This is a genomic window from Naasia lichenicola, from assembly GCF_004801885.1.
Lineage (GTDB): Bacteria > Actinomycetota > Actinomycetes > Actinomycetales > Microbacteriaceae > Naasia > Naasia lichenicola.
This window is the reverse complement of the sequence record NZ_SSSM01000001.1, coordinates 397,463-512,805: the sequence shown is the minus strand read 5'-3', so window position 1 is coordinate 512,805 and position 115,343 is coordinate 397,463. Positions and strand designations below refer to the sequence as shown.

At 69.4% G+C, this 115,343-nt stretch carries 104 protein-coding genes (1 of these 104 cut by a window edge); 45 read left to right on the top strand and 59 right to left on the bottom strand.

Features of this window, described 5'->3' with window-relative positions; genetic code table 11:
- The first annotated feature begins 46 nt into the window (after positions 1-46).
- Positions 47-1,519 carry a CYTH and CHAD domain-containing protein gene (locus E6C64_RS02390; RefSeq protein WP_136426004.1) on the top strand — a complete coding sequence of 491 codons (1,473 nt, stop codon included), beginning with the start codon at positions 47-49 and terminating at the stop codon, positions 1,517-1,519.
- Between the two features lie 163 nt (positions 1,520-1,682).
- On the opposite strand, the gene E6C64_RS02385 is transcribed toward E6C64_RS02390, so the two are convergent.
- The 14 genes from E6C64_RS02385 to E6C64_RS02320 all read right to left on the bottom strand — a co-directional run bounded on the left by E6C64_RS02385 (position 1,683) and on the right by E6C64_RS02320 (position 16,453).
- Entirely contained in the window at positions 1,683-2,201 is a 519-nt protein-coding gene (locus E6C64_RS02385) for a hypothetical protein (RefSeq protein WP_136426003.1), read from the bottom strand.
- Positions 2,202-2,344: 143 nt separating this feature from the next.
- Positions 2,345-3,535, bottom strand: coding sequence for an acyl-CoA dehydrogenase family protein (locus E6C64_RS02380; protein WP_136426002.1), 1,191 nt, complete (start codon positions 3,533-3,535; stop codon positions 2,345-2,347).
- Positions 3,532-4,662: a CaiB/BaiF CoA transferase family protein gene (locus tag E6C64_RS02375; RefSeq protein ID WP_136426001.1), complete on the bottom strand. Its 1,131-nt coding sequence runs from the start codon at positions 4,660-4,662 to the stop codon at positions 3,532-3,534. Before E6C64_RS02375 ends, E6C64_RS02380 begins: the two co-directional genes overlap by 4 nt.
- Entirely contained in the window at positions 4,659-6,173 is a 1,515-nt protein-coding gene (locus tag E6C64_RS02370; protein ID WP_136426000.1) for an aldehyde dehydrogenase family protein, read from the bottom strand. Before E6C64_RS02370 ends, E6C64_RS02375 begins: the two co-directional genes overlap by 4 nt.
- Complete coding sequence (locus tag E6C64_RS02365; RefSeq protein ID WP_199240935.1) at positions 6,173-7,624, bottom strand: aldehyde dehydrogenase family protein; 1,452 nt, start codon at positions 7,622-7,624, stop codon at positions 6,173-6,175. The genes E6C64_RS02370 and E6C64_RS02365 overlap by 1 nt, the downstream gene beginning before the upstream one ends.
- Positions 7,621-8,409 carry a sugar isomerase domain-containing protein gene (locus tag E6C64_RS02360; RefSeq protein WP_136425998.1) on the bottom strand — a complete coding sequence of 263 codons (789 nt, stop codon included), beginning with the start codon at positions 8,407-8,409 and terminating at the stop codon, positions 7,621-7,623. The genes E6C64_RS02365 and E6C64_RS02360 overlap by 4 nt, the downstream gene beginning before the upstream one ends.
- Before the next feature lie 120 nt (positions 8,410-8,529).
- On the bottom strand, positions 8,530-9,285 hold the full coding sequence (locus tag E6C64_RS02355; protein ID WP_136425997.1) for a nucleoside phosphorylase: 756 nt from the start codon (positions 9,283-9,285) through the stop codon (positions 8,530-8,532).
- Positions 9,286-10,224 (bottom strand): carbohydrate kinase family protein, encoded by a 939-nt coding sequence (locus tag E6C64_RS02350; RefSeq protein ID WP_158437705.1) that lies wholly within the window; start codon positions 10,222-10,224, stop codon positions 9,286-9,288.
- Positions 10,221-10,898, bottom strand: coding sequence for a cysteine hydrolase family protein (locus E6C64_RS02345; RefSeq protein WP_136425995.1), 678 nt, complete (start codon positions 10,896-10,898; stop codon positions 10,221-10,223). Before E6C64_RS02345 ends, E6C64_RS02350 begins: the two co-directional genes overlap by 4 nt.
- Before the next feature lie 3 nt (positions 10,899-10,901).
- Entirely contained in the window at positions 10,902-11,804 is a 903-nt protein-coding gene (locus tag E6C64_RS02340) for an ABC transporter permease (protein WP_136425994.1), read from the bottom strand.
- On the bottom strand, positions 11,801-12,928 hold the full coding sequence (locus E6C64_RS02335) for an ABC transporter permease (RefSeq protein WP_136425993.1): 1,128 nt from the start codon (positions 12,926-12,928) through the stop codon (positions 11,801-11,803). The genes E6C64_RS02340 and E6C64_RS02335 overlap by 4 nt, the downstream gene beginning before the upstream one ends.
- Complete coding sequence (locus E6C64_RS02330; protein ID WP_136425992.1) at positions 12,925-14,514, bottom strand: ABC transporter ATP-binding protein; 1,590 nt, start codon at positions 14,512-14,514, stop codon at positions 12,925-12,927. The genes E6C64_RS02335 and E6C64_RS02330 overlap by 4 nt, the downstream gene beginning before the upstream one ends.
- Before the next feature lie 81 nt (positions 14,515-14,595).
- Positions 14,596-15,675: a BMP family lipoprotein gene (locus E6C64_RS02325; RefSeq protein WP_136425991.1), complete on the bottom strand. Its 1,080-nt coding sequence runs from the start codon at positions 15,673-15,675 to the stop codon at positions 14,596-14,598.
- On the bottom strand, positions 15,593-16,453 hold the full coding sequence (locus tag E6C64_RS02320) for a GntR family transcriptional regulator (protein WP_233255414.1): 861 nt from the start codon (positions 16,451-16,453) through the stop codon (positions 15,593-15,595). The genes E6C64_RS02325 and E6C64_RS02320 overlap by 83 nt, the downstream gene beginning before the upstream one ends.
- 252 nt (positions 16,454-16,705) lie before the next feature.
- Between E6C64_RS02320 and E6C64_RS02315 the strand changes: the two genes are divergently transcribed.
- Both E6C64_RS02315 and E6C64_RS02310 read left to right on the top strand, forming a co-directional pair.
- Positions 16,706-17,365: an SIMPL domain-containing protein gene (locus tag E6C64_RS02315; protein ID WP_136425990.1), complete on the top strand. Its 660-nt coding sequence runs from the start codon at positions 16,706-16,708 to the stop codon at positions 17,363-17,365.
- Between the two features lie 25 nt (positions 17,366-17,390).
- Positions 17,391-17,999 carry a thermonuclease family protein gene (locus tag E6C64_RS02310; RefSeq protein WP_136425989.1) on the top strand — a complete coding sequence of 203 codons (609 nt, stop codon included), beginning with the start codon at positions 17,391-17,393 and terminating at the stop codon, positions 17,997-17,999.
- Positions 18,000-18,099: 100 nt separating this feature from the next.
- On the opposite strand, the gene E6C64_RS02305 is transcribed toward E6C64_RS02310, so the two are convergent.
- Entirely contained in the window at positions 18,100-18,453 is a 354-nt protein-coding gene (locus tag E6C64_RS02305) for a SpoIIAA family protein (RefSeq protein WP_158437704.1), read from the bottom strand.
- 94 nt (positions 18,454-18,547) lie between these two features.
- On the opposite strand from E6C64_RS02305, the gene E6C64_RS02300 reads away from it, so the two are divergent.
- Entirely contained in the window at positions 18,548-19,048 is a 501-nt protein-coding gene (locus tag E6C64_RS02300) for a hypothetical protein (protein WP_158437703.1), read from the top strand.
- 25 nt (positions 19,049-19,073) lie between these two features.
- Here E6C64_RS02300 and E6C64_RS02295 read toward each other — a convergent pair whose 3' ends face one another.
- From E6C64_RS02295 to E6C64_RS02280, 4 genes are all read right to left on the bottom strand, one after another.
- A complete protein-coding gene (locus E6C64_RS02295; RefSeq protein ID WP_158437702.1) occupies positions 19,074-20,339 on the bottom strand; it encodes a deoxyguanosinetriphosphate triphosphohydrolase family protein in 1,266 nt (421 codons plus the stop codon).
- Positions 20,336-20,644, bottom strand: a complete 309-nt coding sequence (locus E6C64_RS02290) for a hypothetical protein (protein WP_136425985.1) — start codon at positions 20,642-20,644, stop codon at positions 20,336-20,338. The genes E6C64_RS02295 and E6C64_RS02290 overlap by 4 nt, the downstream gene beginning before the upstream one ends.
- Positions 20,645-20,748: 104 nt before the next feature.
- Positions 20,749-21,210 carry a YdeI/OmpD-associated family protein gene (locus E6C64_RS02285; RefSeq protein WP_199240934.1) on the bottom strand — a complete coding sequence of 154 codons (462 nt, stop codon included), beginning with the start codon at positions 21,208-21,210 and terminating at the stop codon, positions 20,749-20,751.
- Positions 21,211-21,308: 98 nt separating this feature from the next.
- Positions 21,309-21,932 carry a vWA domain-containing protein gene (locus E6C64_RS02280; protein WP_136425984.1) on the bottom strand — a complete coding sequence of 208 codons (624 nt, stop codon included), beginning with the start codon at positions 21,930-21,932 and terminating at the stop codon, positions 21,309-21,311.
- A gap of 215 nt (positions 21,933-22,147) precedes the next feature.
- Here E6C64_RS02280 and E6C64_RS02275 point away from each other — a divergent pair, with 215 nt between their 5' ends.
- Entirely contained in the window at positions 22,148-22,507 is a 360-nt protein-coding gene (locus E6C64_RS02275) for a hypothetical protein (RefSeq protein WP_136425983.1), read from the top strand.
- A gap of 19 nt (positions 22,508-22,526) precedes the next feature.
- Here E6C64_RS02275 and E6C64_RS02270 read toward each other — a convergent pair whose 3' ends face one another.
- Complete coding sequence (locus tag E6C64_RS02270; protein ID WP_136425982.1) at positions 22,527-23,198, bottom strand: endonuclease/exonuclease/phosphatase family protein; 672 nt, start codon at positions 23,196-23,198, stop codon at positions 22,527-22,529.
- Between the two features lie 79 nt (positions 23,199-23,277).
- On the bottom strand, positions 23,278-24,030 hold the full coding sequence (locus E6C64_RS02265; RefSeq protein WP_136425981.1) for an SDR family NAD(P)-dependent oxidoreductase: 753 nt from the start codon (positions 24,028-24,030) through the stop codon (positions 23,278-23,280).
- 213 nt (positions 24,031-24,243) lie between these two features.
- On the opposite strand from E6C64_RS02265, the gene E6C64_RS02260 reads away from it, so the two are divergent.
- Positions 24,244-24,858 (top strand): uracil-DNA glycosylase family protein, encoded by a 615-nt coding sequence (locus tag E6C64_RS02260; RefSeq protein ID WP_136425980.1) that lies wholly within the window; start codon positions 24,244-24,246, stop codon positions 24,856-24,858.
- Positions 24,859-24,862: 4 nt separating this feature from the next.
- Here E6C64_RS02260 and E6C64_RS02255 read toward each other — a convergent pair whose 3' ends face one another.
- Positions 24,863-25,249: a DUF1304 domain-containing protein gene (locus E6C64_RS02255; RefSeq protein ID WP_136425979.1), complete on the bottom strand. Its 387-nt coding sequence runs from the start codon at positions 25,247-25,249 to the stop codon at positions 24,863-24,865.
- Positions 25,250-25,843: 594 nt separating this feature from the next.
- On the opposite strand from E6C64_RS02255, the gene E6C64_RS02250 reads away from it, so the two are divergent.
- Positions 25,844-26,494, top strand: a complete 651-nt coding sequence (locus E6C64_RS02250) for a hypothetical protein (RefSeq protein WP_136425978.1) — start codon at positions 25,844-25,846, stop codon at positions 26,492-26,494.
- 59 nt (positions 26,495-26,553) lie between these two features.
- Entirely contained in the window at positions 26,554-27,567 is a 1,014-nt protein-coding gene (locus tag E6C64_RS02245) for an alpha/beta fold hydrolase (RefSeq protein ID WP_136425977.1), read from the top strand.
- 218 nt (positions 27,568-27,785) lie between these two features.
- On the opposite strand, the gene E6C64_RS02240 is transcribed toward E6C64_RS02245, so the two are convergent.
- Positions 27,786-28,661, bottom strand: a complete 876-nt coding sequence (locus E6C64_RS02240; protein ID WP_136425976.1) for a DMT family transporter — start codon at positions 28,659-28,661, stop codon at positions 27,786-27,788.
- Between the two features lie 276 nt (positions 28,662-28,937).
- Between E6C64_RS02240 and E6C64_RS02235 the strand changes: the two genes are divergently transcribed.
- The gene (locus tag E6C64_RS02235) at positions 28,938-29,585 is read left to right on the top strand and encodes a hypothetical protein (protein WP_136425975.1); all 648 of its coding nucleotides are present in this window, start codon (positions 28,938-28,940) and stop codon (positions 29,583-29,585) included.
- 28 nt (positions 29,586-29,613) lie between these two features.
- Here the strand turns inward: E6C64_RS02235 and cydC are convergent, their stop codons facing one another.
- The 3 genes from cydC to E6C64_RS02220 all read right to left on the bottom strand — a co-directional run bounded on the left by cydC (position 29,614) and on the right by E6C64_RS02220 (position 35,783).
- Positions 29,614-33,036 carry a thiol reductant ABC exporter subunit CydC gene (gene cydC / locus E6C64_RS02230; protein ID WP_158437701.1) on the bottom strand — a complete coding sequence of 1,141 codons (3,423 nt, stop codon included), beginning with the start codon at positions 33,034-33,036 and terminating at the stop codon, positions 29,614-29,616.
- A 74-nt stretch (positions 33,037-33,110) separates the two neighbouring features.
- On the bottom strand, positions 33,111-34,139 hold the full coding sequence (gene cydB / locus E6C64_RS02225) for a cytochrome d ubiquinol oxidase subunit II (protein ID WP_136425973.1): 1,029 nt from the start codon (positions 34,137-34,139) through the stop codon (positions 33,111-33,113).
- A gap of 18 nt (positions 34,140-34,157) precedes the next feature.
- Positions 34,158-35,783, bottom strand: coding sequence for a cytochrome ubiquinol oxidase subunit I (locus E6C64_RS02220; RefSeq protein ID WP_136425972.1), 1,626 nt, complete (start codon positions 35,781-35,783; stop codon positions 34,158-34,160).
- Positions 35,784-35,924: 141 nt separating this feature from the next.
- Here E6C64_RS02220 and E6C64_RS02215 point away from each other — a divergent pair, with 141 nt between their 5' ends.
- From E6C64_RS02215 to E6C64_RS02205, 3 genes are all read left to right on the top strand, one after another.
- Entirely contained in the window at positions 35,925-36,332 is a 408-nt protein-coding gene (locus E6C64_RS02215) for a BlaI/MecI/CopY family transcriptional regulator (RefSeq protein ID WP_136425971.1), read from the top strand.
- 157 nt (positions 36,333-36,489) lie between these two features.
- Entirely contained in the window at positions 36,490-37,470 is a 981-nt protein-coding gene (locus E6C64_RS02210; protein ID WP_136425970.1) for a M56 family metallopeptidase, read from the top strand.
- 56 nt (positions 37,471-37,526) lie between these two features.
- Complete coding sequence (locus tag E6C64_RS02205; RefSeq protein ID WP_136425969.1) at positions 37,527-38,597, top strand: hypothetical protein; 1,071 nt, start codon at positions 37,527-37,529, stop codon at positions 38,595-38,597.
- 144 nt (positions 38,598-38,741) lie between these two features.
- Here the strand turns inward: E6C64_RS02205 and E6C64_RS02200 are convergent, their stop codons facing one another.
- The 3 genes from E6C64_RS02200 to E6C64_RS02190 all read right to left on the bottom strand — a co-directional run bounded on the left by E6C64_RS02200 (position 38,742) and on the right by E6C64_RS02190 (position 42,543).
- Positions 38,742-39,308 (bottom strand): YdeI/OmpD-associated family protein, encoded by a 567-nt coding sequence (locus E6C64_RS02200; protein ID WP_136425968.1) that lies wholly within the window; start codon positions 39,306-39,308, stop codon positions 38,742-38,744.
- Between the two features lie 49 nt (positions 39,309-39,357).
- Positions 39,358-39,927, bottom strand: a complete 570-nt coding sequence (locus E6C64_RS02195; protein ID WP_233255413.1) for an acyl-CoA thioesterase — start codon at positions 39,925-39,927, stop codon at positions 39,358-39,360.
- Positions 39,928-40,038: 111 nt separating this feature from the next.
- The gene (locus E6C64_RS02190; protein ID WP_136425967.1) at positions 40,039-42,543 is read right to left on the bottom strand and encodes a DEAD/DEAH box helicase; all 2,505 of its coding nucleotides are present in this window, start codon (positions 42,541-42,543) and stop codon (positions 40,039-40,041) included.
- Between the two features lie 243 nt (positions 42,544-42,786).
- Here E6C64_RS02190 and E6C64_RS02185 point away from each other — a divergent pair, with 243 nt between their 5' ends.
- Positions 42,787-43,800 (top strand): ice-binding family protein, encoded by a 1,014-nt coding sequence (locus E6C64_RS02185; RefSeq protein ID WP_158437700.1) that lies wholly within the window; start codon positions 42,787-42,789, stop codon positions 43,798-43,800.
- Positions 43,801-43,845: 45 nt separating this feature from the next.
- Here the strand turns inward: E6C64_RS02185 and E6C64_RS02180 are convergent, their stop codons facing one another.
- Complete coding sequence (locus E6C64_RS02180) at positions 43,846-44,865, bottom strand: hypothetical protein (RefSeq protein WP_136425965.1); 1,020 nt, start codon at positions 44,863-44,865, stop codon at positions 43,846-43,848.
- A 165-nt stretch (positions 44,866-45,030) separates the two neighbouring features.
- Positions 45,031-45,621: a hypothetical protein gene (locus tag E6C64_RS02175; protein WP_136425964.1), complete on the bottom strand. Its 591-nt coding sequence runs from the start codon at positions 45,619-45,621 to the stop codon at positions 45,031-45,033.
- A 220-nt stretch (positions 45,622-45,841) separates the two neighbouring features.
- Between E6C64_RS02175 and proA the strand changes: the two genes are divergently transcribed.
- Positions 45,842-51,793: an anti-phage protein ProA gene (gene proA / locus E6C64_RS02170; RefSeq protein ID WP_136425963.1), complete on the top strand. Its 5,952-nt coding sequence runs from the start codon at positions 45,842-45,844 to the stop codon at positions 51,791-51,793.
- A gap of 83 nt (positions 51,794-51,876) precedes the next feature.
- Here the strand turns inward: proA and E6C64_RS02165 are convergent, their stop codons facing one another.
- The 3 genes from E6C64_RS02165 to E6C64_RS02155 all read right to left on the bottom strand — a co-directional run bounded on the left by E6C64_RS02165 (position 51,877) and on the right by E6C64_RS02155 (position 54,213).
- Positions 51,877-52,734, bottom strand: a complete 858-nt coding sequence (locus E6C64_RS02165; RefSeq protein WP_136425962.1) for an aldo/keto reductase — start codon at positions 52,732-52,734, stop codon at positions 51,877-51,879.
- 103 nt (positions 52,735-52,837) lie between these two features.
- A complete protein-coding gene (locus E6C64_RS02160) occupies positions 52,838-53,101 on the bottom strand; it encodes a hypothetical protein (RefSeq protein WP_136425961.1) in 264 nt (87 codons plus the stop codon).
- A 68-nt stretch (positions 53,102-53,169) separates the two neighbouring features.
- On the bottom strand, positions 53,170-54,213 hold the full coding sequence (locus E6C64_RS02155; RefSeq protein WP_136425960.1) for an LLM class flavin-dependent oxidoreductase: 1,044 nt from the start codon (positions 54,211-54,213) through the stop codon (positions 53,170-53,172).
- Positions 54,214-54,476: 263 nt separating this feature from the next.
- Between E6C64_RS02155 and E6C64_RS19185 the strand changes: the two genes are divergently transcribed.
- Positions 54,477-54,659, top strand: coding sequence for a VOC family protein (locus E6C64_RS19185; RefSeq protein WP_199240933.1), 183 nt, complete (start codon positions 54,477-54,479; stop codon positions 54,657-54,659).
- A gap of 79 nt (positions 54,660-54,738) precedes the next feature.
- Here E6C64_RS19185 and E6C64_RS02145 read toward each other — a convergent pair whose 3' ends face one another.
- On the bottom strand, positions 54,739-55,218 hold the full coding sequence (locus tag E6C64_RS02145) for a VOC family protein (protein ID WP_136425959.1): 480 nt from the start codon (positions 55,216-55,218) through the stop codon (positions 54,739-54,741).
- 155 nt (positions 55,219-55,373) lie between these two features.
- Positions 55,374-56,321 (bottom strand): aldo/keto reductase, encoded by a 948-nt coding sequence (locus tag E6C64_RS02140; protein WP_136425958.1) that lies wholly within the window; start codon positions 56,319-56,321, stop codon positions 55,374-55,376.
- Positions 56,322-56,500: 179 nt separating this feature from the next.
- Here E6C64_RS02140 and E6C64_RS02135 point away from each other — a divergent pair, with 179 nt between their 5' ends.
- Entirely contained in the window at positions 56,501-60,292 is a 3,792-nt protein-coding gene (locus tag E6C64_RS02135; RefSeq protein WP_332908211.1) for a TM0106 family RecB-like putative nuclease, read from the top strand.
- A gap of 8 nt (positions 60,293-60,300) precedes the next feature.
- Here the strand turns inward: E6C64_RS02135 and E6C64_RS02130 are convergent, their stop codons facing one another.
- A complete protein-coding gene (locus E6C64_RS02130) occupies positions 60,301-61,125 on the bottom strand; it encodes a CPBP family intramembrane glutamic endopeptidase (protein WP_136425957.1) in 825 nt (274 codons plus the stop codon).
- 222 nt (positions 61,126-61,347) lie between these two features.
- On the opposite strand from E6C64_RS02130, the gene E6C64_RS02125 reads away from it, so the two are divergent.
- The 5 genes from E6C64_RS02125 to E6C64_RS02105 all read left to right on the top strand — a co-directional run bounded on the left by E6C64_RS02125 (position 61,348) and on the right by E6C64_RS02105 (position 64,898).
- Positions 61,348-61,566, top strand: a complete 219-nt coding sequence (locus tag E6C64_RS02125) for a hypothetical protein (protein WP_136425956.1) — start codon at positions 61,348-61,350, stop codon at positions 61,564-61,566.
- A 61-nt stretch (positions 61,567-61,627) separates the two neighbouring features.
- A complete protein-coding gene (locus E6C64_RS02120; protein WP_136425955.1) occupies positions 61,628-63,073 on the top strand; it encodes an MFS transporter in 1,446 nt (481 codons plus the stop codon).
- Positions 63,074-63,102: 29 nt separating this feature from the next.
- On the top strand, positions 63,103-63,855 hold the full coding sequence (locus tag E6C64_RS02115) for a dienelactone hydrolase family protein (protein WP_136425954.1): 753 nt from the start codon (positions 63,103-63,105) through the stop codon (positions 63,853-63,855).
- Positions 63,856-63,904: 49 nt separating this feature from the next.
- Positions 63,905-64,342: an HhH-GDP family DNA glycosylase gene (locus E6C64_RS02110; protein ID WP_136425953.1), complete on the top strand. Its 438-nt coding sequence runs from the start codon at positions 63,905-63,907 to the stop codon at positions 64,340-64,342.
- A 61-nt stretch (positions 64,343-64,403) separates the two neighbouring features.
- Positions 64,404-64,898, top strand: coding sequence for a DUF427 domain-containing protein (locus E6C64_RS02105; protein ID WP_136425952.1), 495 nt, complete (start codon positions 64,404-64,406; stop codon positions 64,896-64,898).
- 51 nt (positions 64,899-64,949) lie between these two features.
- On the opposite strand, the gene E6C64_RS02100 is transcribed toward E6C64_RS02105, so the two are convergent.
- The 6 genes from E6C64_RS02100 to E6C64_RS02075 all read right to left on the bottom strand — a co-directional run bounded on the left by E6C64_RS02100 (position 64,950) and on the right by E6C64_RS02075 (position 70,532).
- Entirely contained in the window at positions 64,950-65,990 is a 1,041-nt protein-coding gene (locus E6C64_RS02100) for a DUF418 domain-containing protein (RefSeq protein ID WP_136425951.1), read from the bottom strand.
- A gap of 132 nt (positions 65,991-66,122) precedes the next feature.
- Positions 66,123-66,539: a hypothetical protein gene (locus tag E6C64_RS02095; RefSeq protein WP_136425950.1), complete on the bottom strand. Its 417-nt coding sequence runs from the start codon at positions 66,537-66,539 to the stop codon at positions 66,123-66,125.
- Positions 66,540-66,672: 133 nt separating this feature from the next.
- On the bottom strand, positions 66,673-67,497 hold the full coding sequence (locus tag E6C64_RS02090) for an HNH endonuclease family protein (protein WP_233255412.1): 825 nt from the start codon (positions 67,495-67,497) through the stop codon (positions 66,673-66,675).
- 106 nt (positions 67,498-67,603) lie between these two features.
- The gene (locus tag E6C64_RS02085; protein WP_233255411.1) at positions 67,604-69,121 is read right to left on the bottom strand and encodes a CoA transferase; all 1,518 of its coding nucleotides are present in this window, start codon (positions 69,119-69,121) and stop codon (positions 67,604-67,606) included.
- A 47-nt stretch (positions 69,122-69,168) separates the two neighbouring features.
- The gene (locus E6C64_RS02080; RefSeq protein ID WP_136425949.1) at positions 69,169-69,996 is read right to left on the bottom strand and encodes an SDR family oxidoreductase; all 828 of its coding nucleotides are present in this window, start codon (positions 69,994-69,996) and stop codon (positions 69,169-69,171) included.
- Between the two features lie 68 nt (positions 69,997-70,064).
- A complete protein-coding gene (locus tag E6C64_RS02075) occupies positions 70,065-70,532 on the bottom strand; it encodes an 8-oxo-dGTP diphosphatase (protein WP_136425948.1) in 468 nt (155 codons plus the stop codon).
- Between the two features lie 146 nt (positions 70,533-70,678).
- Here E6C64_RS02075 and E6C64_RS02070 point away from each other — a divergent pair, with 146 nt between their 5' ends.
- The 8 genes from E6C64_RS02070 to E6C64_RS02040 all read left to right on the top strand — a co-directional run bounded on the left by E6C64_RS02070 (position 70,679) and on the right by E6C64_RS02040 (position 78,183).
- A complete protein-coding gene (locus E6C64_RS02070; RefSeq protein ID WP_158437699.1) occupies positions 70,679-71,224 on the top strand; it encodes a VOC family protein in 546 nt (181 codons plus the stop codon).
- A gap of 160 nt (positions 71,225-71,384) precedes the next feature.
- Entirely contained in the window at positions 71,385-71,702 is a 318-nt protein-coding gene (locus tag E6C64_RS02065) for a hypothetical protein (RefSeq protein WP_233255410.1), read from the top strand.
- Between the two features lie 92 nt (positions 71,703-71,794).
- A complete protein-coding gene (locus E6C64_RS02060; RefSeq protein ID WP_233255409.1) occupies positions 71,795-73,426 on the top strand; it encodes a RecQ family ATP-dependent DNA helicase in 1,632 nt (543 codons plus the stop codon).
- Between the two features lie 280 nt (positions 73,427-73,706).
- Positions 73,707-74,699 carry a DUF222 domain-containing protein gene (locus tag E6C64_RS02055; RefSeq protein WP_136425944.1) on the top strand — a complete coding sequence of 331 codons (993 nt, stop codon included), beginning with the start codon at positions 73,707-73,709 and terminating at the stop codon, positions 74,697-74,699.
- Positions 74,700-75,248: 549 nt separating this feature from the next.
- Positions 75,249-75,530 (top strand): hypothetical protein, encoded by a 282-nt coding sequence (locus E6C64_RS02050; protein ID WP_136425943.1) that lies wholly within the window; start codon positions 75,249-75,251, stop codon positions 75,528-75,530.
- On the top strand, positions 75,527-75,691 hold the full coding sequence (locus tag E6C64_RS18850; protein ID WP_158437698.1) for a hypothetical protein: 165 nt from the start codon (positions 75,527-75,529) through the stop codon (positions 75,689-75,691). The genes E6C64_RS02050 and E6C64_RS18850 overlap by 4 nt, the downstream gene beginning before the upstream one ends.
- A gap of 101 nt (positions 75,692-75,792) precedes the next feature.
- Entirely contained in the window at positions 75,793-76,545 is a 753-nt protein-coding gene (gene imuA' / locus E6C64_RS02045; RefSeq protein WP_136425942.1) for a DnaE2-dependent mutagenesis accessory factor ImuA', read from the top strand.
- A complete protein-coding gene (locus E6C64_RS02040) occupies positions 76,546-78,183 on the top strand; it encodes a DNA polymerase Y family protein (protein WP_332908210.1) in 1,638 nt (545 codons plus the stop codon).
- Positions 78,184-78,389: 206 nt separating this feature from the next.
- Here E6C64_RS02040 and E6C64_RS02035 read toward each other — a convergent pair whose 3' ends face one another.
- The 10 genes from E6C64_RS02035 to E6C64_RS01990 form a co-directional block, all read right to left on the bottom strand.
- Positions 78,390-79,895: an aldehyde dehydrogenase (NADP(+)) gene (locus E6C64_RS02035; RefSeq protein ID WP_136425941.1), complete on the bottom strand. Its 1,506-nt coding sequence runs from the start codon at positions 79,893-79,895 to the stop codon at positions 78,390-78,392.
- 13 nt (positions 79,896-79,908) lie between these two features.
- Positions 79,909-80,979: a LacI family DNA-binding transcriptional regulator gene (locus E6C64_RS02030; RefSeq protein WP_136426375.1), complete on the bottom strand. Its 1,071-nt coding sequence runs from the start codon at positions 80,977-80,979 to the stop codon at positions 79,909-79,911.
- A 17-nt stretch (positions 80,980-80,996) separates the two neighbouring features.
- Positions 80,997-82,178, bottom strand: coding sequence for a fumarylacetoacetate hydrolase family protein (locus E6C64_RS02025; protein ID WP_199240931.1), 1,182 nt, complete (start codon positions 82,176-82,178; stop codon positions 80,997-80,999).
- A gap of 48 nt (positions 82,179-82,226) precedes the next feature.
- Complete coding sequence (locus E6C64_RS02020) at positions 82,227-83,051, bottom strand: enoyl-CoA hydratase/isomerase family protein (RefSeq protein WP_136425940.1); 825 nt, start codon at positions 83,049-83,051, stop codon at positions 82,227-82,229.
- Positions 83,048-84,193 (bottom strand): ABC transporter substrate-binding protein, encoded by a 1,146-nt coding sequence (locus tag E6C64_RS02015; protein ID WP_199240930.1) that lies wholly within the window; start codon positions 84,191-84,193, stop codon positions 83,048-83,050. The genes E6C64_RS02020 and E6C64_RS02015 overlap by 4 nt, the downstream gene beginning before the upstream one ends.
- Positions 84,193-85,491: a CaiB/BaiF CoA transferase family protein gene (locus E6C64_RS02010; protein ID WP_136425938.1), complete on the bottom strand. Its 1,299-nt coding sequence runs from the start codon at positions 85,489-85,491 to the stop codon at positions 84,193-84,195. The genes E6C64_RS02015 and E6C64_RS02010 overlap by 1 nt, the downstream gene beginning before the upstream one ends.
- 83 nt (positions 85,492-85,574) lie before the next feature.
- The gene (locus E6C64_RS02005) at positions 85,575-86,693 is read right to left on the bottom strand and encodes an aldose 1-epimerase family protein (protein WP_136425937.1); all 1,119 of its coding nucleotides are present in this window, start codon (positions 86,691-86,693) and stop codon (positions 85,575-85,577) included.
- A 55-nt stretch (positions 86,694-86,748) separates the two neighbouring features.
- Positions 86,749-87,510 carry an SDR family NAD(P)-dependent oxidoreductase gene (locus E6C64_RS02000; RefSeq protein WP_136425936.1) on the bottom strand — a complete coding sequence of 254 codons (762 nt, stop codon included), beginning with the start codon at positions 87,508-87,510 and terminating at the stop codon, positions 86,749-86,751.
- A gap of 2 nt (positions 87,511-87,512) precedes the next feature.
- Positions 87,513-88,430, bottom strand: coding sequence for a sugar phosphate isomerase/epimerase family protein (locus tag E6C64_RS01995; protein ID WP_136425935.1), 918 nt, complete (start codon positions 88,428-88,430; stop codon positions 87,513-87,515).
- Between the two features lie 72 nt (positions 88,431-88,502).
- A complete protein-coding gene (locus E6C64_RS01990; protein WP_136425934.1) occupies positions 88,503-89,591 on the bottom strand; it encodes a Gfo/Idh/MocA family protein in 1,089 nt (362 codons plus the stop codon).
- Positions 89,592-89,780: 189 nt separating this feature from the next.
- Between E6C64_RS01990 and E6C64_RS01985 the strand changes: the two genes are divergently transcribed.
- From E6C64_RS01985 to E6C64_RS01970, 4 genes are all read left to right on the top strand, one after another.
- Complete coding sequence (locus tag E6C64_RS01985) at positions 89,781-90,863, top strand: substrate-binding domain-containing protein (RefSeq protein ID WP_136425933.1); 1,083 nt, start codon at positions 89,781-89,783, stop codon at positions 90,861-90,863.
- 175 nt (positions 90,864-91,038) lie between these two features.
- Positions 91,039-92,631 carry a sugar ABC transporter ATP-binding protein gene (locus tag E6C64_RS01980; RefSeq protein WP_136425932.1) on the top strand — a complete coding sequence of 531 codons (1,593 nt, stop codon included), beginning with the start codon at positions 91,039-91,041 and terminating at the stop codon, positions 92,629-92,631.
- A 130-nt stretch (positions 92,632-92,761) separates the two neighbouring features.
- A complete protein-coding gene (locus E6C64_RS01975) occupies positions 92,762-93,805 on the top strand; it encodes an ABC transporter permease (protein ID WP_136425931.1) in 1,044 nt (347 codons plus the stop codon).
- Positions 93,802-94,821, top strand: a complete 1,020-nt coding sequence (locus tag E6C64_RS01970) for an ABC transporter permease (protein WP_136425930.1) — start codon at positions 93,802-93,804, stop codon at positions 94,819-94,821. The genes E6C64_RS01975 and E6C64_RS01970 overlap by 4 nt, the downstream gene beginning before the upstream one ends.
- A 96-nt stretch (positions 94,822-94,917) precedes the next feature.
- On the opposite strand, the gene E6C64_RS01965 is transcribed toward E6C64_RS01970, so the two are convergent.
- Positions 94,918-95,748, bottom strand: a complete 831-nt coding sequence (locus tag E6C64_RS01965; RefSeq protein ID WP_233255408.1) for a glycoside hydrolase family 25 domain-containing protein — start codon at positions 95,746-95,748, stop codon at positions 94,918-94,920.
- Positions 95,749-96,102: 354 nt separating this feature from the next.
- On the opposite strand from E6C64_RS01965, the gene E6C64_RS01960 reads away from it, so the two are divergent.
- Together E6C64_RS01960 and E6C64_RS01955 are read left to right on the top strand one after the other, a co-directional pair.
- Complete coding sequence (locus E6C64_RS01960; RefSeq protein ID WP_136426372.1) at positions 96,103-99,531, top strand: error-prone DNA polymerase; 3,429 nt, start codon at positions 96,103-96,105, stop codon at positions 99,529-99,531.
- Between the two features lie 128 nt (positions 99,532-99,659).
- Positions 99,660-99,947: an acylphosphatase gene (locus tag E6C64_RS01955; RefSeq protein WP_136425929.1), complete on the top strand. Its 288-nt coding sequence runs from the start codon at positions 99,660-99,662 to the stop codon at positions 99,945-99,947.
- A gap of 73 nt (positions 99,948-100,020) precedes the next feature.
- Here the strand turns inward: E6C64_RS01955 and E6C64_RS01950 are convergent, their stop codons facing one another.
- Positions 100,021-101,103: a VIT1/CCC1 transporter family protein gene (locus E6C64_RS01950; protein ID WP_136425928.1), complete on the bottom strand. Its 1,083-nt coding sequence runs from the start codon at positions 101,101-101,103 to the stop codon at positions 100,021-100,023.
- A 159-nt stretch (positions 101,104-101,262) separates the two neighbouring features.
- Here E6C64_RS01950 and clpS point away from each other — a divergent pair, with 159 nt between their 5' ends.
- From clpS to E6C64_RS01930, 4 genes are all read left to right on the top strand, one after another.
- Positions 101,263-101,544, top strand: a complete 282-nt coding sequence (gene clpS, locus E6C64_RS01945) for an ATP-dependent Clp protease adapter ClpS (protein ID WP_233255449.1) — start codon at positions 101,263-101,265, stop codon at positions 101,542-101,544.
- A gap of 24 nt (positions 101,545-101,568) precedes the next feature.
- The gene (locus E6C64_RS01940; protein ID WP_136425926.1) at positions 101,569-102,093 is read left to right on the top strand and encodes a DUF2017 family protein; all 525 of its coding nucleotides are present in this window, start codon (positions 101,569-101,571) and stop codon (positions 102,091-102,093) included.
- 76 nt (positions 102,094-102,169) lie between these two features.
- Positions 102,170-102,913, top strand: a complete 744-nt coding sequence (locus E6C64_RS01935; protein ID WP_136425925.1) for a histidine phosphatase family protein — start codon at positions 102,170-102,172, stop codon at positions 102,911-102,913.
- Positions 102,910-103,794 carry an NAD(P)H-hydrate dehydratase gene (locus tag E6C64_RS01930; RefSeq protein ID WP_136425924.1) on the top strand — a complete coding sequence of 295 codons (885 nt, stop codon included), beginning with the start codon at positions 102,910-102,912 and terminating at the stop codon, positions 103,792-103,794. The genes E6C64_RS01935 and E6C64_RS01930 overlap by 4 nt, the downstream gene beginning before the upstream one ends.
- Positions 103,795-103,848: 54 nt before the next feature.
- Here the strand turns inward: E6C64_RS01930 and E6C64_RS01925 are convergent, their stop codons facing one another.
- Positions 103,849-104,691 carry an MSMEG_6728 family protein gene (locus tag E6C64_RS01925; protein ID WP_136425923.1) on the bottom strand — a complete coding sequence of 281 codons (843 nt, stop codon included), beginning with the start codon at positions 104,689-104,691 and terminating at the stop codon, positions 103,849-103,851.
- Between the two features lie 38 nt (positions 104,692-104,729).
- Positions 104,730-106,523, bottom strand: coding sequence for a DEAD/DEAH box helicase (locus tag E6C64_RS01920; RefSeq protein ID WP_136425922.1), 1,794 nt, complete (start codon positions 106,521-106,523; stop codon positions 104,730-104,732).
- Between the two features lie 144 nt (positions 106,524-106,667).
- Here E6C64_RS01920 and E6C64_RS01915 point away from each other — a divergent pair, with 144 nt between their 5' ends.
- Complete coding sequence (locus E6C64_RS01915) at positions 106,668-107,504, top strand: SGNH/GDSL hydrolase family protein (protein ID WP_233255407.1); 837 nt, start codon at positions 106,668-106,670, stop codon at positions 107,502-107,504.
- Between the two features lie 7 nt (positions 107,505-107,511).
- Here the strand turns inward: E6C64_RS01915 and E6C64_RS01910 are convergent, their stop codons facing one another.
- Positions 107,512-108,864 (bottom strand): D-alanyl-D-alanine carboxypeptidase family protein, encoded by a 1,353-nt coding sequence (locus E6C64_RS01910; RefSeq protein ID WP_136425920.1) that lies wholly within the window; start codon positions 108,862-108,864, stop codon positions 107,512-107,514.
- Positions 108,865-109,091: 227 nt separating this feature from the next.
- Between E6C64_RS01910 and E6C64_RS01905 the strand changes: the two genes are divergently transcribed.
- Both E6C64_RS01905 and E6C64_RS01900 read left to right on the top strand, forming a co-directional pair.
- On the top strand, positions 109,092-111,701 hold the full coding sequence (locus tag E6C64_RS01905) for a transglycosylase domain-containing protein (protein WP_233255406.1): 2,610 nt from the start codon (positions 109,092-109,094) through the stop codon (positions 111,699-111,701).
- A gap of 99 nt (positions 111,702-111,800) precedes the next feature.
- Positions 111,801-112,499, top strand: coding sequence for a hypothetical protein (locus tag E6C64_RS01900; RefSeq protein ID WP_136425919.1), 699 nt, complete (start codon positions 111,801-111,803; stop codon positions 112,497-112,499).
- Positions 112,500-112,507: 8 nt separating this feature from the next.
- Here E6C64_RS01900 and E6C64_RS01895 read toward each other — a convergent pair whose 3' ends face one another.
- Complete coding sequence (locus tag E6C64_RS01895) at positions 112,508-113,317, bottom strand: TrmH family RNA methyltransferase (RefSeq protein ID WP_136425918.1); 810 nt, start codon at positions 113,315-113,317, stop codon at positions 112,508-112,510.
- Positions 113,318-113,481: 164 nt separating this feature from the next.
- Between E6C64_RS01895 and E6C64_RS01890 the strand changes: the two genes are divergently transcribed.
- The 3 genes in view from E6C64_RS01890 to E6C64_RS01880 are tightly spaced (at most 47 nt apart) and all read left to right on the top strand, a layout consistent with a single transcriptional unit that may run on beyond the window.
- Positions 113,482-114,324 carry a Sir2 family NAD-dependent protein deacetylase gene (locus E6C64_RS01890; RefSeq protein WP_136425917.1) on the top strand — a complete coding sequence of 281 codons (843 nt, stop codon included), beginning with the start codon at positions 113,482-113,484 and terminating at the stop codon, positions 114,322-114,324.
- A 47-nt stretch (positions 114,325-114,371) separates the two neighbouring features.
- Complete coding sequence (locus tag E6C64_RS01885; protein ID WP_136425916.1) at positions 114,372-115,043, top strand: histidine phosphatase family protein; 672 nt, start codon at positions 114,372-114,374, stop codon at positions 115,041-115,043.
- Positions 115,027-115,343 carry the 5' portion of a YbaK/EbsC family protein gene (locus E6C64_RS01880; protein ID WP_136425915.1) on the top strand. The gene runs 145 nt beyond the window's last position, so only the first 317 of its 462 coding nucleotides appear in the window; the start codon lies at positions 115,027-115,029; its stop codon lies beyond the right edge, outside the window. Before E6C64_RS01885 ends, E6C64_RS01880 begins: the two co-directional genes overlap by 17 nt.

Here is a 115,343-nt window from a genome sequence, read left to right as displayed (position 1 = left end):
GGCGCCCGGTCCGACAACTGAAAACACAGGAAGTGGAGACCTCCCGATGGTCACCGAACACCTCGAACGCGAGACCACCTACAGCGCGACGCCCGAGCTGCAGCTGCCCGATCTGACCGGCATCGTGCCGCCCGGCGGCCGCCTCGATGTCGCCGCCCACCATCTCAGCAGCGCCTACTTCGATACCTCGGGGCGCGATCTGCTCGTGAACCGCGTCACCCTGCGCCGGCGCACCGGTTCGACCGACACGGGCTGGCATCTGAAGCTGCCGGCCTCCGACGACGGCACCGCCCGGCACGAGCTCGGTGTGCCGCTCACCTCCGGCGATGAGGTGCCCCGGGAGCTGAGCGACCTCGTCCTCGGTCTGCGCCGCGGCTCGCCGCTCGTGCCGCTCGTGACTATCACCACGGAGCGCACGACCCACCGCATCGTCGACGCCGACGGTCTCCTGCTCGTCGAGATCGCCGACGACACCGTCTCAGCTGTCGCCCCAGAGGCCGGCGGCGCGCGCGTCAGCGGCTGGCGCGAGATCGAGGCGGAGCTCGGCTCTGCGGCGCCCGCCGATCTGCTGCGCACCATCGACGCCATGCTGACGAGGGCGGGAGCCACGGAGTCCGCCAGCCCGAGCAAGGTCGCGACCGCCCTCGGCACGCCGACCCGTCGTCGCAAGCTCAAGAAGGCGCGCACGGCTGGCGAGGTGCTCCGCCGCTACATCGCCGAGCAGGACGCGGACATCCTGACCGGGGAGCTCGCCATCCGTCGCGGCGAGAACTCCATCCACCACGTCCGGGTTGCCACGCGCCGACTCCGCTCGACCCTGCGGATCTTCGCCCGTCATCTCGATGCCGACCGCGCGCAGTCACTCGACGCCGACCTCTCCTGGTTCGCCGACCTGCTTGGCGAGGTGCGGGACCGCGACGTGCAGCGCTCCCGGTTCGTCGAGTCGATCGCCGCGCTCCCCGACGAGGTCGTCCTCGGGTCGGTCGCAGAGCAGATCGACGCCCAGCTCTCCGCCGAAGAGGAACAGCACCGGGCCGCGTTGCTCGACGCCATGCGCGGTCCCCGCTATCTCGGGATGCTCCAAGAGGTGCGACTCTGGGCCACCGCTCCCCCGGTCACCAAAGCCGCTGCCGGCAAGCCCGATGTCCTGGCCAAGGATGTGCGCAGCGCCGGCAAGAAGGTGACGAAGCATCTCACCGCGGGCATCCGATCGGAGTCGGACGAGGAGCTGCACAAGGCACGCAAGGCCGGAAAGCGCGCCCGCTACGCCGCCGAGCTCGCCGCCGACGTCCTCGGCAAGAAGGGCGTCGCCTCCGTCCATCGCTACAAGAAGCTCCAGGACCTCCTCGGCGAACACCAGGATGCGGTCGTCGCGGCCGAGCTGCTCATCCGACTCGCGAACGCCGCGCCCACCGAGATGCCGACGTTCACCTACGGCGTGCTGCACGAGCGCGAGCTGGCCCGTGCCGCCGCCAGCGTCGCTCGGGCGCGCAGGTGGGCGAAGAAGCACTCTCGCTGACCGCCAGCCGTCATCCTCACCATCGGCGGCTGAGCCGCCCTCGCCGTAAGTGCGCGGCGTTCATCAGAACGCAGTGCTGAGGACAAAACGCGCTGGTACCGAGGCGCGTTTCGTCCTCAGCAGCGCGTTGTGTCTGCAGGGGCGCGGCAGGACTACGGAAGCGTCAGACGCGGTCGGCGACCAGGCCGCGCCGAGCAGCGGGCGCCGTGGATGCGCGCGAGTCCCTGCTGCGAGTTCCCGAGCCAACGGTGCGGGTGCGGGAGCCCGTTCGGTCGCGGGCGTGGGCGAGGTGGGTTCCGGTACGCTCTACGGTCGTGGTCCGACCGCGATAGCCGCGGATCAGCACAACGGACCGGACCTGGCGCACGACGAAGGCGATGGCGGCGAGTGCGAAGCCGACCGGCATCAGCACGTCGGCGACCATCGCCAGATCCGCCCGCACCTGTGCCGGATCGCCGGGTGCGGCGATCGCGACCTGCCACGTCCAGTAGCCCGCAGCCGCGACGGCGAGGGCGATCGGAATCGAGGTGACGATCGCGCGGACGCGACGTCGACGGACGCCGATCAGCAGAGCATCGGCGAGGAAGCCCGCGAAGTAGGGCGCTGCGATGGTGAGAGCGAGCACGCCCAACGCCCCGACAGCCGTCCAGATGGTGACAGCCGCATCCCTGTCGACAAGCATTCGCCCCCCAGCGATAACGCAACCCCTTCACGCTATCGAGCCTGGTCGGACCGGGAAATTCCCCTTTCGCGGGACACCCCCGCGCGGGGGCGCGATAGGCAGGCACGTCAGGCAGGGCGAAGAGCCCTGCGAGGCGGAAGGCCTCAGCCGAAGGCGGCCAAGCCGGTGAGCGCGCGGCCCAGCACCAGCGAGTGGATCTCGTCCGTTCCCTCGTAGGTGCGCACCGCTTCGAGGTTCGCCATGTGCCGCATCACCGGGAACTCGCTCGTCACACCGTCGCCGCCGAGGACCGACCGGGCTGCGCCTGCGATCGCGATGGCCTCGCGCACGTTGTTGAGCTTTCCGACGCTGATCTGGTTGACGTCAAGCGTTCCCGCATCCTTCTGCCGTCCGAGGTGCACCGCAAGCAGAACGCCCTTCTCGTATTCGAGGAGCATGTCGGCGAGCTTGGCCTGGGTGAGCTGATACCCGCCGATCGGCTTTCCGAACACCGTGCGGTCCAGGGCGCGTCCGAGGGCGACCTCGAGGCAGGTGCGCGCGGCGCCCATGGCGCCCCAGACGATCCCGTAGCGGGCCTCGTTGAGGCAGGAGAACGGACCGCGGAGGCCTCGCGCGTCAGGGAGCCGGTTCGAGTCGGGGATCCGGACCCCGTCGAGCACGATGTCGCACTGGATGGATGCCCGCATGGCGAGCTTGCCGGTGATCGGGGCAGCCGCGAAGCCCGGCGTGCTGGTCGGCACCAGGAACCCCCGGACGCCGTCCTCGGTCTGCGCCCAGACGACCGCCACGCCGGCGATGCTCGCGAGTCCGATCCACCGCTTGCTTCCGGTGATCACCCAGTCGTCGCCGTCGCGGACGGCCCTCGTCTTCATGGCGGCCGGGTCGCTGCCCCCGTCGGGCTCGGTAAGGGCGAAGCAGCCGATGACCTCGCCGGTCGCCATCCGCGGCAGCCACTCGTTCTTCTGCTCCCCCGATCCGAACTTCGCGATCGCGCTCATCGCGAGCGAGCCCTGGACCGAGACGAACGTGCGCCATCCGCTGTCGGCCGCCTCGAGCTCGAGGCAGACGGCGCCGTAGCTCGTGGCGCTCGCGCCCGCGCAGCCGTATCCGGAGATGTGCATGCCGAGCAGTCCCTCGGCGGCGATCGCGGGGATGAGCTCGTCGCGGAAGTGCCGATTCTCGAAGTCCTCCTCGATGACTGGAGCGATGACGTCCTGGGCGATCCTCCGGGCGCGCTGCTGCCATTCGCGCTCGGTGTCGTCGAGGAGCGACTCGACGGTGAAGACGCTGTCGAGTGCGGTGCGGCCAGCGGCGAGGAGGGTGTCGGTCGTCATGAGGTGCCTTCATTCGGTGCGGAGCTGTGGTTGGCGAGAGCCGGCGGCGGAAGTCGGTAGGTGGCGGGAGTCTCGCTCAGTCGGATGGGATTCGCCACCTGATGCGATCCGTCGACGTCGACGATCGGCTCGAGCCCCAGGCGCGCGGCCAGCTCGAACGCTTCGCCGATCGAGTTGATGGGGGCCGCCGGGACGTCGTGGCGGGTCAGGATGGCGAACCAGTCGTCGGCGGTGCGGGTCGACAGGCGGGCGATCAGCAGCGGATTCAGCTTGGCTCGATGCGAGACCCGGTCCCGATTGGTGCGGAAGCGCTGGTCAGCAGCCAGTTCGGGTGCGTCGAGGGCTGTTGCGAAGGCACGGAACTGCTTGTCGGAGCCGACTGCGACGGCCAGTGAACGGTCCGCCGTCGGGTACACCTCGTACGGCGCGATGCTCGGATGCTCGTTGCCCATGCTGCGCGGCACGACGCCGGCGCCGGCGAAGGCGCCCGCCTGATTCACCAGCCCCGACAGCAGACTAGAGAGCAGATTCACCTCGACGCGCTGTCCCGTCCCGGTGCTCTGGCGGGCGATCACAGCGGCGAGGATGCCGGTGATCGCATGAAGCCCGGTGACGACGTCGACGATGGCGACCCCGGTCTTCGTTGGCTCGCCGGGGCTCTGTCCGGTGATGCTCATCAGTCCCCCGGCCGCCTGGACGAGAAGATCGAAGCCCGGAAGCGTCGCGCCCTCCCCCGCCCCGAAGCCCGTGATCGAGCAGTAGACGATCCGCGGATTCCGGGCGCGCACCTCGTCGTAGCCGAAGCCGAGACGGTCGAGGGTTCCGGTGCGGAAGTTCTCCACCACGACGTCGGCCTGCTCGAGCAGCTCCCAGATGCGCACGCGATCGGCATCGTCGGCGAGATCCGCCGTCATGCCCTCCTTGTTGCGGTTCACCGAGGCGAAGTAGGTCGAGGTGCCGGTGTCATCGACGGGCGGCGCCCACTCGCGAGTCTCGTCGCCGAGTCCGGGGCGCTCGATCTTGATGACCCGCGCCCCGAGGTCGCCGAGCAGCATGGTGGCGTAGGGGCCGGCGAGCACGCGGGAGAAGTCGACGACGGTGAGCCCGTCGAGCGCCGACCTGGTCACGAGCCGCCTCGGAGGTAGACCGTCGTGGACGAGGTGTAGAACTCGCGCGCGGCCGCTCCCTGCTCCTTCGGGCCGAGCGAGCTCCCCTTCGCACCGCCGAACGGCACGTGCGGATCGGCGCCGGCGGTCTCGGAGTTGATGTGCAGGATGCCCACCTGCATGCGGTCGATGGAGTCGAGCGCCCGGGTCAGGTCGTTCGTGAACACCGCGGCGGAGAGTCCGAAGCCACCGGCGTTCGCGAGGTCGAAGGCGTGCTCGACCGAGTCCGCAGCTCGCATGGCCAGCACGGGCCCGAAGAGCTCCTGCTCCCACAGCGGGGACGAGTCCGCCGGCATCGCGAGCACGGATGGGCGGACGAAGTGACCCGGCCGCAGATCGTCGTCCAGTTCGAGCGCACATCGGGTGAGAGCGTGTGCTCCCTCATCCAGAGCTCGAGCTACCCCTGCGTTGATGGAGTCGCGGGCTCGAGCCGAGATCACTGGACCGAGGTGAACCCCGTCGGCCAACGGATCGCCGACGATCAGCGCGTCGGCGCGCTCCGCGACGATGCTCCCGAACTCATCCGCGATCTCGCGCTGGACCACCAGTCGAGAGGTGGCGGTGCACTTCTGGCCCGACGAGTTGAAGGCGCCGGCGAGCACCTGGGCCGCGGCGAGCTCGAGATCGGCGTCCGCGAGCACGACGGCCGCATTCTTGCCGCCGAGCTCCGCCTGGACCGGGATCCCGCGAGCGGAGCCCGCGGATGCCACGGCCCGTCCGACCGCGGTGGAGCCCGTGAAGCTGACGCCGTCCACCAGAGGATGGCCGACGAGAGCGGATCCGACCTCGCCCTCGCCGAAGACGAGGTTGAGCACGCCCGGCGGCAGCCCGGCGTCATGGAGGGCAGACGCCAGGCGCAGAGCGAGAAGCGGCACCGGGCCCGCAGGCTTCCACACGACGGTGTTGCCGTAGGCGAGCGCAGGGGCGATCTTCCACGCGGGGATGGCGATCGGGAAGTTGAACGGGGTGATCAGCGCGACGGTCCCCAGCGGGCGACGGGTGACGAGGATCCGCTCGCCGCGTCGGGGCGACGAGAAGATGCCCCCGGCCTCGCGGTCCGCGTCATGGCCGTAGTGCTCGAGGATCTGGGCGGCCCGGCGCACCTCTCCGATCCCCTCGGCGAGCGTCTTGCCCTCCTCGCGAGCGAGCTCTGTGCCCCACGTAGTCGCCGCCTCGGAGACGATGCGAGCCGCCCGGTTGAGGATGGCGCCTCGCTCGTGCGGAGGCGTCGCCGCCCACGAGGCCTTCGCCGCGTCGGCGGCGCGCACCGCCAGCTCGACGTCCTCCACCGTTCCCGCGCGTCCGGCCGCCACGATCTCGCTCGGCCGCGACGGGTTCTCGCTCGCCAGGTGGGCGCCTCGACCCTCCCGCCACTCCCCCGCGAGGTACTGCAGGAGATCGACGGAAGACGGGGCGGCCGATGTCGGGGCGTCCGGTGTCGATTCATCCGTGCTGAATTCGGCGATCGCCATCAGAACCTCCGACGCATGCGGATGTGCCGCTGCTGCATGAAACCGTGCAGGCCTTCCGGTCCGAGTTCACGCCCGAAGCCCGACATCTTCCAGCCGCCGAACGGCGCCTGCAGCTCGGTGATGTCGTTGACGTTCACGCCGACGCCGCCTGCCTCGATGCGCTCGGCAACGGCCCATGCGCGGTCGAGGTCCCCGCCGAAGACGTAGGCGGCGAGCCCTGCTGCGCTGTCGTTCGCGATCGCCGCGATCCCGTCCACTCCGATCGACGCGTCGTACCGGTGCACGGCCACGACGGGCCCGAAGGTCTCCTCCGTCATCACACGGGTCCCGCGGGGAACGGCGTCCAGCACGGTCGGCGCGAAGAAGGTTCCACGGTCGAAGTCTCCCCCGCTGAGCCGCGAGCCGCCCGCGATCACCCGTGCGCCCTGAGCGACCGCGTCGGCGATGTGCGCCTCGGCGACGTCGATGACCGCCGACGTGGTCGTCGGCCCTCCGGTGATGCCCGCCTCGATCCCGTGACCGACGCGGATCGCCCGCGCCTCCTCGGCGACGGCCTCGACGAAGCGGTCCGCGATCGAATCGGCGACCAGGATCCGATTCACGGCGATGCAGATCTGGCCGGCGTTCGAGAACGAGCGGCGAGCGGCGGCCGTGGCGGCCTCATGGATGTCGGCGTCGTCGAGCACCACGAACGGGCTCTGCCCGCCGAGCTCCAACGAGACCCGCTTCATCGTGGCGGCCGCAGAGCGCATGATAGCCTGGCCGGTCCGGGTCGATGCGGTGGCGGTGATCATCCCGATGCCCGGATGGGACGACAGTGCCTCTCCCGCTTCGAGGCCGCCGGGGAGGTCGGCCAGCACGCCCGCCGGCATCCCTCCGTCGTGCAGGCACTGGACGACGAGGGCGACGGCCAGCGGCGACTCCAGCGGAGGCTTGACGATGATCGCGTTGCCGCCCGCGAGCGCAGGCCCGATCTTCCAGGCGTAGAGGTCGACGGGGTAGTTCCAGGGCACGACGGCCCCGACGACGCCGATGGGCAGCCACTCGACCAGCGAGCGGATGTCCGCGCGCAGCGCGGGGCGGATGCTGCCCGAGACGCGCAGCCCCTCTTCGGCGTAGTAGTCGAGGACGTCGGCCGCGAACGCGATCTCCTTGACGCTGTCGGGCACGGGCTTGCCCTGCTCCCGCGTGAGGACATCGGCGATCGCGTCGATCCGTTCGCGGATCAGGGTCGCGCCCCGATGCATGATCGATGCGCGGCCAGCCGCCCCGAGCGCGGCCCACTCACGCTGTGCCGGGATCGCTGCGGTGACGGCCGCGTCCACGTCGCGCGCCGAGGCCACCGCGGTCGTGCCGACGAGCTCACCGCTCGCCGGATCGCGGACCTCGAGGGTAGCCCCGCTCTCGGACGGCACCCACGCGCCGCCGAGGTACAGCCCGCGGTCGCTCACTTGACCACCGGCGCCGAGAACTCGCGACTGCGCAGGCGACGCCAGAGCTCGGCGTAGTTGCGGTCGTTCTGCTGATGGGCCTCTTTCGTGCGGTTCGAGTTGGTGTTGATCATGATCATCGGCGTGATGCCGCGGGCTACGAGCGCCTCCGATGTCGAGGCGTTGATGGCGTGCGAGACCGCCACCGCGATCGAGGTGGAGGTGGGCCCGACCGGGTCGTCGAGTCCTTCGATCCGCTGCGCGGCGTCCTCGAGCGGGATGCCGGTGTCGATGGTGACGTCGGCGATCTCGAAGAGCCGCTTTCCGCTGGAGTGCCGGCTCGCCACCTGCGAGGAGTGGGGAACGCTGGTCACCCCGATCACCTTCAGGCCCCGCTCCTGGAACTCGACGGCCATGTCGAGGATGACCGCGTTGATGCCCGAATGGCTGAACAGGACGATCGAGTCTCCATCCTTCAGCTGATGGGAGCGGAGGATGGCCTTGCCGTAGCCCTCCTGGGTGTGCAGGAACCGATACTGGGCGGTGCCCTGATCCCCGAGCACGTGGTGCATGAGGGCGATGGAGGACTCGACGATGGGCCGGAACCCGGTCACCCCGCCGGTGCGCGGGAAGCTCTCGAGTGCGGCGAAGCCGCCGTGGCCGGTGCCGAACGTGAAGACGAGCCCATCGCCGGCGATCGAGTCCGCGCAGATCCCGCCCGCCGCGCTGATCTGGTCGGCCTGGTTGTCACGCACCCAGGCCAGCTTGGCGATGACGTCGTCGAGGTAGGTGTGGACGATGCTCACTGGTTCTCTTTCGGTGGGGTGGTCAGAAGCTGGTGGTCAGAAGCTGGTGGTCAGAAGCTGGTGGTCAGAAGCTGGTGGTCAGAAGCTGGTGGTCAGAAGCTGGTGGTCAGAAGCTGGTGGTCAGACGTGCGCGGGAGCCATCGCCGAGGCCAACGCGGCGAAGCCGGCTCGAAGCAGCTGGGCCTCGGCCGCCACCCGCTCGGCGTGCTGCATCTTCTCGTTGGTGTCCCCTGCGACACTCGCGAGGCAGAGCGACCCGGCCGCGACGCCGAGGGCTCGCGCCGCGACGAACAGGGCGCTCGTCTCCATGTCGGCGGCGACGACGCCCGCCTTCGCGAGGCGCTCGTACCGCTGGGACACGGGCTCCGCGCCGAGGCCCGTCTCGAACATCTCGGTGTAGAAGCCGTCGTACGAGGCGTAGATCCCCGACCGGGTCGGAAGCTCGGCCGCCTGGACGGCCGCTTCGAGCTCGCGGGTGAGTGCGAAGTCCGGCACCGCCGGGAACTCGATGGGCAGATAGCTCGCCGATGTGGACTCGCCGCGCACGGCACCGTGCGCGATCACGAACTCGCCGAGCCGCGTCTCGCCCAGGGTCATCACCGTGCCGAGGCGCACGAAGCGCCGCACGCCGAGGCCCGCCAGCTCGTGCAGGACGACCGTCGCGATCGGGGCTCCCATGCCGAACGCGCTCACGGTGATCCGCTCGCCGTCGAAGAAGCCGGTGGCCGTCGTGAGCCCGCGGTCCTCGTTGAGGATCACGGCATCCTTCATGAGCTCGGCGGCGAGGTGCACACGCCCGCGGTCACCGACGAGCACGGCGGATTCGCCCACGTCGTCCGGTCCGCAGCGCAGGTACCAGGCGTTGTTGATCGACATCTAGATGTTCTCCTTCGATGGGGTGTGAGTCAGTGGGGCCGCGGCCGATGGGCCGGATAGGGAGCGGCTGCGGAGAAGGTCCGCCGCAGCGCGGGAAGCAGAGCCGACGAGTGCCGCGATCTCCTCGTCGGTTCGGTCGCTGAGAGGACCCGACTGCGCGGTGAGGCCGGCGAGGGTCCCGATGAAGGTGTCGCCCGCGCCCGTGGTGTCGACGGCGGACACGGCATCGACGGGCACCGATCCGAGCCTGGCTCCGCCGTCCGGTGAGCCGAACGACCACGAGACACCGCGTGCGCCGTGCGTCTCGACGACGAGGGTGCCGGGGCGCACGAGCGTCTCCGGGCGTCGCCCGTCGAGGCTGAGGTACCCGCGCTCTCCGCTGCTGAAGCTGACGACGTCGGCACGGGCGAGAAGGCGCCGCACAGTGTGCGTCGAATAGGCGTCGTCGTCGTGCTTGACCGCCCAGACGAGGGTGACCTCATCCGCGATCATGTCGAGGATCTCGACGGTGAGCGGACGGGGCGACACGGTGAGCACGATGCACGAGCTTCTCGCGAGCGCGGCCCGTTGCTGATCGGTGAGGTGCTCCGGATGGCAGTCGGCGGGATCGAACAGGCAGATCGTGCCGCCGGTGGCCACCTCGATCAGCGTCGCGCTCGGTGAGCGGCTGCCGCTCGTCGCGATCCCCGCGGTCCCGCACCCGGAGGAGACGAGGGCCTCGCTCCAGGTGGAGCCGAGGCTGTCGGGTCCGACCCAGCTGACGGCTTCGACGGGTTCGCCCGTCGCGATCGCGGCGCGCGCGATGTGCGCGATCCCCCCGATGCCCGGGGTGACGCCGACGATGCCGCGACGCAGGATGCTGGTGGCGTCTATGCCCCGGAAATCGGCGGTCGACGTGCTGTAGTCCAGGCTCGCGTAGCCGACGATGGCCAGGGTCACAGGCTGGCCATCGCCTCGGCGAAGGTCGGCACCCGGCCGATGTAGCGCTCGATGTCCTCCAGGCTCGCCTCCGCGAGGTGCGGCCTGTTCGAGTTGGTCGTCTCCCGCGGCACCCAGACCTCGAATCCTCCGGCGAAGGCGTCCTGCGCACTGGCGCGGATGCAGACGTTGGTCTTCACGCCCACGAGGATCACCCGACGGATGCCCTGCTCGCGCAGCAGCAGATCGAGGTCCGTGGCATAGAAGGCGGAGAAGCGACGCTTGGGCACTTCCACCTCGCGCCCCGAGGCGATCGGCTCGAATCCGGGGACGTAGGCGGCGTCGCTGGCGCCGATCTGGTGATGCCGCGGGAGCTTGCCGAACTCGAAGTCCTCGAGACCGGGATAGTGCCGCTCGACGGCGTGGATGACGAGGGTGCCCCGCTCGCGGGCGAGCTCGAGGAGCTCTCGGATCGGGCCGAGCACCTCGGTCGCGGCCGGATAGAAGTTCGCCTCATCGGGGTCGAAGAACGACGCGATCACGTCGACGAGGACGAGCGCGGTGGGCACGCCGTCCGTGACCGGCTCGGCTTCGGGCACGTGCTCGTCGGTGTTGGTGGAACCGGTGTTGGTGGAACCGGTGTTGGTGGAACCGGTGCTGGTGGAACCGGTGCTGGTGGGATCGGTGTCGGTCATGGGTCAGCTCAGTGCTCGGGCGCCCCGATAGTGCTGACGAATGCCCGTGAAGGCCAGCACCACCACGACGGCGATGTACGGGAGGGTGGAGATGATGTCGGCGTTGAAGCCGCCGACCGTCTGCAGCCGGATCTGCAGGGCGTCGAAGAAGCCGAAGAGCAGGCAGGCGAGCGCAGTCGGCAGCGGCTTGGAGCGTCCGAAGTAGAACGCCGCGAGCGCGACGTAGCCGCGGCCGGCGGTCATGTTCTCGTTGAACAGCCCGACGGTGCCGAGGCTCAGTGCGACGCCTCCCAGCGCCGCGAGGGCGCCCGCCACGATGCCGGCGCCGTCACGGATGGCGAGGGTGCGCAGGCCGAGCGACGCGCTCGCAGGCTCCGATGCACCGGTGGCCCGGAGCCGGACGCCCCAGGTGGTGGAGCGCAGCAGCCAGGCGAGCACGGGCACCAGCACGACGCAGAGCCAGAACAGCGGGTCCTTCCCGGAGATCAGGGCGCCGAGGATGGGCACGTCGGCGACGCCCGGGATGACGAGCTTCGGCATCCGCTGAAGGCCGTCGACCTGCAGCGTGCCCGAGACGCCGAACACCGCACGGAGGACGTATCCGATCACTCCGAACATCACGATGTTGTAGCCGAGGCCCACGATGATCTCGTTGCCCTTGAGCCGGGTGATCACGAGGTTCATCAGCAGTCCCGAGAGCGCACCGGCGACCAGGCCGGCCAGGGCTCCGGCGGCCCAGTTGCCGGTTGCACCGCTCACGACGGCGCCGATCAGGGCGCCGAGGATCATGTGCGCCTCGAGGCCGATGTTGACAGTGCCGGAGCGACGGTGGATGGCGCCGCCGAGGGCGGCGAGCACGAGCGGCACCGAGAGGGTGATGGCGGAGGCGAGGAGCAGATCGATCACGGCCGCTTCCACTCGGCTCGGGCGGCGCGGAGTCTGCGCAGCTTGGGCAGGGTGAACACGGCGACGGCGAAGATCATCACCGTGCCCTGGAGCACATCGATGATCTGCACGGGAAGGTCGATGAACAGCTGCACCGTGGCACCCGCGGAGTTCAGAGCGCCGAACAGGATCGCGCCGACGAGGATGCCGATCGGATTGAAACGAGCCAGCAGCGCGATGGCGATGCCGGTGAAGCCGAAGTTGGCCGAGAAGCCCTCGGAGTAGCGGTGGACGAGTCCGAGCGCGTGCGAGCCGCCGCCGATGCCGCCGATGACTCCCGCCCCGATCAGTGCGGTGGCGAGCACGGTCTTCACCCTCAGGCCCTGCGCCGCGGAGAAGCGCGGGGCGCTGCCGACCGCGCGGAACTCGAAGCCGAGCGTCGAGTAGCGCATCCACACCGCGTAGGCGATGAGGATGACGAGCCCGATGACGAGGCCGATGCTGGTCTGGCCGGGCGGAGCGAGGGCCGGCAGCTCCGCATTCTCGGTCACGTACTCGGTGCTGGAGTTGGCCTGCCCCTTCGCGAGGAAGAAGCTCTGCACGCTCCAGCCCGCGAGGCCGGTGACGATGAAGTTGAACATCAGAGTGGTGACGACCTCGTCGACGCCCCACCAGGCGCGGAGAATCCCCGGGATCACGGCGACGAGGCCGCCGGCGATCGTTGCGCCGAGCAGGGGCAGGAGCACGGAGAGCACTGGCGGCACGTCCGCCATCTGCGAGCCGATGACGGATGCCGTGAGGCCGCCGAGGACGAAGCTGCCCTCGACGCCGACGGTGAATGCGCCTGCTCGATAGGCGAACGCCGCGGCGACGGCGGTGAAGAGGATCGGGGTCGTGGCGGCGAGGGTCGCGTTGATGCGGCTCGGGGTGCCGAACGCCTCGCTGAGTAGACGGCCGTAGACCTCGAGCGGATCGTTGCCGGTGACGGCGAGCACGAGGGCGCCGATGGCGAGCGCCAGCACGACCGGCACACCGGCGTGCCGAGCGACCCGACCGAGCGCCGTCGCCGCCCGACGGCCCACGGGCGTACTCGCTTCCGTGGGCTCCGGCGCGACGGGCGCGCCCTGGGTGGCGGTGCCGGTCATGCGTCCTCCCCTTCGACGGGCCGATCGTGGCTGGCGTGACTGGTGTGGCCGAGCATGAGCTCGCCGATCTCGGCGCGGCTGCTCTCGCCGTCGAGCACGCCGGCGACCCGACCTCGATGCAGCACGAGGATCCGATCCGACAGCTCTCTGAGCTCGTCGAGCTCCTCGCTGAACAGGACTACCGCGGCGCCCTCGTCGCGCGCGCGACGGAGCAGCTCGTGGATGTATCCGATGCCCTTCACGTCGACCCCGCGGGTCGGCTGGCTGGCGATCAGGACACGGGGCTTGCCGATCGTCTCCCGTCCGAGGACGACCCGCTGCTGGTTGCCGCCCGACAGCGACGACGCGGGATCCGAGGCGGAACCGAAGCGGACGGCCGCGCGGCCGAGGACCGCGTCGACGCGAGCGGCGACGGCGGAGGGACGAAGCCAGCCGGCTCTCGCCAGCTCCTTGAGTGCAGGGCTGGCGATCGAGTTGTCCGCGAGGGAGAGCCCGAGTGCGAGTCCCTCCTGCTTCCGATCCGCCGACACGTAGGCGAGACCGGCCCGGCGTCGAGCGCGCACGCTCATCCGCCCGATGCCCTGGCCATCCAGGCTGAGCTCGCCGGACGAGCTGGCGCGGATGCCGATCAGCACCTCGGCGAGCTCCTCCTGGCCGTTGCCCGCGACCGCCGCGATGCCGAGGATCTCACCCGCTCGTGCCTCGAAGGCGACGCCGTCGAGGCGCGTCACGCCGCGGTCGTCCACGGCACTGATGGCGTCGGCATGCAGGACGACCGTGCCGGGATTGCCGCGGGTGGTGGGCCGGTTCGGCATCTCGGAGTCGCCGACGATGAAGGCGGCGAGGCCCGCCCTGTCGATCTCGCCCGGCTCCAGCTCGGTGATGGTGCGGCCCGATCGCAGGACCGTGATGTGGTCGGCGATGCTCAGCACCTCGTCGAGCTTGTGGCTGATGAAGATGACCGTGCGACCGGCATCGCGGAGCGACGAGAGCAGACCGAGCAGCTCGTCGGCCTGCACGGGGGCGAGCACGGCGGTCGGCTCGTCGAGGATGAGCACGTCGGCGCCGCGGTAGACCAGCCGCAGGATCTCGACCTGCTGCTGGATGGCGATCGAGGTGCGCGCCGCGGAGGCGCTCCAGTCGATCGCGACTCCCACCGACCGAGAGAGCTCCTCCGCCCGCTTCTGCGCGGCCTTCCAGTCGATCCGGCCGAATGCGCCGGGCTCCTGGCCGAGGACGAGGTTCTCGAGCAGGCTGAGCTCGGGGATGATCGCGAGCTCCTGCTGGACGAGTCCGATGCGCCGCTCGATGGCGGCACGGGGGCTGGAGAGCAGGATCTCCTCGTCGTCCACGATGACGGAGCCGGCATCGGGCTGGTCGAGCCCGTAGAGCATCCGCATGAGGGTGCTCTTGCCCGCGCCGTTCTCGCCGACCACGGCGTGCACCGTGCCGGGTCGGACGGTCAGGGTGACATCGACGTTCGCCCGCACCGGCCCGAAGGATCGGCTGATCCCCCGCGCTCCGATCCGGCAGCGGACGGCTGCCGGATCGGAGGAGGGAAGGCGCTCTGCACGTGCTGTGCTCATGCGTCGCGGCTCATCTCGTGATCCCTCGGGTCGGTGTCGGACGGTGTGCGGATGGTGGTGCGGATGGTGGTGCTGGTCGGGCTACTGGCCGCTGTAGTAGTCGGGGTAGCCCTGCTCGACGACGTTCCAGACCTCGATGTCGCCGTCGATGATCTGCTGCTTGAGGTCGGCGATCTTGTCGATCGTCTCCTGGCCGATGGCGTCCTTCGTGTTCGCGAAGTCGGACAGGCCGACGCCGTCCTCGGCGAGGCCGAGGTTGAGGGTCTCCCCGCCCGGGAACTTGCCGTCCTTGTAGTCCTTCAGGAGGGTCTCCATGGCGACGTCGGTGCGCTTGAGCATCGTCGTGAGCACGAAGCCCGGAGCCACGTCGTCCTGGTTGGCGTCCACGCCGATGGCGTAGTGGTTGCTGTCCTCGGCCGCCTGGATCACACCGGCGCCCGTTCCGCCGGCGACGGCGTAGACGATGTCGGCACCCTGGTCGAACATCGACTGGGCCAGCTGCTGGCCCTTGGTCGGGTCGGCGAAGTCGTTCGAGTACGCGGTGAGCACCTTGACGTCGGGATCGGTGTCGCGGGCACCCTGGATGTAGCCGACGAGGAACTTGTCGATGCCGGCGCTCTGGGCGCCGCCGATGACGCCGATCACCTTGTCGGCGTTGATCTTCGGGTCGCTGGTGTTGCTCGTCTGGATCGCCGCGAGCGCGCCGGCCAGGTACGAGCCCTCCTGCTCCTGGAAGAGCACGGATACGACGTTGTCGCCCGTGGCCTCCGCGTTGACGAGCGCGAAGTCGGTGTCCGGGTAGTCGGCGGCGACCTTGGGCAGGATCTCCGCGTGCGAGTACTCGAGGTCGATGACCAGGCCGAGGCCCTCGTCACCGGCGCGGCGGAGGACCTGCTCGCCCTGCCCGACGATGTCGTCCGACTCGATCGGGGTGCCCTCGAGGCCGTTGTCCTTCAGGCCCTTCTGGTAGCCCGTGTAGGCGTAGTCGTTGTACGACTCGTCGCCCAGGCCGCCCTGCGCGACCACGAGCGCCGTCGGGGCGAGGCTGTCGCCCGTTCCGCTGGTGCTGCCGGCGTCGCTACTCGTCCCGCCCGAGCATGCGCTCAGAAGCAGCAGCGAGGCCGCCGCCGGAACGAAGACCAGCGCGTGTCGTTTCTTCAAGGTTTCCTCCGTGGTGTGTTGGCGCGAATGTGATGTGGTACAGGTACTTCGTCCCGAGGTATCGGGCTCGGACGACCTCGATCAGCCGTCCATCGGCGTCCCGTGAGTTGCGGACGACTTCGATGAGCGCGACGCCCTCCTCGACACCGAGGAGGGATGCATCGTGCTCGTCGGCGTTGATCGCGCGGAGCGACTCCTCGCCGGAGGTGAGGTAGACCCCGTTGTGCCGGAGGGACTCGTAGAGGGAGTAGCCGCCGTCGGCCGCGGCCGGCTCGTCGAGTCCGATCGACTCGGCGACATCGGCAGGGATCATGGCGCGCTGGATCCCGACGGGCTCCTTGCCCACCGTGCGGAGTCGCTCGATCCGCACGAGGCTCTGGTCGGACAGGAGCGGCTCTGCGTCGAAGGCGGATGCCGGGCGGTCGCGATCGCCGCTCGCCAGGACCTCGAAGGAGAGCAGGGTGCTTCCCGGCACCAGGCCGAGGCCGTGCACGTGCTCCGAGAAGCTGGTGAGCTCCGGGAGCTGACGCTCCATGGGCCGCGCGTTGACGAAGGTCCCGCGCCCCTGGCGGCGAGTCACGACGCCCCGCTCGAGCAGGGTGTCGAAGGCCTTGATCACCGTCGCGCGGCTGAGCCGGTTCTCCGATGCGAGGACCGTCTCGCTGGGCAGGAGGTCTCCGGGCTTCAATTCCTCCCGTGCGATGAAGCTCTCGATGGCTCGCGCCAGCTGCACATACAGGGGCTCTCCCCCGCGTGCGTGATCGAGTTCAACTCGCATGGCCCCAGATCCTCATCGCTCGGATGACCGCTTGTCCGGTCAAGTACACGCTATGCGTCCCCGCGAGGTCAAGATCCCCATTTCACGAGAGCGTTACGGGGCGAAATCTGATGTTTACAATCGGCGAGCCCGGACGGTGATGGCGGCGCATGCGAGACGCCTCTTTTGCCGCATCGCCCTGTCACGCCTCTCCCGTGACGCCTCCCCGTGACGGTGGCCCCTCCTATCCTGAGCAGAGGACAAGGAGGCCCCATGGTCGCAATCTCCGTCGCCGGCGAGGCGACCCGATGGGTGCGCGCCGAGCGGGCCGTCGCACGGGTGAGCGTGCAGCACGAGAACGAGGATCGCGCCACTGCGGTCGAGGCCACGGCGGCGGTGCACACCGCACTCGCTCGCGAGGCCGAGTCGCATGTCGAATCTGGGGCGGCGACCCGCTGGCAGACCGAGCAGCTCTGGGTGTCGACCATCCAGCGCTACGTCAAGGACTCCGACACGACCATTCCCATCCAGGTCGCTCGGGTGTCGCTGATCGTCCGCTTCGCCGACTGGGACGCGCTCTCCGACTGGGTGACCGATGTCGCGAGCCGCGAGGGAGTGAGCATCGACGGCATCGACTGGGTGCTCACCGAGGCAAAGGAGCGAGCAGTCCGCTCCGCCGTCCGCGTGGACGCGGTGCACGACGCGCGCGCCCACGCATCCGCCTACGCAGGGGCGATCGGGCACGAGCGGATCAGCCTCGAGGCCATCTACGAGCCGGGCCTGCGCCCGAACGGTGGATCCGAGTCCGGCGGCGGGCTGGCCAGTCCTCGGATGATGAAGGCGTCGTTCGCCGACAGCAGCGCCACCATCGAGCTCACCCCGCCCGAGCTCGAGGTCTCCGCATCCATCACCGCCGACTTCATCACCACGTGACCACTTCGATCCAGCGGGAGCAGCGGTGAGGCTCCCCCGAGGCGCGCAGGTCGCGCTCGCTGTCGTGCTCGTGGCGGTCGCGGCGTGGTTCGTGCTCTCGAATGCGGATCGGGAGATCACGCCGACGCCCGGGCGCGCACCCGTCACCATCCCGCAGAGTCCCGCCGCCGGATCGGGGTCGGACTCCGATGGGTCGGACTCGGACGGCTACGGCTCCGCCACCGGCCTGATCGACCGGGTTGTGGATGGCGACACGGTCATCGTCGACATCGATGGCGAGTCGGATGACGTGCGGGTGCGGATGCTCAATGTCAACGCGCCGGAATCGGTCAAGCCCGACAGTCCGGTGGAGTGCCTCGGACCGGAGGCGTCTGCGTTCACGAAGTCGCTGCTGTCCGAGGGCGACGAGGTGACGCTCGAATTCGATGCGGAGCGCTACGACCAGTACGGGCGCACGCTCGCCTCGGTGATAACCGCCGACGGCGAGAACGTCGGCGTCGAGCTCGCTCGGGCCGGCCTCGCCCGAGCGGTCAGCTATGACGGCAACGAGCGGTTCCGACCCGCCGTCGACGACGCGATCGCGGAAGCCCGAGCGGATCGAGTGGGCCTGTTCGACCCGGCGAACGGCTGCTGAGGCCGGATACTCGGACCAGGCTCACGCGGGCACGTGAAGAGCTCCGCGGCACGCGATCTTTCGCGTGCCGGTGCGTCTTTCGCGTGCCACCGTCCGACGGCTACGCCCGGAGCCAGGCGACGGCCTCGTCGCGCTCGGCGACCTTGAAGACGCGCACCTCTATGGGCGCCATCTTCGCGCCGGCGGCGATCATCATCCGCAGCAGCGACTTGTCGGTCAGCACGGCGGAGCGGCCGAGCTTGCGCAGCAGCTCCTCGCCGCTCAGCTCGTCGATCAGCGACTTCGAGGGCATCCCGCCGTCCTTGCCGATCTCGACCAGCAGCTTCGCGGCGCCGTGGGCGGCAACGGTGCTCGCGAGCTCGGTGCGCAGGCCGTCGATCTCGGCCGGTGTCAGACCGCCGTTGTAGACGACGCTCACGATGTCGCTGTCGGGCAGCGTGGTCCAGCTCAGCATGCGGTCTCCCAAGGTCGGTCCGAGTCTGTCGGGTGGTGAGCCGGAGAACCTGAATGCCCGGCTCGGTCGCAGTCGCTCGGGTGAGAATGGCGGGGTGCCCCGTCGCCCGCCTCTCCCCCTGCTCGCGGGGCTCTGCGCGGTCGGGATAGCCGCGTCGCTGATCGGCATCACCCAGACGCGGGATTCGGATGTCTCCTCCGCGGCAGGCGAGGTCGTGCGGACCGCGATCGTCGCACCCTCGGTCGCGCTCTACACGGACCCGAGCGCACGAGAGCCGATGAACGGGCCGACGCCTGAGCCGGCGACCCTGATCTACTCGGCGGCTGACGCCATCGGCTGCACCGCTCTGGTCCTCGACGACATCGCGGCCGGTTACACGTCGACCACGGCGAGCTGCCTGCTCGACGGCGAGCGGGTCCGGCTCTACGAGTTCCCGACGGCCCAGGCCTACTCCTCCTTCATCAGCGAGCTGAACCGTGCCGGTATCCAGGGGCTGGGCTTGATCCGCCGCGGGCCCGTCGTCTTCGCCCCCGGTCCGGGCGAAGCGCGCGCCGCCGTCAGGGCTGCTCTGGAGGAGACGGCCGCCACGCACTGAGTGTGACTGCGCTGCGCGGCCGGCCTCAGCGGCTGATGGCCTCGTAGATGCTGCCGCTGTGCGAGCCGGTCACCCGGGCGTGCAGGGCGTGCGCCTGCGATTCGGACAGGTTCGCCACCACATCGCAGGCCGCCCGCTTCAGCTCGGCATCGCTGCCCGACCCCGATGCGAGGATCGCGGACGCCCACGGCGGCAGCAGAGTCGGATTGCTCGCTGCGACATCGCAGAAGTAGTGGAACAGCACGGTCACGATCCTGCGCTGACCCTCCTGCTGCGCCGCGAGCGACGGGGACTCGATGACATACGTCCAGGTGAGGCTCTTCAGCAGATTGAGCTGGTCCTGGTACCCGGAGTCGAGCACCGCGATCCCGTCCTCGATGCCGATCCCGCTGACGAACTGATTCGTCTTCAGCGTCGAGTAGCGCGTCAGCAGCGACGGGCCCGGCATCTCGGTCGGGAACTCCTTGAACAGGACCGTCCGCGCGATCTGCTCGCAGGAGTCCCACTCCGCTTCGGTGTACTCCTTGTCCTGCTCCCGCCAGCGCTCGAGGGTGCGCTCGAGGAACCTGTCCTGCGACGGTGCATCCCGAGCGAGCCGGTCGAGCGGCACGAAACCGGCCCGGTAGAAGTCCTCGAGGTCGTGGATGGCGTAGGCGACGTCGTCGGCCCAGTCCATGATCGCGGCCTCCGGGGTCTGCTCGTCGACGCGATCCGCTGCGAGGCCCTCCCGCGACCAGTCGAAGACCGCCCGGTCGTCCTCGTAGCTGCCGTACTTCCGGTGCCGCTTGCCCTCCGCCGCCCGCAGCCACGGATACTTGGTCAGGCCCTGCAGGCTGACCCGGGTGAGGTTCAAGCCGCTGTGATCGCCGGAGTGCGTCGCCAGCCGGGTGATCACGCGGAACGATTGCGCGTTGCCCTCGAAGCCGTCGGCGACGGGAACCGGCCCGGTCCGCATCAGCTCGTCGAGCTTCTCTTCGGCGATGTGACCGAACGGCGGATGGCCGATGTCGTGGGCCAGAGCCGCGGCCTCGACGGCGTCCGGATCGACGTCATGACCCTCGCCCTGCAGGCGCTCCGCGATGCGCCGTCCGATCTGGGCGACCTTGAGCGTGTGGGTGAGGCGGTTGTGGAACAGCTCCGTCTCGTGGCTGCCGACGACCTGAGTGACGGCAGCGAGGCGGCGGAACTCCGCGGTGTAGAGGATCCTGTCGCGATCCCGCTGGGTGGGTGTTCTGACGTCGGGCGGATTCTTCGGCAGATCGCCGAAGATCCGCTCGAGGCGTGCGCTCACGCGGAGGCGCTGGCCGATCCGGTGGCGACCGCGCGGTCGACAGCTGGGCCGGCCGCGCGGTTCTGCAGTGGGACGTCATGCAGGGTGAGGTTCCCGCGGGAATCGGTGGTGATGACGCCGTGGCTCATCAGGGTCCAGAGCGCCTCGCGCACCAAGGAGTCGGGCTCCTGCTGCGACGCCGTGTCGACGACCGTCGCGAGGACGCCGACGCTCTGAGACCCGAACGCCTCGATCAATGCCCGCTCGGCCGGCTCGAGCCGCTCGCCGTCGATGGTCGGAAGCGTGTGCGGGACCGTCGTCGCCATCGTGTCCCCCAGGACTCGTGCTCGGGTGGGTCCCGAACGGAGCACCAGTGTCCCATTCGTGACCCGGGGCGCGCCAGCGATTCCGCCATCTCGGCGGGAGCGGGTCACGCCTGGAGCTTGGCGACGACCGCGTCGATCCGACGGAGCCGGGTGTCCGCGGCCTTCGCGCCCTCGACGGAGGTCACATGCGCCTTCTGATGGCTCGGCGCGAGCTTCGTGAACGCCTCGGTCAATCCGTGTCCGGCGAGAGCGGCGGCGAGATCGTCCGGAACCGGAGTCACCCGCGGCTCGGTGTCGAGGCTCAACGTCACCTCGATCGGATCGTTGCCCTCGATCCCCGTCTCCGCGCGCTTGTCAGAGGAGAACGCGATGAGGAAGCGCTCGCCCATCCGCGCCACCGTGCTGCGGTACGCGTAGCCGTTCACGGTGACGTTGACCGCTGGACGCTTGCCCCCGCCGAGCTGATCGAGCATCTCTTCGGGCACCGGGACTCCGGTGTTGCGGCCGGTGAGGTGCATGGTGGTGCTGTAGGTCACAGAGCCGTTGGACTGGGTGGATTCCGCCATGCCGGAATTCTGGCACGCGGGTGGACCGACCTCCGCGACCAGCGGGCTGCTCGTTGGTCGAGTAGGCGCGCCAGCGCCGTATCGAGGCCGCCCGGGCGTCAGGCCTTGGCGCGGCGGCGGTCCTCGTCGGTGAATGCGGCGGAGCGGCCACGCTTGCGGCTGGAGATGTAGCCGCTCGCCATGAGATTCACGTTGGTCGTGCCCTCGCTGGTCGCGGCGAACTCCAGAGAGCTGTCGGCGCAGAACCCGAGCTTCGAACCCGCCAGCACCGCGTCGTGATTGGCGCCGAGGAAGACGAAGTCCCAGTCGTAGACCGACTGCTGGCGCTGCACGAGCAGCTTCACGTCGTCGCCCGACCAGACCTTGCTGGAGTTCTCCATCCCGTCCGTCGCCACCACGACGATGACCGTGCCAGGTCTGGCCGCCTCGTCGAGCGCGGCGAGATCGGCCCCGAACTCGGTGATCGCGGCTCCCAGAGCATCGTTGAGGGCGGTCATCCCACGGGGCTTCAGCCAGACCTCGACGTCCGCCGGATCGGCCATCCGGTGGGTGGTCTTCACCTCGTCGTCGAACAGCACGACGCTCACCGTCATCCGACCCGGTTCCTCTGCCTGCTCGCGCAGGAGCGCCGTGAGGCCGCCCACCATGTCCTCGCGGATGGCTTCCATTGAGCCGCTGCGATCGATGACCAGCAGCAGAGCCGTGTAGTCCGAGTCGGTCATGGCAGCTCCTCAGCCTCGAGAGTCCCAGTAGAACAAAAGATGCCTCGATCTGCTAGACAATTCGATCTTGCCTCTTCCCAGGTCGGCGGCGCCTAATGGAGGGGCGCACCCAGCAGGCGCATCAGGCTCCGTCGCGGTCTCACCCCATCCGCTTCGCAGTCGCCTCCGAAGAGATTCGGAGGAACACGAGGACACCCGACCCGTGGAGACACCCGATGATCAAGAAGTGGCACCCGATGCTCGCCGCACACGAGCAGCCGACCGGTCACTGGACCATGCTCGACAGCCGAGACCACGCCTACGGGACCATCGTGGTCTCGGGCAGCGGCTACCTCGCCACGGACGCCACCGGCGAATCCGTCGGCCGCTTCCGCACGCTCAAGGAGGCGACCGAGCGAGTGCACCGCAAGTGGATCGCGAGCTTCGGAGCCGGCGGCTCCCGTGCGGCAGGTTCGCGAGGCGGAGCAGCCGTCCAGCCCGAGCTCTACGACCCCGACCCCGACGCCGACACCTGGGAGTCCACCGCTCCGAAGGCGTCGCTCGCAGCCCGGTTCGGCACAGCAGTCGCCGGCTGACCTGAGTCGAGCTGAGCCTCTACGCGGCCGTGGCGGTCACCAGGATCGGCATGTGGTCCGAGACGGCCTGCGGCAGCGTCTCGATGCTGTCGATCGTGAACCCGGTCGACGTCGCGAGATCGAAGTGCCCGCGGAAGAACTTGTAGCGCGTGTAGGTGCGGCTGTCGCTGAGCGTCAGCTCGTAGCCGCTCTCGCGCATGTCACTGCCCAGCCGCTTCTGGAACAGCGGGTAGTTGTAGTCACCCACCATCAGGTGCGGCAGTCCCGGGCCGAGCTCGGCGAGCTGCTTGTGTGCGGCGTTGATCTGGTGCCGGCGAAGCGAGTTGAGCGCGGTCAGCGGCGCCGCATGGAACGACGCGACGATGATCTCCCGGTCGGTCTCCGTGTCGTGCAGCCGGGCGGCGACGAGACGCTCGTGGGCGGGAGCCGCGATCCGGTCGTGCAGGCCCTTCTTCAGCGCGAAGGTCTGCGTCTTCACCGAGGTGAAGCGATTGCGCCGGTAGTAGATCGCGAGGCCGAGCCGGTTGGCCTTGGTCGACTCGGCTAGGTGCAGGTGACTCAGCTCGACGGGCAGATGCTCGGTGTCCGCCTCCTGCAGGCAGAGGAAGTCGGGATCGAACTTGTCCGCGAGCCCGACGAGCTCGCCGACGGCGGCATTCTTCCGGAGGTTGTAGCTGATGACCCTCGTCACGGTGTCCCCCACAGTCTCGGAAATGCCCAGACCCAGCCTAGGCACTCGCAGCGCCTGCTGACGAAAGCTCACAGGTGGCTCAGGCCAGGTAGCCGCCGTCGACCGGATAGAGGCCGCCGGTCATGAACGACGCCTCATCGCTCGCGAGGAAGGCGACCATCGAGGCGACCTCGCCTGGCCTGCCCAGTCGTCGGAGTGCATGCAGGGTGCGCAGGTGTCCGATGGCGGTCTCGTCGAGCGCCTCGGTGACCATCGGGGTGTCGATGAAGCCGGGCAGCACGACATTGACGCGCACGCCCTGCTCCGCGAATTCGATCGCCGCGGTCTGGCTGGCCCCGATGATCGCGTGCTTCGAGGCGGTGTAGGCGCCGGTGTTGGCGAATCCCCGCCTGCCGAGCACCGAGGTCATGTTGATCACCGACCCGCCGCCGGCGGCGACCATCGCCGGCAGCTGCGCCTGCATCCCGTTGAGCACCCCCTCGAGGTTGACGGCGAGCACGCGTCGCCACTCCTCCATCGGATACTCGCTGATCAGGTGCATGGCTCCGGCGATGCCTGCGTTGTTGACAGCCACTCCGAGCGGGAAGTGCTGCTCTGCACGTTCGACCGCCTGACGTGCGACGCCTGGATCGGCCACGTCGCCGACGAGGGCCTCCATGATGCCGCCGTCAAGCAACGAGTCGCCGACCGTGCCGACCAGGCCCTGCTCGTCGAGATCCACCGCGATGACCGCGGCGCCGTTGGCGGCGAGCAGGGTGGCGATGGCCCGGCCGATCCCCGATCCGGCGCCGGTGACGATGGCGGACCGATATGCAACGTCGTAGCTCGCCATCTCGTCCCCCCGCTCCGGATGAGAGCGCTTCCTCGATCTCCTCGGTCTTGCCACGCTATCGAGTTCGACCGGTCCTCGGGACCCCGGTGCGGGGGCTCGATGCTGAACGACAGCTGTGACTCTTCGGGCAACTAGCTCGAAGTTCAAAGCAAAGGTCCGACCCCCGCGTGTGGGTGATGCGCCTTCACGTACCGAAGGCATAGCCTGCCGAACGTGTTCCTCGATGCTCCTCGCGGCCTGCGCGATCCTTCCGCCTTCGAACTCCGCCGCCGGATGCTCGCCCTGGCCAGGGTGCGAGATCTTGTGAAATGGACCGAGATGATCGCCGAGACCCGGGGCGTTCGGATGCCGTATCCCGATCCTGCGGACGGCGGCGTGGACGCCAAGGTCCTGATCCTGCTGGAGACGCCCACGCAGCACATGCCCGACTCCGGCGAGGCCGAGGGCTTCATCTCCGTCGACAACGACACCGCGGCGGCCGAAGAGATGTGGCGCGCCCGCGAGCTCGTCGGACTGCAGCAGGGCATGGCCATGCATTGGAACATCGTGCCGTGGTACCCGGCTGTCGACGGCGTCGGCCCGAAGCGCGCCGAGACGCGCGACGGCACGGCACTGCTGCTCGAGCTGCTCGTGCTGCTCCCCCGGCTCGAGACCGTCATCAACTGCGGGCTCGAGACCCAGAAGGCATGGCACGAGTTCGTCGGCCCGAAGGTGACCGACCTCGAGGTCATCGACACGTGGCACCCCGCAACGGTCGCGATGGCTCAGGAAGGCAAGCGCGAGGATCTGCAGGCGGCCTTCCGGCGCGCCGCGCGCATCACCTTCTGAGCGCTCAGGCCAGGAGCGCCAGCACGAGCGCGATGGCCGCAGGAATGAACTGGATCGCCGCCGCGCGACGGTAGGCCGGTCCCGTCGTGGCGAGCACGATGCCCGCGATGGACATGCACGCCGTCGCGAAGACGATGATCGCTCGGCCGACGACGAAGCAGTCTCCACCGAGGCCGATCAGCACCACGCCGACGAGGAGGCCGATCGCCAGCGCGAGGTTGTAGAAGCCCTGGTTGTACGCCATCGGACGGATGGTGTCCGCCTGCTCCTTGCTGCGGATTCCGAATCGCCGATAGACCGCCGGGCGGCTCCAGAGCACGCTCTCGAACAGGAAGAACACGACGTGCAGCAGCGCGGCGATGCTCGCGACGATCTGAGCGGCGATGGTCACGTCGAACTCCTCTGGCAGCGACTTCTCAGGCGGATCCGGGCGGCTCCGCGCTCAACCTATCGGCCAGCGCGCGGCCCGAGGAGGAGCGCGCTCGGGCCGGATCGCTCAACCACTGAAGCAAGTTACCGTTCTGTGATCATGTGCAGGCATATCGCCTGATCGACGGTCGATTTGTTGGCCACGGGCGCCCGCCCGAATTGGGGTCACCGCCATGTCGCCGACGGGCGTATGGTCCTCCTACGATTGCCGTAATCGATAGCTGGGGGGCTAATGACTGTGACAAAATCTGCCGGGCCGGACTACTTCGCATGGCGGGACGAGGCGACTCCTACCGACCGCGACAAGCGTCCGAATGCGCTCGAGCGTGCTGAAGAGAGACTGCGCGAGCTGCTCTCTTCGAGCAAGTAGTACAGGCGACATCTAGGAACCATCAGCGACACCACCGCGTCACTGCGACGTCAGATCAACACGCACCACAACAGCACCACCACAGGGCGGGCCGTCTCCGGATGACCCGCCCTTCTGGTTGTCCCGCATTGCCCGTTCTCCGCCTGTCTCGGCCGCCCCGCAGGCGCCGCGGCTTAGTGTCGGGAGATGCGGAATCGCGGCGAGGACCTCCGCTTCACGGGGATGATCGGTGGCTTCGGCACCGAGTCGGGGCTGCGCGTCGTGTTCGGCTCGTGGCGGGACTCGCCGTTCGGTCGATTCACCGACGTGATGATCCAGAACGCCCGCGGCGATCGCACACTGATCGCGCCGTCGCAGGAGATCGCCGACTTCGTGTCCGGCACCTACACATTCGACGAGGTGCTCGTCGAGCGCGTGACGATCGCACGCTCGCACGCCTGGCTGTGGGTGATCGCGTCGACCATCGAGATCGGCGCCCGGATCGGCGGCACGACGCCGCTCGGCCGCGCCCTGCGGCTGGTACCCCGTCCGATTGCGACGAATCCGACCTGGCTGACCGCCATCGATCCGCTGGCCCGAGTGCTCTCCCCCGGCACCCGCACCGCGGGCTCCGCCGGCTCCGATCGCACCGAGTTCTACGGCGTCACCACCGCACGGTCGATCGACGAGGTGAGCGGCGAGCATCGCCGGATCGACTTCGGTGGCATCGCCCGGATGCATCCCCGAGTGGACTTCGGATTCGGATCACCGCCGGCCCGACCGTCGCTCGTTGCCGTCACGACCACCATCCGCATGCCTCCGGCCGAGGCGACCGCCTTCACTCCCGCCTCCAGCTGAGGCTGCCCGCCCGCCTGCTCCTCACGTTCCTCTTCAGCTGAGCCTTGCTAGCGTGAAGTGTGCAGGAGCAGAGGGAACACCGCCGTCGCACGCTGTCTGCGGCCGTCGACGTCTCGAGGGTGTACGACGGCGACCTGTATGTGCGGGTCAACTCCATCGGCACCACGGGCGAGCGGCCGTTCATCCTCGTGCCGGGGATCGGCGTCTCATCCACCTACTTCGAGAAGCTCGCGCCGCATCTCAATGAGTTCGGACCCGTCCACGCCCTCGACCTGCCGGGCTTCGGCGGCGTGCCGCATCCGGACGACGCGCTCTCGATCCGCCAGTACGCCGACCTCGTCGGCCGGGTCATCGACGAGCTGAAGCTCCAGGACCCCATCATCGTCGGCCACTCGATGGGCAGCCAGGTGGTCTCCGACCTCGTCTCCCGGCGCCCCGAGCTGACGACCCTGGTCCTCATCGGACCGGTCATCCACCCGAGCGAGCGTCGGATCCCGACTCAGGCCATCCGCTTCCTGCAGGCCAGCTGGCACGAGCCGCTCACCGTGAAGGTGCTCGCGATCAGCGCCTACATGTTCTGCGGCTTCAAGTGGTTCTCCCGGATCCTGCCGAAGATGATGTCCTATCCGATCGAGGAGGCGCTGCCCGCGATCGCGGCCCACACGCTCGTGATCCGCGGCGAGTACGACGCCGTCGCACCGCGCGACTGGGTCGAGCAGGTCGGCGAGCTGCTGCCGTCTTCGCGGCTGTGGGAGATCCCCGGTGCCGCCCATTCGGTGATGTACGCGCACGCCGAGGAGGTCGCCGACCTCTGCGTCGCACACGCCCGCGAGACGGTGGCCGACGGCGACGACGACACCCTGCACGTACTCACGCTGGACGAGCCCGAGGAGGAGCCCCGCGACCTGACGCCCGATCTCTCGAATGTCGGCGAAGCGCTCAAGGGCCGGGTGATCGAGACCGTCGGCGTCATCCAGGGCGACGACGAGAAGATCGAAGAGGGCAAGACCACGACAGCGAAGGCCATCCAGCTCGAGACCGATGGCGAGGAGTCGACTCCCTCCGGTAGCTGAGTAGACCGGGCTTCGACACGGGCGCTGAGCGCCCGGCTCAGCCACCGATCGTCCACGAGTCCCACTCGTCGTAGCCCACCCGACCATCAACCGTTCGGCCGGGCTTCGACACGGGCGCTACGCGCCCGGCTCAGCCACCGATCTTCCGCGAGACCCACTCGTCGAAGCCCACCCGACCAGTGTTCGTTCCGCTGAGGGGTCGGCTCAGACCCCGAAGGTCAGGCGACGGCGAGGAGGGCGGATCCGCCGAGGGCGAGCACCACGCCCGTGAGCTGGAGCGGACTGAGGCGCTCACGCAGCACGATCATGGCGAGCAGCACGGTGCCGAGCGGATACAGCGAGTTGAGCACGCCCATCACCGCAAGGTCGCCGATGTGCAGTCCGATCACCAGCAGGATGTTGCCGACCGCCAGCGTCACGCCCGTCACGACGCTGAGCAGCAGGCCGCGTCGCCGATCCTCTGCGGAGACCGCCACGGGAGCCGTCGCTTCGGGCTGCGAGAAGCGGCGGATGCGCAGGGTCAGCAGCGCCAGGCCGAGCACCAGGACGGCCACGAGAAAGTCGACCAGCAGCGGCGCGAGCCCCGACTCCTCGGAGGTCCGATCGATGGCGATGATGTAGCCCGCGTAGCCGAGACCGGCGATGACGCCGAGCAGCACGGCACGGGGGCGGATCCGAGCCTTCTCGCTCCCGCGGTTCAGGGAGAGCAGGATGGCCGCACCGACCACGGCGACGAGGGCGACGTAGCCCGCCGGTGGGAATCGCTCGCCGAGCGCGATGCCCGCGATGGCGGGCACGACGGCATAGATCGTGGCCACGCCGGGCGAGATGACGCTCATCGGTCCGATGGCGAGGCTCGCGTAGAACGCCCACGTGCCGATCGATCCGAGGAGCCCGGCGACCGATCCGAGCACGACCGTCTCCGTCGACCAGGTCGGGGCGCTGACGAGCACTCCCACCAGCACCAGGAGCCCGGCGACGATCGAGCTGAGGAAGGCGACGAACAGCGAGGACAGCCTCCGCGAGGCGAGGCCGGCGAAGAAGTCGGAGGCTCCGTAGATGATGGCGCTGCCGAGTCCGAGGAGCGCGATCACCCTCCATGTGTAGCGGAGTTCGAGGATGTCCCGCGGCGCTTCTCACTGACGGTCTCACCTACCGCGGGCGGCCTCAGACCGAGGGCCCGACAACACCCCTGGTCGTAACCACAATTGGGACGCGTGTCGCTCCTAACATGCGTCGTAACCTGGACCCGGTCCATCCAACCAACTGTTGTGCGGCCCGCGAGCTCTCCATGGCTCGCGGGCCTCCGACGGACTGCGATGGCCATCAGGCAACTGCGCTTCGGGCGCGGAGATCATCGGGGGCTGATCGTGAGCGACACTGCGACGACCCTCCCCGGCCTGCCCCACACCGAGCTGTCAGTCACCGCAATGCCTGTGACCGCAATGCCTGTGACCGCACTGCCTGTCACCGAGCTGCCGCCGCTGCCTCGCCGTCGGGACATCCACCGTACGGTCATCGAACCGGTGGACGCCGTCATCCGACCCATCCACTTCGAGGCCCTCGCGGCCGTCAACGTTCAGCGGGGCGCCGTCGAGACGCATCAGGCCGCCGCCGCCCGACGCGCGGCGAGTGAGGTCGTCCCGTCCGCGTATTCGCCCTGGGTGTGGCTGATCGCCGTGAGCCCAGCGGTCTACGCGGTTGCCGACTTCCTCTTCGCGGTGCTGCAGCCGCAGCTCTACGCCGCACCGCTGCCGATGCTCATCCTCGGCATCTTCTTCACCGCGTCGGTGACCTTCACGCTCCTGGACCGGGCGACACTCCTCGCGAGGAAGTTCACCGCGCCGTCCGCTCTCTGGCTGCTGCTCTCGCCGCTGGCCTACCTGATCGTCCGTGCCATGCACACGACCGATGGCCGCCGTCCCGGCTGGCTGCCGATCGCCATCTGGTGCGCGAGCCTCGTCGTGCCCGTGCTCCTCGGCATGGTCGCAGCCTGGATATTCGTCTCCACCCGCTGAGGTCCGCCGTGCCGGCCGAGCCGCCGACTCAGGCGACCGGCTGAAGAGCCCGGGACGGGCTCGAAGAGTCCAGGCGGAGGACCGCATCCCTGACGTCGACCGCCGCGGGGTCGTGGCTGACCAGGACCACGAGATGGTCGCGCAGTGCCGTCCGCAGATCGGCCATCAGCGTCACGGCCGAATCATGATCGAGATGCGCGGTCGGCTCATCCAGCAGCACCACATCCGCACTACTGAGCAGACTCCGTGCCACGGCCAGCCGCTGGCGCTCACCGCCGGACAGCTGTCCGCCCTGCGCGCCGACCCTGCTGTCCAGGCCGTCAGGAAGCCGGTCGAGCAGCGGCCCGAGGCCAACTCGGCGGAGGGCACCGAGCATCTCCGCCTCCGTCGGTCGGTCATGATGCGGGCGAGCGATGAGGAGGTTCCCGCGGATGGTGGAGTCGAAGAGGAACGCCTCCTGCGGACACCATGAGATCCGATCCCGAAGATCTTCGGGCATCAGCTCCGACGCTGGGATGCCGTTCACGAGGAGATCCCCGGAGGCGATCGGAAGTCGGCCCATGATCGCGGCGAGCAGTGCCGTCTTCCCGGCACCCGATCGGCCCTCCACCCGCAGCCACTCGCCTCGCTCGATGCGAGCCGAGACGGCAGGGAAGGCGCGCGCGCCGTCGTCGGGCCAGACGGCAGCGGCCGCGACGAGCTCGAGGCTGTCGATTCCCTCGAGCCGCGTGGCGGCAGCCGGGTCGGCGGCCTCGAGCGGCTCCGGTCCGAGCACCCTCGCCGAACGAGCGAGCGCGACACGCAGCGCGGGCCACTGCTGAGCGGCCGTCACGACGCCCAGCATGACCTCGATCATCGCGAGGGGCAGCAGGGCCAGCACGGCCACGACCTCGCCGCTCAGAGTTCCGCCGGCCGCGGCGGGTGCGCTCACGGCGAGCATGACGCCCGAGGCCGCAGTCAGGACGCCGATCACCAGAGCGCCGGTGAGTCCGCGCGACCACGCCGCGCGCTTCGCCGCCGCCGCGGCGACGGCATCGTCCTCTCGCAAGGCCCGGCGCACCTCGCCATCCACGCCGTTCGCGACGAGCTCGGCGGCGGCCGCGAGGAACGGGGGAAGGCGTCGAGCCGTCACGGAGCGCAACGCCGTGCGCGTCCGCGTGGCGGACCGATCGGTCGCGATCGCCAGGATCGGCGCGAGCACGAGGCAGATCAGCAGCGCGGGAATCAGCGCCGCCAGCGCAGGCGCATGCAGGAGAGCGACCGCGACGACCGCCGCGACGCTCGACAGCACTGCGATCACCGGCGGGAGGAGCACACGAGGAGCAAGGTCGCGCACCTGATCGGCGACGACGATGACCGCGTCGAACGGGCCGCCTCCGCCCAGAACGGCTCGCGAGGCGGCACCGCGTCGGGCGATCGCGCGCCAGAGCCTCCCGCGCAGCACGGTGAGCGAGGCGAAGACCGCGGAATGGGTGCTCAGCCTCTCGGCGTAGCGGAGTCCGGAGCGCCCGATGCCGAAGAACCGCACGCCGACGATCGCGACCGTCAGGTACATGATCGGCGGATGCTCGCTGGCTCGCACGATCAGCCAGCCCGAGACGGCGGTGAGCGCGATCGCGAACAGTGCCGCGAAGCTGCCGAGGATCGCGGAGCCGAGGAGCGGTCCTGCGACGGGGCGCAGGATGGATCGGAGGGTCTCCAGGACGAGGGGAAGCGGCACGGGCGACGCCGGTGGGTTCGATGCGGCGGCCGCGGCGGCAGGCATCTGCTCAGCTCTGCTGATGCCGGCTGGGTGGCCGTCTTCCGCGAAGCGAGCAGGCAGCCCGCGCTCCCCGCCCGGACCCTGTTCGTGGCCCACGGCCACGGTGTGGTCGGCGAGTGCGACGACCCGAGGGTCGTGCGAGCAGAACACGATGGTGACAGAGCCGTGCAGGCGCGCGATGGCGTTGCGGACGGTGGCGGCCCGGTGCTCGTCGAGATGCGCGGTCGGCTCGTCGAGCAGCAGGATCCCCGCCCCGGCTTCCACCCGCAACAGGGCCCGCACGACAGCCAGTCGGCGAAGCTCGCCCGGGCTCAGCTGAGACGGATCGCTGTCCGCGACGACCTGGAGGTCGAATTCTCGAAGCAGGGCGTCGATGACCTGCCCGCGGCGCTCCTCCTCCAGGCCGGCCCCGTACAGCTCCAGTTCCGCCCGGACCGTCTCTCCGACCGTGTGCACGTGCTGCGGTGCGTAGGCGACCGTGCGTCCGTGCAGTCCTCCGACCCGACCCGAGACCTCTGCTCCCGCGCCGAAGGGCGTTCCTGCCAGCACCGCGAGGACGCTCGACTTGCCCGTGCCGCTCGCACCGCGCAGCGCGATGGTCGTGCCGGGCTCGGCTTCGAAGCTCAGTGATGCGATCGTCGCCTCGGTGCGATCCGGATAGCGGATGCCGAGTCCGTCGACTCTGAGATCGACCGGTCCGGCTCCCATCCGGGTCGGGGCGCCGGCGGAGGTCTCCTCATCCCCCAGCACACCGGCCGGAACGGGTGCCTCGATGAACGCGCGAGCGCGACGGAGTGCGCCACGGCCGTCTTCGGCGGCATGGAAGGCGACGCCGACGTCCCGAAGCGGTGCGTAGCATTCGGCGGCGAGGATCAGCACGAGCAGTCCGACTTCGAGATCGAGGTCGCCCGTGACCAGGCGCAGGCCGATGCCGACTGCGACGAGGGCCACCGAGATGGTGGAGATGAGCTCGAGCACGAGCGCCGACAGGAACGCCGTGCGCAGGGTCGCCATCGTCCGCACCCGGTGCTCGTCCGACAGGCGCTCGAGCGTGGCGGCGACGTCATCGGCCCGGTTGAGGCCGACCAGGACGGGCAGGCCGCGCGCCAGCTCGATCAGCTGATCGGTCAGCCTGGTGAGCGCGGAGGCGGCCGCATCGACGCCATCGCGGGTGTGGCCGCCGACCAGGATCATGAAGATGGGGATGAGCGGGACCGTGATCAGGATGAGGATGGCGCTGAGCGGGTCGGCCGCGAAGATCCGGATGCCGACGATCAGCGGAACGACGGCGGCGCTCACCATGGCGGGCAGCACCGTCGTGAAGTAGGCGTCCAGGCCGTCGAGTCCGACCGTTCCCAGTGCGGCGACCGATCCCGATCCCGACGCAGCATGCTGACCCGCCCCGGACCGCGCGGCGCGGGCGGCGAGGCCGTCGCGCAGCTCGCCCGTGGTGTCGAGGGCCGCACGGGCTCCCACCACCTCGGCTCCCCAGCCGGACAGGGCGCGTGCGACCGCGGCGCATGCGATGACGGGGATCACCGCCGTCCAGCTCCCGCTGCCGACCGCGAGGTCGCTGATTCCCGCGGCCAGTCCGCCCGCGATCGCGACGAGGGAGAGCGCCTTGATGCCGCTGAGCAGGCCCAGCAGGTAGATCAGCCGGCTGCGCTTCTCCCCCAGCTCGGCGAGCATCGCCCGAGGGCCGCGGGCGGAGGGCTGTGTCAGGGAGGACCGTCTCGGGGATGTGCGTGCAGCGCGGACGGTGCTCATCGTCCCGCCGCCGACACGACCGGGTGCGCGTCGGGGATGTGCTGCTCCGACAGGCGCCGGCGGAAGACCCAGTAGGTCCAGCCCTGATAGACGAAGACCAGCGGCAGTCCGAACGCGGTGACCCAGGTCATCACGCCGAGCGTGTACTCGCCGCTCGCCGCGTTCGAGATCGTCAGGTCGAAGGCGGGATCGATCGTCGACGGCAGGACCACCGGATAGACCGCCGAGAAGATGCTCGCGACGCCGGCGATCAGGAAGACCGCCAGCCCGAGGAATCCGCGCCCTTCGTTTTCTCGGTGGGCGTTGACCCAGCCGTAGCCGACCGCGAGGACCGCGACCGCCACCAGCGCGAGGCTCCACGGATTCGCGTTGTTCGCCTGCACGAGCAGGACCCAGCCGACGATCGGCAGCAGAGCGAGGATGCCCCAGCCGCCGACGAACCGACCGGATCGCCGACGCACCGGTCCGTCCGTCTTGAGCGCGAGGAAGGCGGCGGCGTGCACGAGGCAGAAGCCGACGACGGCGAGCCCGCCGAGCACGGCAGGGACGCTCAGCCAGGCGAGCGGGCCGCCGACCCGATCGCCGTTCGCGTCGATCGGCAGACCCGTGGTGGTGATGCCGAGCGCCGCGCCGATGCCGAAGGCTGCGACGAACGAGCCGACGCCGAGTCCGAGGTCGCACATCCTGCGCCAACGATCCGTCGAGCCCTTGCCGCGGTACTCGATCGAGACCGCCCGGAAGATGAGGCCGAGCAGCACGAAGACCAGCGGGAGGTACAGGCCCGAGAACAGCGAGGCGTACCAGAGCGGGAAGGCGGCGAAGGTGGCGGCGCCCGCGGTGATCAGCCACACCTCGTTGCCATCCCAGACCGGGCCGATGGTGTTCAGCATGAGTCGGCGCTGACTCTCGCCGCGCGCGGAGACGAGCATGTGCATGCCCACTCCGAGGTCGAATCCCTCGAGCAGCAGATAGCCGGTCCAGAGCGCGGCGATGGCGACGAACCAGACGGTGGGCAGCAGTTCCATGGTCAGCGATCTCCCGCTCTAGTACGCGAAGCCGAGCACGTCGTCGGCACGGCGGACGCGGCTGTCTGCCCCGTCGGCCTGTGGATCGCCCTCGTCGCCGTCGCCGTCGGGATGGCCGGCGTCATCGCGGGAATGGATGAGCTCGGGCATCGCGGCGGCCACGCCGGCGCGGGTGAACCGGGCAATCAGCCGCACCTCGACGACCATGAGCGCTCCGTAGACGAGGGTGAGGGTGATCAGCGAGAACAGCAGCTCGCCCCACGAGACGCCCGGCGAGACGGCGGCGGCCGTGAACATGAACACCCCATCCACCCCGCTCGGATTCGGGTTCGGCGCCACCACGAACGGCTGGCGCCCCATCTCGGTGAAGACCCACCCTGCGGAGTTGGCGGCGAACGGCGCGAGGATGCCGAGCACGGCGAGGCGCATGATCCATTTCGACTGCGGGACCGTGCCCTTCCGGGTCAGCCAGAGCGCGACCACGGCGGCGAACGCTGCAAGGGCGCCGAACAGGATCATCAGCCGGAAGCCCCAGTAGGTGACCTCCATCAGCGGCACGTACTGGATGGGCTGGCCGGCGCGGTCGCCGTAGATCGAGTCGTCCGGAAGGGTCTCGCCATACGCCGCCTGGTACTCGGGCAGCAGCTCGTTCACACCGCGCACGGGCTCGTCGAACGAGCCGTTGGCGAGGAATGACAGGACGCCAGGAACCTCGATGAGGCCGACCACGCCGTCGCAGTCCCGATCGCCCAAGGTGCCGACCGAGAGGATCGAGAAGCTGGTGCCCGACTCGCAGGCGCCTTCCGCCGCGGCCATCTTCATCGGCTGCTGCTCGAACATCAGCTTCGCCTGCGCATCGCCGGTGATGGCCACTCCGCCGAAGCCGAGGATCGCGACGGCCGCGCCGATCCTCAGCGAGCGGAGCCAGACGCTGTGGTCGAGCCGATCCCGCCCGGGGAGGTCCGCCCGCTCCCCCACCACGACGCGGCCCAGCTCGTCGACGGAGTCGATGCCGTCACGACGCCGACGCCACAGGTGGTACCAGGAGATGCCGATCAGGAAGCCGGCCCCCACCCCAAGTGCACCGAACATGGTGTGGGTGAAGGCGGCGATCGCGGTGCTGTTGCCGAGCACCGCCCAGATGTCGGTCATCACCGCCCGGCCCTCGACGAGCTCGACGCCGACGGGGTGCTGCATCCACGAGTTGGCGACGATGATGAAGTACGCCGACGCGATCGAGCCGAAGACGGCGATCCACAGCGTCGCGAGATGCACCCGCCTCGGCAGCCGGTTCCAGCCGAAGATCCACAGCCCGAGGAACGTCGACTCGAAGAAGAACGCGAGCAGACCCTCCATGGCGAGCGGTGCGCCGAAGACGTCACCGACGAACCGGGCGTACTCGCTCCAGGCCATCCCGAACTGGAACTCCTGGACGAGGCCGGTGGCCACTCCCATGATGAAGTTGATCAGGTAGAGCTTCCCCCAGAACTTGGTCATCCGGAGGTAGCGCTCCTGACCGGTGCGCAGCCAGAGGGTCTGCATCAGCGCCACCACCGGGCCCAGCCCGATCGTGAGCGGCACCATCCAGAAGTGGTAGACCGTCGTGATGCCGAACTGCCACCGTGCGATGTCGACCGGATCCACGTCTGCTCCTCGTCCAGGCTGCGGCTGGAGGCCACTTTTCTACTTCATGTAGAAATCCTTGATTCGAGTGTACGCCGATTTCTACCGCGCGTAGAAGAACCGGGAATCTGTCGTAAACTGGGGCGAGAGAAGGGGGCAGTCGTGCTCACGCTGGGTGATCTGGAGCGATCCGTGATGGATGTGCTCTGGAGCGCGTCCGCGCCCCTCACCGCATACGAGCTGATCGAGCTGCTGCCCGCCGGTGCTGGGTCAGGCGCTGGATCGGGCGCTGGGTCTGGTGCTGGATCGTCCGCCGGCGAGGACGCGAAGAAGCCGGCCGCCACCACCATGCTTACCGTGCTCTCCCGGCTGGAGAACAAGGGCTTCGTCTCCCGCGAGCGCACCTCGAGGCCGCATGCCTACTCGGCGGTCGGCACGCGGGAGGACCACATGGCGCAGCTCATGCGCCAGGTGCTCGGCTCGGTGGAGAACCCGGCCGCCGTTCTGGAGCGCTTCGTGGGACAGGTCAGCGCCAGCGAGGCCGAGACGCTCCGCAAGCTCCTCGGCTGATGCCTGGGCACGAGGTCGCGCTCGAGTGGGCTTCGACACGGGCCGCTCCGCGCCCCGGCTCAGCCACCGGATGCTTTCGGTGCCCACCTCCCTCGGCGGCTGAGCCGACGCGCCAGCGTCGTGTCGAAGCCCAGCCATCCGCCTCCGAGTGCGCGCGATGCTGACCGGATCGTTCGCCCTCGCCGCCCTCGCGGTCGTGCTCGCCTGGCCCGCACCCCTGCTGCTGGCAGGCGCCGCATGGCCGAGTCGCGCGCCGGCGACGGCCCTGGTGCTCTGGCAGGCCGTCGCTCTCGCGGGAGGGCTGTCGATGATCGGCGCGCTGCTCACCTTCGGACTGGTGCCGTTCGGGAACGACTTCGCGAGTGGACTGCGCGGCCTGGTGCTCGCAATGCAGGGCGGCACCTTCACGAGCTCCGAGGTGCTGCACCTCGCGGTGCTGACCTCCGGGGTGATCCTCGGCGGACACCTCCTCCTCAATCTCCTGCTCACCATCGCGCACACGACGAGGGAGCGCCGACGTCACCGGGCGCTGATCGACCTGCTGACCAGCCCGATCCCCGACCGGCCCGACGCCCGTCTGCTCGACAGCGCGGCGCCGGTCGCCTACTGCCTGCCTGGCGTCTTCCACTCGCTCACCGTCTTCTCTGCGGGACTGGTGCGCACGCTGTCGGAGGACGAGCTCACCGGCGTCATCGAGCACGAGCGGGCGCACGCCACTCAGCGACACGATCTCGTGCTGGTCGCCTTCCGCGCCTGGCACACGTCGCTGCCGTGGTTCCCCGTCGCCAATCGGGCCGAGGGTGCCGTCGCGACTCTCACCGAGATGCTCGCCGACGACCACGCCCGCACCACCGTCGCCGACGCCACGCTCGCCCGAGCGATCACGCTGGTCGCCATCGGCGCAGCCGGCGCCTCCGAGAGGCGACAGGTGTCCGGGTCGGCCGGCCTGCCGAGTGCCATCAGCGGGCTGGGCGATGACGCAGCCCGCCTCGCGGCCCGGATCGGACGCCTCGACGGCAGCGCGCATCCGATCGGCGCGGTCGCCCGCATCAGCGCGATCGTCGCCGCGTCCGCCCTGATCGCCGTTCCCACTGCGCTGCTCGCCGCTCCAGCCGTCGCGGACCTCCTCCCCGCCTGAGGCTCAGCGCTCGCGGCGTGTCGGATAGGGTTCGACGACCCGAGCTCGGAGGTCGAATGAAGGTCATCGCCGCGATCGTCCTGGTTGTAGTCGCCCCGGCGCCGATACTGCTGCTCACTCTGGGGGCGATCGCTGCAGATCCAGCTCCCGGCAACGCCTCCATCATGCTGCTCGCAGTCGGCGGCGGACTGCTGATGATCCTGCCGATTGTCGTCGGCTCGGTGGCCGCGAATTGGAAGCTGGACTTCAGATCCCCCAGCGGACGCGCCCAGCACCGCGCCTTGCTCCTCACCTACTCGACGATGGCACTCGTCGGCGCGCTCGCGATCATCGCCAGCAGCGTCGTCGGACGCATCCCGGCCTGGGTGCCGCTCGCCGCCATTCTCGTTCAGGCGCTGTTCGTCGTCCTCGCCGCGGTGATCGGAGATCGACTCCGCCGACGGGCGCAGCTCGCTCGGACAACGCCGCGCTCGGAGCCTGCGGGCGAGGACCTGCTGTCCCGAGCCTGGCTCCGCCGGAAGGTCCGGCAGATCGTGCTCGGCTTCGCGATCACCCTCGTCGCCGGGGCCCTGGGCGGCGTCGCTCTCTCGCTCGCCCTCGGAGAGTCTCCTATCGACTGGGAGTTGGCGCCGAGCCTCATCGCGTTGGCCTTCATCACGGCTTCGATCGTCTGTCTCACCGCGGTCGTGCCGCTCGCCCGCGCCTCGCGTGAGCTCGTCGGCGGCGGGTGGGGAGCCGCCCGAGCGCTGGGGCGAGTGGTCCTCCGCGGCAAGACGGAGGAGCTGCCGGTCGGACGTGATGCGGATGCGGTCCGCTATGCGCGCATCATCGCGGTGCTGCTTCCCGTCCAATCCGCGCAGCAGGCCCTGCTCTTCGCCGGCCTCGCCCTGCAGCAGCTCCCAGAGGTGCTGGGGACCACCAGCTCGGTCATTCCAGGGTTCGCGATCGGATTTATGATCCTCTCGGTCGCCTTCATCGCGGTTATCGTGCCCATCTACGGGCGCCAGGCGCGACGCGCTCGCCGATATGCGGCCGAGCACAGCGATGCTCTGTCCGAAAGGCCGAGCACTGCTCCGACCGTCCGCTGGGAGGACCTCCCTCCCCCGCGTTACGGCGAGCGCATCTGAGCTTCTTGCCTTGTGGGGTGCCCGAGTGGGCTTCGATACGACCCTTCGGACCGGCCCAGCCACCGAAGAAGGAGTGCACCGCCCGCAGCACCCGGTGGCTGAGCCGGGCGCGCAGCGCCCGAGTCGAAGCCCGGCCGAGGCGGCCTACTCGCTCGCTGCCAGGCGGTCGATGGCCACGGAGATGGCCGACGCGCGGCCCGCCGGCGTCTTCGCCTTGATGGCGGGGAAGGCGGCCAGGTACTGCGCTGTCTTGCCGAGCGAGGAGTACGCGGCCGCCGCTGCGGGATTCGCATCGAGCGCGGCCTGGAAGTCATCAGGGAGGACGAAGTCCCTCTGCGAGACGTAGGCCATCTCCCAGCGGCCATCCGCCTGCGCCCGCTCCACCTCGCGGAGTCCGCTGGCTCGCATCCGGCCCTCTTCCGCGAGCTTCGCCACGAGGTCGACGTTCACCTGCGACCAGGTGCTGCGAGCTCGCCGGCGGCAGTAGCGCTGGAGAAAGAACTGCTCGTCCCAGCCCTTGCGCTGGCCGTCGATCCAGCCGAAGCAGAGCACGCCTTCGAGCGCCTCGCGCACCGTGATCGACGGGATGCCCGAGCCCTTCTTGGCGATCTTCACCCAGATCTCGGTCTCCGTCTCTGCGTGCGCCTCGAGCCATGCCTCCCAGCTCGCTACGTCGGGGAACTGCCTCGGCTCGCTCACGGGATCCGCCATCCTCCGAGGCTAGAACGTGAACAGGTCAGCCGCTGTCCTCGATCGGCGATCAGCTGCCGAGCGGCTGCCATTCGCTCGGCGCGTCATCTCGGGTGCTGGGCAGCCTCGAGGCCTCGGCCCAGTCGGCCAGCCAGGCCGGCACGGGAACGGACGCGATGTCGACTCCGGTGATCTCGGCCAGCTCCCCCATCGACACCACTCCCCCGCGCTCGCGCAGGAACCGGCCGACCACGTAGGCACGCACATAGATCTCGCCAGCCACGACGAAGCGCTGCTCGATGAACACCGACCGCTCGTCGAATCCGGCGATCCGGGTCTCGATGACGTAGCGCTGACCTAGCTTCAGCGACTTGCGGTAGCTCACGGTCTGCATGCTGACCACCGGATAGACGCCGGCGGCTCGGATCCGCGACCAGAGCCCGCTGCGCTCGAGCAGATCGAGTCGGGCGTGGTCGAGCAGCGAGAGATAGACGCCGTTGTTGACGTGCCGGAACTCGTCGATGTCGGTCGGCCAGACCCGCCCGTTGATCCGGCTGATGCCGAGGGGATCCAGTCGCGGACCCCGACGAGCGGAGAGCGTGATCAGAAGCAGCCGGACGTAGCGACGGAGGAGGTCCACGAGTCCGAAATGTACCGGCGCGGGCCGACAGGCGCATATCCGCTGTGCCGGGCCCACATCGAGAGCCGATCCCGCTCGAGTCACGTTGTGGAAGGCCTCCCCACTCGAACCTCAGAGTCGGTTCAGCCCCGTGACGCGCACGACGGCGATCCCCTGCTCATCCGACTCGGCCAGGTCGACCTCCGCGGTGATGCCCCAGTCGTGGTCGCCGACCGGATCGTCGATGATCTGCCGCACATTCCAGACGGTCGGCGTCTCCTCGATGATCAGCATCGATGCGCCGCGTGCGGATGCTCCGGTGCCGATCGAGTCGTGGTCGTCGTAGTACGCGTCGAGCAGCGCGCCCCACGCGTCGGCATCGAGCGATCCGTCGGGTTCGAGCTCGACGAGCTGGTCCGGGCGGTCGAGGGCGGCGAGCTGGACCCTGCGGAAGAGCTCGTTCCGCACGAGCACGAGGAAGGCCCGTCGGTTGCGCAGCACGCTCGGAGGCGCGGGAGGCACGACAGGCGCATCCGGATCGGAGTGCGGATTGACCAGCTCGGCCCACTCGTCCACGAGGCTCGAATCGACCTGGCGGACCAGTTCGCCGAGCCACTCGATCAGGTCGGTGAGCTCCTCGCCCTTCACATCGTCGGGCACCGTCTGGCGAAGGGTGCGATAGGCGTCGCTGAGGTAGCGGAGCACCAGGCCCTCGCTGCGGCCGAGCGAGTAGAAGTTGACGAACTCGGCGAACGTCATCGCGCGTTCGAACATGTCGCGCACCACCGATTTGGGCCGCAGTGCGAAGTCGCGGATCCAGGGCTGGCTGGATGCGAACACCTCGAACGACTGCTCCAACAGCTCGCCGAGCGGCTTGGGGTAGCTGATCTGCTCGAGCAGCTCCATCCGCTGGTCGTACTCGATGCCCTCGGCCTTCATCGCCGCGACCGCTTCACCGCGAGCTTTGAACTCCTGCTGCGAGAGCACGGGTCGAGGATCGTCGAGAGTCGCCTCGATGACGCTGATCACGTCGAGCGCCCAGCTCGGTGACTCCGGATCCAGCAGGTCGAACGCGGCCAGGGCGAACGGCGACAGCGGCTGGTTGAGCGCGAAGTTGGCGGGCAGGTCGACCGTGAGCCGGATCTGGCCCTCCACCACCTCGACGACCTCGGCGGCGACGAGCGTGCGATAGATGCCGAGCGCACGACGGGCGAGGTCGAACTGGCGGGCTCGCGGCTCGTGATTGTCGAAGACCAGGTCGCGGACGTTCCCGAACACGTCGCCGCCGCGGCCGATGACGTTGATGAGCATCGCCGCCGTGAGCCGCATGCTGCTGGTGAGCGGTTCGGGCTCGGCGGCGACCAGCTTCTCGAAGCTCGGCTCACCCCAGGAGACGAAGCCTTCCGGCGCCTTCTTGCGGATGACCTTGCGGACCTTCTTCATGTCGTCGCCGGCCTTGGCGATCAGCTTGGCGTTCTCGATCTCATGCTCGGGCGCCTCGGCGATCACGGTTCCCGCGGTGTCGAAGCCCGCCCTGCCCGCGCGGCCGGCGATCTGATGGAACTCCCGCGCCGTCAGCTGACGCATCTTGGTGCCGTCGTACTTGGTGAGCGCGGTGAGCAGAACCGTCCTGATCGGCACGTTGATGCCGACGCCGAGCGTGTCGGTGCCGCAGATCACCCGCAGCAGACCGCGCTGGGCGAGCTGCTCGACCAGGCGCCGGTACTTGGGCAGCATGCCCGCGTGGTGCACGCCGATCCCGCCGCGAACCAGGCGGCTCAGCGTCTTGCCGAAGGCGGTCGTGAAGCGGAAGGCGCCGATCTCCTCCGCGATCCGGTCCCGGGCGTCTCTGTCGACGATGCGCAGGCTGCTCAGCGCCTGGGCGCGTTCCATGGCGGCCGCCTGCGAGAAGTGCACGATGTAGACCGGCGCCTGCTTGGTGTTGAGCAGCTCGTCGACCGTCTCGTGGGTGGGCTCGCGGACGTAGGAGAAGTGCAGCGGCACGGGGCGCTCGACGCTCGTCACCCGCGCGGTCGCCCGCTTCGTGCGATGGCTGAGGTCGTCCGCGAGGTCGGTGACGTCGCCGAGGGTCGCCGACATGAGGATGAACTGCGCGCGGTGCAGGATCAGCAGCGGCACCTGCCAGGCCCATCCGCGGTCGGGATCGGCGTAGAAGTGGAACTCATCCATCACCACCTGATCGACGTCGGCATCGGGGCCGCGGCGCAGGGCGATGTTGGCCAGGATCTCGGCGGTGCAGCAGATGATCGGAGCGTCGGGGTTGACCGACGAGTCGCCGGTGACCATCCCGACGTTCTCGGCGCCGAAGATGTCGACCAGCGCGAAGAACTTCTCGCTGACCAGGGCCTTGATCGGTGCGGTGTAGTAGCTGCGCTTGCCCTGGGCGACCGCGGTGGCGTGCGCGGCGATCGCGACGAGCGACTTGCCGCTGCCTGTCGGCGTCGCCAGGATCAGGTTCGACCCGGTGACGATCTCCAGCACCGCCTCGTCCTGGGCGGGATACAGCTCGAGACCGCGATCGGCCGCCCAGTCCACGAAGGCGACGTACGCCGCGTCCGGATCGTCCGTGCTGGGCATCCGATCGAGCAGCGTCATGATCTCTTGAGTCTGACGCATGCCGGCGGGCCGGGGATCCCGAAAGCAGATGTTCTGCGAATGCGGAACACATTGATTGATTTGCCGGATAGAGGCAAACCTGGCAATATCACCGGATATGGGCTGAAATAAACCCCCCAACCAGGGTATTTCTCGGAATGACCGCCTATACGTGCTAAACCTCAGTTACCGGGGAGTTTTAGGGCGGGGGCCCTACTGGCGAGATATCGCGCAGCTGATCCGCCATTTGTTCGGGGGGTCCTCGTGACCATCAATTCTTCTTTCCGCTCTCGCATCTGCGTCAGCTCGATCGCACTCGTCGCCGCCGTCGCGGTCGCACTTGCTGGAGGGTCGGCCGCACAGGCGGCCGAGTCGCCGGTGTACCTGTACACCGCCGACAGCTATGCGGTGCTGGCCGGTTCGGCCGTGACCAACACCGGTCCGACGGTCATCACCGGAGGCGACCTCGGGCTGTCTCCCGGCACGGCCATCACCGGCTTCCCGCCGGGCATCATCGTCGGCGGCACCACGAACGCGACCAACGCCGCGGCAGTGCTCGCGCAGGACGATCTCACCACCGCGTACAACGATGCCGCGGGCCGCTCGCCGCTCGAGAGCAACGTCACCGAGCTCGGCAACCGGGAGCTGATCGCAGGCACCTACCGCGACGACGGCGGCAGCATGGGGCTCACCGGCACCGTGACCCTGAACGGCGACGCCGCCTCGGTGTTCGTCTTCCAGGCGTTCGCGCTCACCACCGCATCGACCAGCCGGGTGGTGCTCGGCGGAACAGTGAACGCGTGCAACGTGTTCTGGCAGGTCGCCTCTGATGTGACGCTGGGTACCGGATCGCACATGGTCGGCACGGTGATGGCCATGAACTCCATCACCGCCACGACCGGCGCCGACGTGCAGGGACGACTTCTCGCTCGCACCGGAGCGGTCACCCTCGACAGCAACACGATCACCGCGGCGCGGGGCTGCGACCAGACCTCGACCGCTGCGACCATCGCGCGTCTGAATGCAGAAGCTGCGACCGCGGCCCAGGCTGCAGCCGATGCGGCGACGGCGACGGCCGCTCAGCAGGCCGCCGATGAGGCGGCTCGAGTCGCCGCCGCAGCCGCACTGGCCGACAAGACCGCCGCGGATCAGGTGGCAGCTCGTGAGCTGGCCAGCACCGGATTCGATGCGACCGGCCTCGTGGTCGGCACGCTGGCGCTGCTCGCCTCGGGAACCTTCCTCGTGCTGCTCGGCCGTCGGCAGGCCCGCCGCCGCTGACCCTCCTCTGATCGAGATGCCACTTTCCGTCCCTATCCGCACCTTTTAGGGACGAAAAGTGGCATCTCGCTGTGGGGTGCGGGCGCGGATCACAGTGACCGCGGTGAGGGTCAGGGCGGCGAGGGCGACCAGACCGGCGGCAATCGGGATGGGACCCGACGGCTCCACGATCGACTGGCCGACGAGAGCCTGCCAGAGGATCAGCGCGACAGCTGCGGCGTAGGCCGCCGTCGCGATCGCGACCAGGCGGACGCGCGCACGCGGGCCGGCCAGCCGCGGAATCCGCGTCGCGAGCAGCTCGAGCAGGATCGCGACGATCGGAAGCACCTGCAGGGAGTGCATGCCGACGAAGTGCGGGATCCGCAGGTCGCCCGCGACGGTGCTCCAGCCGAGGATCGGCAGGCCGGGGCCGCCGTCCCCGGTGCCGACGGTGTGGGCGCCGGCGATGCCGCGGAAGTCGTTCAGCTGATCGGCGGTCGGTCCTGTCATCAGGAAGGCCAGTCCCATCCCGACGAAGGCGATGATCACGCCGGCACGGATGGCCAGCGTTCGGGCGGGATCGCCCAGCGGGTTGCGGAAGAGCAGCACGGCGATGAGGAGCGTCAAGCCCCACACGACGACGATCGAGAAGGCCATGACGGACCAGGCCGTCGTATGCAGCGGGGTGGAGACGTTGAAGTGGCTGGTCTCTCCGGCCGCCGCAAAACCGGCGATGATCACCAGTTCGATGGTCAGGGCGATCATCGTGATGGTGCCGGCGATCCACGCGATCCGGCGGAATCGGGTCAGCTGACCGACGAGCCAGGCGAGCGTGATCGCATAGATGGCCGTCGAGATGGAGAACTTCAGGGGCTTCGCCCACACGTCGAGGCCCGTGACCTCGCGACCGTCGAGAGCGAGGCCGATGACGCTGACCACCGCGAGCACCACCATGAGGATGGCGAGCACGACGAGCGGCCGGTGCCAGCGGACGCCGGGCAGCCTCAGCGCGGAGCGGAGGTCCGCGGCGGGTGGACGGACGGCGGAGCTGACGGGCGGGACAGCGGGCGGAACGGTGAGCGACATGGTGCACCTCCTGCTCCGACGGTAGGTCGCGGAGCGGTCCGTGCACCAGGAAGACGGGCCGATCTCAGACGGTGGATCTTGCGCCTCCACCAGCCGGTGGATGCCTGCGAACCGAGGGCTTCGGAATGCTCCTATTTCCCCTCAGACGGGGATGGTGCTCGTGCGTCAGATCAGCAGCGGGCGCTTCGAGAGTCCGGTCAGCTGCTCGGTGGCGAAGTCGTCATCGTCGCGGCGGTTGGCCACGCGCTCCTGGGCGCGCACCTCGACCTCGATGGCGTCGAGCCGCGAGACGAACTCAGCCCGATCGATGACGCGGGTGCGCCACTTGCGGGTCAGCCGCGAGAGGTCGGCGCTGCGCACGATCTGCCAGTCCACGCGTCCGTGGCTCATCATCGTCGATGCGTTCGTGAGCATGTGCATCGTCGACCGGTGGCGGCGCGGGGCGGTCATGCAGGCGATGTCGAGATGGGTCTGCAGGTCGACGTCCGAAGGCGGCTCGGTCATCGAGCGCACCCGGACCGCGTTGCGCCCCGAGTCCTGATCGCCGTGCGACCACGCCTCCAGCGCCTCGGCGCGGCGACCGAGGGCGACCATCACGCCGGCCAGGGCGTCATCGAAGCGGGCGTTGTGTCGACGGCGCGAGTCCGCGCCGAGCACGGCCGTCAGACCGATCAGCCCGGCGAGCACCACGAGGAGCGTTCCGATCAGCGGGAACCAGTCGGAGAAGGAGGAGAGCTGCGCAGTTACCCAGTCCATCGAAAAAGGTTAAACCCGTGGTCGAAGGATTTGGTCGGTGCCACGCCGTGTCGCGCACCCTGAGGAGAACTCGAGTGCTAGGGAATCCGCGCACGCGGCCGCGCCGAGGACGCATGCATCCCATCCGCCGGTGTGCAGTCGGCTGGGCGGTCGGCTGGCCGGTCGCCAAGCCGTCGGCGGACGTGGGTACGCTCGGTACGAGTCGTCGGGAGGGGCACTGATGGGAGGGGCATCCGTCACGGACACGATCTACGAGGTGCTCGAGGCCCAGTTGGGCGGCGTGCGTCTGCAGGTCGAGCTCCAGCGTCGGTTCACCGCGTCGCTGGCCGCGAGCGGGATCCCCTTCATCCGCTCCCTCGTCGTGCACAACGAGTCCGGGACAGAGCTGCGCGGCGTGCGCCTGACGGCCGAGCTCGCCGTCGCGGGCCGCCCGATGATCCACTGGGAGCACGAGCTCGCGGGTCCTCTTGCGCGAGGCGGAGCGACGCGTCTCGACGATCCTCGTCTGTTCGACGTCTTCCTGCCCACGCTGACCTCGGCAGTGGAGGCGACGCCCGGCACCCTCGGCCTCGAATCCGTCGTGCAGGGTGTCGACGCCCATGGGGCCGGCGCGGCCACGCCGGGTCCCAGCATCCTGGCGGCACTCGACATCCGCGCCGTGAACGAGTTCCTCAACTACCCGGGACTGCACGGCGCGCTCGCCACGTTCGTGCAGCCGAACGCCCACTCGGTCACCCGTGTCCTCCGCGCGGCGTCCGAATCGCTGCTGAAGAGCACCGGCAGCTCGTCCATCGACGGCTACCAGTCGGGCGCCGAGCGAGCGTCCCAGATCGCAGGAGCCCTCTACGAAGCCCTCCGCGCCGCCCGGATCAGCTACGTCAATCCGCCTGCGTCGTTCGAGAGCACGGGGCAGAAGGTGCGCACCACGGATCAGGTGCTCACCGACCGGCTCGGCACCTGCGTCGACCTGGCGGTCATGTACGCCGCCTGCCTCGAGGCGGCGGGTCTGATGCCGCTCGTCTTCCTCACCGCCACCCACTCCTTCGCGGGCTTCTACGCCACCGAGCTGTACGGCGAGACCGCCGTGCTCGAATCCAGGAACACCATCGCCAACCTCGTCGAGATCGGCCAGGCGCAGGCCGTCGAGCTGACCGGCATCGGGCCGGGAGCCGCCAGCCGGGACTTCCGCAGCGCCCTCCGGGCGGGGTCGGACCAGGTGCGCACCGGATTCGACGAGCTCCGCAGCATGCTCGACATCACCCGAGCACGGCTCGACGGGGTCCGGCCGATGGCGACCTTCGGACTGGACACCCCCGACGGTCCCGACCTCGACAGCCGTTCGGAGGCCGAGCTGCAGGCCGCCATCGACGCCGAGCGTCCCTTCGTCTCCCACTCCACCCTTCGCGAGCTCAGCGGCGCCGATGAGGAGATCGTCCGCGGAGTGCTCGAGCGCCGGGACGACTCCCCCGCGCGCTTCCGAGCCTGGAAGCGCGATCTGCTCGACCTCAGCCTGCGCAACCCACTGCTCAACATGCCGAAGTCCTCGAAGGTGATGGACCTCGTCGTGCCGCCCGGGATGCTCGCCGCGCTCGACGACGTCGTGCACTCCGGCAAGACCGTGCGGCTGCTCGGCGGCCTCGATTCGAGCGACCTGCAGAAGCTCGCCGGCTACCGCGCCGCGACAGAGATCGCGCCCGATGTGATGCGCACCCTCTTCGGCACCACCCGCTCCGTGTTCTCGCTGAAGGACGACACCAAGCACCGCGCTCAGCTGCGCACCATGAAGCGCGAAGCCGACACCCTCGAGCAGGAGACGGGCTCCAACTACCTCTACCTGGCCCTCGGCTCGCTGGTTCACGAGAAGCCCGGCGGCGGCGAGGCGAGGGCACCGCTCTTCCTGCTTCCGGTGCGCATCACCGGCGGCCTCGCCCTCGCGCCGTACGCCTTCAAGCTCGACGGCGAGGACGTCGCCCAGCCCAACCTCTGCCTTCTCGAATGGCTGACCAGCACGCAGGGTCTGGAGCTGCCGGAGCTCGCCAACCCCGCCATCGACGACACCGGCATCGCGATCGGCGCGGTGCTCGCGGGCATCCGCAAGCGCCTCCTCGACTCGGGCATGCCGTTCCGGATCGAGGAGACCGCGAGCCTGGCGGTCCTGCGCTTCTCTACCTTCCAGATCTGGAAGGACCTCGACGAGAACTGGCGGACCCTCGGCGCGAATCCGGTGGTCCAGCATCTCGTGGAGCGCCCCGGCGAGACGTTCGTCGACCCGGTCGGCAGCTCGCTCCCCCCGATCGACGAGCAGAACCTCCGCCTGCCGATCGCGGCGGACGGCACCCAGATGGCCGCGGTGGTTCGCGCGGCGCAGGGGCAGTCGTTCGTGCTCGAAGGCCCTCCCGGCACCGGCAAGTCGCAGACCATCACCAATCTCATCGCGCACGCCCTCGCCGAGGGCAAGAAGGTGCTGTTCGTCGCCGAGAAGCAGGCGGCCCTCGAGGTCGTCAAGCGACGACTCGACGCGATCGGGCTCGGCGCGTTCTGCCTCGAGCTGCACGGCGCCAAGCAGTCGATGAAGTCCATCCGCGATCAGCTCAAGGCCTCCCTCGAGCTCGCGAGCACCGCGGACGACGCGCTCTGGGCGATGACGGACTCCCGGCTGCGCACCACCGTCGCGGCACTCGATCGCTATCCCCCGCTGCTGCACGGCGTCAACGCCGCAGGTCAGTCGCTCTGGTCGGCTTACGACGCGAAGGCGCTTCTCGGTGACGGCCCCACGGCGCTGGTCCCTGCGGGCTGGGTGGCGTCGAACGGACTGCTCGATGCGACGACCATCACCCGCGACTTCGCCGATGCCGCGTCCCGGATGGGCCTCACCCGCGGCTACGCGTGGCTGCTCGTCGGAGCGGTCGACGGCGCCGCACTCGACCTCGACGCGATGCGATCCGCACTCACCGAGCTGGAGGCAGCGCACCGACGACTGTCGGATCTCTCGCCCGAGTGGTCGGCCGGCCTGCCCCAGACGCCTCCGGGGTCCGCACTGCACGACGTGCTCACCCTGCTCAGCGCGCGCGCCGCGGGTGGCGTGCCGGATCGGGGCGAGCTGGCCGCCATCGACCGGCCCAGCTGGCGGGAGGCGGTGGCTGATGTGCGACGCCGGGTCGCCGAGTTCCGGGACCTCCACGCCGCGACCATCGCGGCCGCTGCACCCGGTCTCGTCGAGGCGGCCGACCTCGCCGAGCTCCATGCGCATTCGGTCGAGCTCGACGAGAAGGTGCTGTTCCGTGAGATGCGCCGTCGCGGCACCCTCGAGCGGGTCGGCTCCCTGCTGTCCGGGGGCGCGACGGTCGGCGGGCCGCAGCTGACCGATCTGCTGGCCCGCACTCTCGCCCTGCGGGACGCCGCCCTGCCTCTGGCGACGGAGGCGCGGTCCATCGCCGGCCTGCACCTGCCCACCGACTGGCAGCCGTACGGCGATGCCGCCCTCGCCGCTTTCGATGCGGCAGCCGACGTCTCGCGCGCCGCCGTCGCCCTGGGCGGATCGGCTCCCGCGGCGTGGACCGCCATGCCCGCCACGACGACGAGCGACGACGCCGTGCTGCGCGACGTCTCGCAGGCGTGGGACCGCTGGATCGCGTCCCTGCACGGCGGCGACCTCACGGTCCGGCAGTGGACGTCGGCCGGGTCGCGCGACTGGCTCGCGGCCTGGGCCTCCGATTCTGCGGTGTGGCAGCGGGACCTCGATGCCACGGCTCTGCTGCAGCCCGAGCGGATGACCGAGCTGCGTCGGCTGCTCGCCGACCTCGAGGGCTGCGACCTCCCGGCCTTCGCGGGTCAGCTCGGCGCGGTCGAGATCGCACCCGACGAGGCGTCGGAGGCGCTGATGCGCGGCGTCGCCGCAGCCTCCCTCATCGAGCGGACCTCCAGCACCGGCCTCGACCGCTTCGATCCCATCGCCCAGGACCGGGTCGCGGCCGGCTACCTCGATGCCGCCGTGCTCAGCCGCGAGCTGCTCAAGAAGGTGGGGCCTGCCACCCTGCTGGCTCAGCGTCCGTTCCGCGCCGACGGGCTGCGGGGCGAGGTCGCCGAGCTGGCCCGCCAGATCGAGCGCAAGCGCGGCGGCCTCACCTTCCGAGAGATCACCAGCCGCTACCCCGACGCCCTGCAGGCCATCTCCCCCTGCTTCCTGATGAGTCCCGGGTCCGTCGCGCACTACCTCGACCCGGCAACCCTCGGCTTCGACCTCGTCGTCTTCGACGAGGCGTCCCAGATCAGGGTCTCCCAGGCCATCGGCGCGATGGGTCGTGGACGGTCGGTCGTGGTCGTCGGCGACTCGCGTCAGATGCCCCCGACCCGGGTCATGCAGGTCGAGGCAGCGCCCGGCACCGACAGTCCAGAGGAGGTCGTGATCGAGGATCTCGAGAGCATCCTCACCGAGTCGGTCGAGTCGGGACTCCCGCAGCTGTGGCTGGGCTGGCACTACCGCAGCCGAGACGAGAGCCTCATCGCGTTCTCGAACTCGCACTACTACGACGATCGCCTGGTCAGCCTGCCCTCTCCCGGCGTCGATCCGCAGGCTGGGGTGACCTGGCGTCGTGTCGATGGCAGGTTCGATCGCGGACGGACGCGCACCAACGAGGTCGAGGCGCGAGCCATCGTCGACGAGATCGGCGCGCGTCTGCGCGATCCCGCGACCGCCAAGGAGTCCATCGGCGTCGTCACCTTCAACATCCAGCAGCGCGATCTCATCCTCAACCTGCTCGAGGACAGTCAGGATCTGGTGATCCAGAAGGCGCTCACCGCGGAGCCCGGTCTCGCGCTGTTCGTGAAGAACCTCGAGAACGTGCAGGGCGACGAGCGGGACACGATCCTGTTCTCGCTCGCCTTCTCGGTCGATCCGTCGACGAAGCTGCTGCCGCTCAACTTCGGGCCGCTCAACCTCGACGGCGGCGAGCGGCGGCTCAACGTCGCCATCACCCGGGCCCGCAAGCAGATCGTCCTGGTCAGCTCGTTCGATCCGGCCGACATCGACCTGCGCCGCTCGAACGCCCGCGGCATCGCCGATCTCCGGGCTTACCTCGAGTTCGCGGCGGGACGCAGCACGGTCGTAGCCGCGCCCGCAGAGTCGACTCCGCACAGCCGCTTCGTCGAGGAGATCGCCGCTGCGCTGCGCTCCCGCGGCTTCGAGACGCACGTCGGGCTCGGGATGTCCGCCTTCACCGTCGACGTCGCCGCCCGGCGTCCGGGCGAGGACTTCTGGCGCCTCGCGGTGATGGTGGACGGGCCGGCCTGGAGCTCTCGACCGACCGTGGCGGACCGAGAGGGCTCGCCTCTGCTGCTGCGCGATGTGATGGGCTGGCGCGAGGTGCGGCGGGTGTGGCTGCCGGGATGGATCCGCGATCCGGAAGGCGGCTTGGAGGCCCTGGTCACCGCGCTCTCGACGGCGGATCCGGTGGCACCGCCGAAGCGGATGCCGAGCGCGTTCGCGCCTCCCACCGCTGCTTCCAGCGGTGCGGCTGCGCCTGCCCCTGTCGTGCGCAGCCGCAACTCGGTTCCCATGCGATCCGCGAGCGAGGCCACGTCCGCGCCGCCCGCGACGCTGCGGACCGTCGGCGCGAACGCGCGACCCGCGATCGCGCTGAGCGCCTTCACCCCGGCGCCGGACACCGCGATCGCGTCGTCATCCGTTCTCGAGAACATGCGGATGGCCGCGCCCGCGGCAATCCGGATCGCGGCCGAGATCCTCGACATCGAGGGCCCGATCCCGCTCCACCGGCTGGTCGGCATCGTGGCGAAGCGGTTCGGCGTCGCGCGCCTCACCGAGGGACGGCGCGACGATCTCACCAAGGTGCTCGGTGCGGGGTTCCGGATCGTCGACGACTTCGCCTGGCCGCAGGGCGTCGACCCCAAGACCTGGCGGGGCGCCCGCACGGTGGCCTCGTCGGATGATCGGGCCCTCACCGAGGTCAGCCTCGAAGAGGTCATCAACGCGATGGAGCTCGTGCTGCGCGAGTCGTTCAGCATGACCCGCGACGACCTGATCCGGGAAGCCGCGGATGTGCTCGGCTATTCGCGGATCAGCGAGCAGGCGCGCACGCGGATGACGAAGGCGATGACCCGCGGTGCGCTGGCCGATCGCTTCCGCGACGACGGCGAGCGCGTCCGCCTCGAGTAGCGATCGGACGACAGACGCGAACTGCCCAGTTCTGCCGCCTGAGACGCGTGTCGGGCGGCAGAACTGGGCAACTCGCTGCGGACTCAGGCCGAGAGGGCGGAAAGCTCGTCGTCGGTCAGGACCAGGTCGGCGGCGAGCACCGAGTCCTGGATGCTGCGCGCCTTCGAGGCGCCGGGGATCGGCACGACGACGGGTGCGAGGGCCAGCTCCCAGGCGAGGGCGACCTGCTGCGGGCTCACGCCGTGCGCGTCGGCGACCTGCTGGAAGGCGTCGTTGCTGGATCCGAGCTCGCCGGCCTTGCCGATGCCGCCGAGCGGGCTCCACGGGAGGAAGGCGATGCCGATCTCGTTCGCGTACTCGAGCTCGGACTGGCTGCTGCGGAAGGAGGGCGAGAACCGGTTCTGAACCGAGACCAGGTTGCCGTCGAGCACCTGCTGGGCCTCGCGGATCTGATCCACCGAGGCGTTGGAGATGCCGGCCATCCGGATGACGCCCTCGTCGAGCAGATCGCGCAGCGCGCCGACCGAGTCCGCATAGGGAACGGCAGGGTCGGGGCGGTGGAACTGGTAGAGCCCGATCGCGTCGTCGCCGAGCCGTGCGAGGGAGGCCTTGGCCGCCTCCTTCAGGTAGTCGGGGTGCCCGTTCTGGGTCCAGCGGCCGTCGCCCGGTCGGAGGTGTCCGCCCTTGGTCGCGACGAGCACGCCGGTCGTGTCCCCGGACCAGCTGCTGATCGCCTTCGCGAACAGCGTCTCGTTGTGGCCGACCTCGTCCGCATGCCAGTGATAGGCATCCGCGGTGTCGAAGAAGGTGACGCCGGCGTCGAGCGCGGCGTGGATGGTCTCGGTGGACTGGGCCTCGCTGGGCCGTCCCTCGATGGACATCGGCATGCCGCCGAGTCCGATGGCGCTGACGACCTGGCCGCCGATCACTCGCTTGTTCATCTGTTTCCCTTCGCTCTTCCGGACCGATGAGGATCCGGATCGGATGCTGTCCTGCGTGGTGCTGTATGCGTGATTCCGTGATGACGCGTGCTGATTTGACGGATCAGCTGAGACGCGTCTGGTCCTCCGACTGATCGGCGTTGTCGTCGATCTCCTTGCTCCGCTGGGCGAGCTCCTCCTCCGCGGTGCCGCTCAGGTGGCCCATCGCGGCGTCCGCGGCGATCTGCTCCTCGAGGCCGCGACGCTTCTCGTCGTCGGTGCCCGTCGTGCCCTCTCCGGTGGAATGGACGTGGGGGTCGCCGGAGCCACCCGTGGTGTTGGCAGCGCCGGCGGTGTCGGCGGCCGATATTCCCTGTGATTCGCTCATGGGCTCATCGTGGCACCGCAGCTTGGGAGCGCGGTGTTCGCGCCCCCGTTCGCTTCAGCGGCCTGCAATCAGCGTGCGGAAGCCGCCTCGACACTTGTCCAGCCGGCCGCCGGAGCGACATGCTGCACGATCGTCTCGAGCAGGTGGGCGTTGTAGTCGACGCCGAGCTGGTTGGGCACGGTGATGAGCACGGTGTCCGCCGCCTGCACGGCAGCGTCGTTCGCGAGGTCGCGCGCGATCCTGTCCGGGTCCCCGACGTACGTCTTGCCGAATCGGGCGAGACCGCCGTCGAGGTGGCCGACCTGGTCCTCGCTGCCCTCCTCCTCCATGCCGCCGAAGTACATCCGGTCGGTGTCGTTCACGATCGGCAGGATGCTGCGGCTGACCGACACCCGAGGCGTGTGAGCCCAGCCGGCCTCGTTCCAGGCCGCGCGGTAGAGCTCTATCTGCTCGGCCTGCAGCTCGTCGAAGGGAACCCCCGTGTCTTCGGTGAGGAGCGTCGAACTCATCAGGTTCATGCCCTGCTGAGCGGCCCAGATCGCCGTCTGCCGGGTGCCGGAGCCCCACCAGATGCGATCGGACAGCCCATCGGACTGCGGCGTGATCGCGAGCGCCGTGGACCGGCCGGTCATCTGCGGGTTCGACTGCGCAATGCCGGCGCCGGCGATCGCCGCGCGGAACACCTCGGTCTTCTCGCGCGCATCATCGGCGTCCGTGCGCCCCTCGGCGGGAACGTAGCCGAAGGCCTCGCTGCCGCGGATGGCGGTCTCGGGCGAGCCGCGGCTGAGTCCGAGCTGCAGCCGCCGGCCGCTGATCAGATCGGTGATCGCGGCCTCCTCGGCCATGTAGAGCGGGTTCTCGTACCGCATGTCGATGACGCCGGTGCCGAGCTCGATCCTGGACGTGCGGGCTGCCATCGCGGCGAGCAGCGGGAACGGCGAGGCGAACTGCCGGGCGAAGTGGTGGACGCGCACATACGCGCCGTCGGCGCCGATCTCTTCCGCCGCGACTGCCAGCTCGATGGTCTGCAGCAGCGCATCCGCCGCCGTGTGCACGAGTGATCCGCGCACGGGCTGCCAGTGGCCGAAGGAGAGGAATCCGATGCGCTTCACCCTGGCTTCAGCAGTCCGGAGCGGGCGGATATTCCCCGAGTCCCGCGGACTCTTGCGCCGGACGCCCGCCAAGACGAGACTCGGCGCAAACGGATGGAGCTTCGATGGCGAACGAGGTGGACTACTTCGAGATCGGCGGTCCGGATCCGGAGAGCGCGAAGGCGTTCTACGGCGGCCTGTTCGACTGAAAGTTCGGCGATGGCACGGCCGGCTCGTATTCCGCCATCAACGGTCAGGCGGGCGGGCTGTGGGACACCAGCGAGATGGGCTCGCCGAGCTGGGCGATCTTCTACGTGCACGTCGCCGATGTGGCGGAGGCGGTGGCGAAGGCGGTCGAGTTGGGCGCGACCGTAGCGATTCCGCTCATCGACAACGGCCAGATCCGGTTCGCCCACCTGCTGGATCCCGCCGGTCGACGCTTCGCGGTCTGGACCCCGAACAGCTGACTCGAGCCGCACGCGCGGCCCATGAGCCGTCGGATCGGCCTGCGTCGGGTCAGGCTGCGTCGGGTCTGGCTGCGTCGGTTCAGGCTGCGTCGAACGCCGCCTGAAGGTCGGCGATGACGAGCCTCTGCATGCCGAACATCGCCTGCATCGCCGCGTTCGCCCTGGCGCGATCGGGGCTCGACTGCAGCTGTCCCAGCTGCCGCGGCACGATCTGCCAGGACAGGCCCCAGCGGTCCTTCAGCCAGCCGCACTGGCTCGGCTGTCCGCCGTTTTCGATCAGCGCGTCCCAGTAGCGGTCGATCTCCTCCTGGCTGTCGACCTCGACGAAGAAGGAGAACGCCTCCGTGTGGGGGAACTGCGGGCCGGCATTGAGCGCCTGGACCGGGATCCCATCGAGGGTGAAGGAGACCAGGAACGCGGCGCCGGGTCGCACATCCGGGACTCCGGAGGGCGCCCGGGAGATGTCGCCGAGGGTCGAGTTGGGGAAGAGCGAGACGTAGAACGTCGCCGCCTCTTCCGCCTCGTCGTCGAACCAGAGGAACGGACTGATCGAGACCATGACGCGCCTTTCGCTGATCGATCGCGCCGTCGCGACCCTGCCGCCAGCGTACCCAGTGCGTCGGACAGGATGAGGACGTCCTCGAGCGGCGTCAGCGGTGCCCGCGCCCGAGGCGGTACGACCTCGGGCGCGGTCTCGGAAACGCGACCCGAGGGCTACTGCGAGGCGGCGTCGAGGGCGGCCAGCTCGTCGGCGCTCAGCTCGAGCGTGGCGGAGGCGAGCAGGTCGGGCAGCTGGTCGACGGTGCGAGCGCTGGCGATCGGCGCGACCACGGTGGGCTGCTGACGCAGCCAGGCGAGCGCGGTGCTGGTGACGCTCGCGCCGTGCGCGGCGGAGACATCATCGAGCGCGGCGAGCACTGCGGTGCCGCGGGCGTCGAGATACTTGGCGGCCGATCCGGCACGCACGCTGTCGACGGAGACACCCTCGCGGTACTTGCCCGTGAGGAAGCCGCTGGCCAGGGCGAAGTACGGCACGACGCCGAGTCCATATCGCTCCGCGCGCTCGCGCAGGCCCGACTCGAAGTCGCGCTCGACCAGGTTGTACTGCGGCTGCAGGGCGACCGCCCGGTGCAGGCCGTTCGCCTCGGTGACCGCGAACCACTCGTCGATCCGCTCGGGGCTGTAGTTCGAGATCGCGATGTAGCGAACCTTGCCGGCGTCGACCAGCGCGGAGAGCGCGCCGACCGTGTCGGCGAGCGGCACCGTCTCGTCGTCGAAGTGGGCGTAGTAGAGGTCGATCCGGTCGGTCTGCAGACGCTCGAGCGAGGCGTCCGCGGCCGCACGGATGTTGTCGGGCGCGAGCCCCTTGTAGTCGGGGTGCTGGCTGACCTTGGTGGCGATGACGACGTCGTCGCGGTTGCCGCGGGAGGCGGTCCAGCGGCCGATGATCCGCTCGCTGTCCCCACCCGTGTTGCCGGGAACCCAGGCCGAGTAGCCGTCGGCGGTGTCGACGAAGTTGCCGCCCCCTGCCACGAAGCCGTCGAGGATGTCGAACGAGGTCTGCTCGTCCGCGGTCCACCCGAAGACGTTGCCGCCGAGGGAGAGCGGGAAGACGGCGAGGTCGGAGTCGCCGATCCTGGTCGTGGGCGTTGAGCTGCTCATGTGGGGTTCTCCTCATCGTTCGGGCGTCCGGGTGAGACGATGCCGCGCGGTCCCCCGATGTGGCCGCTCTAGGGGACAACAGGGAGTGAGGCCCTGCATTCCCCTCGATGTCGAAGGCATCCGCCGACCACGGGTCACGGGTGCAGTTCGGACCCGCCGCACTGTCGGAGGTTGCCCGTATGGTCGAGGCACGGCGGCGGAGTCTCTCGAAGGCGGAGTTTCTCGAACGAGCAGACGCCGAGAACGAGGGGGCATCGCCGATGTATCTGAGCAGGGCGGACGACGGGATCGACACCGTCATCTACAGCGCCACCGATCTCACGAATGCCGCGAAGTGCGAGTGGGCGCTGCTGCGTGCGCTCGACGCCAAGCTCGGTCGCGTGCCGGCGGTCGAGGAGCCGGAGGACTCCATGCTCGCGCGCGCCGGCCGGCTCGGCGACGCCCACGAGGCGCGCGAGCTGGCCCGGCTTCTCGAGCTGCACGGGGCGCACACGCCCGGCTCCCCTGGCGGGGTCGCTGAGATCGATCGGCCCGACCTGCGGGATGCCGCCCAGCTCGCGGCGGCCGTCACCGCCACCCAGGACGCGCTCCGCGACGGAGCCGACGTCGTGTTCCAGGCCACCTTCTTCGACGGCCGCTTCGTCGGCTTCGCCGACTTCCTGATCCGGACCGGTGGTGCCGGTGCCGGTGAGGGTGCCGGCGCGGATGCCTCGGAGGAAGACGCATCCCACGCGAACACCGGATTCGTCTACGAGGTGTGGGACACCAAGCTGGCCCGCCGCGCCAAGGTGACAGCCCTCATGCAGCTCGCCGCCTACGCTGTGCAGCTCGAGCGGCTCGGGATCCGAGTCTCCCCCGTCGTGCACCTCCTGCTGGGCAACGGCGTCGTCACCGACCATCGGCTCACCGACGTGCTCCCCGCCTTCGAGCACCGCCGAGCCCGATTGCAGGAGATGCTCGACGATCGTCTCGCCGCCGGCGCCGCCGTGGAGTGGGGAGACTCCCGCTACGTGGCCTGCGGCCGCTGCGCGACCTGCCAGGTCGAGATCGATGCCCGCCGCGACGTGCTTTTGGTGGCCGGCGCACGCTCATCGCAGCGCGCTCGACTGGCGGATGTCCAGGTCACGACCATCGACGAGCTGGCGTCCAGCACGGGAGCCGTGCACGGCATCGGCTCTGGACCGCTCGCGGCGCTGCGTGCGCAGGCGGCGCTCCAGGTCCGCGGCGAATCCGCGCCGGGTGGCACGGTGCTCTACGAGGTCTACAACCCGCTTCCCCTGCGCGCCCTGCCCGCTCCCGATGCCGGCGACATCTTCTTCGACTTCGAGGGCGACCCGCTGTGGTCCGACGCGGCTGGCCGCGACTGGGGTCTCGAGTACCTGTTCGGCGTCGTCGACCACGATGCCCCCGCCCATGATGGCGCCGAGCGCACGGGACGGGTCGAGAATTTCCGGCCGTTCTGGGCGCACGACCGCGACGAGGAGAAGGCCGCGCTCACGGCGTTCCTCGACTACGTCACCGAGCGGCGGCGCCGCCACCCGAATCTGCACATCTACCACTACGCCAGCTACGAGCGCACCCACCTCCAGCAGCTGACGGCCCGCCACGGCGTGGGCGAGGCGCAGCTCGACGCCCTCCTCGCCGCCGATGTGCTCGTCGACCTGTACCCGGTCGTCAAGCGGAGCATCCGCATCTCCAAGGCCTCCTACAGCTTGAAGAAGCTCGAGCCGCTCTACATGGGCAGCCGCCTGCGCGAGAGCGAGGTCAAGGACGCAGGTGCCTCGATCGAGCAGTACGTCGAATACACCCGCGCCCGTGAGCGCGGGGATCTCGCCGAGGCAGATCGACTGCTGGCGGCCATCGCCGACTACAACGAATACGACTGCGCGAGCACGCTCGGGCTGCGCGACTGGCTGCTGGCCCGCGCCGGCGAGAACCACGTGGCCATCGACACCGAGTCCCGCGCCCTTGCCGAGCTGGCGATCGCCTCCGCCGCGCCCGCCCTGCTGGCCGAGACGCCGCTGCACGCCGCACTGCTCGAGTCGGTCCCGGTCGACGCGCTGCGGCGCACCCCGGACGAGCAGGCGCTGGCCCTTGCGGCGGCCGCGATCGAGTATCACCGCCGTGAGGAGAAGGCGTACTGGTGGGAGCACTTCGCCCGGCAGCTCGACGAGCCTCAGGACTGGGCGGAGCAGCGGGGCGTCCTGCTCGTCGACTCCGACACGTCGAGCGTGACCGGGGAATGGTTCAAGGAGCCCGGTCGGCAGGAGCGACGCCGGCTCAGGCTGCGGGGTGCGCTCGCGGCCGGCAGCAGGCTCGAGCCCGGCGACCGCCCGTTCCTGATGTACGACCGACCCGCCCCCAGCTGGGCGGACGAGCTGCCCGCCGGTCGCCGCCCCGATCACCCGTCGACCTCCGTCGTCTCCGTCGAGTCGGTCGATGGCGAGTTCGAGGTGGTGATCGACGAGCTCAAGAAGGGCACCGAGACCTGGCAGCAGCTGCCCATGGCCATCACCCCCGCCTCGCCGCCGCCGCCTCGGGCGCAGGCCGCGGCCATCCTCGAGTGGGGTGAGCAGGTGCGCGCCGCGCTCCCCGGCTATGCCGCGAATGCCACCTTCGACATCCTCCGTCGCACTCCCCCGCGCCTGAAGCCGCGGTTCAGCGCGCTGGCCGAGACCGGGCCGCTCGTGCCGCCGGCCGATGCCATCGTCGCCAGCGCGCTGAGCCTCGACAACTCCTACCTCGCGGTCCAGGGGCCCCCTGGATCCGGCAAGACCTATGTCGCCGCCCAGGTGATCGCGCGCCTGGTCGTCGAGCACGGCTGGCGGATCGGGGTGGTCGCGCAGTCGCACTCCGTCGTCGAGAACGTCCTCGCGGCCACGCTCGCCACCGGAATCGACCCCGCACTCGTCGGCAAGAAGCCATCCAAGGACTCGCCGCCCACATCGTCGGATGGCCCGGGCTGGACGACGCTGGGTTCCGACGGACACGCGGCGTTCCTCGCGGCGCACGCCGCCAGCGGCTGCGTGATCGGCGGCACCGCCTGGGACTTCGCGAACACGAAGCGGGTGCAGCGTCGCGAGCTCGATCTCCTCGTCATCGACGAGGCGGGGCAGTTCTCGCTCGCCAACACCATCGCTGTGGGCGTCAGCGCGCGCAACCTCCTGCTGCTCGGCGATCCGCAGCAGCTGCCGCAGGTCAGCCAGGGACTGCACCCCGAGCCGATCGACACCTCGGCGCTCGGCTGGCTCGCCGACGGGCACGACGTCCTGCCGCGGGAGTTCGGCTACTTCCTTGCGGAGTCGTGGCGGATGCACCCCGAGCTGTGCCGGTCCGTCTCCGACCTGTCGTACGAGGGCGCGCTGCGCTCGAAGCTCCCCGAGACCACCGACCGGCGGCTCGACGGCATTCGCCCGGGACTGCACGCGGTGCCCGTGGAGACCACGGGCAACGCCACCGAATCCCCCGAAGAGGCGGACCGCTGCGTCGCCATCGCGCAGTCGCTCCTCGGGCGGGCGTGGACCGATCCGTCGCAGGACCGCGTCGATTCGCCGCTGACGGCGTCGGACATCATCGTCGTCGCCCCGTACAACGCGCAGGTCGCGAAGATCCGTGAGCGTCTCGATCAGGCGGGGCTCGAGGGGACGACGGTCGGCACCGTGGACAAGTTCCAGGGACGGGAGGCGGCCGTGGCGATCGTGTCGCTCACGGCATCCTCCGCCGACGATGTGCCGCGAGGGATCGATTTCCTGCTGATGCCGAACCGACTCAACGTCGGCATCTCCCGGGCGAAGTGGGCGGCCTACCTGGTGCACTCCCCCGCGCTGCGCGAGTACCTCCCGCACACCGCCGAGGGCCTGTCCGAGCTCAGCGGCTTCCTGCGCCTCACCGCCGAGCGCATGGACCCTGAAGACGCCGACCCTGAGGACGTCGACCTCGTCGGGAGCGCCATGGCAGGCGCGACCCGATAGATGGCGGCTCAGTAGAGGAAGATGCGCAGCCAGTCCGGATTGTGGGCGTGCACCAGCACCAGATAGACCACGAGGTCGAACAGCAGGTGGACACTCACCACGTAGCTGAGCGACTTGGTCTTGGTGAAGATCCAGGCCTGGAGCATCGCGAACGGGATGGTGATGAGCGGGCCCCAGCCGCGGTAGCCGAGCTCCCAGAGCACCGAGATGAAGATCACCGCCTGCAGCAGGTTGGCCTGCCACATGGGCAGATGACGACGCAGCAGGGTGAAGATCGTTGCGACGAAGAACAGCTCGTCCCAGATCCCGACGACGATCACTCCGATGAGCAGCTTGCCCAGCACCTCGGGTGAGTCGGCGGCCGGCCAGTTCTGCCACACCCCCGAATTCAGGAAGTAGAACGGCAGGATGAGCCAGGCGAGGAACAGGGCCACGCCGAGGTAGATGCGCTCGATCCTCGACCAGGGGCGTCCGGTGCGGACCGGGAAGCGGATGGTCTCATTCCGATAGAGCTTGCGGTCGACGAGGAACGGCGCGAGCACCGCGAGCGCGAGCACCGCCCCGGTGGAGAGCATGTTCGACCAGCTGAGATCCGCCTTCAGGGTGATGAGCGCCGCGATCGTCAGGCCGACGCCGACGAGCAGCAGATCCTTGAAGAACTCACGGCCGACGGGCCACGCCGCGGCGACGCTGGCGACGAGCAGCAGGTGACCTTGCACCGGCAGGTGGACCGCGAACAACAGGACTGCAGAGATCGCGACGCCGGTCGCCGGCGCGACGGCCCATCTGCTGACGACGGTCGAGACTCCGGCCGAGAGGGCATCACTCGTCATGCCCCATGTCTACCGGGTCGCCGGGGCGCGCATGTCCCGCACCGCGACCGCCTTCGTGCCCGCTCCCCACATCTGGGGGTGGGTCCGGCTCCCAGCGGAACCAGCTGGGCGGTGCCTGGGAGATGAGTGCGATCCCCTGATCCGGGTTGCCTCCGACCCCGAGCGGGGATTGGCTTGTCACGGGCTCCACTCAGGTGCTCGTGACAAGCCGAAAGGACGAACATGACCCAGACATTCCCCGACGGGCTGAAGGACCAGACCGACCGCGGAGACGAGATCGGCGCGTTCGCCACGGAGGTCGGCGAGTTCGACGACTTCCCCGATTCGGGCGGCAAGCCGATCTTCGACGGATACTTCGAGACGTCCATCGAGGAGAACCGCACACGGTATGAGCGCGCATGGTCCGAGTACTCCGCCAGCCCCGAGCCATCGGTCTCCTGACCTCCGGCCCCGCTGCTCACGGATAGTGTGAGCACAGGCGAACGGATCGGATCGGGGACGCGTGGACAGCAGGCAGCGCGCGGTCCTCCTGGTCGCGATCCTCGCCTCCTTCGTCAGCTTCCTCGACGGCTCCATCGTCAACGTCGCCCTGCCCGCGATAACCGACGAGCTCGGCGGCGGTGTGGTCACCCAGCAGTGGACGCTCGACGCCTATCTGCTCACCCTCGGATCGCTCATCCTGCTCGCGGGAGCCATCTCGGACTCGTTCGGTCGGGTGCGGGTGCTGTTCGTCGGCCTCATCGGCTTCGGCGCAGCGTCGCTCGCCTGCGCGATCGCGCCGACGGCGGGATTCCTCATCGGCGCCCGCGGCGTGCAGGGCTTCGCCGCCGCGCTGTTGGTGCCGAGCTCGCTCGCGCTGATCACCTCCACCTTCTCGGGGGTCGCGCAGGCGAAGGCGATCGGCCGCTGGACCGCCTGGACGGGCGTCTCCTTCATCGCCGGACCCACCCTCGGCGGGGTGCTCGTGGACACCATCGGATGGCGGTGGATCTTCGCCATCAATGTCGTGCCGATCCTCGTCACGCTCTTCTTCCTTCGACGCGTGCACGATCCGGCGCGGACGTCCGCGCCGAACCGGATCGATGTCGTCGGCGCAGTGCTCGTCGCGCTCGGTCTCGGCGGACCGGTGTTCGCCCTCATCGAGCAGGGCCGACTCGGCTGGGACAGCCCGGCGGTGTTCCTTCCTCTCATCGTCGGCCTGCTCTGCTTCGCCGGGTATCTCGTCTGGGAGCGGAGGGCGGCTCATCCCATGCTGCCGCTCGAGCTGTTCTCGGTCCGCAACTTCGCCTTCGGCAACATCGCCACGGCCTTCATCTACTCGGCGCTCTCCCTCGGTCCGCTGGTGGTCACGCTCTTCGTGCAGCAGGTGATCGGCCTGAGCGCCATCCAGGCCGGCCTCATCTCGCTCCCGGTCGCGCTGATCTCGCTGTTCGTCGCCGGCCCCATCGGCACGCTGGCTGGCAGGTACGGGTCGCGCATCTTCATGACCGTCGGCCCGCTGATCGCGACGGCGGGATTCCTCGTGATGCTCACGGTCCGGGAGCCGTTCAATGTCTGGCTCCAGCTCCTGCCGGGGATGCTGCTCTTCGGCCTCGGCCTGTCGATCACCGTCTCGCCCCTGACGGCCGCCGTGCTCGGATCGATCGAGCCCGCTCACTCGGGGATCGCCTCCGCGGTCAACAATGCTGTCTCGCGCGTCGCCGGCCTGATCGCGGTCGCCTTCGTGGGGACCATCGTGGGGGGTCAACTCGGTTATGACGGCTTCCATCGTGTCGTGCTGGTGGCCGCCGCCCTGATGGCGCTGGGCGCGGTGGCCTCGTTCATCGGCATCCGCCGGGCGCAGCCGACGGCTCTGCCCACCGTCGAATCCAGCCCGGGCACCGCGTCGAGCGGCACCGGCACCTCATCCGCCGATTCGTCCGCGGCTCCGGCGACCGGAACCGCCTGAATCGAGCCGCGGCCTCCCGAAAGGTTCGAATGACCACCGCTTCGCCCACCCTGATCGACATCGACCTGCCATCGGAGATCCCCGGCGCCAGCCCAGCGCTGCGCGGCGTGCTCGGCATTCCTGCCGGTGAGGGGCCATGGCCGGGCGTGGTGATGGTGCACGAGGCGTTCGGCCTCGACGACGTCATGCGGCGGCAGGTGGTGCGGATGACCGCCGCCGGCTTCCTCACCCTCATGCCCGATCTGTACACGGCGGGCTCGACCCGGAAGTGTCTCACAGCGACCTTCCGCGCGATCTCGGCCGGCCACGGCAGGGCGTTCGACGACGTCGAGACCGCTCGTCGGTTCCTCGCGGCGCGCGACGACTTCAGCGGGCGGATGGGGCTCATCGGCTTCTGCATGGGCGGCGGCTTCGCCCTCGTCGCGGCCTCGGGCCACGGCTTCGACGCCGCTTCCGTCAACTACGGCATCCTGCCCAAGGACGTCGAGGGCACGCTCGCAGGCGCGTGCCCCGTGGTCGCCAGCTACGGCCGCAAGGACGTCACGCAGCGCGGGATCGCCACGACGCTCGAGCGCACCCTCACCACGCTCGACATCCCGCACGACGTCAAGGAGTACCCCGAGGCGGGCCATGCGTTCCTCAACGAGGCCGAGGCGGGGCCTGCGGCACTCCGCCCGATCATGAAGGCGATCATCGGCGTCGGCCCCGAGCCCGGCTCCGCGCGGGACGCGTGGGAGCGGATCGATGGCTTCTTCCATACCCACCTCGACCCGCAGGATTGACTGCAGGAGCCGGCAGAGGACAGCTGCAAATCGGGAAGAGGAGATCAGCATGGCGAAGGTGACGACGGCCGAAGACCTCGGCATCGATCTGACCGGGGGCGGCGCGGAGGCGCTCTACCGCTGGTTCCTGGCATCGATGCTGTTCGGCCGGCCCATCCGTCAGGAGCAGGCGGCCGAGACGTACCGAGCGCTGGAGAAGGCAGGGCTCACCAGTCCGAAGCGCTTCGCCGAGCACGACCGGGAAGGCCTTCGGCACATCCTCGATCAGGGCGGATACGGGCGATTCGACTACCAGATGACCGATGCCCTGCATGAGACCATGGCCACGATCGCCGAGAGCCACGGCTCAGTGTCGGAGCTGGTCAAGCACGCGCAGTCCCGTGCCGACCTGGAGAAGAAGCTCGATGAGCTGAAGGGCGTCGGCCCGAAGACCATCGAGATCTTCCTCCGCGAGGTGCCGGCCGAGATCGTCGGCAGCGCGCACTAGTCCGCAGGAACGGTGGTCTGCACCCGGCCCGACTCCCAGCCGGGTGGCGCAGGATCGCCTCATGCGTCCGACACCCGTGAAGCCCGCCGCCGGCCAGGAATCCGTCTGGGACTACCCCCGTCCGCCCCGCGTCGAGCCGAGTGACGAGCGGATCGTGCTGCGGATGGGCGACACGATCATCGCCGACACGACCGATTCGGTCCGCGTGCTCGAGACGAGCCATCCGCCGGTCTACTACCTGCCCCGGTCGGCCTTCGCGGCCGGAGTCCTCCAGCCTGCCGCCGGCTCCTCGTACTGCGAATTCAAGGGCGCGGCCGGGTATCTGTCGCTCGTCGGCGGCGGCCGCAGGGCGGATCGCGCGGCCTGGTTCTATCCCACTCCGAGCCCCGGCTTTGAGGAGCTCGTCGATCGGGTCGCCGTCTACCCCGCAGCCGTCGACTCGTGCGAGGTCGCCGGCGAGCAGGTCACGCCGCAGGCGGGCGGCTTCTACGGCGGATGGATCACGTCTCGGGTCGTCGGCCCGTTCAAGGGCGAGCCGGGCACCCTGGGCTGGTAGCCGATCGCTCACGTCTGACCCCTCGGGCATCGATGCCCTCGAGCGCCCGGTTCAGCGCCGGGACACCGTGGTGACGGCGGAGACGAGGCGCTCCAACGGCCCGCGTCCGGCGAACCGCCGCCATAGCGTCGCGAAGGCGATCGCGCCGGCGATCAGGGCGATGAGCAGGGCGAGTCGCTCCCCGTCCTCGCCGCCGTCGGCCCAGACCTGCCGGAAGACGGCCAGGATCGCGATCTGCACGGTGTAGATCGTGAGCGGCATCGCCCCCACCGCGCCGATGGGCCAGCCGATCGCGCGGGCGACCGGCCCGATCCGGGGTGCGGTCGTCGACAGCGTGAGCCCGCCGATCACCAGGACGGCGAGCCCGCCGGCGCCGAACATCTCCCAGACGGTGTCCGAGTGCGCACTGGCGTCCGTTCCGAGCAGGGCGGCTCCCCCGTAGCCGATCGTCGACGCGACGGCGCCTCCACCGATCATGAGCAGCTGGGTGCTTCGACGGGTCAGGTCGCTGCACGCGGCGATCAGCCCGACGAGCAGGTAGACGATCCAGAGCACCCCCGGGTAGTAGCCGCTGTAGAACCAGTCGGACGGCAGGAAGAGCAGCGGATCGCCACCCACCGCCTCGGTGGTGCTGCTGGGAACCCCCGGCAGCACCGCCGTGGCGAGCGCAGCGAGCGCGAAGGCGACAGTGGCGAGGCCCGATCGACGAAGGAAGAGCAGCGGCACCAGCACGACGTAGAACGCACCGTACGAGTCGAGGATGATCGCGATCCCGCTGTCGAAGGTCCGCAGCAGCAGACCGAGCGCGATGAGGAACAGCGCTCGGAGCAGCACGGAGACCCGCACGGACGCTCGGCTGGGCCGTTCGGTCGGCGCGGATCCACCGCTGATCAGGCCGAGCGAGACCCCGGCGAGGGTGGCGAAGAGCACCGAGGAGCGCCCGTCCGAGATCGTCTCCGGCCAGTCCGAGGGCACGAGATGGGCGACGAACATGCCCATCACCGCGAGGCCGCGCGCCACGTCCACCCCGACGATCCGGCCGCCGTCGCCTGCCGTTCGGATGCCGGGCGGGTGAGGTCGCGCATCCGCCATCCGCACTCCTCGCTTGCCATCGCCGGGCCACGTTCCGAAGCGCCACTGTAACGGCGAGACGGAGGGGGTCGCTGGGTGGACACCGGCGCCTGGCGCATGGCGGCGCTGTCTCCGCCGGGAGCAGACGGCGCGTCAGAGGAGGTAGTCGTCGAGCGCGAGCCAGCGCACCCCGGTCGAATGGGCGAGCAGCAGCGCTCGAAGCTCCACTCCCGCCAGCGCGGCGCCCGCATGCAGGGTCCTCGCCCACAGGCGGTCGTCGTCCGTGACCGCGCGCTGCCCGCGACGCTCGATCACGAGCACCATCGCGTGGGCGTCGAGCACGTCGTAGCAGCCGCAGAACATGGGGACCATCCGCTCGGCGTCGTCAGCCTCCGGCCGGTCGGGCAGGCCGTCGACGGGCATGATGTCGCGCATCGGGCGCTGGAACTCGTCGAGGAAGATCATCCAGAAGCGGTGCGAGTCGGCGCGGCCGACGAGGCTCGAGATGAAGTCCTGAAGCGCGGAATCGGTGGTCAGGGCGACGCCGGATGGGCGAGGAGTGCGTGTCATCCTTCCAGGGTGGGGACCCAGACGAACGCATAGCGGCCAGCGGACGGATCTGTGCAGAACAGCGAGCTCCATGGACCTGGGGACGAACGGGAGTCGCCGTCCGCGGAGGCCCGGACGGCCGGGATGCTGCCGATCAGACGCAGGTCTGGGCGACCGCCACGAGTGCGGCTCGGTCGGCGTCGTCGATGCCCATGGCGTAGGTCGTCAGGACATCGGCGAACCGGTCGGCGTAGGCGCACCGATACGCGGCGTCGGGGGGCAGCCAGTCGGCTGGGCCGGAGTCGGACTTCGAGGCGTTGGTCGGACCGTCGACTGCCAGCAGGTTGAGCGGGTCATTGGCGAAGGCGAGCCGCTGATCGGGGGTCCAGCCCGCGGCGCCGTGCTGCCACGCCCAGGACAGGGGCACGATGTGGTCGATCTGGACGGCCTCGGAGGTGCCGTTGCCGCGCACGAAGTCGATCGTCGTGGCGGTGTACGGGTCCTTGAGCTCGCCCGTGGCGACGACGCAGTCGCGGGTGCCCGCCTTGAAGGTGACCGCGGTCAGGTCGCGAGCGAGGATGTCGTTGCGCGCGTCGCAGCCGTTGCGGTCGGGATCCTTCCAGCCGTCGCCGAACTGCGCGCGCTCGTAGCCGGCCACCGAGGCCGTCGCGGCCACAGGCAGAGCGGCGATCTGCGCGAGCAGCGGGGTGTCCAGTGCGGGCGCGCCGGCGGCCGGATCCGTGGCGGTGGAGGACGCGGTCCCGGCAGGAGCATTCTGAGCGGCGCTGTCGGTGCTGCTGGCGGCGGTGCTGTCCGAACTGCTGGCGGCCGGCCGATCGGCGGCAGCGCCGGGCAGGGCGGGAGCACCGTTGAGCATCCAGGCGATGGCGGCGATGACGGCCAGCACGACGAAGGCTGCACTGAGGGCCGGGGTGCCGGCCATCGGCGAGCGGCGTCGCGAGCGACTCACTGTGGTCACGGCGTCAAGCTAAGTTCCGATCCGACGAATCGGGCGGAGGCGCGGCGCGGGCGTGCCGAATGGCGTCCCCCCAGAACGAGGTGGGCGTGGAGGCTGCCGGCGGCCGCTACCAGGACGCGGGGCTGCTCCCCCACGGCACGGGAGGTCGCAGCCACTCGGTGGCCGACCCGGTGTATCCGGCGGCCGGCATGGCGTAGGAGATCACGCCGGCATCCGTCTCGCTCTCGACCATCGTCGGCTGGAACGGCGGATCGTCCGGGTCGTTGTCCGCATCGGTCGATTCCTCGGCGGTGTCGTCGGCGGTGTCGTCCGTCGACTCGTCGGGCACATGCCGCGCCCCGTGCTCTGCCTGATCGAACCGGGCATCATCGCCGCGAGGCAGGCCGAGCAGCTCCTCGGCGACGCGAGCGAGCGACACCTCGACGGCCCACACATCACCGTTCCGACGTCGAGTGCGCAGGGCGGTCATCACCCCTGCCGCGAGCAGGTAGCCGGCGGAATGGTCGAGAGCCTGCGCAGGCAGGGCCCCGGGGGTCTCGCCATCCGCCGAGCTGAGCCATGAGATGCCGGATGCGGCCTGGACGAGACTGTCGAAGCCGCGACGGTCATGCCATGGGCCCTCCCCGCCCCAGGCCGAGAGCGTCGCCGAGATGATGCCGCGGTCGGCGAGCGTCTTCGGGTCGAGGCCGAAGCGGGCGAGTGCTCCGGGGCGGTAGCCGGTGACCACGACGTCGGCCGTCGTCAGGAGATCGTCGAGCGTCTGCCGATCCCTGGCCAGATCCAGCAGCGCCGACTCCTTGTCTGCTCCCGTGTCGAGGTGCTGCATCGCGATCTCGGGCAGGCGCGGACTGTCGATCCGCAGCACGCTCGCCCCGAACAGCGCGAGGGTCCTCGTCGCGACGGGGCCCGCGATGACACGGGTGAAGTCAAGGACCCGCACTCCGGCGAGCGGGCGCTCCGAGTCGAGGATGCGCGCCGACTCCGCATCCGCAGCGGCGAGGCGCTCCAGGCGGATGAGCGGAGCGGCTGCCGCGGCTCGGCCCTGCTCGCTGCCCCGCCACTCCTCCTCGGTGGCCACAGCGACGGCGACGCCACCCTCCGCGGTGATCGCGTCGGCGGCCTGCCGTGCCGACATCGAGGAGAGGACGGAACGCAGGTCGTCGGCGGACTCGTCGGTCAGGTGCAGGGCGGCGACCAGGCGGTCTCGGTGGTGCGGGTAGTTGGCGTGGGTGCGCAGCCAGCCGTCGGACGTCGGCCAGAAGCCGGAGAGCTCCGCCCAGACGGGCGGGTGATCGCCGTCGATGGTCAGCCAGCGCTCGCTCGTGACCGCGGTCGCCACCCGTGCCGGGTCCAGCCGGACCTCGATGGGCTTACCGCCGGTATCCTCCGACAGCAGTCCGGCGGCGAGCGAGGCGGTGGCGATGGCGTCGTGCACCAGGGTGCCGACGGCGAGCGGCGAGTCGAGGAGGCGGGTCACCTCGGGAGCAGTGGATGAGACCCGGCTCAGATCGCCCTCGTCCCCGCCCAGCGCCGCCCACGCCGTGCGCAGCACGGGCGCATCCGGCATGTCGGCAGACGAGGGATCGTCGAGAGAAGGGGTGGTGGGGGGTCGGTCATCGCTCACGGCCTCATTGTGCTCCCGGATCTCGGTGCGCGAACCGAGAGCACGCGTCAGATGACGTCTTCGAGGCGCCGAGGGGCATGACCGCTGAGCCGCTGGACGTCATCCGTGATCCGCTCGACGGTGCCCTGGGCGATCGCGGTGTAGGTGCTGACCCAGGCATCCAGTAGGAACTGCTCGTCGGTGAAGACTCGGCGAGAGGCGTATGCCTCCTCGATCGTCTCGTCGACAAAGCTGAAGGGTCGGCCGAGCGCAAGGGTCATCCGCTGGACGGCCTCCGGGAAGCTGATCGCCTCGCTGCCGGTGAGCTCGTACACGGCGCCTTCGTGCGCTGCGTGGTCGAGCAGCACAGCGCTCGCCGCGTCTGCGACGTCCGCCCGCGCCACCGCGGCGACCCGGCCGTCACCCGCCGGGCCCCGGATGACGCCGTGCTCGTCGGCGAACACCGGGAAGTAGTCGAGGTAGAAGTTGTCGCGCAGCAGGGTGGTCACGAGGCCGCTCTCGGCGAGGGCGGCCTCCGCGTCGCCGTGGTCGCGACCGAGAGTGAACACGGCGTCCTCTCCCGCTCCGGCGAAGGAGGTGTAGACCAGGTGCTTCACGCCTGCGGCGACCGCAGCGTCGATGAATGTGCGGTGCTGCTCCCGCCGGTTGGGCGCTTCGGAGGCGGACACCATGAGCAGCACGTCGACGCCCCGAAGTGCGACGGTCGCGGCATCGAGATCGCCGTAATCGGCGGTGGCGACCTCGGCGCCAGGAATCTCGGGGGCGCGCCCGGGATCGCGGACGATGAGCCGCTGCGACACTCCTGCCGAACCGAGTGCGCGCGCCACCGCGCCGCCGAGCTTGCCGGTAGAGCCTGTGATCCCGAAGAGCGTCATGGTGAGGTCAATCCTCGACCCTGCTCCTTCATTCCGAGATCACCGGTTGCTGGACGGGTCCAGGCGGATCAGTCCAGCAACCGGAAGGTGTCGACGGTCGCGTTGTCCGCGGCGTAGGAGCAGTCCGCGCGGATGAACCGCCCGGTCAGCGCGCCGGGAAGCCACAGGCGGGCGTCGTCCCACATCCGATCGAACGGGATCCGACTGACGGAGAACCACTGCGGTTCCAACTCATCACTGCTGCGCGGATCCCCCCGCCAGTCCCGACTGAGGAATGCGGTCGAGCTCTGACTCCACGAGGGCCGGCGCGGGAAGGTGTAGGCGAGCTCGGCGATCCGGACGACCGATGAGACCACCACTCCCACCTCCTCGAGCGTCTCGCGGATGGCGGCCTGCTCGGCGGACTCGCCCGGCTCGAGCTTGCCTCCGGGACCCACGAGTCGACCCGTTCCGATCCCCGTCAGCTTGTTCCCCAGGAGCACCTCGGGCCCGTCCGCTCCATCGCGGAGCAGATAGGTGACGGCGACCGCGAACATGAACCGGAGGCTACCGTCTCTGCACGACCGGCTCGGTTCTTCCCCCATGCGACTGGTGGGCATATGCGACATCGCGCATGCAATACGGACCCCGACCTGCCAGCGGGTGTAGAACGTGCACGAGGCACTATCAGCGGAGGTTCGCGATGTCGGAGAGAAGTCAGCAGTTGGGCGCGGAATCCAGCGATTTCACCGGTCGAGAGCTCGACTCCTCCCGTGCCGGTTCGGGCTTCCCGATCATCGTCTCGCAGGACATCTCGAAGCTGCTCGGCTTCTACCGCGACGTGATGGGCGGACGGATCGTCTACCAGTTCCCCGATGAGGATCCGGCCTTCCTCACGCTCCGGATCGGGTCGGCGACGCTCGGCATCGGCTACCACCCCGATCCTCCCCGCGGACCGAGCCAGATGTCGCTCTGGTTCTACGTCGCGGATCTCGACGCCACGCTCGACCTGGTGCGGAACGCGGGCATCGTCGTGCTCGAGCAGCCGGAGGTGCAGGCGTGGGGCGAGCGGATGGCTCGGGTGATGGACCCCACCGGCATCGAGGTGATCCTCGGCGAGGACGAGGTGACCTCGGCTTCCAACGCAGCCCGGCGCACTGCCTCTGATCAGTCGGCGGTGGGTGGGTCGTCGCTCGACGTTGTCGATCAGGATGACTCCGAGGCTCCGCCGCTCGCTCGCGCAGTCTGACCGATCCCGACGCGTGCACGAGGTCGGCATCCGTCGGCGAACAGGACGTTCGTGTCCTTTGCACCGGTTCCTGAACGTCTCCGGAGTGCACACGTTCTCCCGCCCTGATCTCGTCGCATAGTGTCGGATCGTCGGGAGGGGAACCGTGCGTCGTTCCGAATTGAACACACTCCGAGCCGAAGCTCGCGACGAGCTGCAGGCCGAGATCGAGCACCGCTGCCGCAGCGGCGAGGATCCGTGGCAGTTCATCCCCGACCTGCCGAGCGTCGACGAGCGGGTCATCCGCATCCTCCGCTCGGACACCATCGAGCTGCTCGGTCTGGGTGAGGAGCGGGCGCAGGCCTATCACCCGTCGAGCCCGCAGAAGAGGGCCGAGGAGTTCGAGTTCGCTCTGCTGCGCCGGATCGCGCTCGACCATCCCGAGCTCACCCGCACGGTCTGGAGCATGCTCGGCCGTTTCGATCCCAACGCGGCGTGACACCCCGAACGGCCGGCTCGACGACGAGCCACACGAGAGGTGCACACCCGGAATCCGCAGCCACAGCGGACCGTTCTGCGGATATCGCGCGGGTGGCGCGTGATCCATTCGGCTGGGAGCAGCTGCGACCCGGTCTGGACACCGCCATCGCCGAGCTGGTCGCCGGCAACGATGTTATCGCCGTGATGCCGACCGGCTACGGCAAGTCGGCGGTCTACAAGATCGCCGGTGCTCTGCTCGACGGTCCGACCGTCGTGGTCTCGCCGCTGATCGCCCTGCAGGCGGATCAGGTGGCCGGCATCCAGGCACGCCCGACCGCGCCTCGTGCCGTCGCCATCAACTCATCGCAGTCGGAGCGCAGGAACGCCGAGGCCTGGGCGGAGCTGGAGGCCAGACGCGCCGAGTACGTCTTCCTCTCCCCCGAACAGCTCGCGAAGGACGAGGTGGTCGAGCGCCTGGCGGCCGTCGCGGTCTCGCTCTTCGTCGTCGACGAGGCGCACTGCGTATCCGCGTGGGGTCATGACTTCCGTCCCGACTATCTGCGTCTGCGCGACGCCGTCGATGGCATCTCTCGGGGCGGCTCGCGCCCCGTGGTGCTCGCCCTGACCGCGACCGGGTCCGCTCCCGTCCGCGAGGAGATCGTCGAGCGCCTCGGCATGCGCGATCCGGTGATGCTGACGCACGGCTACGACCGCGCGAACATCCGCCTCGACGTCGTGCGACACGAGGGCGAGGACGAGAAGCGCCGCGCGGTGATCGACGAGATCGTCGATCTGGGCGGTCCCGGTCTCCTCTACGTGGCCACCCGCAAGGCCACCGAGCTCTTCGCCGCTGAGCTGTCGGAGCGAGGACTGCGTGCGGCCGCGTACCACGGCGGCCTCGGGGCGAAGCAGCGCAAGGAGACCCACGAGCGCTTCCAGGCCGACGAGCTGGATGTGGTCGTCGCGACCTCGGCCTTCGGGATGGGGATAGACAAGCCGAATGTGCGCTTCGTCGTGCACGCCGCGATCACCGAATCGATCGACAGCTACTACCAGGAGGTCGGTCGCTGCGGCCGGGACGGCGATCCGGCACAGGCGACCCTGCACTACCGCCCGGAGGATCTGGGCCTGCGGACGTTCTTCGCCTCGGGCAAGCCGAACGGCAACAGGCTCGAGCTCGTGCTGACGGCTCTGCAGGCCGCGGATCGTCCCGTCTCCGCGGAGCAGCTCGGCGACGCCGTGCATCTGCCGGGGCGCTCCGTGGGCGAGGCGGTCAATCTGCTTCTCGAGGCGGGGGCGGTGCGCCAGGTCGACGGTGGACTCCGCGCCGTGCGTGGGGTGAAGATCGGCGACGCGATCCAGGCGGCCCGCCATGCAGCGGAGCAGCGCGAGCGGATCGACGAGTCGCGGATAGCGATGATCCGCCTCTACGCCGAGACGCTCGGCTGTCGGAGGATCTTCCTGCTCGGCTACTTCGGCGAGGCACGCGATGAGCCGTGCGGCAACTGCGACACCTGCACCTCCGGCACTGCCTACGAGATGCTCGAGCAGGAGGCGGAGCGTGCGGTGACGTCCGATTCGGCTGCGTTCACGGTCGATCAGGCCGTGCGCCACACGGAATGGGGCGACGGCACCGTGATGAGCGTCGAGGACGATCGGATCACGGTGTTCTTCGGCACGGAGGGCTACCGCGTCCTGTCCCTCGAGGCGATCACGGAGCACCACCTCCTCGAGCCCGCCTAAGGTACCGGGTTCCGCCGCCTTCCGGTGGCTGAGCCGGGCGCTCCGCGCCCGTGTCGAAGCCCCGCGGAGCGAGTCTTGATGCGCGGGCTTTCACACGACCTCCCGTCGGCTCAGCCACCGAGCAATACCCCACCCCCGGTGGCTGAGCCGGGCGCTCCGCGCCCGTGTCGAAGCCCACGCGAGCCGACCCGAAAACTCACCTCGACCACGGGTTGAAACTCACCTCCGATCAGCCCGAATATGCCCTTCCAATGTCGGTGGCTGGTGGCAGTGTGCAGGTATGGCCGAGATGACGAACACCGACTGGGATGACGCTCATCTCGTCCTGCTCGCCGACGACTTCGTTACCCCCGTGCACGAGAGCGACGAGGAATTCTTCGCCTGGCTCGACACCAACCCCTGCCCGATCGATGACCCATCCGACGAGGCAGTCGAGGTCGCCCCGATGCGCCGTCGGCGGGAGTTCCTCGAGGGCATCAACCTCCTCAAGCTGGACGAACAGGCTCTTCAGGTGCAGCGCATCAAGTGGATCGCCGCCGAAGCCGCCACCTACGCGCGGCAGGCCACGAACCCGATTCAGGAGAGCATCCAGGACCGCGTCTTCATGACCGAGGTCGCGCTCACCCTAGGGGTCACCGAACGGGCCGCTCTGAATCTGATCGAGCGGTCGAAGATCCTCACCAGCGAGCGGCATCTGACGTTGGCTGCGGTGGAGAACGGCGTGATCACGCTCGGTCACGCGGAGGTGATCGCCGACGCGGGGCTCGACCTGTTCGTCGAGCTGGCGGAGCGGTTCGAGCGTGAGGCGATCGAGCTCGCGCAGCGGATGACCCCGACGAAGCTCAAGGCCGTCCTGGTCAAGCTGCGCGAGCGGCTGCAGCCCGAGGACGCGACCGAACGTCATGCGGATGCCCTGCTGGATCGCAAGGTGGTGACCTGCGCCGGTCAGGATGGGATGGGTGAGCTCTGGGCTGCGCTGTCCGGAGAAGACGTGGTCGCGATCGACGCGAAGCTCGACGCGTGCGCGAGGTCGATCAAGAACGCCGGTGGGGAAGACGGGCGCACCGCCTCCCAGCTCCGCGCCGATGTCCTGGTCGATCTGATCCTCAACGACGACTCCGGCATGCGGAACATTCGCCCCGTGGTGTTCCTCACCGCACCGACGGCGACCGCGGTCGGCGGAGATCAGCCAGCCGAGCTGCAGGGCCAGGGGCCCATCGATGCCGAGACCGCGCGGAAGCTGATCGACCTCGACGTCCCGTTGGTCGAGTAGGCCCGCCAGGGCCGTATCGAGGCCGCGTTCAGCACCTCGCATGCCAGCCATCTCGGCTGCCCTGTGGCGGCATCACACCCCGGCGGTTCGCGTCCGTCGAAGAGGACAGCCCTGATGGCTGAGTCTTCGGGTCGATGAACGCGGCCTCGATACGGTCGCTGCGCGACCTACTCGACCAACGGGCCGACTCCGCCACCTCGGCAGATGGAACAGCATCCTCGACGCCGAAGGTTTGGTCACCTGGACCAGCCCCTCCGGCCGAATCGATGTCACCCACCCCTCTAACCCGATCCGCGTGCCCCAGGCTCGACCGGCCGCGAAGGCGCCTCCACCTCCCGAAGATCCACTCGATGCATGGTGGAATCCCGGCCAGGACACCCTGCTCACCCCTCTACCCTTCCGACGGGGAAGCCTGCCACCACCCTCGTGACTCCCCACGCTTATCGCCCCGCCGCCGAGAAGTGGTCGTCCACTCAGGTGACGGCCAGGTGCCGACCCCGAGGTGGGGCGTAGCGTGATGGAACTGCACGAATACACGAGGGAGATCCCATGAGCGACACCATCCCCGACGGCGGAGCATTCGACGATGATGCCGATGACACCGCGTTCGTCGACAAGGCTGCACTCAAGGCCGAGAGCATGAGCACCGTCACCAATGACGCGGTCGCTGGTGAGACCGTCCTTCCCCAGGCCGGCGATGGCTACGGCGGGCCGACCGGCGGATCGCCCCGTGAAGGTGAGCCAATCCTCGACGAGCATGACGCATCCGATGGCGACATCGTCGGACTCGACGACGAGTCCTCCGACGAGGTCGCATCGGAGGATTCGTGAGTCGGGAGGGCCAGGCGCTGCCGCCCGACCACGAGGACAAGCCCCTCGCGACGGACAGCAAGGCGGATGTCGGAGAGCGGGTCACCGGGGTGCACGACCCCAAGGATCCGGATGGACTGATCACGCTTGACCAGCTGGAGCCAGAGCACCCGACCGTCTGAGGCTCACCCCTTGAATCCGCAGCTGAGCACTGCTGATGAACGCGGCTCGACTCACCTCGCGCCGCGTTTGACTTATTCGAACAGACATTCGAATATGGAGTATGTCTCTCGCCTCCGCTCGCGCCGCCGATCCGGCGGCGACGGTGCAGGAGCTGCAATCCCGCATTCGCGAGATGCAGGCAACCACGCTCGACACCAAGAGCATCGCCACCCATCCGATGTTCGCCGGGCTTCTGCCCGACGGCATGCTCAAGGCCGGCTCGGCGTATTCGGTCCACGGCTCGATGACCCTGGCGATGGCGATGCTCACCGCCCCGTCTCAGGCAGGCGCCTGGTGCGGGGTGGTCGGCGTCCCCGAATTCGGCGCACAGGCGGCGGCGGGATACGGGATCGACCTCGAGCGGCTCGTGCTGGTCCCCGACCCCGGCGAGCAGTGGCAGGCGGTAACCGCGGCGATGGTCGACGTGCTCACCGTCGTCGTGCTCCGAGCCCCTGCGCGGATCAGCGACGGCGACGCCAACCGGCTCGCCGCCCGACTCCGCAAACGCGAGGCCACTCTGATCTCTCTCGGAGACTGGCCAGGCACCGAGGCACGGCTGACCGTCGAGCGCAGCGAGTGGAGCGGCATAGGAACCGGTCACGGCATGCTCACCGGACGCACCGCCTTCGTCACCGTCGAGAACCGGGGAGTGCGCATCCGCGCCCGCAAGATCTGGCTGCCGGGTGTCGGCTCGGAGTTCGCCGACGCTGCGGCGACTGCGGCGTCGGACTCCGGGGCGATCCCGTCCCGCCACCTGCGCCCGGTCGAAGATGCCGACCGAAGCCCGCATGCCTCCCACGCGCGAGCCGTCTGAGTGCGCACCACCGGCTCCGCTGCGATCAGCATCCAGTCGTCCGTCACCCGCACCATGGTGCTCTGGTGCCCCGACTGGCCGATCATCGCCGCCGCCCGCACCCTCGAGATCGATCCGGTCGCCCCGATCGCCCTGATCGAGAAGGGCGAGGTGTTCGCCTGCTCCGCAGCGGCGCGAGCGGATGGAGTGCGCCGCGGACTGCGGGTGCGCGAGGCGCAGTCCCGCTGCTCCGTGCTCGAGGTGCTGCCCTACGACCAGGCGATGGACGCCCGCGCCTTCGAGCCGATCATCGACGCCATCGAGCAGATCATGCCCGGCGTGCAGATGCTGAGGCCCGGCACCCTCGCGATCCGCGCGCAGGGGCCCTCCCGGTACTTCGGCGGCGAGGACAGCGCCGCCTACCAGCTGCTCTTCGCCCTGGCGGAGCAGGGCCTCACCGATGCTCGAATCGGCATCGCCGATGGTCCGTTCGCCGCCGAGCAGGCCGCCCGCAGCACAGGTCCGTCCTCATCCCTCACGGCAGGAATGGGCGCCGCACCCGAATCGGCGCGGGTGCGGATCATCCCCGATGGCGGCTCGGCCGCGTTCCTCTCCCCCATGCCCGTGAGCCTGCTCGCCCTGCCGAGCCTCGCGATGCTGCTGCGCCGGCTCGGACTCAGCACGCTCGGCGGCTTCGCAGGGCTGCCCGAGCTCGAGGTGCGCAACAGGTTCGGCGAGGAGGGCGCCCATGCCCACCGGCTCGCCGCGGGGCTGGACGGCAGCCGGGTCACACCGCGCATCCCGCCGGATGAGCTCGATGTCAGCATCTCGTTCGAGCCTCCGCTCGACCGGATCGAGCAGGTGGCGTTCGGTGTGCGTGAGCCCGCTGAGCGCTTCCTCGACCGCCTGGCGAAGATGAGCCTGGTCTGCACGTCGATCGAGGTCGAGATCACGACGGAACGCGGCATGATGCGCACCCGCACCTGGATGCATCCGCGCTCGTTCACTCCGGCGGAGATCGTCGACCGGGTCCGCTGGCAGCTGCAGGGCACCGGCCAGTCCCGGATGGCTCGCAGCGACGCCGGCCTCGACTCCGCCATCAGCACCGTCCGGATCCTGCCCGAGAGCGTCGACGCGGCCAACCACCACGAGCAGGGACTCTGGGGCAATGCTCCGGACGAGCGCATCCACCACGGCCTGTCCCGGGTGCAGAGCATGCTCGGGCACACCGCCGTGCTCACCGCCACGGTCGGCGGCGGGCGGATGCTCATCGACCGTCAGGTGCTCGTGCCGTGGGGCGATCGCGAGCAGATCGCCCGCCCCGCCGACCGGCCGTGGCCGGGTTCGCTGCCCGGGCTGCCGCCCGCGACGGTGTTCCCTAATCAGCTGGCGTGCGTGGTGCTCGCGCCGGACGGCACCTCCGTCGACATCGACGACCGTGGGGTGCTGAGCGGTCCACCGGCGCGGTTCGCCCCGCCGGGAGCACGCAGCGCAGGCCCGGTCACCGCATGGGCGGGGCCGTGGCCGGTCGACGAGCGATGGTGGGATGCCGAGGAGGGCCGCGAGCTCAACCGCTTCCAGGTCGTCGACGCGACGGGCGAGGCCTGGCTGCTCCTCCTGGAGCGCGGCTCCTGGTGGGCAGAGGGCAGATACGACTGAGCGCCGTACGAGATGGCCTCGATACGGGCGCGGGCGCCCTACTCGACCAACGAATACCTACTCGCTGGTCGAGGAGCGCCGTTTACGGCGCGTCTCGAGACCGGCTGGAATGCGCAACGGGCCTCGATACGGGCGCGGGGCGCCCTACTCGACCAACGAACATAGACGAGGGTCAGCAGGCGACCTCTCGACCGACGGGGCGGCGGTCAGGCGCCGAGGCTCAGGACTCCGTCGATGCGGCGCGGGATGGCGGTGTAGTCGTCGCGTAGCTCCTCCGGCAGCACGGACTGCGGGGCGTCCTGCCAGGCGAACGGCCGCAGGAAGCGGCGGATCGCCGAGACGCCCACCGAGGTGTGCTGCGAGTTGGTCGACGGCCACGGTCCGCCGTGGTGCTGCGCCCAGCTGACCCGGACACCGGTCGGATAGCCGTTGAAGACGAGTCGCCCCACCTTCGGGCCGACCAGCGCCGCGAGCTCGGCGGAGTGCTCCTCCTCCGAGGTCTCGCTGTGGATGGTGGCCGTCAGCGATCCGGGGATCTGGTCGAGGCCCGACGCGATCTGCCTGTCATCGTCGTAGACCGCGACGACCATCAGGGGGCCGAACGCCTCCTCGGTCACCTCGGGCGTCATGTCCTTGGCATCGATGAGCAGCAGCCGCGGAGCGACAGAATAGCCGTCTCCGCTCGCCGTTCCGGATGCGGCGACGGTCGCCTTGCCGTCTTCGACGAGGCGGTCGGCGATCTCGGTGAAGGAGTCGCTGATCCGGCCATTGAGCAGCACACCGGGGGTCGCGTCGTTGACGAGTGCGGTGATGCCGTCGATGACCTGCTGGCCGGCCGCTCCACGCGGGATGAACGCCACACCCGGCTTGGTGCAGAACTGACCAGCGCCGAGGGTGAAGGAGCCGAACAGGCCACTGGCCAGGGATTCCGCACGAGCGGAGGCCGCCCCCTCCGTGACGATCAGCGGGTTGAGGCTGCTCAGCTCGCCGTAGAACGGGATGGGCTCGGGGCGCGCCTCGATGATCTTCAGCAGGGCGCTGCCGCCGCCGAGCGAGCCGGTGAAGCCGACTGCCTTGATGCCCGGGTGGGCCACCAGGGTCGCGCCGGCCTTGGTGCCGAAGACGATGCCCAGCAGCCCGGCGGGTGCGCCGTATGCGTCCGCCGCTCGGGTCAGCGCATCGAAGGCGGCGACAGAGGTGAGCGGGTGCGAGCCGTGCGCCTTGAGCACGACCGGGCAGCCGGCCGCGATCGCGGAAGCGGTGTCGCCGCCGGGAACGGAGAAGGCGAACGGGAAGTTGCTCGAGCCGAACACCCCGACGGGGCCGATGGGCAGCAGCATGCGGCGCAGGTCGGGGCCAGGGCCCATCGGGGTCGGGCCGGCGTGATCGATGGTCGCCTCGAGGTACGCGCCCTCGCGGATGGCGGTCGCGAACAGCTGCAGCTGGAAGGCGGAGCGGGTCAGCTCGCCGTTCAGTCGGACAGAGCCGAGCCCCGTCTCGCTGTCCGCGGTCGCGACGAGGTTCTCGCGGTCAGACTCGAGCCCGGCCGCCAGTGCGTCGAGCAGGCCGGCCCGCCATTCGCGCGACCTGCGGGCGAGTGCCGCGAAGGCGCTGGTCGCCCGGTCGACGATCTCCGCCACCTCGGCATCGCTGGTCGCCTCGATGCTCGTCTCGGTCGTGGCGCCGGTGCGGGGGTCGGTGGTGGTGATCATGATGCTTCCTTCGTTACGCGCTCTCGCGCGGCATGAGCTCGAATCCGAGGTCGAGCAGTTCGGGATCGGCGGTGTCGCCGACCATGCGCTGGAGCAGGATGCGTCCTGCCGAGGTGCCGATCTCCCTGTTGGGCACGGAGACGGTGGTGAGGGTCGGCACGAGATGGCGGGCCATCTCGAAGTCGCCGAAGCCCGTGATCGCCAGATCTCCGGGAACGGACATCCCACGGCGGCGAGCCTCGAGCAGCGCGCCCGCGGCGAAGACGTCGCTGGCGAACATCAGCACGTCGGTCTCCGGCGCCTCCGCCAGGGTGCGGTCGAGCAGTGCGATGCCCGTCTCGAGGTCGACCGAGCTGGTGCCCGAGTCGATGACGCGCACCTTCTCTCCGGGCAGCAGGCGCTGCACGCTGCGCGCGAAGCTCTGCTGGCGGTCGACGGCCCGCGAGTCGCCTGGGCGGAATGATCCGGCGAAGGTCGGATGGGTGTAGCCCTTGCCCACCACGTACTCGACGATCGCCTCGATGGCGTCGTGGTTCGAGAAGCCGACGAGGCTGTCGATCGGCTCGTCCGTCCAGTTCCACGCCTCGACGACGGGGATCCGTGCGTTCTTCAGCAGCATCGTCGCCGCGGCCGTGTGCTTGGTGCCGACGATGAACATACCGTCCGGACGCCGACCCATGAAGGCTCTGATCAGGTTCTCTTCGTGCTCGAGGTCGTAGTCGGTCGAGCCGATGAAGAGCTGGTAGCCCGCGGGGGTGAGCACGGCGTCGAGACCGTGCAGCGCGTCCGCGAACACGGAGGCGGAGATCGTGGGGATGATCGCGGCGATGGTGCGGCTGCGATTCGAGGCCAGATTGCTGGCCGCGAGGTTGGGCACGTATCCGGTGGTCGAGATGGCCCAGCGCACCCGCTCGAGCGTGCGCTCGGAGACGAGCTCGGGAGCGCGAAGGGCGCGGGAGACGGTCTGCGGGGAGACGTTGGCGAGGCTCGCCACGTCGTTGAGGGTGATCGTGCGCGTCGCGCGTCGGGTCAGGGCCGGTCCACCGGGAGAGGTGGATCGCCCGTCGGGCGCCGTCGCGCCCATCACCGACGCAGTCTCGATCACAGCAGACCGCGGCTCGCGAGGTTCCCCATCAGATCCCTGATCCCGAACGTCCATGGTGCGCACCTCTCGCTGAGCTCAACCCGGTTGACCAGGCTACCGAGGCGAGGAGCGGCGATGCGGACGATGTCGCCGACCTTGTGCGTGAAGCCCTTTCCTGCTTCTGAACGGTCGATGACCGGGGCGAACAGCGTGCCGAGGTAGAGCACGGCGCCGTCGGGATACTGGTGGTGCTCGCCCAGCAGCTGGCCGGCGAGGTCGGCGGGGTCCCGGCTGATCTCGGCGAGCGGAGAGGTGGCGTCGAGGTGGAAGCCGTCGGGCCCGTCGATCGAGAGGGTGACGGTCGTCTGGCGGACGTCGTCGAGGTCGAATCCCTCGCCGAAGAAGCGGATGAACGGTCCGAGCGCTCCGGAGGCGTTGTTGTCCTTCGCCTTGGGCAGCAGCAGGGCGGATCGGCCCTCGATATCGCGGAGGTTGACGTCGTTGCCGACGGTCGCGCCGATGATCCGGCCCTTCGAGTCGATGGCGAGCACCACCTCGGGCTCGGGGTTGTTCCAGGTGGATGACGAGTGGATGCCGACCTCGACCGCGGTGCCGACCGAGGCGAGCACGGGCGCCTTGGTGAAGATCTCGGCGTCCGGGCCGATCCCGACCTCGAGGTACTGGCTCCACAGCCCTTCGGCGATGAAGTACTCCTTGAGCTTCTGCGCCTCGGGCGAGCCCGGCTTGACGGCCTTGAGGTCGGCGCCGATCGTGTCCATGATCTTGCCGCGGATCTCGTTGGCGGCGTTGAGATCGCCGCGGACGCGCTCCTCGATGACGCGCTCGACCATGGACACCGCGAAGGTGACGCCGGCCGCCTTGACGACCTGCAGGTCGATCGGCGACAGCAGCCACGGCCGGGTCTCGTCCCGCGTCTCGGGGATGGTGTTGGCGAGGATCTCGGCGAACGAGCCGAGCGACGGCCCTTCCGCCACGGACAGGGCCATTCCCGCGTCGTCGGTCTCGAAGAGGTCGCGCATCGTCGGGAAGGTCGAGCTGAGGTCGATCAGCTCGCCGCCTCGCACGGCGACGACGGAGGGGCCGCCCGCGGCGGGGTCCCAGACGCGGCCGCCGAGGATCGCGGATTCGGCGTCGATGGGCAGTGCGGACTCCGCGGTGCCGGCCCAGGTGGTGCTCATCGTGTCTGCTGCTCTCGTCGGTTCGGGAAGTGAATGCGGGGGAAGTGCTCAGCGACGGTGATAGACGCCGGGACGTCGTTCGGCGAACGCCGCTCGCCCCTCGGTCGCATCCTCGGTGGCGAAGCAGATGGTCTGCAGGTCGCGCTCGTAGGCGATCGCCTGCTCCTGCGGGAGGTTCGCCGAGGCGTGCAGGTTGGCCTTCGCGGTCTCGGCCGCGATCGGCGGGCGGGACGCGATGGTGGCGGCCAGCTCTCGGGCACGGGTGATCAGCTGGTCCCCCGGCAGGACCTCGCTCACGAGCCCCCAGGCGAGCGCGCGATCCGCGTCGATCGGGTCGCCGGTCATCAGCATGAGCGCGGCGTTGCTGGCGCCGATCGACTGGGCGAGGAAGGTGGTCATGCCGCCACCGCCGATCCAGCCGAGCTTGATCTCCGGAGCGCCGAACTTGGCGGTGTCGGCCGCGATGCGGATGTCGCAGCTCAGCGCCGTCTCGAGGCCGCCTCCCAGCGCGTAGCCGTTGACGGCGGCGATGACAGGCTTGCGCAGTCGCCGGATGGCGTCGCAGTAGTCGGCGCGATTGCGGAAGTCCCAGGGCGTCGAGTACTTGTCGAGGCTGGTGATGTCCGAGCCCGCGCTGAACGCCTTGGGGCCCGCACCGGTGAGCACGACGGCGCGGACGGAATCGGAGTCGTTGCACCAGTCGCTGGCGAGCACGAGGTCGTCGGCCATCGGCTGGGTGACGGAGTTGAGCTTCTCCGGTCGCGAGATCGTGATGACCGCCACGAAGTCGGTCAGCTCGAACCCGACGTTGCCGCTGGTCAGGACGGGCCCGGTGCTGTCTGGAGCGGTGCTGCCGGAAGCTTCGTTGCTCATGAGAGTGCCTTTCGGGCGGAGGCGGCCGCGATGGCGGCGCGCTGCAGGTCGGTGAGAGCGTCGAACAGCTCCGCCGCGGTCGATCCAGACCGGATCGCCGCCCGGATCACTCCGGATCCCTCGGACTGGAAGGGGATGTAGCCGGGGAAGCGAGGGCGCACCCAGGACTGCTCGATGGTGTCGAGGGTCCCGGAGTAGAAGCGCCCGGACGCGGCGTCGACCAGCTCGTTGTTCCAGGCCGACCTCGCGCTGGGCTGGCCCTCGTGGGTCGGGATGAAGTAGCTCTGGGTGCTCGGAGACATCAGCCAGCGGATGTGCGCGAGCAGCTCGGGGGCGACCCCTGTGCGTCGGGAGACGGCGATGCCGGTACCGCCGATGGTGGAGCCGATTCGACCACCCGACACCGCGACGGGTGCCTGTCCGAAGCTGACGCGACGCGGCAGAGCAGGCGACGAGTAGTTGACGTAGCCGTAGATCAGAGGGCAGTAGGCGATCGAGTCCCCGGCGGTCATGAGGTCGAGCATCGCGATGGGGTTGAGCTGATCGGCGCCGGCTGGGGCGCGATCCGCGAGGGTGCGCATGAGGTCGAACGCGCGCTCGCCGATCTCGGCATCGACGAAGCGGCCCGTGTCGGAGGCGGCGGGTTCGCCGCCGAGCGAGACGATGATCGAGCAGAGCGAGAGGAAGGCGTGCGGGCCGGCGAGGCTCAGCGCGACGGGTGCGGTGCGGCTGAGCTCGCGCACCTCGTCCCAGGTGCGGGGTGCTTCCGCGATGAGGTCGGCTCGGCGAGCGGAGACCTGGGTGGCCGCGTCGAGCGGCAGCGCCCAGAGTTCCTCGTCCATCCGATACGAGCTGAAGCTCGGACCCACCCCGTCGGTCTCCCACGCGGCGAGCTCATCCGCGTCGAACAGCTCGGACATGGGTCGGAGGCTGCCTCCGGCGAGGGCATCGCCGAGGTGCGGGTGATCGAGCACGATGAGGTCGTAGCGCTCGGCCAGCTCCTCGATCGGAGCGGACTCGAAGCCCTCGAGGGTGTGCACGTCCCAGTCGATCGAGAAGTCGTCTGTCGCGGACTTCCGGGCAGCCGCCTCGAGGGCGGAGCGCCCTCTCGGGTGGTCCCAGGTGAGCCCGCGGTAGTGCATCAGCCCGCCGCCTCGGCGACGGTCAGGACCGCGGGGGTCGCGGCTTCGGGCTCTTCGGCGGCGGTCGCGGCGACCTCGACATCGCCCTCGATCAGCGTGCTGGCGGCGATGGCCCCGGACGCCACGAGACGTTCGATCTGCTCGGCGTCGAAGCCGACCTCGCCGAGGATCTCGCGGGTGTGCTGGCCGGTGAGCGGGGCACCCCGGTAGATCTGCGGCGGAGTCTTCGAGAACTTGTACGGGAAGCCGGGGACCTTGACGTGTCCCTCGGTCGGATGGTCGTACTCGACGAAGGTGCCGTTGTGCGCGATCTGCGGGTCGGCGACCAGGTCGGCGTAGCCGTAGACCGGAGCCGCCCAGATGCCACCCTCGGTGAACTCGTGCATCCAGTGCGCCGTGGTCTGCTTGACCAGCTGCGCGGCGGTCTTGGCGAAGAGCTCGTCGCGCTGGTTCCAGCCGGCGTCCTCTCCGTCGAGGTCGGCGAAGCTCGGCTCGCCGATGATGCGCCCGAGGTCCTTGAGCACGGGCATCGCCATGGCGATGAAGCCGTCGGCCGTCTTGAACGTGCCGTAGGGCGAGCGGATGTAGACGTGGGCGTGCGGCTCGGCGCTGCGCACCTGCGGCACCCCGCCGACGGTGAAGACGGAGAGCTCCTGCATCTGCAGGGTGGTGATCGAGTCGAGCATGTTGACGGTGACGAGCTGGCCCTCACCGGTGCGCTCGCGGTGCAGCAGCGCGGCGAGCACGGCCTCGAACGCGGTCGACGCGGTGATGGCGTCGACGAGGTACTGACCGGCGGCGACGGGTGGCTCGCCGTTGCGGCCGCTCGAGCGCATGGCGCCCGACATCGCCTGCAGCAGCAGGTCCTGGCCGGGCCGGTTGCGGTAGGGGCCGTCCTCGCCGTAGCCCGAGATGGAGACGTAGATGATCTTCGGGTTGATCGCCTTGAGCGACTCGTAGTCCACGCCGAGCCGTGCGGCGACACCGGGCCGGTAGTTCTGCAGGAAGACGTCGGCAGATGCGACGAGCTCGCGAAGCACGGCCTTGCCGTCCTGCGCCTTGAGGTCGATCGCGACGGAGCGCTTGTTGCGGTTGAGCGAGAGGAACGAGACGTTGATCTCATTGCCGACCGCACCGCCGGCCGGGTTGTGGCGCTGCCACTCCCCCGTGACCGGCTCGACCTTCACGACATCGGCGCCGAGGTCGCCGAGTCGCTGCGCTGCGAAGGGGCCGGCCATGGCGATGGAGCAGTCGAGCACGCGGTAGCCGGAGAGGACTCCGCGGTTCTGTTCGGTCATGGGATTCCTTATGCGAGCGCGAGTGGTAGCGCTAACAATTCTAGAGGATGCAGGGGTGCTTCGGTCGGTGGGGCGGGTGCGGTTCAGTCGGGCTGCGGGCCGATGGCGCGGATCGCGGAGCGGACCGCGGCCGTCTCAGCAGAGCCCTGCAGGATCCGGATCGTGGTGCGGTACTCGCGGCTCTCGCCGTGCTCGAGGAAGGTCATCGATCCGTCCTCGCGGGAGGCGCCGTCTCCCCCGACGTGGTGGCTGGAGGGCTCGAGCCCCACCGCGTACTGGCCGTCGCGGAGGTTCTGCCACTCGAAGAAGTTCGGCATGGTGGATGCGTCCCAGCTGACCTCGACTCCACTCTCGCCGTCGGCGGAGAGAAGGGCGACCCGGTGCAGGCCGTCGGATCCAGCGACCAGCTCGTGCTCCGTCACCTGTTCGACGAAGCCGCGGGCCGGCGCGGGCAGCAGGCGGTAGCTCGCGCCCTGCTCGGCCACGGAGTCCGACTGCCAGAGGTGCTTCGTGATGGGGGCGACGAACTCGGTGCCCTCATCGACGTACGGCCAGCCGAAGTTGAGGTGGTACAGGAACATGTGCGGCGTCGGCTCGAAGCCGAGGTTGTCGACCACGTCGTGGATCCGCAGCTCGTGGCCGTCGAAGTCGACCTCGTACGTGCGGGTGAGACGCAGGTGCTCGCCGAACGCGGTGGCCTGGATGACCTCGCCCTTGACGCGCAGGACCGCTGACTCCCCCGACCAGATCTCGGCCGCCTCGAGCAGGCGGGCCGGGATGGCGGTGACCCGGCCGTGCAGGCCGTGGCTCACGGTCTGCTTGGGCGGGTAGTTGTACCTCGTCGCGTCGACCTCGCCGCCGAACAGCGTGTGGTCGAGTCCTCCGGTGACGAGGAGCCCGTCGAGGGCGCGCAGCCAGCTGAGCCCGCCCTCGTCGCTGTGCTCGTGCAGGCCGGGATGGCGGTAGCCGTTGCCCGAGCGCCAGCCGAACGGGACGCCCTTGAAGCGCGCGTCGCCGATGTCGAGCGCCCGGTCGACCAGCAGATCGATTTCGAGGCCCGCGGCGGTGCGCAGCTCGATGGCGCGGACGCCGCGCTCCACCCCGTTGTCGAGCACCACCTGGCGGATGCCGGCCACCGAGGAGGTGTCGCCGGTGCGTCGCCGCAGCTCGGCCGGGGTGATGTCGTGACCTGCGATCTTCATGCGTTCCTACTGTTCTGGGGAGGCGGAGTCGAGCGGTCGATGGATGGGCGTACGCCTAGTCCATCGTCCAGCCGCCGTTGACGTTCAGGACCTGGCCGGTGACGAAGCTGGAGTCGGGTCCGGCGAAGAAGGCCACCGTGGCGGCGAGCTCCTCGTTGGTGCCACGACGCTTGAGCGACTGGCTGTCGATGACGTGCTGGTTGTAGATCTCGGGGTTGTCGTGGATCTTCTCCGCGTCGGTCGGGAAGGCTCCCGGCGAGACCAGGTTGACCCGGATGCCGCTCGGGCCGAGCTCGCGGGCGAGGGCCCGGGTCATGCCGACCGCGGCTCCCTTGGTGGTGACGTAGCTGGCGAGCAGCGCCCATCCCCCGCCCCAGGTGATCGACCCGATGTTGATGATCGATCCCTTCGAGCGGGTGGCCATCAGCTGCGCGGCGGCCTGGGCGGCCACGAAGTAGGCGCGCTGGTTGACCGTGACGACGTCGTCGAACTCCTCGACGGTGATCTCGAAGAAGGGGGTGTTCGGATAGATCGCGGCGTTGTTGACCAGCACCTCGATCGGACCGAAGTCCGCCTCGACCTGGTTGATGCTGTCGACGAGCTTCGTTGCATCCCGCAGGTCGCAGCTGACGCCGATCGCGGGGACGCCCGCCTCCTCGAGGAGGCGGACCGTCTCGCTGAGCGCATCGCCCGCGCGACCGAACGCGGCGACCGCGAATCCGTCGGCGCCGAGGCGGATGGCGGTGGCCCGGCCGAGTGCACCGGCGGCCCCCGTCACGATCGCAACGGGGCGGCCTTCGGATTCGCGGTTCGCCATGCTCAGACTCCGTACTTCTTGAGGACGCCCTGCACGAACTCCTTGGCGCGCGGCACGTCAGACTCGTCCAGGTGCTCGATGATCAGCGGGACGTTCGGGCTCTTCTCGCTGAGACGCTGAACGTACAGGTCGTAGTTGAGCTCGCCGAGCCCGGCCGCCGGCAGCTCGATCTCGCCGACGCCGCGGAAGGTGTGCGACTCGAGCGCGTCCTCATCGCCGATGTCCGCGTGCTTCTCGCTCTTGTCGTCGCCGGAGCGCTTGACGTCCTTGGCGTGCGCGACCCGCACCCGGCTGGTGATGTCGTCGTCGAAGACGGCGTTCAGGATCGAGTCCATCTCGTCGATGTTGTAGCTCTCGAAGTAGTTGGTCGGGTCCATGAGCAGGTCGAGGCCCTTGGTGCCGACATCCTCGAACACGCGCTTGGTCTGCTCGAGCGAGCCGATCACGTTGTTGACGTAGGTCTCGAGCAGGAAGACGGAGCCATGGTCGTAGGCCGTCTGGGCGAGGTCGGCGATGACGTCGCGGGCCTGCTCGTAGGCGTCCTCGGTGGTGTTGTGCTCGTCGGGCGCCCAGTCGGACTCGGTGTTGAAGGTTCCGGACTCGCTGATCACGTACGGCGTGCCGAACTGGCGCGCGTTGCGGATGATCTCCTTGAGGTAGTCGACGCGGCGCTTCCGCTCGTCGAGGTCGGGGTGCACGATGTTCGTGTAGCCCGAGATCGCGCAGATCGGCAGGTCGGCGTCGCGGAACGCATCGCGCACCTGCTTGGCCTTCTCGGCCGTGATCTGGCCGGCGGACAGGTCGATGTCCTTGAAGTGCAGGTCGAGCTGCACGGTGTTGAACCCGAGGCCGCGAATGGTCTTCACGGTGGTGTCGAGGTCGTAGGGGAAGTACCCGCTGAAGATGCCCAGCTGGATCATGGCGTCATTGCTCCTTGTTGCGTCGAGGGTGTTGCTCGGGGTGGGATGTTGCTCGGGGTTGAAGGGCTGGGCTCAGGCGAATTCGCTGAGCTGGACAGGCCGGTTCTCGTCGATCGACCGGTAGCCGGCCTCGACGAGCTGCATGGTCTTGACGTTGTCGGCGACCGAGAGCGCGGGAGCCGTGCCCGACTCGATGGCGTACTGCAGCTGTTCCATCACGCCGATGAAGGCATGCGGGAACCAGTGCGTGTCCCAGGTCGGAGTGACCCACTTGCCGTCGGTCGTCTTCGTGGAGGCGTAGGTGAGGGTGGACGGGTCTCCGGTCGGCCAGCCGATGGTGCCCTGGGCGACGCCCGCGGTGCCCTCCACCCGCCACTTGATGTAGATGTCCGAGTCGAATCCCTCTTCTCGGGGGCCCGACCAGACGTCTTCCATCGAGACGGCGAGCACGTTGTTCGGGAAGCGCAGGGTGGAGACCACGATGCCGTCCGTGTGCTCGAAGGTCGTCCGGGGGTCGGTGCGCACCGCGGTGTAGATCTCGGTCGGCTCGCCGAACAGGAAGCGCAGCGCGTCGAGGTGGTGCACGCTCATGTTCGACAGGGTCAGGCGGTCGTACTCGGAGAGGAAGGTCTGCCAGTGCGGGATGGCCCGCATCTCGATCGTGGCGAGGACCACGTCTCCGAGCTCGCCGCGCTCCAGGATCTGGGACAGGACCCGGATGGACTGGTCGTAGCGCATGTTCTGGTTGACGGAGAGGATCTTGCCGGCCGCCGCGGCCTCGTCGCGGAGCGCGATGGCGTCCTCGAGGCTGAGGGCGAGCGGCTTCTGGGCGAGGATGCCCTTCACGTGCGGCTGGGCAAGCGCATGGCGGATGAGGGCCGGCTGCAGGTCGGGCGGGAACGCGATGTCGATGACCGCGATCGACGGGTCCTCGATGAGCTGCTCCGGCGTGTCGTGGACGGTCGGGATGCCGTACTGCTCGGCGACCTTCGCGGCGTTGCCGACGGTGCGCGATGCGATCGCCGCGACCTCGAAGCCGGCCTGACGGTAGGCCTCCAGATGCACGTCGGACATGATCATCCCGGCGCCGATCACGCCGATCCGGGATGAACGGGACCTGACCTGGACGTCGGGTTCGAACTCCGTCTGGAGTGTCGCCATGGTGTCTCCTGTCGCCTCTTTGCGATGCCGCGAACTGTCGCGCCGATCAAAATGTTAGCGCTACTGGTAACGCTCTTGGGTTTAAGTTAGTGTTCCGAGTTATTCGCGTCAACCACAGCGACGAACGCCTCTTCCGGCGGCCGTCTGGTTTCCCCGACGCGGGTCCCGACGGGTTTCAAAGGAGAAACAATGAGCCATCTGCGCACCAGGAGCGGCCTTCGCCGCTCGGCCACCATTCTGGCCGCCACAGCATCCCTCGCCCTTCTCGCCGGGTGCTCCAGCGCCCCCGCTTCGTCCGGTGACGGCACCGCCGGAGCCGGCAGCGACGGCAAGTACGTGATCGGCTTCGAGCAGCCCCTGGGCGGCCAGGCATGGCGCGAGACCGGTCTCGCCGCGCTGCAGGCGCTCGCGGCCCGTCCCGAGTACAAGGACAAGGTCGAGATCAAGATCGTCCGCACCAACGACAACGACGCAGCGGCCCAGAACGCGGCCATGCAGAACCTCATCGCCGATGGCGTCGATGCGATCCTCTTCGACCCGGCCTCCTCCTCGGGCGCCGACGCGGCGATCACCCAGGCCAAGGCGCAGGGCATCGTCGTCATGGCGAACGGCGGACCCTACGACAACGACGACGTCTACGTCGTCTCCACCGACTGGGCGAACGCCGGCACGATCGGCGCCGACTGGCTGCTCGGCCAGCTGGGCGACAACAAGAAGGTCGCCGTGCTCGAGGGCCTGGCGGGCGTCCCGCTCAACGACGGCACCATGCCCGGCGTCATCTCGGCACTCGAGGACGGCGGCGCGACGGTCGTCGCCCAGGGCACGAACGGCTGGAACGAGGCGACCGCCCAGGAGAACATGGCGAGCATCCTCCGTTCCAACCCCGACATCGGCGGCGTCTACTCGTTCCTGACCGGCGGCCAGGGAGTTCCCGAGGCGTTCGAGGCCGCGGGCCTCCCGTTCGTCCCGGTCGTCGGCGGATCCGGCTACAACGGCGAGGCGTGCACCCTCGTGAAGTACAAGGACCAGGGACTCGAGGGCGACATGGTCTTCGGCCAGCCCGCCATCTACGCCAAGGGCCTCGAGCAGGTCGTCAAGATCCTCGATGGTGACGATGTGGACAAGGTCCAGGCATTCCCGCCGCTGGAGATCACGCAGGACAACGCGGCGGACTTCTGCCTCGATGACCAGCCGGCCAACTTCCAGCTCGGCTACGACTTCCCGGGCTTGAACATCACCGTCGACGAGATGCTCAAGTACTACCAGGGCTAGTCGCACGCCTTCCGGCTGAATCCTTCGTCCGCTCAGCCGGAATCGGCCGGCCCGCGCATCGACACCCGATGCGCGGGCCGGCCCCACACTTCTCCCCGCTTGTCTCCCCCGCTTCTCCCCCCCGCTTCTCCCCCCCGCTTCTCCCCCGCTCATCGACGCACGAGGTGATCGCCCCATGGCTTCCCGCACTCCCCCGCCACAGGACATCGAGACCGCCACGGTGGCGTCGGTCGAACCAGCAGCAACCGCAGCAGCAGCCTCGGCCGCGCCGGGTGCCGTGCTCGTCGAGGTCCGCGACCTGATCAAGCACTACGGCGCAGTGCACGCCGTCGACGACGTGACCTTCGACGTGCGGGCCGGCGAGGTCCACGCACTCGTCGGCGAGAACGGCGCGGGCAAGAGCACCGTGGCCAAGATGCTCGCCGGTGCCGTGTCATCCACATCCGGCAGCATCACGGTGGATGGATCGCCCCTCGCCGGCGGCAGCGTCCGCGACGCCCGCAAGGCCGGCGTGACCTGCGCCTTCCAGGAGCTCGCCCTCGTCCCCGACTGGACCGTCGCCGAGAACCTGCGCCTGCCCGACGGCGCTCCGCTCAAGGGCTTCTCGCAGAAGAAGGCGACCGCCGCCGCCCGCGAACTGCTCGCCGGGCTCGAGCTGGCCCACATCGATCCCGCCGCTCCGGTCTCCACCCTGTCGCTGGCCGATCGCCAGCAGGTCGAGATCGCCCGCGCCATCGCCGCGAAGCCCAAGGTGCTCATCCTCGACGAGGCGTCCTCCGCCCTCGCCCCTCCCGGAGTGCAGTGGCTGTTCCGTCGCATCCGCGAGCTGACGGCCACCGGCTCGAGCGTCATCTACGTCTCGCACCGCCTCGGTGAGCTTGCCGAGATCGCCGATCGCGGCACCGTGCTGCGCGACGGCCGGGTCGCCGGCTCGTTCGTCCGAGGATCCTGGACCGACGACCAGCTCATCTCGATGATGGCCGGCCGCGAGGCCACCCGGCACTTCCCGTCCGCCCCACCACTGTCCTCGACCGCGCCGCATCCCGCGCTCGACGTGGAGAACCTCGTCTCCAGCGGCGTCGACGGCGTCACCTTCCGCGTCGAGGCCGGCGAGATCCTGGGCGTCGGAGGACTGCAGGGCCACGGCCAGGCAGAGCTGCTGCGCGCGCTCTTCGGCGCAGCTCCCGCGCGCGCCGACCGCTGGAGCATCGCCGGGAAGCACATCCGCCGTCTCTCCCCGGTCAGCGCGGTGCGCCACGGCGCCGGCTACGTGCCAGAGGACCGCAAGCGCGAGGGCCTCGCCCTGGGGCTCGGGGTCGGCGAGAACCTCGTCACCCCATGGCTGCGCACCTTCGGCCTGGGCGGACGCCCTCTGCTCGCCAGCCAGGGCGGATGGATCAAGAACGTGCTCGCCTCGCTGTCCGTCCGCACGCGCGGACCGCTGGAGCATGCGGGCGCGCTGTCCGGCGGCAACCAGCAGAAGCTCGTCTTCGGGCGCTGGACCGACAGGGACCGCAAGCTCGTCCTGCTGCACGACCCGACCCGCGGCATCGACGTGCGCGCCAAGCAGGAGCTCTACGACGCGATCATCGAGCTCTCCCGCCAGGGCGTCGGCGTGGTCTGGTTCTCCACCGAGGTCGAGGAGCTCGTGCACGTCTGCCACCGCGTGCTCGTGCTCTATCGCGGCGGCATCGCCGACGAACTCCAGGGCGACCGCCTGACGGCTGATGCCGTCGTCGGCGCAGCAGTCGGCGCGAAGACCCGCTGATGCGCGTCCCTGCCCCCCGCACCCCACCAGCGCCGAATTGCCGGAAATGGCTCTCTCGCGAGCGATCTGAGAGCCATTACTGGCAACTCGACGCCTCCTCCTCCGTCCGACCGCTCTCAGGAGAATCCCGATGACCGCGACCGTCACTCCACCGCCGACCATCCCTCCCGTGCAGAAGCGCGCGCAGGGCGGACTGCGAGGCTTCTGGAACGCGCAGCCCGTCGTCCGGCTCCGTCGCGAAGGCGCGATGCCGCCTCTCGCGGCCTTCCTCGTCTTCTTCGTCGTCTACGTGATCATCAACCCTGAGCTGCTGACCCGGTTCCAGCTGCAGACCGCCTCGAACCTCGTGGTCCCGCTGGCCTTCGCCGCGCTGGCCCAGCTGCTCATCGTGCTGGTCGGCGGGATCGACATCTCGATCGGTGCGATCATGAGCCTCTCGAACGTCGTGTTCGCGACCGCGATGGTCTCGCTCCCCGTGCCGCTCGCCATCCTCGCGGGCCTCGCCACCGGCCTCGTCTGCGGCCTGTTCAACGGGTTCCTCGTCGCCTTCGGCAAGCTGCCCGCGATCGCGGTCACCCTGGCCAGCGCGTTCATCATCGGATCGATCAGCCGCGAGGTGATGGACCGCCCGGGCGGCGGCATCACCGAGCAGTTCTATCTCGCGACCAGCGGCGAGCTGTTCCCCTACATGCCCGTCTCGCTGTTCTGGCTGATCCTCGCCGCCGTCGGGCTCTGGCTGCTGCTGCAGCGCACCGCGCTCGGTCGGCACATCTACGGGGTCGGCTCCAACGTGGAAAGCGTTCGCGCGGCCGGCCTCAACGCGCGCGGAGCCCAGCTCGCCGCCTTCGCGCTGTCTGGCGTCGTCGCCGCCCTCGGCGCGATCATGCTGGCTGGGTCAACGCTCACCGGCGATCCGCGCAGCGGCGACCCGTACCTGCTCAACTCGATCGCGGCGGTCGCGCTGGCCGGAGCGAGCTTCGCCGGCGGCAAGGGCAGCATCCTCGGCACCATCCTCGCCGCGTGCACGCTGGGCCTCGTCGGCAACCTGCTGTTCTTCGCCGGCATCAACTCCTACTGGCAGTACGTGATCGCCGCGCTCATCGTCATCTCCGTCGTCGGCATCCCCGTGATCAGCCGTCAGATCAGCACCGCTGTGAGAGGAATCAAGGCATGACCGCCACCCTTCCCCCCGCCAGCCAGTCGGACGGCCTCGCCGAGCCCGACGACTCGGACCGCCGGTCGGCGTTCAGCCGGATCACCAGTCGGGTTCCGCGGAGCGCGTGGCCGCTGATCGTCTTCGCGCTGCTGTTCCTGATCGGCGGCATCATCCGACCGAACCTGCTGTCGGTCGACTCGCTGATCGGCACCGCGACGTTCGCGATGATCCTCGCGATCGCCTCATTCGGACAGACGGTCGCCGTGATCGGCGCCGGCATCGACCTGTCCGTCCCGAACACGATCGCCTTCGCCGCACTGAGCTTCCTCACCTGGAGCGGCACCATCGGCCCGGTGCCCGCGCTGTTCGCGGCCGTCGGCGCCGGAGCCGTGATCGGCATCGTCAACGGCCTCGTCGTCTCCAAGCTCGGCCTGACGCCCATCGTGACGACGATCGCCATGAACGGTCTGCTCTTCGGGATCGTGCTGCTCAGCTTCAAGAACTCCGAGCTCACCGTCATCCCCGACTTCCTGACGAACATCACCGCTACGAAGCTCGACCTGTTCGGCGTGAAGATCGCGGCGGTCCTGCCGCTCGGCCTCGCCCTGCTCGTCGTGCTGCAGCTGATCCTGAGCTTCTCGGGGTTCGGCCGGTCGCTCTTCGTCGTCGGCTCGGCCCCCGAGACCGCGAATCTCGCCGGACTGCCGGTGGATCGCATTCGCATCACGTCCTACGCGTTGAGCGGTGCGCTCGCCGCATTCGCCGGCATCGTCATCGTCGGCTTCTATGCGCAGGCGTCGGCCACCATGGGCGCCTCGTACCTGCTCGGCTCGGTGGCCGCGGTCGTGGTGGGTGGAGCGTCGATCTTCGGCGGGCGCGGATCGATGGTCGGGACGCTGGGCGGCGCACTGGTGCTCGGCCAGGTCGCGACCCTCGTCTCGGTCGCGAACCTCGGCTCCAACATCCAGCAGCTGATCTACGGCGTCATCGTCCTCATCGTCATCGCCCTCTACGGACGGCGCGGCTCGGAGTAGCGGGGCCTCGATACGGCGCTGGCGGCTCGAGACCGGCTGCCATGCTCGGCTGGTCTCGAGATGCGCCGTAGACGGCGCTCCTCGACCAACGAGGGGTCAGCAGGCGATGTCGTAGTCCAGCTGGCGGACGACGAACTGCGTGATCGCGACCCGTCCACCCGCTGTGAGGGGTGCCGCCGTGCCGCACCTGGCTCGCGCGTCCTTCTCCGAACTGGACCCCGCCAGCCAGCTCGGCAGCGCATAGAGCGCGCTCGTCGAGGGAGTCGTCCCGGCGATGGTGCTCCACTGGGCGCCGGTGGAGTAGACGCCGACGCTGGCGCCGACCTGCGTGCCGAGGTAGACGGCCATGCCTTCGAGTGCTGCGGTGTTCGCCTGGCGGGAGCTCTGCCAGGTGTTGCCCGTCTCGACATCGAGCCACCAGCGGTAGGCCTCGGCGGCGATGCCGAGCGAGCGGACCTGGGCGACGTCCTCGACGGCGAGTGAGTACCCGTAGACGAAGGTGCATGCCGGGCCGTAGTCGGCGGCGCGTGTGCAGGAGCCGTAGGGGTTGCCGACGACGGCCGTGCCGTTCTTGGTGGTGTTGCTCGACGGCCACCACGAAGCCTGGGCCGCCGCATTGGCGGTGTTGACATACAGTCCCACCGCATTCGCGCTGCTCGCGGGTGTGACGCGCTTCGCCCAGGCCAGCTGGTCGACGAGGCATGGGTTCCAGGTGTTGGCCACGCCGCCGTTCACGCCGATGATCGCGAATCCCGCAGAGGTGGGCAGCGCTGCGCCGCACTGCGGCCATGACACGTCGATGCCGACCGCCGTCGGTGTCGTCGGTGCGACGGGCTTGGCGGCGAAGGCCGCCTGTGGCGCGAGGATGGAAAGGACGGCTCCCATCACGAGGACGGGAAGCGTTCGGGTGATCCATCGGCGCATCATGGGCACAGTATGCGCGATGTCCAAGGCGGACGGATGGATCGGCTCGACAATGTCGCATCATCGCACTAGAGGCAGACCGGAGTCGTCGTCCTCGTTGTCGTCGCGTTGCACGAGTGCGCGGCTCGGACTAGCGCTGCTATCGAGACGGCGCCAGCGACTCGAGATCGATGCCATGCTCGGCCGGTCTCGAGACGCGCCGTAGACGGCGCTCCTCGACCAACGGGAGGTGGCCGAAGAGATTTCGGACGTCTCGTTGGTCGAGGAGGCCGCCCGCGGCCGTCTCGAGACCGGTTGCCTGGGCTACCGGTCCGGAATGCAAGTTGACTGTGACTCGAACATATGTTCGACTGGGGTGTGGGATTCAACAATCCTCCGATCCCCTGGTCGGAGCTCGAGCGGCGTCTGTCCGACGCATCGCGCCCCACATCGCGCCCGCTCACCTCGGGTGACGGTGGCGACAGCCCCGCCTGGTCGCTCAAGCGCGCGCCGTACCGACCGAAGCCGCCATCCGCCCCGCCGCTGCAGGGGCCGATCGTGCCGTATGCCGAGCTGCGCTCGCACTCCAACTTCAGCTTCCTCGACGGCGCATCCTCCCCCGAGGCCCTGCTCGAGGAGGCGGCCCGCCTGCGGCTCAGCGCCCTCGCCCTCACCGATCACAACGGGCTCTACGGCGCCGTCCACCTCGCCGAGGCGGCGGAGAAGCACGAGGTCGCCACCATCTTCGGCGCAGAGCTCGGCCTCGGCCTGACCCAGCCGCAGAACGGCATCGCCGATCCCGAAGGCAGCCACCTCGTCGTCCTCGCTCGAAAGCAGCAGGGCTACCACCGCCTCGCCTGCGCGATCACCGAGGCGCAGCTCGCTCCAGGAGCCGAGAAGGGCAGCCCCCAGTTCGACCTCAACGATCTGGCCGAGGCGGCGGATGGCGGCTGGTTCATCCTCACCGGCTGCCGCAAGGGACTGGTCCGCCAGGCGCTCCTCCCCCGCGGGTCGAGCCTGCCCGACGAGCAGGCGGCCGGTCGCGCACTCGACCGGCTGACCGACCTGTTCGGTCGCGACAACGTCGGCGTGGAGCTCTTCGATCGCGGGGAGCCGCTCGACTCGACCCTCAACGACGTGCTGGCGGCCCTCGCCGCCGAACGCGGACTGCCGATCGTCGCGACGGGGGCCGTGCACTACGCCACCCCCAAGCAGCACCGGCTCGGAACGGCGCTCGCCGCGGTCCGCGCCCGGCGCAGCCTCGACGACATGGACGGCTGGCTGCCGTCCGCCGCTGGAGCGCATCTGCGCTCGGGCGCCGAGATGGCGGCCCGCTTCGCTCGCTATCCCGGCGCGGTCGAGGCGACCGTCGACATCGCTGCCGACCTCTCCTTCCAGCTGCGCAGCGCCCGCCCCGGCCTGCCCAAGCAGGAGGTGCCCGACGGGCACACGCCCATGAGCTGGCTGCGCCACCTGGTCTGGGAGGCGGTCCCCCGGCTCTATCCGAATGCGCCGCAGGACACCCTCGATCGGATCAGCAACGAGCTCGCCGTGATCGAGGCCAAGGACTTCCCCGGCTACTTCCTCATCGTGCGCGACATCGTGCACTTCGCGAAGGGCCAGGGCATCCTCTGCCAGGGCCGGGGGTCGGCCGCCAACTCGGCCGTCTGCTACCTGCTCGGCATCACCGCGGTCGACTCGATTTTCTACGGGCTGCCGTTCGAGCGCTTCCTCTCGAGCCTGCGCGACGAGGAGCCCGACATCGACGTCGACTTCGACTCCGACCGCCGCGAGGAGGTCATCCAGTACGTCTACCGCAAGTACGGCAGGCGCAACGCAGCGCAGGTCGCCAACGTCGTCACCTACCGGCCGAAGAACGCGGTGCGCGACATGGCCAAGGCGCTCGGCCACTCGACCGGTCAGCAGGACGCCTGGTCGCGGCAGATCGAGCGCTGGGGCGCCATCGTCGAGTCCGACGACCACGACATCCCCGCCCCGGTGATCGACCTGGCTCAGCAGGTGCTCAAGTTCCCTCGTCACCTCGGCATCCACTCCGGCGGCATGGTGCTCACCGACCGCCCCGTCGGCGAGGTCTGCCCCATCGAGAACGCGCGGATGGACGGCCGCACCGTGCTGCAGTGGGACAAGGACGACTGCGCCTGGATGGGCCTGGTGAAGTTCGACCTGCTCGGCCTCGGCATGCTGGCCGCGATGCAGTACTCGTTCGACATGGCCGATGCGCACCTCGGCGAGCGCTGGGATCTCGCGACCCTGCCGCGCGAGGAGCAGGGCGTCTACGACCAGCTCTGCCGGGCGGACACCGTGGGCATCTTCCAGGTGGAGAGCCGCGCGCAGATGGGCACCCTCCCGCGGCTGCAGCCGCGTCAGTTCTACGACCTCGTCGTCGAGGTGGCACTCATCCGTCCCGGTCCGATCCAGGGCAAGGCCGTGCATCCGTTCGTGCGGCGCCGGGTCGGCGAGGAGCCGATCACCTATCTGCATCCCAAGCTCGAGCCGGTGCTCAAGCGCACGCTGGGAGTGCCGATCTTCCAGGAGCAGCTGATGCAGATCGCCATGGAGGTCGGCAACTGCTCCGGTGAGGATGCCGATCTGCTGCGTCGGGCGATGGGCTCCAAGCGCGGCCTCGAGAAGATCGAGTCGCTGAAGGAGAAGCTCTTCGCGGGGATGAAGGCGAACGACATCGACGACGCGACCGCCGAGGTGATCTACCGCAAGATCGAGGCGTTCGCCGACTTCGGCTTCGCCGAGAGCCACTCGATCAGCTTCGCCCTGATCGTCTACGCGAGCGCGTGGATGCGGCTGCACTATCCAGGCATCTTCCTCGCCGCCCTGCTGCGCGCCCAGCCCATGGGCTTCTACTCCCCCCAGTCGCTGACCGCCGATGCCCGCAGGCACGGCGTCGAGACGCTGCGCCCCGACATCCTCCGCTCCGGGGTCTGGGCCGACCTCGAGCCGCTGCCCGATCATGCCGCGGCGCCCACGGGAATGGATCCATGTCTCGTGCACGACCAGCCGAAGGTGTCGGAGCGGTTCGATGCGCAGGGTCCGATCGAGGATCACCTGCATCGCCGAGACGGCAACTTCGCGGTGCGACTCGGGCTGGCAGAGGTCGGCTCGATCGGCGAGAAGCTCGCCACCAGGATCGTCGCCGAGCGGGACGAGAACGGCGACTACATCAGCCAGGCCGATCTGCGCCGTCGGGTCGGGCTCAATGCCGCGCAGCTCGAGGCGCTGTCCGCCGCGGGCGCATTCGCGTCGCTCGGGCTCGGCCAGCGCGAGGCGCTCTGGGGTGCGGGAGCGGCGGCGCAGGAGGATCCCGACTACCTGGCCGGCAGCTCGATCACCGTGCAGCCCCCGCTGCTGCCGATGCTCTCCCCCGCCGAGCAGGTCGCCTCCGATCTGTGGGCGACAGGGATCTCGCCGGGCGAGCATCCGATGGTCTTCTTCCGCTCGCGGATGCGGGATCGCGGCGTGCTCGGCTCCCGCGATCTGCGCACGGCCGAGTCGGGGCGCCGGGTCGAGGTCGCCGGGGTGGTCATCCATCGACAGCGGCCGGCGACCGCGGCGGGTGTCACGTTCATCAACCTCGAGGACGAGGGCGGCATGGTCAATGTGATCTGCAGCGTGGGCGTCTGGCAGAAGTACCGCCGGATCGCCCGGGAGGCGCCGGCGATGATCATCCGCGGCAAGCTCGAGCGCTCGAAGGAGGGCGTGGTCAACATCCTCGCGGACCGCTTCGAGGTCCTCTCGATCGGCACGAAGTCCACCTCCCGCGACTTCCGCTAGGTGTACGCACGGGGTCAGCATGGCGCGCAGCGACAGGCTTCCCCGTGTCATAGGTCGAGAGCGGCGCCCGAAGGGTGTCCGAGCGACCGTATGGGGATGGCGTGCGGAACCCAGCCAGCTCGTATTTGATGGACATCGTGACTGACCCACTGATCGCGCGCCGCGTCTGGATCTCCGGCACCGTGCAGGGCGTCGGTTTCCGGTACTGGACCGAGAAGGAGGCGATCCGGCTCGGGGTTGGGGGCACTGTCCGCAATCTCTTCGACCAGCGGGTCGAGGCGGAGTTCGAGGGTCCGCCAGAGGCGGTGGACTCGCTCACTGAGTGGCTACGGCACGGACCGCCAAGCGCGCGGGTCTCTGGCATCGAGGTTGAGGAGCGCGAACCGCGCGGGATGACGAGATTCAGCGCGCAATAGACGATTCGATCATGTGCACGAAACCGGCGCTGTGTGCGCGGAATTTCGTGCACATTGGGCCGGAACGTAGGAACTAGGAGAGGGACGTGCCGAAGAGGAGGCCCAGGAGGTAGGTGGCTGCGGCGGCGCCCCAGCCGATCAGGAGCTGGCGCAGGGCACGGATGAACAGGGACGTGCCGGAGAGCAGGCCGACCACCGTGCCCGTGAGCAGCAGCGCGATGCCCACCAGGGCGGAGGCGACGAGAACCGCGGACAGTCCGGTCATTCCGAAGATGTAGGGCAGCACCGGGATGATCGCACCCGACGCGAAGAAGATGAAGCTCGAGACCGCAGCGCCGAGACTGCTGCCGATCGCCTCGTGCTCGTCGACGTCCGATTCCTCTCCACCCAGCTCGCCGTAGCCGAGCAGCACCGCCTTCGCCCGATTGGCGGCATCCTCCGCGGTCATGCCCCGTGCGCGATAGACGAGCTCGAGCTCGTTCTCCTCGACATCCAGCGACGCCACGGCCTGGCGCGCCTCCGCGCTGGGCCGCGATCCGGCGAGCAGCTCCCGCTGCGAGCGCACCGAGACGAACTCGCCGGCACCCATGGAGAGCGCCCCCGCGAGCAGTCCCGCGATGCCGGTGAAGAGCACGGCGGATGGCGCGACTCCTGTCGCGCCGACGCCCAGCACCAGTGCCAGGTTGCTGACGAGCCCGTCGTTGGCGCCGAAGACGGCGGCGCGGAACGTGCCCGAGATGCGGGACCGACCGCGCTCAGCGAGCCCGCGGACGACCTCGGCGTGGATCCGCTCATCCGCCGCCATCGAGTCGGTGGCGTCGGCGTCCGCCTCATAGGGCGATCGGCTCTCAGAGCGCTGCATGAGCGCGAGCACGAACACCGATCCGAAACGACGTGCCAGTCCGGCGAGCGCCCGGGTGCGCCACGACACCCGAGGCTCGGATCGCAGGTCCAGGCCGAGGAGCTCCCGCCAGTGCTGCTCATGGCGGGTCTCGGCGTCGGCGAGGCCGAGGAGGATCTCCCGCTCCGATCCGGAGCGGCGCGAGGCGAGGTCGCGGTAGACGAAGCCCTCCTCCCGCTCATCGGCGAGATAGCGGCGCCACCGGCGGAGATCGCGTGCACGGGCAGGGGCCCCCGAGGGGCGAGTGCTTGTCACGGGATTCAGTGTCTCAGACCCGGACGGACGACATGTCGGCTTCGGCGCGCCGAAAAACTCCTGATCCGAGTCATGTTGAGAGTCGGGGATGTGCTAGCGATCGCCCCCGGTCCGGCCGCTCGACTTGCTCTCGACGGCGATCCCGCCCATCGTGGAGGAGTGCAGACCCTCGAGCAGCCGGAGATCATCGAGCGCACCCTGCTCGACACTCCGTGGGTCACCATCGTCTGGAACGACCCGGTCAATCTGATGTCCTACGTCAGCCATGTCTTCCGCAGCTATTTCGGCTTCACCGAGCAGGAGGCGGACCGTCGAATGCTGCTCGTGCACAACGAGGGCCGCGCGGTCGTGGCGACCGGCAACCGCGAGGAGATGGAGCGGCACGTCGAGGCGATGCACGACTACGGCCTGTGGGCGACGCTGCAGAAGTCCGAGCAGTGAGGCACGAGCAGTGAGGCACGGGCAGTGAGGCCGTTCACGCGGGCCGGCGAGACGATCACCGCGGTGTTCGAGCCTCAGGAGGTGGACCTGCTCCGCGAGCTGTCCGACGATCTGGTCGGCTACCTCGGAACGCGGGAGCAGCGGACCGGTGATCCGGCGATGCTCCGCCTGCTGCCCGACGCCTACCGCGACGACCCCGAGTCGGCATCGGATTTCCGCCGCTTCACCGAGGACGGGCTGATCGAGCGGAAGATCGCCAACGCCCGGGTCATGTTGGAATCGCTGCCCCGTGGCCGCGCTGGCCACGAGGACGTCAATGGCGACCGGGATGCGGACGGCGACCCAGCCGTCGCTGTCGAGATCGATCTCCGAGCCGCCGGAGCCTGGATGCGCAGCCTCGCCGACCACCGTCTCATCCTGGCCGCCCGACTGGGCATCGTGGACGAGCGCACCTCCCTCCGAAGGGCCGACAAGCAGCTGGTGGCGCTCTACGACTGGCTCGCCTTCGTGCAGGATTCGCTGGTCCGCGCGCTGGATGCGCCCGCCTGAACGCACCCCTCCGCCGAACGCTGTGGCCTGAGCAGTCCTCACCCGACCGCGGAATCCTCGGGACTATCGTCGAGGCATGGGAGCGGTCGAACTCATCCTGGTCCGGCACGGCGAGAGCGAGGGCAATCTCGCCGCCGCGGAGGCGGAGCGGATCGCAGCCGAGACCATCGCCGTCCCAGCGCGGGACGCGGACGTCGTGCTGTCCCCCCGTGGCCGCGAACAGGCAGAGGCGCTCGGTGCGCACCTCGCCGAGCTCGCCGCCGACGATGTCCCGCAGAGCCTGTGGGTCTCCCCGTACCTCCGCGCTCAGCAGACGGCGGACATCGCCCTCCGCACGGCCGGACTCGACCTGCCTCGGCGACTCGATGAGCGACTGCGCGACAGGGAGCTCGGCATCACGGATGCGCTGACCAGCCTCGGGGTCGAGCGCCGCCTTCCCCTCGAGGCAGAGCGTCGGCGATGGCTCGGCAAGTTCTACTACCGCCCGCCGGGTGGCGAATCCTGGGCAGACGTCGCACTGCGCGTTCGATCCCTGCTCGCGGATCTCGACCGCGAGGAGGATGGTCGCCGCGTGCTGATCGTCTGCCACGACGCCGTGATCTCGCTCTTCCGCTATGTCGCCGAACGGATACCCGAGGCCGAGCTGCTCGAGCATGCGCGGCTCCATCCGATCCCGAACGCCGCGATCACCCGCCTCGCCCGCCCCTCCGGAGAGGGCAGCTGGACCGCGACGGTGATCAGCTCGGCTGCCCACCTGGCCGCCCATGGCGCCGACGTCACGCAGCATGTCGGCGAGCCCGACCCGCAGGAGGTTCGATGAGCGCCCCCGACCACGATTCGTCGTCCAGCCCCGTCCTGATCACCCCGGCGCTGCTGCGCGAGGTGCCGCTGCCCGAACCCGGATCGTCGAAGTCGGACCGAGGCGATGTCCTCGTCATCGGGGGTGCCCGCCGCACGCCGGGCGCCGCCGCACTCACCGGGATGGCCGCGCTCCGCGTCGGAGCGGGGCGCCTCACCCTGGCGGTGGCCGAGTCGGTCGCCGCCGGCCTCGCGGCGAGCTTCTTTGAGGCCGGCGTCGTCGGACTCGAGGAGACTCCGCGCGGTTCGGTCCGGGGAACCGGACTCGGGCCGCTCCGCGAAGAGATCGAGGGCGCGGACTGCATAGTGATCGGTCCCGGGCTCGACGACGCAGACGGCACCCTGGTGCTGCTCGAGAACATCGCTCCCCTGCTGCCCGATGGAGTCACCCTGGTCCTCGACGCCTTCGCGTTGGGCGTGCTGCCGAAGGCCTCAGCCATGCGCGCTGCCGCCGCCGGTCGCGTCGTGCTGACGCCGAACGGAGCCGAGGCGCAGCGGCTGCTCGACCGCGAGTCGGGCGAGACGCTCGACGACGCACGCGCCATCGCCGAGCGCTATCAGGCCGTCGTCGGCATGAAGAGCTTCGTCGTGGAGCCGGACGGCGCCGCGTGGGAGGTGTCCACCGGCCATCCCGGCCTCGGCACCTCGGGCAGCGGCGACGTCCTGGCCGGTGCGATCGCCGGTCTGCTCGCCCGCGGTGCGTCCGCCGGTGATGCCGCCCGCTGGGCGAGCTATCTGCACGCGGCGGCCGGAGACCGGCTCATCTCGCGGATCGGGCCGTTGGGCTATCTCGCCGGCGAGCTCACCGAAGAGCTGCCGGTGGTCCTCCGCGAGCTGAGCTGAGCTGAGCTGCCCTGAGTCGAGCCCGGTGAGCCTGCCGCCCGCCCGGCGGACTCCTCAGACCGAAGGCGCCGCCAACGGCGCCAGGAACAGCGAGCGCGGATCTTGCAGGACCGCGGGCACCTTGTAGTCCGTTCGGCTGGTCTCGCCGACGAACTCGGCGGTGCGCACGAAGTGGAGTCGGTCCTGCTCGTCGCTGCGGGTCAGCAGCTCTCCGGTCACCAGTGCGTGGGCCAGCACCGCGTCGTTGCCGACGAGCACGTCGATCTCGGTGCCGGGCGTCAGCGCATCCACGAACTCCGCCACCTGGGCGCGCCAGGCGGGCGTGTCCTTGCCCCGCGGAGACTTCTCGCTGATCTCGACCACTCCGTCCTCGCGCCAGCGCTGCTGGGTCGAGTGGTCCGCCGCCCGCAGCACCCAGCGCCGCTCGCCGCGAAGATCGGGTTCGCGGCCGACCCCTGATCCGGGCCAGACGTAGTCCAGGTCGCCCGGGGTGGTGGGGAAGATCGCCCCGTAGAAGCCCGCGTCCTTGCGGATGAGGTTGGACCGGTGACTGAGGTGGATCTGCTCATCGCCGATCCACCTCGGCAGCAGTCCCGCAGCTGCCAGCTCGTCCTGCGACATCCCGACGACCTCGGGGGCGAATTCGGCGATCAGGTCGCGCGTGCTGTCCGCATGACCCCGCGCCGTCCAGGCGTCGACGTTCGCCAGGCCGTACGCGGTGAGACCGGGGATGAAGCCGCGCCACATCCGGCTGACCGGGTGGTTCTGCCAGCCGTAGGTCGGGATGAGCAGCGAGCGGAGCACCTGCAGCGTCTCGACCCGCTGCTTGCCGAGTCGTGCCTGGTCGAGGATGGCGGAGCTCTCCGCGAAGTCGGGATACGGGAGGAAGGTCTGCACCCGGAAAGCGTACGAGTGACGGGAGGGTCGCCGAAGCCCTAGTGACCGGCCATCCGCTTGCGGAGCAGCTCGATCCGCGACTGCAGCTGGGTCACGCTGGCCTGCGCGACCGGCGGGCCGCCGCAGATCCGGCGGAGCTCCGCATGCACCATCGGATGGGTGTCGCCCGAGGTCTTCGCCCACAGCCCGACGAGGCTGTTGAGCAGGCTGCGCTGCTCCTTGAGGTTGCGGAACATCGGGGCGGGAGCGAGCTCCCCCTCGGCGACGGGCTTCGGCTCCCCCGTCTTCTTGCGGCGCTTCTCCTGCCGCTGCTGGCGATGCTGCAGCAGCTCGCGCACCTCGTCGGGTTCGAGCAGTCCCGGGATGCCGAGGAAGTCGAGCTCCTCCATGCTGCCGACCTCGGCCTCGAAGCCGAACTCGCCGCCCTCGTAGAGCACCCGGTCGAAGGTCGCGTCGGAGCTGACGGCCTGGAACTCGAACTCCGCCTGCAGCAGGTCGGAGGCCTTCTCGGAGCGGTTGGCCGACTCGAGCAGGCTGTCGTCGAGTCCGTCGTCGGTCGACATTCGGTCCAGCGCGTGATCCCGCTGCACCTCCATCGAATTGGCCAGGCCCATCAGGCTCGGCACGTTCGGCAGGAAGATCGACGCGGTCTCGCCGCGACGCCGGGCCCGCACGAAGCGGCCGACGGCCTGAGCGAAGAACAGCGGTGTGGACGACGAGGTGGCGTAGACGCCGACGGCGAGGCGCGGCACATCGACGCCCTCGGACACCATGCGGACGGCGACCATCCAGCGCTTGGTGTTCTTCGAGTACTCGGAGATCCGCTCGCTGGCCGCCTTCTCGTCCGAGAGGACGATGGTGACCTCCTCGCCGCAGATGTTCTCGAGGATCTTGGCGTAGGCACGGGCGACGAACTGGTCGGTCGCGATCACCAGACCGCCGGCGTCGGGCACGCCCTGGCGCACCTCAGTCAGGCGCTGGTCCGCCGCGGCCAGCACCGCGGGGATCCAGTCGCCCGACGGATCGAGGGCCGTCCGCCAGGCCTGCGAGGTGATGTCCTTGGTGTTGCCCTCGCCGAGCTTGGCCTCCATGTCCTCGCCGGTGCCGGACTTCCAGCGCATCAGCCCGGCGTAGACCATGAAGATCACCGGCCGGACGACGCCGTCCTCGAGGGCACGGCCGTAGCCGTAGGCGTAGTCGGTGCGCGAGACGCGGATGCCCTGGTTGTCACGGACGTACTCCACGAAGGGGATCGCCGCAGTGTCCGAGCGGAACGGCGTCCCGCTGAGGGACAGCCGCCGGGTGGCGGTCTCGAAGGACTCGCGGATCGCGTCGCCCCAGCTGAGGGCGTCGCCGCCGTGATGCACCTCGTCGAGGATGACCAGGGTGCGCGCGGAGTCGGTCATCGCGCGGTGCACGGACGCATCCGCGACGACCTGCGCATAGGTCACTGCGACCCCGTGATAGTGCCGGCCCTGCCACTTGTCGCGGTTGCGGAACACGGGATCCAGGTGGATGGCCACCTTGTCGGCGGCCTCCGCCCACTGCTGCTTGAGGTGCTCGGTCGGCGCGACGACGGTGATCCGATCGATCTCGCGGCGCGCCAGCAGCTCCTTGGCGAGGCGGAGGGCGAACGTGGTCTTGCCGGCGCCGGGTGTCGCGGCGGCGAGGAAGTCCCGCGGATTCCGGTCGAAGTAGGCGGTGAGCGCCTCCTCCTGCCAGGCCCGCAGCTTGCCCGCCGTGCCCCAGGCGGCGCGCTCCGGAAACGACGGTGACAGGTGCTCGGCGGCCGAGGTCCCCGCTGTCGGGTCGAAGAGGTGGGGGGCCGTCACTTGATGGAACTTTACCGGCGCGCTCCGACTTCGCCGCGCCTCTCGGACGTGTTCCGCGTAGTCCCGCGGGTGCCGTCGGCGTGTCAGGAGCGCCTCGGATCGGGATCAGAATGGAAGCAGCGGAACGCGATCCTGGGAGGTCTTTTGACGAGCGAGCACCCGTGGCTCCGGTATGTGGCGCTGGGCGATTCCTTCACCGAGGGCATCGGCGATCCCGAGCCCGAGAGCGTCGGCGGCAATCGCGGATGGGCGGATCGCGTCGCCGAGGTGCTCGCCGAGTCGGCGCCCGACTTCGCCTACGCGAACCTCGCGGTACGCGGCAAGCTGCTCCATCAGATCGTGACCGAGCAGATCGAGCCGGCCATCGCGCTGAAGCCCGATCTGATCACCATCTCGGCAGGCGGCAATGACGTCATCCGGCCCGGGAGCGATCCGGATGCGCTCGCCGCCGAGTTCGGCACAGCTCTCACCAGGCTGGCGGAGACGGGCGCCACCATCGTCGTCTTCACCGGGGTGGACGTCGGCTTCTCCCCCGTCTTCCAGCGGATCCGCGGCAAGGTCGCCATCTACAACGAGAACCTCCGCCGGGTCGCCGCCCAGCATGACGCCCTGATCGCCGATCAATGGGCGCTGACCGACATCCAAGACGCCCGGATGTGGGATCGGGATCGGCTGCATCTCGCGCCGCTCGGTCACCACACCGTCGCGCGGATGGTGCTGCGCACCCTCGGCGTGGAGAACGACCTCGAGCCGATGAAGCCCGAGCCGCTGCCGAAGACGACCTGGCGCGCAGCGCGCTCCGAGGATCTCGTCTGGGCTCGCGAGTACTTCGTGCCCTGGGTGATCCGGCGGATCCGGCGCGTCTCGTCGGGTGACAACATCCTGCCGAAGCGACCCGATGTCGGGCCGTTCCTCTCTCGTGCGGCCGTGGATGCTGCGGGCGCCGACGTCTCGGCGACCTCGGGCGACCCCGTGCCCTGAAGCAGGACTAGGCGGCGGGCGCCAGGTCGTCTCGCGTCCACGGCGGGTGCATCACGCGCCACTCGAAGTCCGGCTCCTCGATGGCGGCGTCGAGCACCAGCGGCACCGAGACGGTCTGACTGCCCACGGTGAAGTCGACCTGGCCGACGCTTTCGCCTGCCGTGCCCTCGTCCAGCGGCTCCGCGGTCACGGCGGCGGTGGACGTCGTGTCGCTTCCGGACCAGACGAGCACCGACTTGGTCTCGCTGCTCACGGCGGTCGCCGTCTCGCCCCAGACCGTCTCGTAGCTGGCGAACGCCTCACCCTCCGTCACGAGCGGAAGCTCCTGGAACCCGGGGGTCACGCTGGCCAGCAGATCGAGCACCGCTGCGTCGAGCACGTCGTGATCCTCGGCTCCGAGGATCACTCCGACGACGGTGATCGACTGCGCTCCGACCACCACATCGGTCGAGAAGAGCAGGCAGGCGCCGGCCTCGTCCGTGGTGCCGGTCTTGATCCCGTCGATCCCCGAAGTTCCGAGCAGCCCATTCGTGTTGTCGATCTCGCCGACGTAGGGCTCCTCGGCACTCTGCTTGACCACGATCGCGGCGATGGCCGGCTGGGCGAGCGCCAGCTGGCCGAGCGCGACCAGATTCGCCGGAGTGCTCGTGTCCCCGGCATTCAGTCCGTTGGTGTCCACAACGGTCGTGTCGGTCAGCCCGTGGCCGTCGAGCCAGGCTCGCGCCGCCGCCAGATACGCGTCCACCGATCCGTACGCCCATACGGCGAGCGATTCGGCGTAGTTGTTGGCGGACGGGATGAGCATCGTCTCCATCACTTCGCGCTGACTCATCACCACCCCCGGCTCGACGGCCTGCCACGAGCCGTCCTGGGCGAGCACCTCGTCGAGGATCTCGACGTCGGCGGAGGTGAACTCGATCTCGGGCCCGTCCTCGCCCTCGGCGAGAGGATGCGCGTCGAGCACGACCATAGCGGTGACGACCTTGGTGATGCTCGCGATCGGGAAGGCGCTCTGATCGCCGCTGGAGGCCAGCACGCCGTCGAAGCCCGTCGCGCCGATCGCGCCGCGCCCGAAGCTCGGCCAGACCGGGCTGACCACCGGATCCACGGCGGGCAGCACGGGCTGTGTGACGGTCGGCAGCGCTGCCGGCACGGCGGCCGACGCCGCTGCGGGAAGGTAGACGCCGGTGCCGATGAGCAGTGCGAGCAGCACTCCCAGGACGCTGAACACGGCGATCCGGCGGCGCCGCCGGATGGCCCGGCGACGGCGCAGCGTCCGCTCGGGTGTGCCGTCGCTCTCACCGCTCGAGCTGTGAGAGCTGCCGAAACGGTCGCTCGATCGTCTCGTCGCCTGCTGCACCCGCTCATGCTAGGCGGGCCAGGTCCGAGCGGCCCTGAGGCGCGACGACACTGAGGCGCGACGACACTGAGGCGCACCAGGAGCGCCGCGGATGGCCGTGCGGATCCGCGCGTCACGGCTTCATCACGATCGCCTGGCAAACCGCCGTGCCGGACGCCGTGGCACGGAGGTGTCGCCCGCCTCACGTATCCTGGCGGCGGAAAGGGCGAGAATTGGCTAATCCCCGCGTGGCGAGCAGGCTCGGAGGCTTCATCGGCTTCGTCGCCGTCAGCGCCGCGGCCGGCGTCCTCGCGACGGTGGCCATCACCCCGGCCATCGCGCTCACCAGCATGGCCGCGACCGACACGATCGGCATCTTCGAGGACCTTCCGACCTACCTCGAGATCGGCGAGCTCTCCCAGCGGACCAACATCTACGCCACCAACACCGACGGCTCCCCCGTGCTGCTCGCGAGCTTCTACGACGAGAACCGCGTCGAGGTGGCCTGGGACCAGATATCGGGCTACGCCAAGAACGCAGCCGTCGCCGGCGAGGACCGCCGCTTCTACGAGCACGGCGGCGTCGACATCATGGGCACGACCCGCGCCATCCTCAGCAACCTGCGCGGAAACGACGTGCAGGGCGGCTCGTCGATCACCCAGCAGTACGTCAAGAACGTCCGGATCAACAACGCCATCCGCGGACTGACCGATCCCGATGAGATCGACAAGGCCTACGAGGCCGAGGTGGCGCCGAGCCCCAGTCGCAAGCTGCGCGAGATGCGCCTCGCGATCGGGCTCGAGAAGAAGTACACGAAGGATCAGATCCTCCTCGGCTACCTCAACATCGCCGGCTTCGGCGGTCGGGTGTACGGCATCGAGGCCGCGGCCAACTACTACTTCAACACCACCGCCGCGAACCTCACCCTGGCGCAGGCGGCCAGCCTGATCGCGATCGTCAACAACCCCGAGAAGTTCCGGCTCGACTACACAGGGGCCGAGATCAACGGCGCCGCCGACGGCTACTCGCAGAACAAGATCCGTCGCGACAGCATCATCGACGACATGCTCGATCAGGACCTGATCACCCAGACCGAGCACGACGAGGCGGTCGCCAGCCCGGTGACTCCGGACATCCACCAGGCGAGCACCGGCTGTGCGAGCGCTCCGGCCGGCGCCGGCTACTTCTGCGACTACATCACGCGCATCTTCCAGAACGACGAGTTCTTCGGCCCCGACGAGGACACCCGCTGGTCCACCTTCGTGCGTGCCGGCTACGACGTCTACACGACCCTCGACCTCGACCTGCAGAACACGGCGCAGAACGCGATCAACGAGTTCGTGCCCAAGTCCGCCGACGGAATCGACATCGGATCGGTCGCCGTATCGGTCCAGCCGGGCACGGGCAAGATCCTGGCCATGGCGCAGAACAAGGACTATTCCGCCGACCCCGAGGTCTTGGGCAGCGGCGCCAACTACAGCGCGGTGAACTACAACACCGACGAGGACTACGGCGGATCGAGCGGCTTCCAGCCCGGCTCCACCTACAAGATGTTCACCCTCACCGAGTGGCTCAAGGAGGGCCACGGCCTCAATGAGGTCACCGACGCGCGCAAGCCGGCCACCGACTGGGGAGCCTTCCGCGACTCCTGCAACGGCGGCACCGTCTACTTCCCCGGCTACAACCCCAACAACGACGAACTCGACAACGGCCAGTTCGCCACCGCTCTCGACAACACCATGACCTCGCGCAACACCGGCTTCATGGCCATGGCCAAGCAGCTCGATCTCTGCGAGATCCGCAAGACCGCCGAGTCGATGGGCGCCCATCGAGCCAATCTGCTGCGGAACACCGACTCCGAGTCGCCCGAGTATGGTCAGCTGATCCTGGACGCCGACGGCAAGACCCAGTACGCGCCCCTCGAGCAGGGCGCCGGATCGGTGCTCGGCACGAATGAGATCGCGCCGCTCACGATGGCCGCCGCGTTCGCCACCGTCGCCGCGAACGGGATGTACTGCAAGCCCATCGCGATCGAGCGGATCGTCGCGGCCGACGGCACAGAGGTGCCTGTGCCACCGTCGGAGTGCTCGCAGAACGTCGATCCCAAGATCACCGCCGCCACGGAGTATGCGCTCAACAAGGCGCTCACCGGCGGGACCGGATCACCCTCCTACAGCCGGATCACCACCCGGGTGCCCATGTTCAGCAAGACGGGCACCACCGACGACGCCTTCGCGACCTGGATGAGCGGCGCGAGCTCCAAGGTCGCCACCACGGTCGGAGTCTTCAACGCGTCGGGCTTCGTCAACCTCCGGAACATCAAGTTCAACGGCATCCAGGCCGCCACCCTGCGCCACAACATCTGGCCTCGGATCATGGAGGTCGCCAACCAGAAGTACGGCGGCGATGCGTTCCCCGACCCCGCCAGCGAGCTGCTGCGCGGCCAGACGTCCGACATCCCGAGCGTCACCGGGCTCAGCTACGACCAGGCGAGGAGCATCCTGCAGGCCTCGGGCTTCAACGCTCAGGACGGCGGACAGCAGGACTCCAACCTGCCGGCCGGCCAGGTCTCCGGCACCAACCCCACGGGTGAGGCGAGCAAGGGCGCGTACATCACGGTTTACACGAGCAACGGGGCGTTGAAGACGGTCCCCGACCTCGTCACGCCGTACAACTCGGTGGCGGGTGCGGCGGTCGCCTGGACACAGGCGGGCTTCTCGGCCGGCAACATCACCCCGCAGTGTCAGGTCACCCCGGGCGGCACGGGCAAGCCGACGGCGCAGAGCGTGGCCGCAGGCTCGGCCGCACGCGCGGATACCGCGATCACCCTCACCTACGCCAAGGCCACCTGCCCGTAGTCCCCAGCCCCTCAGCAGTCGCCGCAGTACTGCGGATGGACCAGAAGTCGTCCGTCCGCAGCACGTGCGCACGTCAAGTGCTCGCCGTAGGGTGACGGTGTGCACGAGAGCGACCCGGCGTTCGATCCTCGCCATCCCGCCGAGTTCCAGCGCGGCTGGGACGGAAGTGCCGCCCCGACCGCGCCAGTGCTCACGACGAATGCCCGACCCATCGATCCTTCGGCCGCCGCCCGCGGATCGGTGGTGCCCGTCTGGAGCGACGCCGTCCGCCAGGTCGAGGATCTGTTCGACCACCCGCGGCTTCCAGCACCGGTGTCACCTCCTGCGGCGACACCCGCCGCCCGCGGAGCCGCGATGTCCGGTCCGCTCGCATCGAGCGACGGGCCCGATTCCGCGCCGATCGCCGAGCAGAAGGCTGACGTTCGCGACGCCGATGCAGCGGATGCCGCACCGCCGGACCGATCGCCCCTGGACGCCCCGGCCGGCTCGAGTTCGGCGCGAGTGCTCACCATCACCCTCTGGGTCATCAGCGTCGCGCTGGTGATCGGCGGAGGCTGGCTGTTCCTCAACAACTGGGCGACGATGATCTTCGGCTACAACTTCGATTCCAGCGTGTATCAGCCGACCTCCGACGGCCGCGCCCCGACGGTCTCGGTGTTCGACAACCCTCAGCTGCTCGGCTACGCCAGCTCTCAGCTCTTCGTGCAGATCGGCCCGCCCCTCGTCGTCTTGGGCATCGCGACGGCGGTGGCGAACATCGCGTTGATGACCTGGCGCGCGTCGGCCCACCGCCGCTGAGGTCCCCTTCAGCCGCGCGGCTGCAGTGCCCACAGGGCGACGGCACTCGCCGCTGCGACGTTCAGCGAGTCGACGCCGTGCAGCATGGGGATGGTCACCGTCACGTCCGCCGACCGCAGCGCGCTGCGCGACAGCCCGTCGCCCTCCGTGCCGAGCACGAGGGCGACCTTCTCCGGCGGATCGGCGGCGAAGCGATCGAGGGTCACCGCGTCGTCCGAGAGGGCGAGCGCGGCGATGCTGAACCCGTGCTCGTGCAGCAGTGGGGTCGCCTCGCGCCATTCGGGCAGTCGCGTCCACGGGACTTGCAGCACCGTCCCCATGCTGACGCGGACGCTGCGCCGGTAGAGCGGGTCGGCGCAGCGGGGCGTGACGAGCACGGCATCCGCGCCGAGTCCGGCGACGGCACGGAAGATGGCCCCGACGTTGGTGTGATCGACGATGTCCTCGAGGATGACCACACGCCGGGCGCCCGAGAGCAGGTCTGCGGCCGGCACCAGCGCAGGACGGTGCATCGAGGCGATGGCACCGCGATGCAGGTGGAAGCCCGTCAGCCGCTCGATCACCTCGTCGGCGCCGACGAAGATCGGCACATCGGGTTGGTCGGCGAGCAGAGCCTCGATCTCCTCGAGCCAGGACGCACGGATGAGCACCGAACGCGGGCGATGCCCCGCTGCGAGAGCCCGCCCGATCACCTTCGTCGACTCGGCCAGATACAGGCCGCCCGCTGGCTCCAGCTTGCGTCGCAGCGCCACATCGGTCAGGCGCGAGTAGTCCTCGAGCTCAGGGCGGTCGAGGTCGTCGATGGGGATGACGGGCAACGCCGGCCTCTCTGGTCGAAGCGCACCCACAGCCCATGCGGCAGGTCGTGAGGCGGGTGGTCGGTGGGCGGACACGCAGGTCGAGCGCTCGATTGCGTGGGAGTTCACCGGGGATGGAAACACGCCCGAAAACTCCGCGATCTAGGCTGTCCTCGGGAGGAACGATGTCCACGCTAGCGTCACCGGCGGCCACGGCCTCCTCCATCGATGCCGTCGCCGAGCTCCTCAAGGGCCGCACTCTGGCGGTCCTCACCGGCGCAGGGGTGAGCACCGACTCCGGCATCCCCGACTACCGCGGCGCCGGGGCACCCAAGCGCTCCCCCATGACCTACCAGCAGTTCCTCGCCGGCGAGCGGTTCCGCCAGCGGTACTGGGCGGGCAGCCATCTGGGCTGGCGCGCCTTCGACGACGCGCAGCCCAACGCCGGCCACCGGATCCTCGCCGACCTCGAGCAGGCCGGGATCACGAACGGCGTGGTCACCCAGAACGTCGACGGGCTGCACCTCAAGGCGGGGTCGCGGCACGTGGTCGATCTGCACGGCTCGGTCGACCGGGTCCGGTGCCTGACCTGCAACCAGTCCTTCGCCCGAGTGAGCGTGGCCGAGCGGATCGACGCCGCGAACCCGTGGCTCGAAGCCCCCGATGCCGTCACGATCAACCCCGACGGCGATGCCGAGGTGGCCAACATCGACGACTTCGTGGTCCCCGAATGCTCGGTCTGCGGCGGGATCCTCAAGCCGGAGGTCGTCTTCTTCGGCGAACTGGTGCCGTCTGAGAAGTTCCTCGAGGCGAGCGCGCTGGTGAAGCGATCCGACGGCCTGATCATCGCCGGATCATCGCTGGCCGTGAACTCGGGCGTCCGGCTGCTCGAGATCGCACGCCGCCGCCGGATCCCGGTCGTCATCATCAACCGGGGCGCGACACGAGGCGACGCGAAGGCCACCGTTAAGCTGGACGCCGGCACCTCCGAGACGCTGGAAGCGCTCGCCGCCCGCCTGCTCGTCTAGGCAGCGCGGGCAGACCGCCAGGGTGGCCCTGAGCTCCGGGAGACCGCGTGACCCATCTCGTCCTCGTCCGCCACGGCCAGACGGACTGGAACCTGGCCGGCCGGATCCAGGGATCGAGCGACATCCCGCTCAACGACACCGGCCGCCAGCAGGCACGGGAGGCCGGCCGCCGGCTCGCCGCGGACCGCTGGGACGCGATCGTGTCGAGCCCGCTCTCCCGGGCGATGGAGACCGCGCAGATCATCGGCTCCGAGGTCGGCATCGACGTCATCGAGCCGATCGACGCCCTCGTCGAGCGGCACTACGGCACTGCTGAAGGGATGACGGGCGCCGAGATCGACGCGCTGCATGCCGAGGGTCAGGAGGTGCACGGCCGTGAGACGCGCGGCGACGTCGTGCGCAGGGTGCGCCCCGCGCTCATCGAGCTGGCGCAGTCCCGCCCCGACCAGTCGATCCTCGTGGTCAGTCACGGCGGGGTGATCGGATCGCTCGTCCGTGACGTGACGAAGTGGGTGTGGCCCGAGGAGGGTCAGCTCATCGCCAACGGCTCCTCGCACCGCTTCGCCTATCGCGACGGACGGATCGGGCTGGTCGAATTCAACGGCAAGCCGTGGAAGACGCCACCCGGCGACCCGGAGATCGTGCTCGAGACAGGTGTCCCGGCCTCCCTGACCGCGACGGAGATCGAGAGCGGGGATGGCGATGCATCGCAACGCTGAGCGGTTCCGAGCCACCCTGCTCGAGCTGGGCGAATCGGGTGCCGTGCAGGAGACCGCCGAGAGTGCGCACACGGCGGCCGATGCGGCAGCTGCGCTGGGCGTCCCTGTCGCCGCGATCGTGAAGTCGCTCGTCTTCGAAGTCGATGGTGCGCCCGTGATCGTGCTCGCCTCGGGACCGAACCGGGTGGACACAGAGCTGGTAGGCGGAGCGCTCGGCGGCACCGTCGGCAAGGCGACGGCCGCCGTCGTCAAATCCGCGACCGGCTACTCGATCGGCGGTGTGCCGCCATTCGGCTATCC

Bases quoted from the DNA above. Each gene is read 5' to 3' on its own strand.
- E6C64_RS02390 (WP_136426004.1), top strand. From the start codon at position 47: ATGGTCACCGAACACCTCGAACGCGAGACCACCTACAGCGCGACGCCC.
- E6C64_RS02385 (WP_136426003.1), bottom strand. From the start codon at position 2,201: ATGCTTGTCGACAGGGATGCGGCTGTCACCATCTGGACGGCTGTCGGG.
- E6C64_RS02380 (WP_136426002.1), bottom strand. From the start codon at position 3,535: ATGACGACCGACACCCTCCTCGCCGCTGGCCGCACCGCACTCGACAGC.
- E6C64_RS02370 (WP_136426000.1), bottom strand. From the start codon at position 6,173: ATGGCGATCGCCGAATTCAGCACGGATGAATCGACACCGGACGCCCCG.
- E6C64_RS02355 (WP_136425997.1), bottom strand. From the start codon at position 9,285: ATGTCGATCAACAACGCCTGGTACCTGCGCTGCGGACCGGACGACGTG.
- E6C64_RS02345 (WP_136425995.1), bottom strand. From the start codon at position 10,898: ATGACCGACACCGATCCCACCAGCACCGGTTCCACCAGCACCGGTTCC.
- E6C64_RS02335 (WP_136425993.1), bottom strand. From the start codon at position 12,928: ATGACCGGCACCGCCACCCAGGGCGCGCCCGTCGCGCCGGAGCCCACG.
- E6C64_RS02330 (WP_136425992.1), bottom strand. From the start codon at position 14,514: ATGAGCACAGCACGTGCAGAGCGCCTTCCCTCCTCCGATCCGGCAGCC.
- E6C64_RS02320 (WP_233255414.1), bottom strand. From the start codon at position 16,453: ATGCGAGTTGAACTCGATCACGCACGCGGGGGAGAGCCCCTGTATGTG.
- E6C64_RS02315 (WP_136425990.1), top strand. From the start codon at position 16,706: ATGGTCGCAATCTCCGTCGCCGGCGAGGCGACCCGATGGGTGCGCGCC.
- E6C64_RS02305 (WP_158437704.1), bottom strand. From the start codon at position 18,453: ATGCTGAGCTGGACCACGCTGCCCGACAGCGACATCGTGAGCGTCGTC.
- E6C64_RS02290 (WP_136425985.1), bottom strand. From the start codon at position 20,644: ATGGCGACGACGGTCCCGCACACGCTTCCGACCATCGACGGCGAGCGG.
- E6C64_RS02285 (WP_199240934.1), bottom strand. From the start codon at position 21,210: ATGGCGGAATCCACCCAGTCCAACGGCTCTGTGACCTACAGCACCACC.
- E6C64_RS02280 (WP_136425984.1), bottom strand. From the start codon at position 21,932: ATGACCGACTCGGACTACACGGCTCTGCTGCTGGTCATCGATCGCAGC.
- E6C64_RS02275 (WP_136425983.1), top strand. From the start codon at position 22,148: ATGATCAAGAAGTGGCACCCGATGCTCGCCGCACACGAGCAGCCGACC.
- E6C64_RS02265 (WP_136425981.1), bottom strand. From the start codon at position 24,030: ATGGCGAGCTACGACGTTGCATATCGGTCCGCCATCGTCACCGGCGCC.
- E6C64_RS02250 (WP_136425978.1), top strand. From the start codon at position 25,844: ATGCGGAATCGCGGCGAGGACCTCCGCTTCACGGGGATGATCGGTGGC.
- cydC (WP_158437701.1), bottom strand. From the start codon at position 33,036: ATGCTCGCCGAGCTGGGGGAGAAGCGCAGCCGGCTGATCTACCTGCTG.
- cydB (WP_136425973.1), bottom strand. From the start codon at position 34,139: ATGGAACTGCTGCCCACCGTCTGGTTCGTCGCCATCGCCGCGCTCTGG.
- E6C64_RS02210 (WP_136425970.1), top strand. From the start codon at position 36,490: ATGCTGACCGGATCGTTCGCCCTCGCCGCCCTCGCGGTCGTGCTCGCC.
- E6C64_RS02205 (WP_136425969.1), top strand. From the start codon at position 37,527: ATGAAGGTCATCGCCGCGATCGTCCTGGTTGTAGTCGCCCCGGCGCCG.
- E6C64_RS02200 (WP_136425968.1), bottom strand. From the start codon at position 39,308: ATGGCGGATCCCGTGAGCGAGCCGAGGCAGTTCCCCGACGTAGCGAGC.
- E6C64_RS02190 (WP_136425967.1), bottom strand. From the start codon at position 42,543: ATGCGTCAGACTCAAGAGATCATGACGCTGCTCGATCGGATGCCCAGC.
- E6C64_RS02180 (WP_136425965.1), bottom strand. From the start codon at position 44,865: ATGTCGCTCACCGTTCCGCCCGCTGTCCCGCCCGTCAGCTCCGCCGTC.
- E6C64_RS02175 (WP_136425964.1), bottom strand. From the start codon at position 45,621: ATGGACTGGGTAACTGCGCAGCTCTCCTCCTTCTCCGACTGGTTCCCG.
- proA (WP_136425963.1), top strand. From the start codon at position 45,842: ATGGGAGGGGCATCCGTCACGGACACGATCTACGAGGTGCTCGAGGCC.
- E6C64_RS02165 (WP_136425962.1), bottom strand. From the start codon at position 52,734: ATGAACAAGCGAGTGATCGGCGGCCAGGTCGTCAGCGCCATCGGACTC.
- E6C64_RS02160 (WP_136425961.1), bottom strand. From the start codon at position 53,101: ATGAGCGAATCACAGGGAATATCGGCCGCCGACACCGCCGGCGCTGCC.
- E6C64_RS19185 (WP_199240933.1), top strand. From the start codon at position 54,477: ATGGGCTCGCCGAGCTGGGCGATCTTCTACGTGCACGTCGCCGATGTG.
- E6C64_RS02145 (WP_136425959.1), bottom strand. From the start codon at position 55,218: ATGGTCTCGATCAGTCCGTTCCTCTGGTTCGACGACGAGGCGGAAGAG.
- E6C64_RS02140 (WP_136425958.1), bottom strand. From the start codon at position 56,321: ATGAGCAGCTCAACGCCCACGACCAGGATCGGCGACTCCGACCTCGCC.
- E6C64_RS02135 (WP_332908211.1), top strand. From the start codon at position 56,501: ATGGTCGAGGCACGGCGGCGGAGTCTCTCGAAGGCGGAGTTTCTCGAA.
- E6C64_RS02130 (WP_136425957.1), bottom strand. From the start codon at position 61,125: ATGACGAGTGATGCCCTCTCGGCCGGAGTCTCGACCGTCGTCAGCAGA.
- E6C64_RS02125 (WP_136425956.1), top strand. From the start codon at position 61,348: ATGACCCAGACATTCCCCGACGGGCTGAAGGACCAGACCGACCGCGGA.
- E6C64_RS02115 (WP_136425954.1), top strand. From the start codon at position 63,103: ATGACCACCGCTTCGCCCACCCTGATCGACATCGACCTGCCATCGGAG.
- E6C64_RS02110 (WP_136425953.1), top strand. From the start codon at position 63,905: ATGGCGAAGGTGACGACGGCCGAAGACCTCGGCATCGATCTGACCGGG.
- E6C64_RS02105 (WP_136425952.1), top strand. From the start codon at position 64,404: ATGCGTCCGACACCCGTGAAGCCCGCCGCCGGCCAGGAATCCGTCTGG.
- E6C64_RS02100 (WP_136425951.1), bottom strand. From the start codon at position 65,990: ATGGCGGATGCGCGACCTCACCCGCCCGGCATCCGAACGGCAGGCGAC.
- E6C64_RS02095 (WP_136425950.1), bottom strand. From the start codon at position 66,539: ATGACACGCACTCCTCGCCCATCCGGCGTCGCCCTGACCACCGATTCC.
- E6C64_RS02080 (WP_136425949.1), bottom strand. From the start codon at position 69,996: ATGACGCTCTTCGGGATCACAGGCTCTACCGGCAAGCTCGGCGGCGCG.
- E6C64_RS02075 (WP_136425948.1), bottom strand. From the start codon at position 70,532: ATGTTCGCGGTCGCCGTCACCTATCTGCTCCGCGATGGAGCGGACGGG.
- E6C64_RS02070 (WP_158437699.1), top strand. From the start codon at position 70,679: ATGTCGGAGAGAAGTCAGCAGTTGGGCGCGGAATCCAGCGATTTCACC.
- E6C64_RS02055 (WP_136425944.1), top strand. From the start codon at position 73,707: ATGGCCGAGATGACGAACACCGACTGGGATGACGCTCATCTCGTCCTG.
- E6C64_RS02050 (WP_136425943.1), top strand. From the start codon at position 75,249: ATGAGCGACACCATCCCCGACGGCGGAGCATTCGACGATGATGCCGAT.
- imuA' (WP_136425942.1), top strand. From the start codon at position 75,793: ATGTCTCTCGCCTCCGCTCGCGCCGCCGATCCGGCGGCGACGGTGCAG.
- E6C64_RS02035 (WP_136425941.1), bottom strand. From the start codon at position 79,895: ATGATCACCACCACCGACCCCCGCACCGGCGCCACGACCGAGACGAGC.
- E6C64_RS02030 (WP_136426375.1), bottom strand. From the start codon at position 80,979: ATGGGCGCGACGGCGCCCGACGGGCGATCCACCTCTCCCGGTGGACCG.
- E6C64_RS02025 (WP_199240931.1), bottom strand. From the start codon at position 82,178: ATGAGCACCACCTGGGCCGGCACCGCGGAGTCCGCACTGCCCATCGAC.
- E6C64_RS02020 (WP_136425940.1), bottom strand. From the start codon at position 83,051: ATGAGCAACGAAGCTTCCGGCAGCACCGCTCCAGACAGCACCGGGCCC.
- E6C64_RS02015 (WP_199240930.1), bottom strand. From the start codon at position 84,193: ATGCACTACCGCGGGCTCACCTGGGACCACCCGAGAGGGCGCTCCGCC.
- E6C64_RS02010 (WP_136425938.1), bottom strand. From the start codon at position 85,491: ATGACCGAACAGAACCGCGGAGTCCTCTCCGGCTACCGCGTGCTCGAC.
- E6C64_RS02005 (WP_136425937.1), bottom strand. From the start codon at position 86,693: ATGAAGATCGCAGGTCACGACATCACCCCGGCCGAGCTGCGGCGACGC.
- E6C64_RS02000 (WP_136425936.1), bottom strand. From the start codon at position 87,510: ATGGCGAACCGCGAATCCGAAGGCCGCCCCGTTGCGATCGTGACGGGG.
- E6C64_RS01995 (WP_136425935.1), bottom strand. From the start codon at position 88,430: ATGATCCAGCTGGGCATCTTCAGCGGGTACTTCCCCTACGACCTCGAC.
- E6C64_RS01990 (WP_136425934.1), bottom strand. From the start codon at position 89,591: ATGGCGACACTCCAGACGGAGTTCGAACCCGACGTCCAGGTCAGGTCC.
- E6C64_RS01985 (WP_136425933.1), top strand. From the start codon at position 89,781: ATGAGCCATCTGCGCACCAGGAGCGGCCTTCGCCGCTCGGCCACCATT.
- E6C64_RS01980 (WP_136425932.1), top strand. From the start codon at position 91,039: ATGGCTTCCCGCACTCCCCCGCCACAGGACATCGAGACCGCCACGGTG.
- E6C64_RS01975 (WP_136425931.1), top strand. From the start codon at position 92,762: ATGACCGCGACCGTCACTCCACCGCCGACCATCCCTCCCGTGCAGAAG.
- E6C64_RS01970 (WP_136425930.1), top strand. From the start codon at position 93,802: ATGACCGCCACCCTTCCCCCCGCCAGCCAGTCGGACGGCCTCGCCGAG.
- E6C64_RS01965 (WP_233255408.1), bottom strand. From the start codon at position 95,748: ATGATGCGCCGATGGATCACCCGAACGCTTCCCGTCCTCGTGATGGGA.
- E6C64_RS01955 (WP_136425929.1), top strand. From the start codon at position 99,660: ATGGACATCGTGACTGACCCACTGATCGCGCGCCGCGTCTGGATCTCC.
- E6C64_RS01935 (WP_136425925.1), top strand. From the start codon at position 102,170: ATGGGAGCGGTCGAACTCATCCTGGTCCGGCACGGCGAGAGCGAGGGC.
- E6C64_RS01930 (WP_136425924.1), top strand. From the start codon at position 102,910: ATGAGCGCCCCCGACCACGATTCGTCGTCCAGCCCCGTCCTGATCACC.
- E6C64_RS01890 (WP_136425917.1), top strand. From the start codon at position 113,482: ATGTCCACGCTAGCGTCACCGGCGGCCACGGCCTCCTCCATCGATGCC.